109 protein-coding genes (2 of these 109 only partly in view) are annotated in these 110,665 nt (G+C 68.1%); 48 read left to right on the forward strand and 61 right to left on the reverse strand.

The features are described from left to right. The 4 genes from KOR34_RS23700 to KOR34_RS23715 form a co-directional block, all read left to right on the forward strand. Positions 1-1,385: the 3' portion of a hypothetical protein gene (locus tag KOR34_RS23700; protein ID WP_146568617.1), read on the forward strand. The gene continues 472 nt to the left of window position 1, outside the view; 1,385 of the gene's 1,857 nt are visible here — the last part of the coding sequence; the start codon falls outside the window, past its left edge; it ends in the stop codon at positions 1,383-1,385. 115 nt (positions 1,386-1,500) lie between these two features. Further along, the gene (locus KOR34_RS23705) at positions 1,501-2,322 is read left to right on the forward strand and encodes an alpha/beta fold hydrolase (protein ID WP_146568618.1); all 822 of its coding nucleotides are present in this window, start codon (positions 1,501-1,503) and stop codon (positions 2,320-2,322) included. A gap of 334 nt (positions 2,323-2,656) precedes the next feature. Further along, positions 2,657-3,643 (forward strand): hypothetical protein, encoded by a 987-nt coding sequence (locus KOR34_RS23710; protein WP_146568619.1) that lies wholly within the window; start codon positions 2,657-2,659, stop codon positions 3,641-3,643. Positions 3,644-3,723: 80 nt separating this feature from the next. Then, positions 3,724-5,238 (forward strand): hypothetical protein, encoded by a 1,515-nt coding sequence (locus KOR34_RS23715; protein WP_146568620.1) that lies wholly within the window; start codon positions 3,724-3,726, stop codon positions 5,236-5,238. A 91-nt stretch (positions 5,239-5,329) separates the two neighbouring features. Here the strand turns inward: KOR34_RS23715 and KOR34_RS23720 are convergent, their stop codons facing one another. After that, the gene (locus KOR34_RS23720) at positions 5,330-5,977 is read right to left on the reverse strand and encodes a hypothetical protein (protein ID WP_146568621.1); all 648 of its coding nucleotides are present in this window, start codon (positions 5,975-5,977) and stop codon (positions 5,330-5,332) included. Positions 5,978-6,236: 259 nt separating this feature from the next. Further along, positions 6,237-7,091, reverse strand: a complete 855-nt coding sequence (ylqF, locus tag KOR34_RS23725) for a ribosome biogenesis GTPase YlqF (protein WP_197531699.1) — start codon at positions 7,089-7,091, stop codon at positions 6,237-6,239. A 384-nt stretch (positions 7,092-7,475) separates the two neighbouring features. Here ylqF and KOR34_RS23730 point away from each other — a divergent pair, with 384 nt between their 5' ends. The 4 genes from KOR34_RS23730 to KOR34_RS23745 all read left to right on the forward strand — a co-directional run bounded on the left by KOR34_RS23730 (position 7,476) and on the right by KOR34_RS23745 (position 12,336). Next, the gene (locus tag KOR34_RS23730; protein WP_146568623.1) at positions 7,476-7,901 is read left to right on the forward strand and encodes a hypothetical protein; all 426 of its coding nucleotides are present in this window, start codon (positions 7,476-7,478) and stop codon (positions 7,899-7,901) included. Positions 7,902-8,164: 263 nt separating this feature from the next. Continuing rightward, positions 8,165-8,506, forward strand: coding sequence for a hypothetical protein (locus KOR34_RS23735; protein ID WP_146568624.1), 342 nt, complete (start codon positions 8,165-8,167; stop codon positions 8,504-8,506). A gap of 551 nt (positions 8,507-9,057) precedes the next feature. Further along, entirely contained in the window at positions 9,058-10,662 is a 1,605-nt protein-coding gene (locus tag KOR34_RS23740) for a glycine--tRNA ligase (RefSeq protein ID WP_146568625.1), read from the forward strand. Between the two features lie 783 nt (positions 10,663-11,445). Further along, positions 11,446-12,336, forward strand: a complete 891-nt coding sequence (locus tag KOR34_RS23745) for a tetratricopeptide repeat protein (RefSeq protein ID WP_197531700.1) — start codon at positions 11,446-11,448, stop codon at positions 12,334-12,336. A gap of 51 nt (positions 12,337-12,387) precedes the next feature. Here KOR34_RS23745 and KOR34_RS23750 read toward each other — a convergent pair whose 3' ends face one another. The 5 genes from KOR34_RS23750 to larB all read right to left on the reverse strand — a co-directional run bounded on the left by KOR34_RS23750 (position 12,388) and on the right by larB (position 16,928). After that, positions 12,388-13,098, reverse strand: a complete 711-nt coding sequence (locus KOR34_RS23750) for a hypothetical protein (RefSeq protein WP_197531701.1) — start codon at positions 13,096-13,098, stop codon at positions 12,388-12,390. A gap of 203 nt (positions 13,099-13,301) precedes the next feature. Further along, positions 13,302-14,285 carry a DHH family phosphoesterase gene (locus KOR34_RS23755; protein ID WP_146568628.1) on the reverse strand — a complete coding sequence of 328 codons (984 nt, stop codon included), beginning with the start codon at positions 14,283-14,285 and terminating at the stop codon, positions 13,302-13,304. Positions 14,286-14,320: 35 nt separating this feature from the next. Beyond that, positions 14,321-15,265, reverse strand: a complete 945-nt coding sequence (gene ribF / locus KOR34_RS23760) for a riboflavin biosynthesis protein RibF (RefSeq protein ID WP_146568629.1) — start codon at positions 15,263-15,265, stop codon at positions 14,321-14,323. Positions 15,266-15,298: 33 nt separating this feature from the next. After that, positions 15,299-16,207 carry an NAD(P)H-hydrate dehydratase gene (locus tag KOR34_RS23765; protein WP_146568630.1) on the reverse strand — a complete coding sequence of 303 codons (909 nt, stop codon included), beginning with the start codon at positions 16,205-16,207 and terminating at the stop codon, positions 15,299-15,301. Further along, complete coding sequence (gene larB / locus KOR34_RS23770) at positions 16,200-16,928, reverse strand: nickel pincer cofactor biosynthesis protein LarB (protein WP_146568631.1); 729 nt, start codon at positions 16,926-16,928, stop codon at positions 16,200-16,202. Before larB ends, KOR34_RS23765 begins: the two co-directional genes overlap by 8 nt. 138 nt (positions 16,929-17,066) lie before the next feature. Here larB and KOR34_RS23775 point away from each other — a divergent pair, with 138 nt between their 5' ends. Next, positions 17,067-17,921, forward strand: coding sequence for a shikimate dehydrogenase family protein (locus KOR34_RS23775; RefSeq protein WP_146568632.1), 855 nt, complete (start codon positions 17,067-17,069; stop codon positions 17,919-17,921). Between the two features lie 126 nt (positions 17,922-18,047). Beyond that, on the forward strand, positions 18,048-18,710 hold the full coding sequence (bioD, locus tag KOR34_RS23780) for a dethiobiotin synthase (protein WP_146568633.1): 663 nt from the start codon (positions 18,048-18,050) through the stop codon (positions 18,708-18,710). Between the two features lie 87 nt (positions 18,711-18,797). Here the strand turns inward: bioD and KOR34_RS23785 are convergent, their stop codons facing one another. The 3 genes from KOR34_RS23785 to glgA all read right to left on the reverse strand — a co-directional run bounded on the left by KOR34_RS23785 (position 18,798) and on the right by glgA (position 23,846). Then, on the reverse strand, positions 18,798-20,981 hold the full coding sequence (locus tag KOR34_RS23785) for an alpha-amylase/4-alpha-glucanotransferase domain-containing protein (RefSeq protein WP_146568634.1): 2,184 nt from the start codon (positions 20,979-20,981) through the stop codon (positions 18,798-18,800). A 360-nt stretch (positions 20,982-21,341) separates the two neighbouring features. Continuing rightward, entirely contained in the window at positions 21,342-22,295 is a 954-nt protein-coding gene (locus tag KOR34_RS23790) for a galactose-1-phosphate uridylyltransferase (RefSeq protein WP_146568635.1), read from the reverse strand. 60 nt (positions 22,296-22,355) lie between these two features. After that, positions 22,356-23,846 carry a glycogen synthase GlgA gene (gene glgA / locus KOR34_RS23795; RefSeq protein WP_146568636.1) on the reverse strand — a complete coding sequence of 497 codons (1,491 nt, stop codon included), beginning with the start codon at positions 23,844-23,846 and terminating at the stop codon, positions 22,356-22,358. Positions 23,847-24,344: 498 nt separating this feature from the next. Here glgA and KOR34_RS23800 point away from each other — a divergent pair, with 498 nt between their 5' ends. The 4 genes from KOR34_RS23800 (at position 24,345) to KOR34_RS23815 (ending at position 28,638) form a co-directional block, all read left to right on the forward strand. Then, a complete protein-coding gene (locus KOR34_RS23800) occupies positions 24,345-24,548 on the forward strand; it encodes a CsbD family protein (RefSeq protein ID WP_146568637.1) in 204 nt (67 codons plus the stop codon). Positions 24,549-24,620: 72 nt separating this feature from the next. Beyond that, positions 24,621-25,241, forward strand: a complete 621-nt coding sequence (locus KOR34_RS23805; RefSeq protein ID WP_146568638.1) for a PRC-barrel domain-containing protein — start codon at positions 24,621-24,623, stop codon at positions 25,239-25,241. Between the two features lie 431 nt (positions 25,242-25,672). Then, positions 25,673-27,043 (forward strand): DNRLRE domain-containing protein, encoded by a 1,371-nt coding sequence (locus KOR34_RS23810; protein WP_146568639.1) that lies wholly within the window; start codon positions 25,673-25,675, stop codon positions 27,041-27,043. Positions 27,044-27,249: 206 nt separating this feature from the next. Next, positions 27,250-28,638, forward strand: a complete 1,389-nt coding sequence (locus tag KOR34_RS23815) for a DNRLRE domain-containing protein (protein WP_146568640.1) — start codon at positions 27,250-27,252, stop codon at positions 28,636-28,638. A gap of 80 nt (positions 28,639-28,718) precedes the next feature. Here KOR34_RS23815 and KOR34_RS23820 read toward each other — a convergent pair whose 3' ends face one another. The 3 genes from KOR34_RS23820 to KOR34_RS23825 all read right to left on the reverse strand — a co-directional run bounded on the left by KOR34_RS23820 (position 28,719) and on the right by KOR34_RS23825 (position 32,979). After that, positions 28,719-31,142 (reverse strand): alpha-L-arabinofuranosidase C-terminal domain-containing protein, encoded by a 2,424-nt coding sequence (locus KOR34_RS23820; protein WP_146568641.1) that lies wholly within the window; start codon positions 31,140-31,142, stop codon positions 28,719-28,721. Between the two features lie 105 nt (positions 31,143-31,247). Then, entirely contained in the window at positions 31,248-31,673 is a 426-nt protein-coding gene (locus KOR34_RS26935; protein ID WP_197531702.1) for a hypothetical protein, read from the reverse strand. Positions 31,674-31,749: 76 nt separating this feature from the next. Continuing rightward, a complete protein-coding gene (locus KOR34_RS23825; protein WP_390620805.1) occupies positions 31,750-32,979 on the reverse strand; it encodes an amino acid aminotransferase in 1,230 nt (409 codons plus the stop codon). 161 nt (positions 32,980-33,140) lie between these two features. On the opposite strand from KOR34_RS23825, the gene KOR34_RS23830 reads away from it, so the two are divergent. From KOR34_RS23830 to KOR34_RS23840, 3 genes are all read left to right on the forward strand, one after another. Further along, complete coding sequence (locus KOR34_RS23830) at positions 33,141-34,370, forward strand: inositol-3-phosphate synthase (protein WP_146568642.1); 1,230 nt, start codon at positions 33,141-33,143, stop codon at positions 34,368-34,370. A gap of 309 nt (positions 34,371-34,679) precedes the next feature. Beyond that, entirely contained in the window at positions 34,680-34,952 is a 273-nt protein-coding gene (locus KOR34_RS26940) for a hypothetical protein (RefSeq protein ID WP_197531703.1), read from the forward strand. Between the two features lie 286 nt (positions 34,953-35,238). Continuing rightward, a complete protein-coding gene (locus KOR34_RS23840) occupies positions 35,239-36,588 on the forward strand; it encodes a DEAD/DEAH box helicase (protein WP_197531704.1) in 1,350 nt (449 codons plus the stop codon). A 236-nt stretch (positions 36,589-36,824) separates the two neighbouring features. On the opposite strand, the gene KOR34_RS23845 is transcribed toward KOR34_RS23840, so the two are convergent. Then, positions 36,825-37,631, reverse strand: coding sequence for a sensor histidine kinase (locus KOR34_RS23845; RefSeq protein WP_146568643.1), 807 nt, complete (start codon positions 37,629-37,631; stop codon positions 36,825-36,827). A 273-nt stretch (positions 37,632-37,904) separates the two neighbouring features. On the opposite strand from KOR34_RS23845, the gene KOR34_RS23850 reads away from it, so the two are divergent. The 3 genes from KOR34_RS23850 (at position 37,905) to KOR34_RS23860 (ending at position 39,206) form a co-directional block, all read left to right on the forward strand. Then, positions 37,905-38,153, forward strand: a complete 249-nt coding sequence (locus KOR34_RS23850) for a hypothetical protein (protein WP_146568644.1) — start codon at positions 37,905-37,907, stop codon at positions 38,151-38,153. 126 nt (positions 38,154-38,279) lie between these two features. Then, positions 38,280-38,525 carry a hypothetical protein gene (locus KOR34_RS23855; protein ID WP_146568645.1) on the forward strand — a complete coding sequence of 82 codons (246 nt, stop codon included), beginning with the start codon at positions 38,280-38,282 and terminating at the stop codon, positions 38,523-38,525. A gap of 204 nt (positions 38,526-38,729) precedes the next feature. Then, on the forward strand, positions 38,730-39,206 hold the full coding sequence (locus tag KOR34_RS23860; RefSeq protein WP_146568646.1) for a hypothetical protein: 477 nt from the start codon (positions 38,730-38,732) through the stop codon (positions 39,204-39,206). 173 nt (positions 39,207-39,379) lie between these two features. Here KOR34_RS23860 and KOR34_RS23865 read toward each other — a convergent pair whose 3' ends face one another. Both KOR34_RS23865 and KOR34_RS23870 read right to left on the reverse strand, forming a co-directional pair. After that, positions 39,380-40,309: a universal stress protein gene (locus KOR34_RS23865; protein ID WP_146568647.1), complete on the reverse strand. Its 930-nt coding sequence runs from the start codon at positions 40,307-40,309 to the stop codon at positions 39,380-39,382. A gap of 127 nt (positions 40,310-40,436) precedes the next feature. Beyond that, the gene (locus KOR34_RS23870; RefSeq protein ID WP_146568648.1) at positions 40,437-41,834 is read right to left on the reverse strand and encodes an ArsB/NhaD family transporter; all 1,398 of its coding nucleotides are present in this window, start codon (positions 41,832-41,834) and stop codon (positions 40,437-40,439) included. Between the two features lie 182 nt (positions 41,835-42,016). Here KOR34_RS23870 and KOR34_RS23875 point away from each other — a divergent pair, with 182 nt between their 5' ends. From KOR34_RS23875 to KOR34_RS23885, 3 genes are all read left to right on the forward strand, one after another. After that, the gene (locus tag KOR34_RS23875) at positions 42,017-42,547 is read left to right on the forward strand and encodes a leucine-rich repeat domain-containing protein (protein WP_146568649.1); all 531 of its coding nucleotides are present in this window, start codon (positions 42,017-42,019) and stop codon (positions 42,545-42,547) included. 453 nt (positions 42,548-43,000) lie between these two features. Next, positions 43,001-44,074 carry a hypothetical protein gene (locus KOR34_RS23880; protein ID WP_146568650.1) on the forward strand — a complete coding sequence of 358 codons (1,074 nt, stop codon included), beginning with the start codon at positions 43,001-43,003 and terminating at the stop codon, positions 44,072-44,074. A gap of 178 nt (positions 44,075-44,252) precedes the next feature. Next, positions 44,253-44,846, forward strand: a complete 594-nt coding sequence (locus KOR34_RS23885) for a hypothetical protein (RefSeq protein ID WP_146568651.1) — start codon at positions 44,253-44,255, stop codon at positions 44,844-44,846. A gap of 588 nt (positions 44,847-45,434) precedes the next feature. On the opposite strand, the gene KOR34_RS23890 is transcribed toward KOR34_RS23885, so the two are convergent. Continuing rightward, complete coding sequence (locus KOR34_RS23890; RefSeq protein ID WP_146568652.1) at positions 45,435-46,943, reverse strand: endo-1,4-beta-xylanase; 1,509 nt, start codon at positions 46,941-46,943, stop codon at positions 45,435-45,437. Between the two features lie 345 nt (positions 46,944-47,288). On the opposite strand from KOR34_RS23890, the gene KOR34_RS23895 reads away from it, so the two are divergent. After that, positions 47,289-48,173 carry a phosphoribosylaminoimidazolesuccinocarboxamide synthase gene (locus KOR34_RS23895; RefSeq protein WP_146568653.1) on the forward strand — a complete coding sequence of 295 codons (885 nt, stop codon included), beginning with the start codon at positions 47,289-47,291 and terminating at the stop codon, positions 48,171-48,173. A gap of 125 nt (positions 48,174-48,298) precedes the next feature. On the opposite strand, the gene KOR34_RS23900 is transcribed toward KOR34_RS23895, so the two are convergent. From KOR34_RS23900 to KOR34_RS23910, 3 genes are all read right to left on the reverse strand, one after another. Continuing rightward, positions 48,299-48,673 (reverse strand): hypothetical protein, encoded by a 375-nt coding sequence (locus KOR34_RS23900; RefSeq protein ID WP_146568654.1) that lies wholly within the window; start codon positions 48,671-48,673, stop codon positions 48,299-48,301. 266 nt (positions 48,674-48,939) lie between these two features. Further along, positions 48,940-49,458: a hypothetical protein gene (locus tag KOR34_RS23905; protein ID WP_146568655.1), complete on the reverse strand. Its 519-nt coding sequence runs from the start codon at positions 49,456-49,458 to the stop codon at positions 48,940-48,942. A 9-nt stretch (positions 49,459-49,467) separates the two neighbouring features. Beyond that, the gene (locus tag KOR34_RS23910) at positions 49,468-50,046 is read right to left on the reverse strand and encodes a hypothetical protein (RefSeq protein ID WP_146568656.1); all 579 of its coding nucleotides are present in this window, start codon (positions 50,044-50,046) and stop codon (positions 49,468-49,470) included. Positions 50,047-50,314: 268 nt separating this feature from the next. Between KOR34_RS23910 and aroC the strand changes: the two genes are divergently transcribed. The 4 genes from aroC (at position 50,315) to KOR34_RS23930 (ending at position 54,404) form a co-directional block, all read left to right on the forward strand. Continuing rightward, positions 50,315-51,454 (forward strand): chorismate synthase, encoded by a 1,140-nt coding sequence (gene aroC / locus KOR34_RS23915; RefSeq protein WP_146568657.1) that lies wholly within the window; start codon positions 50,315-50,317, stop codon positions 51,452-51,454. An 80-nt stretch (positions 51,455-51,534) separates the two neighbouring features. Then, positions 51,535-52,782, forward strand: a complete 1,248-nt coding sequence (locus KOR34_RS23920) for a hypothetical protein (protein WP_146568658.1) — start codon at positions 51,535-51,537, stop codon at positions 52,780-52,782. 106 nt (positions 52,783-52,888) lie between these two features. Further along, positions 52,889-53,626, forward strand: a complete 738-nt coding sequence (locus KOR34_RS23925) for a CPBP family glutamic-type intramembrane protease (RefSeq protein WP_146568659.1) — start codon at positions 52,889-52,891, stop codon at positions 53,624-53,626. 157 nt (positions 53,627-53,783) lie between these two features. Further along, positions 53,784-54,404, forward strand: a complete 621-nt coding sequence (locus KOR34_RS23930) for a DUF2617 family protein (protein WP_228714754.1) — start codon at positions 53,784-53,786, stop codon at positions 54,402-54,404. 101 nt (positions 54,405-54,505) lie between these two features. Here KOR34_RS23930 and KOR34_RS23935 read toward each other — a convergent pair whose 3' ends face one another. Beyond that, positions 54,506-55,276 carry a 2-phosphosulfolactate phosphatase gene (locus KOR34_RS23935; RefSeq protein WP_197531705.1) on the reverse strand — a complete coding sequence of 257 codons (771 nt, stop codon included), beginning with the start codon at positions 55,274-55,276 and terminating at the stop codon, positions 54,506-54,508. 150 nt (positions 55,277-55,426) lie between these two features. Here KOR34_RS23935 and ubiE point away from each other — a divergent pair, with 150 nt between their 5' ends. The 5 genes from ubiE to mqnE all read left to right on the forward strand — a co-directional run bounded on the left by ubiE (position 55,427) and on the right by mqnE (position 59,994). Continuing rightward, positions 55,427-56,161, forward strand: a complete 735-nt coding sequence (ubiE, locus tag KOR34_RS23940) for a bifunctional demethylmenaquinone methyltransferase/2-methoxy-6-polyprenyl-1,4-benzoquinol methylase UbiE (protein ID WP_146568661.1) — start codon at positions 55,427-55,429, stop codon at positions 56,159-56,161. Positions 56,162-56,251: 90 nt separating this feature from the next. Further along, positions 56,252-56,899: a flavin prenyltransferase UbiX gene (locus KOR34_RS23945; RefSeq protein ID WP_146568662.1), complete on the forward strand. Its 648-nt coding sequence runs from the start codon at positions 56,252-56,254 to the stop codon at positions 56,897-56,899. 208 nt (positions 56,900-57,107) lie between these two features. Beyond that, a complete protein-coding gene (locus KOR34_RS23950) occupies positions 57,108-58,091 on the forward strand; it encodes a 4-hydroxybenzoate octaprenyltransferase (RefSeq protein ID WP_146568663.1) in 984 nt (327 codons plus the stop codon). A gap of 237 nt (positions 58,092-58,328) precedes the next feature. Next, positions 58,329-58,778: a hypothetical protein gene (locus tag KOR34_RS23955; RefSeq protein WP_146568664.1), complete on the forward strand. Its 450-nt coding sequence runs from the start codon at positions 58,329-58,331 to the stop codon at positions 58,776-58,778. A 55-nt stretch (positions 58,779-58,833) separates the two neighbouring features. Next, on the forward strand, positions 58,834-59,994 hold the full coding sequence (gene mqnE / locus KOR34_RS23960) for an aminofutalosine synthase MqnE (protein ID WP_146568665.1): 1,161 nt from the start codon (positions 58,834-58,836) through the stop codon (positions 59,992-59,994). On the opposite strand, the gene KOR34_RS23965 is transcribed toward mqnE, so the two are convergent. Genes KOR34_RS23965 through KOR34_RS23980 form a run of 4 tightly spaced genes read right to left on the reverse strand, consistent with a single transcriptional unit; the run spans position 59,991 to position 62,539 of the window. Further along, on the reverse strand, positions 59,991-60,563 hold the full coding sequence (locus KOR34_RS23965) for a TadE/TadG family type IV pilus assembly protein (RefSeq protein ID WP_146568666.1): 573 nt from the start codon (positions 60,561-60,563) through the stop codon (positions 59,991-59,993). The two genes, mqnE and KOR34_RS23965, sit on opposite strands and share 4 nt — an antisense overlap. A 14-nt stretch (positions 60,564-60,577) precedes the next feature. Continuing rightward, the gene (locus tag KOR34_RS23970) at positions 60,578-61,594 is read right to left on the reverse strand and encodes a VWA domain-containing protein (RefSeq protein WP_146568667.1); all 1,017 of its coding nucleotides are present in this window, start codon (positions 61,592-61,594) and stop codon (positions 60,578-60,580) included. A 39-nt stretch (positions 61,595-61,633) separates the two neighbouring features. Further along, positions 61,634-62,044: a TadE/TadG family type IV pilus assembly protein gene (locus tag KOR34_RS23975; protein WP_146568668.1), complete on the reverse strand. Its 411-nt coding sequence runs from the start codon at positions 62,042-62,044 to the stop codon at positions 61,634-61,636. A 3-nt stretch (positions 62,045-62,047) separates the two neighbouring features. Then, positions 62,048-62,539, reverse strand: coding sequence for a hypothetical protein (locus KOR34_RS23980; RefSeq protein WP_146568669.1), 492 nt, complete (start codon positions 62,537-62,539; stop codon positions 62,048-62,050). A gap of 257 nt (positions 62,540-62,796) precedes the next feature. Between KOR34_RS23980 and KOR34_RS23985 the strand changes: the two genes are divergently transcribed. From KOR34_RS23985 to KOR34_RS23995, 3 genes are all read left to right on the forward strand, one after another. Next, entirely contained in the window at positions 62,797-63,333 is a 537-nt protein-coding gene (locus KOR34_RS23985; RefSeq protein WP_146568670.1) for a sigma-70 family RNA polymerase sigma factor, read from the forward strand. Positions 63,334-63,417: 84 nt separating this feature from the next. Continuing rightward, positions 63,418-66,162, forward strand: a complete 2,745-nt coding sequence (locus KOR34_RS23990) for a vWA domain-containing protein (RefSeq protein ID WP_228714755.1) — start codon at positions 63,418-63,420, stop codon at positions 66,160-66,162. A 60-nt stretch (positions 66,163-66,222) separates the two neighbouring features. Further along, the gene (locus tag KOR34_RS23995) at positions 66,223-66,417 is read left to right on the forward strand and encodes a hypothetical protein (protein WP_146568671.1); all 195 of its coding nucleotides are present in this window, start codon (positions 66,223-66,225) and stop codon (positions 66,415-66,417) included. A 201-nt stretch (positions 66,418-66,618) separates the two neighbouring features. Here the strand turns inward: KOR34_RS23995 and KOR34_RS24000 are convergent, their stop codons facing one another. Continuing rightward, the gene (locus KOR34_RS24000) at positions 66,619-67,020 is read right to left on the reverse strand and encodes a hypothetical protein (protein WP_146568672.1); all 402 of its coding nucleotides are present in this window, start codon (positions 67,018-67,020) and stop codon (positions 66,619-66,621) included. A gap of 813 nt (positions 67,021-67,833) precedes the next feature. On the opposite strand from KOR34_RS24000, the gene KOR34_RS24005 reads away from it, so the two are divergent. Continuing rightward, entirely contained in the window at positions 67,834-68,559 is a 726-nt protein-coding gene (locus tag KOR34_RS24005) for a hypothetical protein (protein WP_146568673.1), read from the forward strand. Positions 68,560-68,605: 46 nt separating this feature from the next. On the opposite strand, the gene recG is transcribed toward KOR34_RS24005, so the two are convergent. The 6 genes from recG to trpB form a co-directional block, all read right to left on the reverse strand. Next, positions 68,606-70,702 carry an ATP-dependent DNA helicase RecG gene (gene recG, locus KOR34_RS24010; protein WP_146568674.1) on the reverse strand — a complete coding sequence of 699 codons (2,097 nt, stop codon included), beginning with the start codon at positions 70,700-70,702 and terminating at the stop codon, positions 68,606-68,608. 28 nt (positions 70,703-70,730) lie between these two features. Further along, the gene (gene rnhA / locus KOR34_RS24015) at positions 70,731-71,180 is read right to left on the reverse strand and encodes a ribonuclease HI (RefSeq protein ID WP_146568675.1); all 450 of its coding nucleotides are present in this window, start codon (positions 71,178-71,180) and stop codon (positions 70,731-70,733) included. A gap of 98 nt (positions 71,181-71,278) precedes the next feature. Then, entirely contained in the window at positions 71,279-71,827 is a 549-nt protein-coding gene (locus KOR34_RS24020; protein WP_146568676.1) for a hypothetical protein, read from the reverse strand. A 441-nt stretch (positions 71,828-72,268) separates the two neighbouring features. After that, positions 72,269-73,069 (reverse strand): tryptophan synthase subunit alpha, encoded by an 801-nt coding sequence (gene trpA / locus KOR34_RS24025; protein WP_146568677.1) that lies wholly within the window; start codon positions 73,067-73,069, stop codon positions 72,269-72,271. A 152-nt stretch (positions 73,070-73,221) separates the two neighbouring features. Next, positions 73,222-73,353: a hypothetical protein gene (locus KOR34_RS27355; RefSeq protein WP_261342687.1), complete on the reverse strand. Its 132-nt coding sequence runs from the start codon at positions 73,351-73,353 to the stop codon at positions 73,222-73,224. Positions 73,354-73,459: 106 nt separating this feature from the next. Then, positions 73,460-74,677 (reverse strand): tryptophan synthase subunit beta, encoded by a 1,218-nt coding sequence (gene trpB / locus KOR34_RS24030; protein WP_146568678.1) that lies wholly within the window; start codon positions 74,675-74,677, stop codon positions 73,460-73,462. Between the two features lie 175 nt (positions 74,678-74,852). Here trpB and KOR34_RS24035 point away from each other — a divergent pair, with 175 nt between their 5' ends. Together KOR34_RS24035 and KOR34_RS24040 are read left to right on the forward strand one after the other, a co-directional pair. Further along, positions 74,853-75,695 carry a hypothetical protein gene (locus KOR34_RS24035; RefSeq protein ID WP_146568679.1) on the forward strand — a complete coding sequence of 281 codons (843 nt, stop codon included), beginning with the start codon at positions 74,853-74,855 and terminating at the stop codon, positions 75,693-75,695. Between the two features lie 56 nt (positions 75,696-75,751). Then, on the forward strand, positions 75,752-76,588 hold the full coding sequence (locus KOR34_RS24040) for an Fpg/Nei family DNA glycosylase (RefSeq protein WP_146568680.1): 837 nt from the start codon (positions 75,752-75,754) through the stop codon (positions 76,586-76,588). Positions 76,589-76,729: 141 nt separating this feature from the next. Here KOR34_RS24040 and KOR34_RS24045 read toward each other — a convergent pair whose 3' ends face one another. From KOR34_RS24045 to KOR34_RS26945, 3 genes are all read right to left on the reverse strand, one after another. After that, entirely contained in the window at positions 76,730-77,551 is an 822-nt protein-coding gene (locus KOR34_RS24045) for an ExeA family protein (protein WP_146568681.1), read from the reverse strand. Between the two features lie 71 nt (positions 77,552-77,622). Beyond that, entirely contained in the window at positions 77,623-78,477 is an 855-nt protein-coding gene (locus KOR34_RS24050) for a hypothetical protein (protein ID WP_146568682.1), read from the reverse strand. Then, positions 78,477-79,499, reverse strand: coding sequence for a hypothetical protein (locus KOR34_RS26945; protein ID WP_197531706.1), 1,023 nt, complete (start codon positions 79,497-79,499; stop codon positions 78,477-78,479). The genes KOR34_RS24050 and KOR34_RS26945 overlap by 1 nt, the downstream gene beginning before the upstream one ends. Before the next feature lie 220 nt (positions 79,500-79,719). On the opposite strand from KOR34_RS26945, the gene KOR34_RS24060 reads away from it, so the two are divergent. After that, positions 79,720-80,370, forward strand: coding sequence for a hypothetical protein (locus tag KOR34_RS24060; protein ID WP_146568683.1), 651 nt, complete (start codon positions 79,720-79,722; stop codon positions 80,368-80,370). 193 nt (positions 80,371-80,563) lie between these two features. Here KOR34_RS24060 and KOR34_RS24065 read toward each other — a convergent pair whose 3' ends face one another. Next, positions 80,564-81,763 carry an extracellular solute-binding protein gene (locus KOR34_RS24065; protein WP_228714756.1) on the reverse strand — a complete coding sequence of 400 codons (1,200 nt, stop codon included), beginning with the start codon at positions 81,761-81,763 and terminating at the stop codon, positions 80,564-80,566. A gap of 88 nt (positions 81,764-81,851) precedes the next feature. Here KOR34_RS24065 and KOR34_RS24070 point away from each other — a divergent pair, with 88 nt between their 5' ends. Together KOR34_RS24070 and KOR34_RS24075 are read left to right on the forward strand one after the other, a co-directional pair. Continuing rightward, the gene (locus tag KOR34_RS24070) at positions 81,852-82,607 is read left to right on the forward strand and encodes an MBL fold metallo-hydrolase (RefSeq protein WP_146568684.1); all 756 of its coding nucleotides are present in this window, start codon (positions 81,852-81,854) and stop codon (positions 82,605-82,607) included. Positions 82,608-82,640: 33 nt separating this feature from the next. Beyond that, entirely contained in the window at positions 82,641-83,177 is a 537-nt protein-coding gene (locus KOR34_RS24075; protein WP_146568685.1) for a hypothetical protein, read from the forward strand. Positions 83,178-83,423: 246 nt separating this feature from the next. Here the strand turns inward: KOR34_RS24075 and KOR34_RS24080 are convergent, their stop codons facing one another. The 3 genes from KOR34_RS24080 to KOR34_RS24090 all read right to left on the reverse strand — a co-directional run bounded on the left by KOR34_RS24080 (position 83,424) and on the right by KOR34_RS24090 (position 86,511). Further along, positions 83,424-83,921: a nuclear transport factor 2 family protein gene (locus KOR34_RS24080; protein ID WP_146568686.1), complete on the reverse strand. Its 498-nt coding sequence runs from the start codon at positions 83,919-83,921 to the stop codon at positions 83,424-83,426. A 48-nt stretch (positions 83,922-83,969) separates the two neighbouring features. Beyond that, entirely contained in the window at positions 83,970-84,509 is a 540-nt protein-coding gene (locus tag KOR34_RS24085) for a nuclear transport factor 2 family protein (protein WP_146568687.1), read from the reverse strand. A gap of 658 nt (positions 84,510-85,167) precedes the next feature. Further along, on the reverse strand, positions 85,168-86,511 hold the full coding sequence (locus tag KOR34_RS24090) for a flavin-containing monooxygenase (RefSeq protein WP_197531707.1): 1,344 nt from the start codon (positions 86,509-86,511) through the stop codon (positions 85,168-85,170). A 161-nt stretch (positions 86,512-86,672) separates the two neighbouring features. Between KOR34_RS24090 and KOR34_RS24095 the strand changes: the two genes are divergently transcribed. After that, complete coding sequence (locus KOR34_RS24095) at positions 86,673-87,236, forward strand: helix-turn-helix domain-containing protein (RefSeq protein ID WP_197531708.1); 564 nt, start codon at positions 86,673-86,675, stop codon at positions 87,234-87,236. Between the two features lie 7 nt (positions 87,237-87,243). Here the strand turns inward: KOR34_RS24095 and KOR34_RS24100 are convergent, their stop codons facing one another. The 17 genes from KOR34_RS24100 to KOR34_RS26955 form a co-directional block, all read right to left on the reverse strand. After that, on the reverse strand, positions 87,244-87,888 hold the full coding sequence (locus tag KOR34_RS24100) for a hypothetical protein (RefSeq protein WP_146568690.1): 645 nt from the start codon (positions 87,886-87,888) through the stop codon (positions 87,244-87,246). Beyond that, complete coding sequence (locus KOR34_RS24105; protein ID WP_146568691.1) at positions 87,888-88,106, reverse strand: hypothetical protein; 219 nt, start codon at positions 88,104-88,106, stop codon at positions 87,888-87,890. Before KOR34_RS24105 ends, KOR34_RS24100 begins: the two co-directional genes overlap by 1 nt. 105 nt (positions 88,107-88,211) lie before the next feature. Then, positions 88,212-89,366 (reverse strand): phage major capsid protein, encoded by a 1,155-nt coding sequence (locus KOR34_RS24110; protein ID WP_146568692.1) that lies wholly within the window; start codon positions 89,364-89,366, stop codon positions 88,212-88,214. 67 nt (positions 89,367-89,433) lie between these two features. After that, positions 89,434-89,907, reverse strand: a complete 474-nt coding sequence (locus KOR34_RS24115) for a hypothetical protein (protein ID WP_146568693.1) — start codon at positions 89,905-89,907, stop codon at positions 89,434-89,436. Positions 89,908-89,956: 49 nt separating this feature from the next. Beyond that, positions 89,957-90,817 carry a hypothetical protein gene (locus tag KOR34_RS24120; protein ID WP_146568694.1) on the reverse strand — a complete coding sequence of 287 codons (861 nt, stop codon included), beginning with the start codon at positions 90,815-90,817 and terminating at the stop codon, positions 89,957-89,959. 221 nt (positions 90,818-91,038) lie between these two features. Next, on the reverse strand, positions 91,039-91,227 hold the full coding sequence (locus tag KOR34_RS24125) for a hypothetical protein (RefSeq protein WP_146568695.1): 189 nt from the start codon (positions 91,225-91,227) through the stop codon (positions 91,039-91,041). Positions 91,228-91,458: 231 nt separating this feature from the next. After that, positions 91,459-92,835, reverse strand: a complete 1,377-nt coding sequence (locus KOR34_RS24130) for a phage portal protein (protein WP_146568696.1) — start codon at positions 92,833-92,835, stop codon at positions 91,459-91,461. Between the two features lie 163 nt (positions 92,836-92,998). After that, positions 92,999-94,564: a phage terminase large subunit family protein gene (locus KOR34_RS24135; protein ID WP_146568697.1), complete on the reverse strand. Its 1,566-nt coding sequence runs from the start codon at positions 94,562-94,564 to the stop codon at positions 92,999-93,001. Further along, entirely contained in the window at positions 94,561-95,001 is a 441-nt protein-coding gene (locus KOR34_RS24140) for a hypothetical protein (protein ID WP_146568698.1), read from the reverse strand. The genes KOR34_RS24135 and KOR34_RS24140 overlap by 4 nt, the downstream gene beginning before the upstream one ends. 47 nt (positions 95,002-95,048) lie before the next feature. Continuing rightward, the gene (locus KOR34_RS24145) at positions 95,049-95,558 is read right to left on the reverse strand and encodes a GNAT family N-acetyltransferase (RefSeq protein ID WP_146568699.1); all 510 of its coding nucleotides are present in this window, start codon (positions 95,556-95,558) and stop codon (positions 95,049-95,051) included. 20 nt (positions 95,559-95,578) lie between these two features. Then, a complete protein-coding gene (locus KOR34_RS24150) occupies positions 95,579-96,178 on the reverse strand; it encodes an ATP-binding cassette domain-containing protein (protein ID WP_146568700.1) in 600 nt (199 codons plus the stop codon). Next, positions 96,157-96,714, reverse strand: coding sequence for a hypothetical protein (locus tag KOR34_RS24155; RefSeq protein WP_146568701.1), 558 nt, complete (start codon positions 96,712-96,714; stop codon positions 96,157-96,159). The genes KOR34_RS24150 and KOR34_RS24155 overlap by 22 nt, the downstream gene beginning before the upstream one ends. Further along, positions 96,711-96,947 (reverse strand): hypothetical protein, encoded by a 237-nt coding sequence (locus tag KOR34_RS24160; RefSeq protein WP_146568702.1) that lies wholly within the window; start codon positions 96,945-96,947, stop codon positions 96,711-96,713. Before KOR34_RS24160 ends, KOR34_RS24155 begins: the two co-directional genes overlap by 4 nt. Before the next feature lie 191 nt (positions 96,948-97,138). Then, the gene (locus tag KOR34_RS24165) at positions 97,139-97,972 is read right to left on the reverse strand and encodes a hypothetical protein (RefSeq protein ID WP_146568703.1); all 834 of its coding nucleotides are present in this window, start codon (positions 97,970-97,972) and stop codon (positions 97,139-97,141) included. Between the two features lie 182 nt (positions 97,973-98,154). Continuing rightward, entirely contained in the window at positions 98,155-98,310 is a 156-nt protein-coding gene (locus KOR34_RS24170; RefSeq protein ID WP_197531709.1) for a hypothetical protein, read from the reverse strand. Then, a complete protein-coding gene (locus KOR34_RS26950) occupies positions 98,300-99,493 on the reverse strand; it encodes a S1 family peptidase (protein WP_197531710.1) in 1,194 nt (397 codons plus the stop codon). Before KOR34_RS26950 ends, KOR34_RS24170 begins: the two co-directional genes overlap by 11 nt. Further along, on the reverse strand, positions 99,490-100,176 hold the full coding sequence (locus KOR34_RS26955) for a hypothetical protein (RefSeq protein ID WP_197531711.1): 687 nt from the start codon (positions 100,174-100,176) through the stop codon (positions 99,490-99,492). The genes KOR34_RS26950 and KOR34_RS26955 overlap by 4 nt, the downstream gene beginning before the upstream one ends. 454 nt (positions 100,177-100,630) lie before the next feature. On the opposite strand from KOR34_RS26955, the gene KOR34_RS24180 reads away from it, so the two are divergent. Both KOR34_RS24180 and KOR34_RS24185 read left to right on the forward strand, forming a co-directional pair. Continuing rightward, a complete protein-coding gene (locus KOR34_RS24180; protein ID WP_197531712.1) occupies positions 100,631-101,776 on the forward strand; it encodes a zinc-dependent alcohol dehydrogenase in 1,146 nt (381 codons plus the stop codon). A gap of 189 nt (positions 101,777-101,965) precedes the next feature. Continuing rightward, positions 101,966-102,367 carry a CARDB domain-containing protein gene (locus KOR34_RS24185; RefSeq protein ID WP_146568707.1) on the forward strand — a complete coding sequence of 134 codons (402 nt, stop codon included), beginning with the start codon at positions 101,966-101,968 and terminating at the stop codon, positions 102,365-102,367. 1,151 nt (positions 102,368-103,518) lie between these two features. Here the strand turns inward: KOR34_RS24185 and KOR34_RS24190 are convergent. Both KOR34_RS24190 and KOR34_RS24195 read right to left on the reverse strand, forming a co-directional pair. Continuing rightward, positions 103,519-104,616, reverse strand: a complete 1,098-nt coding sequence (locus tag KOR34_RS24190; protein ID WP_146568708.1) for an endonuclease/exonuclease/phosphatase family protein — start codon at positions 104,614-104,616, stop codon at positions 103,519-103,521. Between the two features lie 215 nt (positions 104,617-104,831). Next, positions 104,832-105,380: a MogA/MoaB family molybdenum cofactor biosynthesis protein gene (locus tag KOR34_RS24195; protein ID WP_146568709.1), complete on the reverse strand. Its 549-nt coding sequence runs from the start codon at positions 105,378-105,380 to the stop codon at positions 104,832-104,834. A 153-nt stretch (positions 105,381-105,533) separates the two neighbouring features. Between KOR34_RS24195 and KOR34_RS24200 the strand changes: the two genes are divergently transcribed. Together KOR34_RS24200 and KOR34_RS24205 are read left to right on the forward strand one after the other, a co-directional pair. After that, positions 105,534-106,727, forward strand: a complete 1,194-nt coding sequence (locus tag KOR34_RS24200) for a HEAT repeat domain-containing protein (protein WP_146568710.1) — start codon at positions 105,534-105,536, stop codon at positions 106,725-106,727. 62 nt (positions 106,728-106,789) lie between these two features. Further along, entirely contained in the window at positions 106,790-107,176 is a 387-nt protein-coding gene (locus KOR34_RS24205) for a CoA-binding protein (RefSeq protein WP_146568711.1), read from the forward strand. 12 nt (positions 107,177-107,188) lie between these two features. Here KOR34_RS24205 and KOR34_RS24210 read toward each other — a convergent pair whose 3' ends face one another. Both KOR34_RS24210 and KOR34_RS24215 read right to left on the reverse strand, forming a co-directional pair. After that, a complete protein-coding gene (locus KOR34_RS24210; protein WP_146568712.1) occupies positions 107,189-108,595 on the reverse strand; it encodes a hypothetical protein in 1,407 nt (468 codons plus the stop codon). A gap of 62 nt (positions 108,596-108,657) precedes the next feature. Next, the gene (locus KOR34_RS24215; protein ID WP_146568713.1) at positions 108,658-109,671 is read right to left on the reverse strand and encodes a tetratricopeptide repeat protein; all 1,014 of its coding nucleotides are present in this window, start codon (positions 109,669-109,671) and stop codon (positions 108,658-108,660) included. A gap of 160 nt (positions 109,672-109,831) precedes the next feature. Here KOR34_RS24215 and KOR34_RS24220 point away from each other — a divergent pair, with 160 nt between their 5' ends. Further along, positions 109,832-110,263, forward strand: coding sequence for an OsmC family protein (locus KOR34_RS24220; protein WP_197531713.1), 432 nt, complete (start codon positions 109,832-109,834; stop codon positions 110,261-110,263). A gap of 44 nt (positions 110,264-110,307) precedes the next feature. Here KOR34_RS24220 and KOR34_RS24225 read toward each other — a convergent pair whose 3' ends face one another. Next, positions 110,308-110,665 carry the end of a hypothetical protein gene (locus KOR34_RS24225; RefSeq protein ID WP_146568714.1) on the reverse strand. 842 nt of this gene lie beyond the right edge of the window, so the window shows 358 of its 1,200 coding nt (coding positions 843-1,200); the start codon falls outside the window, past its right edge; the stop codon is at positions 110,308-110,310.

Here is a 110,665-nt window from a genome sequence, read left to right on the forward strand (position 1 = left end):
TCGACCCGCTGACCGGCGCGGCGCTCGAGTACCGCGTGCCGGAGGAGTCGAGCAAGCGGCTCGGCCGCGTGCTTAAGGAGCTGCAGCAGTACTACGGCCCCAGCAGCCGCCCCACCAGCCAGTGGCTCTACCGCTTCGCGTCGCAGTCGGAGGACCCGGCCGCGGCCGCCAGGGAGTGGCGCCAAGTTACCGACCGGCTCGCCGAGCAGATCGAGAACCACCAGACCGACGTCGACACCGCCGTGCTTGAGTCGCTCCGCTGGAACCTGCTGCGGGTCGCCCTGCACGCCGGCGACCAGGACGCCGCCGCCAGGACCGTGCGGCGGGTCGCCGACGACAACCAGCAGGCGGCGGCGGTGGTGCTGCGGCGGGCGTTCGACTGGTTCACGCTCGCCAAGGCCGACCAGGCGGTGGAGGAGCTGCTGACCGGCGAGCCCCAGCTCGACGCGCTCAAGACCCAGCAGGGCCTGTACCTGGCCGCGGGCGTGCGCCGCAAGCAGGGCCGCGAGCAGGAGGCCCAGCGGCTGGCGGACCAGGCGTTCGAGCAGGGCCCGGAGGCCGAGATCGTCAACGGCCGCCGCCGGCCGTTGCTGCTGCAGGGCCGCGTCATCATCGCCGCCCGGCTCCGCGACGAGACCCACTCCGACTGGGCCATCCGCGAGCTGCGGGCCGCCATCGAAGAGTCCGGCCACGTCACGCCCGAGGGCGCCTACTCCGCGTGGCTGCTGGCCGACACGCTGCACGACGCCGCGGAGCACGAGCAGGCGGCCGCGGTGCTGCAGGCGTTCATCGCCGAGGTCCAGGAGAGCCCGCAGAACAGCAGCAAGTACCAGCAGCTGGCCGAGAGCCGCGGCGACTTCTTCCGCCCGCTGGCCGAGCTGATGGCCAGCGAGGCGTACTACCGCGCCCTCGCGCTCCGCGACGCGGGCGACGCGTCCGCGCACCGCGAGGCGCTGCTCGAGGCCTTCGAGCACGACAGCTCCAACGCCGACATCCCGATCGCCATGTACCGCAGTTCGCAGCCGGGCGAGGAGTTCCGCGAGATGACCCTGCTGCACATCCAGAAGCTGGCCGACGAGTTCGAGCAGCAGATCGACCAGGACCCCACCAACAGCACCCCCTACAACCAGTGGGCGTGGCTGATCGCCAACACCGAGGGCGATTACGACAAGGCGGTGCGGTACTCCCTCCGCTCGCTCGCGCTCAGCAAGAACAACGCCGGCTACCTCGACACCCTCGGCCGCTGCTACTACGCCGCCGGAGACCTGGAGAAGGCGATCGAGGCCCAGAGCCGCGCCGTCGAGCTGCAGCCCGAGTACCAGGTGATGCAGCGGCAGCTGAAGTTCTTCCAGGAAGAACTCGCCAAGCAGCAAGAGCAAGAGTAGAGCAAGCCGCCGCCAAGCTAGCGTCCAGCAGAGCAACGCTGCGCAGCGGCGAGCGACAACCTCGCTCCCCCTGAGGGGGAGTCGGATTCTTGGCCACAACCCCTTCCCAGGATTCATGCCCAACACCCGTACGGTTCAAGTCAACGACATCCAGATGCACGTGCGCGACGAGGGCGCCGGCGTGCCGGTGCTGCTGGTGCACGGGTTCCCCCTCGACCACACGATGTGGGACGCGCAGATCGCGGCGCTTAGCGCCGTCTGCCGCGTGATCGCGCCCGACCTACGCGGCTACGGTCAAACGGACCTCGGCGCCGCCGGCGACCCGCCCAAGGTCACGATGCAGCAGTACGCCGACGACCTGGCCGCGCTGCTCGACGCGCTCGGCGTCGACGAGCCGGTGGTCTACGCCGGCTTCTCAATGGGGGGCTACATCGGCTGGCAGTTTGTGAAGAGCCACCGCGACCGGCTCCGCGCGCTGGCGCTGGTCGACACCCGCGCCGCCGACGACACCGACGACGCCCGCAAGATGCGGCTCAAGATGGCCAATCACGTGCAGGAGTGGGGCGCCGACAAGGTGGCCGAGGCGATGATCCCCAAGCTGTTCGCCGAGAGCAGCATCGAGGCCGTGCACCCGATGGTCGCCCGCACCCGCGAGGTGATCGGCGCGACCAACCCGCAGGCGATCGCCGCCGCCCAGCGCGGCATGGCCGAGCGGCCCGACTCCACGCCCGACCTGCCGGGCATCGATGTGCCGGTCATGGCGATCGTGGGCGCCGAGGACCAGCTGAGCAAGCCGGAGGAGGTGCGGTCGGTGGTGCACGCGATCCCCAACGCCGGCATGGTCACCATCCCCGCCGCCGGCCACATGGCCCCGGTCGAACAACCCGACGCGGTGAACCTGGTGCTGACGGAGTTTGTGAAGTCGGTCGGTAAGTAGGTAGGCCGGAACAAGCGCCAGCGCCGTTCCGGCACGTCGAGCCACAATCGCCGGGACTGCGCTGGCCAGACGGCGCAAGTCGACTCTTCTGCGCTTTCACGGGCAGCCATCTCGGGGTTGCCTGGATACGCCAGCGATCCGAATCGTGGTAGGCGTCCGCTCCGCTGCAGCCCCAACGATTAGCGCCACGGTGGAAAAGTAGCTCGCCGCGCCCGGCTCTGCTAGAGTGCAGTGCGACCCGTGGCGCCCGTTCGAGGCGCCGCCACGCGGTTCCTGGGTGCGTGGATTGCAACGGATCCGCCCCGCGCCGATCGCCAGACACGGAGCAACTCAGATGAAGCGCCGCCTGCGTTCGCACGCCGTTGTCGGCTTGGCTCTGCTGCTGTGGGCGGCGGGTCGGGCACCGGCCGCCAGGCTGTTCTGGTCCGAGGGGATTGGCGGCGTCTACGGGGCCGAGGGGGCGAGCGGGATGGGCCGCTCGCTGTATCAGCGGGGCGGCTTCGTCAGCCTCGGCGGCATCGCGGCCGACTCGACGCACCTGTATGTCGTCGACCGGCGAACCGACTCCATCTTCCGCATCGATCACGATGGGGCGGACTGGCGGTTCATTCTGTCCGGCGGGGCGCCCAACCAGTCAACAAGCTTCACGATGGGGCCGATCGCCGACTCCCAAGAGCGTTTGTTCTGGTCGGAAGACGCCAGGGACCGGATCTACTCCGCGGCGAAAGACGGGTCCGACATTCGGTTGCTGCTCGATATGCAGGACTCACTGAGCCCCGGGCGGAACGTCACGATCCGGGACATCGAGGTGCACCAAGACAAACTCTACTGGATCGACAGCAACCAGGGCGTGTACCGCTCGGACCTGGACGGGGCGTCTGCGGTGCGGCTCGTCGACACCCAGTTCCCCGCCGGCGGCGAAACCACGCGCGGACTGGCCGTGTCGGACGCCGGCATCGCGTGGACCGGCTCGCAGCACGAGTCCATCTACTGGGCCAACCTAGACGGCTCGGACGCCACCACACTGATTAGCCTCAACGCCGCGCTCGGCGACCGCGAATACTTCCCGCGCGACATCGAATGGGACGGCGGCAGGCTCTACTGGGCCGACTGGGTGGGGGGCGAGGGCGGCGTTTACTCGGCTACCCACGGCGGCGCCAACGCCGCCCTCACGTACACCTTCGAGAACCGATTCGGCAACCGGGGCCAAGCCGCAGGGCTGGCCACCCCGCCCGTGCCCGAACCGATCGCCGCGGTGCTTGGCGTGTCGGCGGGCGTCTGGACGGTCGGGCGTCGGCGCCCGCCGCCTGCCGAACTGTAGCGTCGGGCAAGCAGCTGCCTGCCGGCAACGCGCTGACGCATGTTCCGGCCTACCGTAACTTTCCCAATCAGCCACCAACCATGACAGCCGCCAAGCGATCCTGGTTCCGTCGGCTGGTCCGCCTGGCGCTGGGTCTGGGCGCCCTGCTGCTGCTTGCGATTGTGGGCCTGGTGGCGTGGCTGGCGGTGCACCTGAACGGCACGCCGATCGGCGGCGACGCTGACTGGCAGCCAACTGCGGCCGTTGCACCTGACGGGCCGCAGCTTGGCGGCGGGCTCGATGGTTTCGACTCGCCCTACATCGGCCACACCGGGAGCTGGGACGGCTCAGGCGGGGCGATGATGGGCGGCTCGAAGATCGACGCGCTGGACGACGAGGTCGCGATGGGCCTCCACTGGACGTTCATGTGCGTCTACTGGAACAAGCTGGAGCCCGACGGGCCGGTCACGGACCTGGCCAACCCGCCCGAGCCGTGGCGGCGGCTCGACGCGTTCGTCATCGCCGCGCGCCAGCGGGGGCTCAATATCCTGATGCAGGCGCCGGTGGTGGGCGGCAACGCGGGCGGGCCGCCCGCGTGGGCCGGGCGGCGGCAGCCGGGCCGGTCGGCGCCGAAGAAAATGCAGGCGGCCGCCGACTTCGCCGGGCGGCTGGCCGAACGCTACGCGCCCGGCGGCGTGCTCGCCGCCCAGCAGGGCTGGGGCGCGGGCTTCGGCGTCAGGGCGTGGGAGCTGGACAACGAGCCGGAGTCCTACCGCACCAGCTGGGCCGGGCAGGCCGGCGACTACGCCGAGTTTGTCACCCTCGTCGGCCGGTCGATCCGCCGGCACGACCCCGCGGCGGTGATCGTCGCGCCGGGCTGCGCCGGCGGCGGCCACGCCTACCCCTGGTTGCGCGAGGCGCTCGACGACGGCGCGCTCCACGGCTCGCCCGACTACCAGGCCGCGGGGCAGGCCTACTCCCTCGGCCCGGCGCTCGACGCGGCCAGCTTCCACGTGTACGAGGGCCTCGACTCGTTCCTGACGGGCCAGCCCCGCACGATCGAGGTGGTCTACGCCGAGCACAAGGCGTTGTTCGACGAGTGGGCGGCGCAGTCCGACGACCGCGCCCCGCCCCGTGCGTACTGGCACACCGAGGGCAACTACGACTTCCTCGGCGTGACCTCCGCGCGGCGGCGGGCCGACTGGCGGTGGCAGTTCTTCACCCGGGCGTTCGCGGCGGGCGTCGACAAGGTCTGCGTGATGGACGCGTCGGAGGCCGAGCAGGCCGCGGTCGCGCGGTACGTTCACCACCTTCCCGATCCGTTCCCGATGCACGCCGCGGCGGATCAGGCGCGGGTGGCCGCCGGCTCGGCGGAGGTCTTTGTCCACACCGACCCGACCGCCGAAGGCGCCCCTGCCGGCCGGGTCTGGATCGCGTGGTCCGCGCCCGGGGATGAGCCCGCCGAGATCGAGGTCCCCACCCGCCACGACTCGGTGGTCGTGCTCGACACGCGGGGCGGGCGGCGGGTTCTCGTTCCGCTGGGTGGCGCCGTCCGCCTGCGGCTCCCGGCCGACAAGGCGGCGTCACCCTCGTTGATGGTTGTCGATCGGCCGTAGCCGCCCGTTGTCGATCCGCGTGTCGCGCACAAAAGAACGCGGCCGGCGATGGCGCCGGCCGCGTCGATTCTATGTGCTCGTAGGATCCGCCTTAGGCGCGCCGCTTGCCGCGGTACCGCGTCATGGCGACGCCGCTCAGCATGCTCCAGACCAAGAAGGCGCCCGCCTCGGGCACGGCGGCCAGGCTGAAGCCGTTGATCAAGTGGTCGCCGGTTCGCGAAGCGATGCGGAGCCGCACCTCCTCGCCGTCGATCGCGGTGAGGTTGAAGGTGCTCGTGCCTGGACCGTTGGACCCCGAGGTCTGAACAACCGACTGCAGGAACGTAGGCGGGTTGCCGTCCGTGCTTAGCGAGAGGTCGATCGTGGCGTTCGATCCGTTGGTGTCGTGAAACACGCCGGTAAACGTGTAAGCGCCCGCTGGCAGGCTCGTGAGCACGAGGTCCATGAAGCTGGCGTCGCCCGCGTCAGCAAACGCGTAGTCACGCGTGAGTTGCGTGGGCACAGGGCTCTGGCCCGCCCCGCCACCCTGGGCCCCGTCGATTGAGGCGGCGCTCTCCAGCTTGACCGTTACGCCCGAGATTGCTGTCCCGGCAGCTGCTTGGCCCTGGGTCAGCCCCGTGTAACCGGTCTCGGTTTGGTTGTTGTTGTTATTGTTGAAGTCGACCTGGAGCATCGCGTGCGCGGTCGTGACCGACGCGATCGACGCAGCGAGTACGGCAGCAAACAGGGGCAGTTTCATCGGTGTCTCCGCAATGATGCAATCAACGTGGCGCTGCGCGAGAGCTGAAGGGAGGTCGCCGACGCCGAAGGAGCAGCCGTGAAAGCCCGGGTAGCCTATCGCAACAGCTTCTACTCTAAATGCGGACCGATGAGGGATCAATGGGGAGATAGGGGATGTAGGGGCAGACTGACGAGGGCCTGGCCCGGCGGCCCGGTACGCGCCAACCCGCATCCGGTCTCGAGTGGGATTCGGCGCCAGGATCTCACCCGCTGCGGGGCTATTCTCCGGCGGCCTCGCGGGCGACCATCTCGGGCGTTTCTAGCGTGAGCGGGCCCAGGGCGCCGGAGCGCAGGTCGGTGATGAAGACCTTGGCCGCGCGGTCGTAGTCGACCTCGCCCCCCTTCACCAGGCAGCCGCGGCGGCGGCTGACCGCCTCCAGCAGCGCCACCGGGCCGGCGGGCCGCTCGTCGATCTTGTACCGCTCGGCGATGCCGGCGAAGTAGTGTTCCAGCAGGTAGTCGCTGAGGTGGTAGACCACGTCGGCGAACTCCAACGCGCTCTCCTTGACCGAGCCGACGGCGGCCAGGCGGTAGCCGCTCTGCTCGCTCTCGATGCGGGGCCAGAGCACGCCGGGCGTGTCGAGCGCCACCACGCCGCGGCCGACGTTCACCTCACGCTGGCTCTTGGTGATCGCCGGCTCGTTGCCGACCCTCACCACCTTGCGGCCGGCCAGGATGTTGATCAGCGTCGACTTGCCGACGTTCGGCACGCCGGCGATCATCGTGCGGACCGGTTTGCCGACGCCCGACCGCGCGGGGATCATCTTCTGGCAGACCTCTGTCAGGCGGACGATCGTTCCGGCCTGCTCGGTCGAGATGGGCCGCGCGCGGACGCCGGTCTCACGCTCTAAGTGCGCCTGCCAGCGTTTGGTGTGCTCGGGGTCGGCCAGGTCGCTCTTGCTGAGCACCTTCAGGCAGGGCTTCTTGCCGCGCAGCTCGGCCAGCAGCGGGTTCTCGCTGCTGTGTGGGATCCGCGCGTCGAGCAGCTCGATCACCAGGTCGATCCGCGGCAGCACCTTCTCGATCTGCTGCTGCGCCTGGTGCATGTGCCCGGGGAACCACTGGATGCTCATGCGACGCGACTCTCTTCGTAGGTTGGTGCTTCGTTTGTCAGGATCTCGTCGCGCTCGGGCGTGCGGCCACCTGAACGGCGCCGGCCTGGCAGGCGCTTCGGGTACGCGAACGCCACCGCGCAGCCAAGGCGGCCGCGCGGGGCCCCTCATCATAGCGGGCGTCGCGGCGGTTAGGCTTTCCCGACCCGAAGGCGCCCCCCAACACGGGCGGGCCGCAAGCCCGCTAGCGTCGGTTTGCCGAGCTAGCGGGGGAGCAAAACAGAGAAAATAGTTTCGAGAAACAACATTGCACGATCGCCGATACGACGCAATAAAGGAGGTCCCTCCTGGCCAATCCTACCTGGCCGATTCGACAGGCGAATCCTCTAAGCATCCCACCTACCTATGCTTAAGAAACTGTTTGTTCGCTCGACGAGCGAGCGCGTCGACGGTGCGCACATCGCGGATCGTTCCACCAGCCGCACCTTCTGGTCGGTGTTCCTGCCCAGCCTCGCGACCTACGGCGTGATGCTGATGGCCACGACTGAACTGGCGAACGGCAACCCGATGGGTCCGCACACGGATGGCTGGTTCACCCAGCACCTGCTGACCACCCCGCTGACGCTGGTGGCCTGGGGCCGCAACGCCCCGCACACGGTCAACTACCTGACCGGCCTGCTGCTGCACGTCGCCGCCTGGACCTGCGTGGTGATGGTTCTGCGTTCCGCCTGGATGGCGAACGGGCTGACCCTGCTGCGTTCGATGGCCCCGGCCCGCGCCGAGGTCGAGGCGCCGCAGCCACTGGCGCCGGCCGCCCCGCAGGCCGCCTAGCCGCTGCCACACGGCCTGACCCCGCTCCGCTTTGTTCGAGCCGCCCGGGCGTTGAACCCGGGCGGCTTGAACGCTGCGCGGGCGCCGGCCGCCGGCGCGCAACGAGACCTCTGCGGAGTTCCCAATTCGGCGCACAACCGACATTGCAGCCGGTCGCGCCCCGGGGGATAACGCGGATCCCACCTGGCCCTCTTGGCCAACCCCCACCCGGCCATCCCACCCGGCCACCCTGCAGGCGAATTCTCGAATGATGTGCTTCCGTCATGCGCGACAACCCGTACCGTTCCCCCCTGGCCTTCGACGACCCTGCGCCAGCCGCCAGCGATAGCTGCTTCTGGACCATCTTCCTGATGGGCACGTCGACGTTTGTCTTGATGCTGCTGCTGACGACCGACCTGCCGGCCGGCGCCAGCCCCGAGCACGTGTACCCGATCTGGGCGACCAAGCAGCTGCTGACCTCGCCGCTGTCGCTGTTCAATTGGGGCTACAAGGCGCCGTCGACCGTGAGCTTCCTGCTGGGCTACCTGCTCCACGGCGCCATCTGGACCTGCCTGGTGCTGACCGCGCCGCTGGTGCGGTCCTCGTTCCGGACGTCGGCCGCCTAGGTCGCGCGGCGGGCCGATCAGTCGGGGCACGTGCGCGCACCGCGGCGGCGCCGCGAGCCCCTGGTCCCTTCCCGCCATTTCGTCGTAGAAACCGGCCACCCAGCGCGGGACAATAGGGGCACGCACCAACGCGCAGCCCCAGGCAAACGCCGGGGGCGGGCGTTCGTGCTGCGCCCCTCACAAGCCCCACCCGCGTCCCGAAGGTGCCTGCCGGCGGTTGGTGGTTTGGTCCCCTTGCGCGGTCAGAATCGGACAAAACCCCGCACGGCGCGGCCGCCCGTCTGGCCGTCGAGGCTGCTATTGCAGCGTGAAACGAACCCGCAGGCCCAGAATAGGGTCCGGGTTTTGTCCGCTCCGCTCGTGTTTTTGGACAAAACGAATCGGACAGAACCGCCGCGCCCGCAAGGTTAGTCCACCGGGCGGCTGCCGTAGGCGCTGCCGGTGGGCGGCAACTAGAATCTAGGGTTTCCCCCGCCCGTTTGGGGGCCGCTACCGCCCGTCCACCCTTCCACGCCCGACACGCAACACAAGCCAGCTTCACGACCATGGAAATGGAAAAGTTAGTCTCCCTCTGCCGCCGGCGGGGGTTCCTGTTTCAGTCCAGCGAGATCTACGGCGGCCTGAACGGCTTCTGGGACTACGGGCCGCTGGGCGTGGAGCTGAAGCGGAATGTGAAGGAGGCCTGGTGGCGTGATATGGTCACCGGGCACGACGAGCTGTCCGCCCCCAACGGCGCCCCCAGCCCGTACGAGATGGTCGGCCTGGACTGCACCATCATCATGCACCCGCAGGTCTGGAAGGTCAGCGGGCACTACGACCTGTTCTGCGACCAGATGGTCGACTGCCGCGAGACAAAGAAGCGGTACCGCTACGACCAGGTGCAGGGCCGCTGGGCCGAGGCCAAGGAGAAGCGGGTGTTCGTGACCTCGGTCGCCGAGGAGGTGGAAGAGGACATCGCCAAGCGGGGGCTGAAGTGCTTCAACCTCCGCAACAAAGACGCCGACCAGATCAAGTGGGACGGCCCGGTCACGTCGCTCGACAAGATCGCGGTGGAGGACCTCTCGTCCGCGTTCGGGCCCGACGCCAAGGAGGTCGGCACGCTCACCGAGCCGCGTGACTTCAACCTGATGTTCAAGACCATCGTCGGCGCGATGGGCTCGGAGAAGGACGCCGCGTACCTCCGCCCGGAGACCGCGCAGGGCATCTTCGTGAACTTCAAGAACGTGCTGGACAGCACCCGCGTGCGGCTGCCATTGGGGATCGCGCAGATCGGCAAGAGCTTCCGCAACGAGATCACGCCGCGGAACTTCACGTTCCGCAGCCGCGAGTTCGAGCAGATGGAGATCGAGTTCTTCTGCCACCCAAACGAGTCGGCCAAGTGGTACCAGTACTGGCGCGACCGCCGCTTCAAGTGGTACACCGACCACGGCCTGGCGGGCGAGCGGCTGATCCTCCGCGACCACGACCCGGACGAGCTGTCGCACTACTCCACCGGCACGGCCGACGTGGAGTACGCGTTCCCGTTCCTGCCCGAGGGCGAGTACGGCGAACTGGAGGGGATCGCCCACCGCGGCGACTTCGACCTGCGGAGCCACATGGAGGGCAAGCTCGACCCCGCCAGCTGCCCGCTGGAGGTGCAGAAGGACGAGCACGGCAAGCCGGTGCACCGCGGCAGCGGCAAGGACCTCACCTACCGCGACGACCTGACCAACGAGCGGTACACGCCGCACGTGATCGAGCCCTCGGCCGGCGCCGACCGCGCGACGCTCGCCTTCCTCTGCGAGGCGTACTGCGAGGACGAGCAGCCGGACGACAAGGGCAAGATGCAGACCCGCACCGTGATGAAGTTCCACCCGCGGCTGGCGCCGATCAAGGCCGCCGTGCTGCCGCTGGTCAAGAAGGACGGCATGCCCGAGATCGCCCGCGACCTGTACCGCGTGCTGAAGAAGAAGATGCCGGTCGAGTACGACGAGAAGTCGGCCATCGGCCGCCGGTACCGCCGCCAGGACGAGATCGGCACGCCCTACTGCCTGACCATCGACGGCCAGACCCTCGACGACCAGACCGTCACGCTCCGCGACCGCGACTCGCTGGAGCAGGTCCGCGTGAAGCTGGATGACGTGGTGAGTGAGATCGAGGGCCGGATCGACGGCTAGCCAAAGTACCGCTGGTTCGCCGAACCAGCAGCGGTCATTAGATGGCGAGCGGCGGGGCGCTCAAGTCACTCTTGAATACTGCGTGACACTTCAACGCGTCTGCTGAGGGCGGCTTCGAAAGCCGCCCCCACAACGGCGCCTATTGCGACACCAACTGCCGGGACTCCAAAGTCTTTCCAAGCGGCCTCGACCCCGCTTGAACTCACGGGGGACGTCGAAAGGACGGCCGCAACCACTCCAAGGATGGCGCAGGGCAAGACCGGTCCCCAACGGAACATAATTCCAATCGCCGATAGACTTGTCACTGCGACGCCAATCGCCAAGGTTGTGGTTGGCAGCGGCATTCCGGATGCCGATTCCTGCAACCAGACCAATACGAGAAGCAAGCCTGGCGCCATGGCAAGCAGGTGAACGACTACCACCGACCAAGGTCGACGTCGCGAGGTCGACCGCGATCGAATGGATTCGCCCTCAGCTGTTGGCGAAGCATAAGGGTTTTCGCTCATGCCTTCGATTGTAGCGGGTGGATATTCGGTGCGTGTGAATCTGGACGACGTGGTGAGCGAGATCGAGGGCCGGTTTAGCGGGTAGCCAAAGGGCTAACAACAGAAGCGGACTCCCGGTGGGAGTGGCCTCTGACCACGATGCCCTGCGGGATTTCATCGCCGTCGAACACGGCTCGCACAGGGCCTGCATAGGCAACGCCAGACGATTGATTTGACGCGTGCGCCCGCAGCTCAAACAATGAGCAGTGGGGGGCCGACTCTGTTCAGGGAGGGAGTCATGTCGCGGATGTGCGCGCTGGCGGTGCTCGTGGCTATAAGCCTCGGGGCGGACCACGCCGTCGCCGAGCGGGACCCGATCCTGGGCGACCCGCCCGACGGCACCATCCTGGGCCGGCCCGGCGGCAAGTACCCCAACGTGCCTACCTTTACGATCCCGCAGGGCGGCTACGGGCCGTACCGCTACGGCTACTGCCCGCCGGGCGGCTGGTGGCCGCGGTACGACTACTACCCGGGCTACTACGGCTTCTACCCCGGCGCGGCCTACATCGACTACCGCGTGCTGTACGGCTTGCGCCAGCCGGCGGTGGCCGCCGCCCCCGTGCAGCCCGCCCCGCGGCCGGCCCGGCCGCCGCTGGGACTGCTCGGCCCCGCGCCTGAGATGCCCGACGGCCCCGGGCCCGACGAGCTGAAGCGGGCGTGGCGGTACCTGGACCTGGGCGATCGCTACCTCCGCGAGGGCCGCCTGCTGGACGCCCGCAACCGGTACCGCCGCGCGGAGAAGCAGGCGCCCGACCTGGCGGCGCTGCACTTCCGCGTGATGCTGCTGGAGATGGCGACCGGCCGGTTCGAGGAAGCGGTCGACGCGCTGCGGCGGGGGCTGGAGCTGGAGCCGGACTGGGCGGACTCCGGGTTCGACCTGGATGTGGTCTACACCGAGGCCGGCCGGAGCGACGTGGCGCGGCTGCTGGCCAACCGGCTGAACCAGTTCCCCAACGACGCCGACGCGCTGCTGCTGGCCGGCGTGCTGCTGCACCTCAACGGCGACGACGCCCTAGCCGACGAGAAGTTCCGGCACGCGCTGCGCGTGACGCGGGGCGAGAGCCTGGCGGGCGCATTCGTTCGCGAGCCGCCCGATCAGCCGCCGCCGCCCCCGGCGCCGGGTGAGTAGGCGGCAGCGCGGCGCGCATCGCTAGCGCTGCCTAAAGATCGTGTGAGGGGATCAGTCGCGGGCGACGTGGCTCGACAGCGCGTCGACCTGGCCCTTGAGGTTGGCCAGTAGCATCTCCGGGCTGGCGCCGCGGGCGAGGTCGGCGTAGAAGCTGGCCGCGGTCGGGGCGTTGGCGCCGAGCAGCGACTCGGTCGTCCGGCCGAGCCGGCGGAGCTCCTGCTGCACGCCGCGGAGCGTCTGGTTGGCCGACCGGCTGCTGTTCCACAGCCCGGCCAGCAGCTGCACGAGGCCGATGATCATGACGCCCTGCCCGGTGAGCGTGGCGCCGATGCCCCACTCCCACAGCTCGGGGCGGGCCTCGGTGAGCGACCAGAACATCAGCCCGACGCCGGCGCCTAGCGTCATGGCGCCGGTCAGGGCCAACGCCCAGGCGACCCACTGGGTCGGGCGGTGGTTCTCGCGGACCGGCTGGTCCACCCGGGTGTTGGGCGAGGCCGGGTCGCGGGGCTCCACGCGTTTCTGCTCGACCAGCGGCTCGGGCGGGTCGAAGCGGAGCATGCGGGGCGCGGCGCTGGCGCGGCGCTGGGCGCCGCGGATGGCGCGGCGGATCTCGTCGTGGCGGTAGCCGGAGTCCGACGCCTGGAGCAGCGCGTGCGGGTCCACGACCCGCTGCGACTCCTGGTCCAGCCCCACGCCCGAGTCGCTTACGCTCTTCGCGAAGGCGGGCTGGTCCAGCGGTCCGTGGCAGCGTGCGCAGTGCACGGCGCCGTTAGTCGCTGGCGCGACTGCCGGCACGTCCTGCTTGCAATGACGGCACCACATACCATGTTCACACGAAAAGGTGAGGAGCAGCGCGGCGCAGAGCCGCGTTTCCATCTCCTCCATCGGACGCCAGACGGGGGGGACTTTAGCGGTTGTGGGAAGGGTGTGGCTTACCCGTCCCAGCACTGACGCTGGCGCCCGGCCTAGCCGATCTTGGCCTGGATCGCCTCGAGCACCTTGCGCTGGGCCTCGTCGATTGGGCCGCGGATCCGCACGCCGGCGGCCTTGGTGTGGCCGCCCCCGCCGAACTGCTCGGCGATCTCGCGGACGTCGAAGTCGCTGCGGCTGCGGAGGCTCACCTTGTTGGCGCCCTCGCCCAGCTCAACAAACAACGCGGCGACCTCGACCCCGGCGATGCTCAGCACGCGGTTCACTACGTCCTCGGTGTCGGCGGCCTCGGCGCCGGTGGCGGCGAAGTCGGCCTCGGTCGCGCGGGCGACGCCCACGCGGCCGTCGAGCACCAGGGCGGTGCTCTCCATGATGCGGCCGTGCAGGCGGACGCGGGACAGGGTGTTGCGGTCGTACAGCGTGCTGAACGAGTCGCTCGGCGACGCGCCGGCCGCCACCAGCTTGGCCGCGGCCAGGAGCGTCTGCTCCGTGACCGACGAGAAGCGGAACCAGCCGGTGTCGGTCGCCATGGCGTAGAACAGCGGCCGGGCCATCTCGGCCGTGAGCTCGACGCCGAGGGCCTCGATCGCCTGCAGCACCAGCCGGCCGTTGGACTCGCTGGTGACGTCCTTCAGCACCATGGCGCCGAGGTCGTCGCCGCTGACGTGGTGGTCGATCACCACCTTGCGCGCCGGCGAGCTGCGGATCACGTCGGCCATCGGCCCCAGCTGCCCCCAGGCGCTGGTGTCGAGCACCATGTGCACGTCGGCCTCGTGGACCTCCTGCTGGGTGACGCCCGAGCCGAACACCTCGATCATCCCGCCGGCGTCGATGAACGCGATGTGGCTGGGCACGCTGTCGCCGTTGATGATCCGCACCCGCTTGCCGAGCGCCTGCAGCGCGGCGGCCATGCCGAGCTCGCTCCCCAGCGCGTCGCAGTCGGGGCGCATGTGGCTGGTGAGCACGAAGGTTTCGGCCTGCTCGACAATCGGCAGCAGGGGGTTCCAGTCGATGGGCATCGGCAGGCTTTCAGCGGGGGATCGTTGGGCGGGGTTTAGCACTCGCCCTGCAGGTAGCAGCGGGCGGTGTCGTCGGCTTCCAGCACGTCGCGACGCACCTGAGCGATCAGCTCCTCGGGCGAGCCGAACGAGCGCACGTCGCGCAGCCGCTCGAGGAAGTCGATCTCGAGCGGCTTGCCATACAGCGGCTCGTCGTAGCCGATAACGTGCACCTCGACCTTGGCGGACATGTCGTGGAACGTGGGGTTGGGGCCGAGGTTGATCGCCGAGGGCAGCCGCTGGCCGCCGATCACCGCCAGCCCGCAGTACACGCCGTGCGCGGGGAGCAGGGTGTCGATGCCCTCAATGTTGGCGGTCGGGAAGCCGAGCTTGGCGCCCCGCCCCGCCCCGTGGGTGACGATGCCGCGGAGGCGGTACGGCGCGGTCAGCATCTGGCGGGCGCGGCCCACGCCGCCCTCCTCCTGAATAAGCTGCCGGATCCGCGAGCTCGAGACGATCTGGCCGTCCTCGGCGACCGGCTCGGCAATCTCCAGCCCGATGCCCGCCTCGGCGGTCAGGCGGCGGAGCTCGTGGATGTCGCCCTCGCGGTCGTGGCCGAAGAAAAAGTTGGGGCCCTCGACCATCGCGCGGGCCTGGAGCGAGTCGATCACCACCCGCTGGAAGAACTCGCGGGCCGAGAGCCGCAGCAGCGCCTCGTCGGTCGGGTACGCCACGACCCAGTCGACGCCCAGCCGGGAGAGCAGCTCCGCCTTGCGCTGCGTCCAGGTGAGCGGCGGCGGGCACTGGTGCGGCCGGAGGATGCGGACCGGGTGCGGGTCGAAGGTGAACACGACCGCCGGCCCGCCGACCTCTTTGGCCTTCGCGACCAGCCGGCCGATCAACTGCGCGTGCCCCCGGTGCACCCCGTCGAAGTTGCCGATCGCCACCGCGCCGCCGCGGGCTTCGGAGGGCAGGTCGTCGAGGTGGCGGATGACTTCCACGTGGGGTCCTGGTCGGGTTCCTAGGGGGCGGCGCTAGCCGGCGGCGGACAGCTGGACAAAGGCCTGCGGGAGTGAGTCGATCAGGTCGACCGCGGTCATCGACACCGCGCCCAGCCGGTCGCAAGCCAGGTCGCCCGCCAAGCCGTGCACGTGGGCGCCCAGGCGGGCGGCGTCGAAGGTCGTGAGCCCCTGCGCGATCAGGGCGGTGATCACGCCGGTCAGCACGTCGCCGCTGCCGCCGGTCGCCATGCCCGGGTTGCCGGTGGTGTTGATGGCGTACTGCCGCCCGTCGGAGATCACCGTTCGGTGGCCCTTCAGGACAATCACCGTGTTGCCGCCCGGGTCGCGCGAGGCGAACTCGCCCGCGGCTTCGACGCGGTCGGCGTCGGCGCCGACGGCCTTCTCCGCCAGGGCGTCGTGCCCCACGAGGCGGCCGAACTCGCCGGGGTGCGGCGTGTAGACGCGCGGGCCGGGCGGGATCAGCGGCTCCGACGCGTACCGCTCCTCGTACGACGCCACGCCGTTGAGGCCGTCGGCGTCGATCACAAGCGGCGCGTTCCACTCGCGGTTCATGCGGCCAGAGAGCTCGGCCGTCTGCTCCGGCTCGCCCAGCCCCGGGCCCAGAGCCCAGACGTCGAAGTCGTGCTCCAGCGGCGCGAGGTCGAACAGGTTGGCCCAGTACAGCACGCCGGGATCGTCGTCGACGAGCTCACGCACCATGTACGCGGGGCAGAAGCCGGCCACCACCGGCCCGATGCAGCGGGGCACGCCGAGCGTCGCCAGCCCGGCGCCGCTCCGCAGGCAGGCCATGCCGGCCATGGCGACCGCGCCGGCCATGCCGCGCGAGCCGCCGACAATCATCGCCCGGCCGAAGTCGCCCTTGTGGCTCTCCGGCCTGCGCGGCGGCAGCGTGGGGAGCGGCTCGTCTGAGGCGTCATGCATCACGGGCCTCCTCGCCGGCGGCACGGGCGTCCGCCACCCGCGTGGCGATCAGGCCCGCCAGGTAGCCGCCCTTGAAGCCGGCGTCGATGTTGACCACCGTCACGTTCGACGCGCAGCTGTTGAGCATTGATAGCAGCGCCGACAGGCCTTGGAAGTTCGCGCCGTAGCCGACGCTGGTCGGCACGCCGATCACGGGGCACGGCACGTAGCCGCCCACCACGCTCGGCAGTGCGCCCTCCATGCCCGCCACCACCACCACCGCGTCAGAGTCGACGATCTCCGCCACGCGTTCGGGCAGGCGGTGCGGGCCGGCGACCCCGACGTCTTGCACCATGGTCACGTCGACGCCCATCCAGTTGAGCGTCTCGCGGGCCTCTTCGGCGACCGGCAGGTCGGTCGAGCCGGCGCTGACCACCGCGGCCCGCCCGCGGCCGCCGGCCGGCTCGGCGCCGGCAGGATTGCGTCGCAGCGTGCGGGCGACCGGGTTGTAGCGGGCGCCAGGGAGCCGCGTCAGCAGCGTCTCGGCCTGGGCGGCGCTGATGCGGGTTGCCAGGGCGGGCTCGCCGCGGGCCAGCAGCTCGTCGAAGACGGCCGCCACGGCGTCGTCGGACTTGCCCTCGCCGTACACGACCTCGGGGAATCCGCACCGCTGGCGGCGGTCGAGGTCGACCGTGACGTTCTGGTTGGCGAGCGGTTTGTGGCGGGGCGCCGGAGAGTCCATGAGACCCCCTATTCTACCCGCCGCGGGGGCGTAGTTCGACGGGGTCCCGGCGCGGCGGAGGGCTGTTCTGGCGGATAGACTTCTGGGATCATACACGCCGCCCTAACTCTGCCCACACCCAGCCGCCGCCCGCCCCACGTGTCCGAGTCCTCGCTGCTTGAGAAGTGCTGCCTGATCGGCCAGTCGGTCACCGGCAACCCCACGCACTTCATGGTCGACCGGGCCTTCGCCGAGACCGGGCTCGACTGGCGTTTCCTGACGTTTGAGGTCGGCGAGTCGCGGCTGGTGGACGCCATCCGCGGCGTGTCGGCGTTGGGGTTCAGCGGCGTGCTGCTGCTCCCCTCGCTTCAGCGGCTGAGCTGGGACCACGTTGGCAAGCACACCGAACGGGCCGACCAGACGCGGTCGGTGTCGTGCCTGATGCGTCGCGACGACCGCCTGGTGGGCGACGATCTGGCCGGCGAGAGCGTGATCGCCTGCATCGTCCGCTCGCTGCCCATCGCCGGGCGGCACGCGGCCGTGCTGGGGCTCGAGGGCCGCGGGCTCGCCACCGCGTACGCGTTGCTGCAGCACGGCGCCGCGTCGCTGCGGATCGCGGACCTTAGCCAGGACGACAGCCAAGAGCAGATCGACCGGCTCAAGGCGACCTTCCCGGACCGGCTGGTCGAGACCATCGACGCCGACGACCAGTTCATCGACCTGCCGGGCGAGGTCAACCTGCTGGCGTCGGCCTCGTGCTGGGACAAGAAGCGCGACGCGCCGGTCGCCGAAGCCCTGGCGCCCTCCCTGCGGGACGACATGATCGTGGCCGACGCCCGCGTCCGCGCCGGGCTGAGCCCGCTGCTGCACCGCGCGGCCGAACGCGGCGCCAAGGTCGTGCCGGGCATCGAGATCCTCGCCCGCGAGATCGCCGAAGCGGTGCGGCTGTGGACCGGCGTTGAACCGCCCGAAGACGCCTTGCTAGACGCGGCGGAAGAGTTCCTTGGCGTATGAATCGATTGGGGATTTCGGATTGAAGATTGCGGACTGAATTGGGGTGGGCTCAGCGTCGCATTGTCCGCAATCTACAATCCGCAACGCCAACCAGCACGCTCCGCCGCTTCGCACCGGCCCTGCCCAATGAAGACCCTTTTCGTCACCGGCGTCGGCACCGAGATCGGCAAGACCTACGTCGCCGCGCTGATCGCGCGTCAGCTCCGTGAGTCGGGCGTGCGTGTAGGCGTGTACAAGCCGGTGGCCAGCGGTTGCGAGAACGGTCGCAGCGAGGACGCCGAGATGTTGTGGGAGGCCGCTGGCCGGCCGCAGACCCCGGAGCTGGTCTGCCCGCTCCGCTACCGCGCAGCCGTCGCGCCGCACGTGGCGGCCAAGGCCGAGGGGAAGTCGTTCTCTCCAGACGAGCTCATCGCCGGCGCCAACGCCTGGGCGCCGCACTGCGACCTGCTGCTGGTTGAGGGCGCCGGCGGCCTGATGTCGCCGCTCGCCGAGGGCGACTTCTACAACGCCGACCTGGCCGACGCGCTCGGGGCGCCGATGGTGGTGGTCGCCGCCAACCGCCTGGGCGTGATCCACGACACGATGGCCACGCTGCTGGCCGCCGAGTCCCGCTGCCAGGCAAGCAGGCCGCTCGGCGTGGTGCTCAACAGCGCCGGCCCAGAGCACGACGCGAGCGTCGCGTCGAACGCCGAGGAGCTGATGCAACGGATGCCCGTTCCGCTGCTGGCGACTACGGCTTGGAGAGGTGGGCTCGATCGCGTAGTGGACTGGGCGGGGCTGCTGGCGTAGCCGATCGCAGTGCCTGCACCACAAGAAACACGACGCGCGGGGTCGCCCCCGTGCGTCGTGTTTGTGTTGGCATTGATTCCGCCGACGCTACACGGTCGCGGCTTCGGCGCCGTGGTGCATGCGGGACTCGGCCATGCTAGTGTCGATCTTCATCCGCATCGTGAGCGACCAGCGGCCGTGCTCGTCGGCCTGCAGGATCCAGTGCGGCTGCACCACAACCGATTGGTTGACCAGCTCGAAGCCGCCCTCGGACTGGCTCACGGTGGCGATCGGGTAGGTCCAGATCGACGTGGGGCGGTCCATGGTGAGGCCGACGTCGACGCCTAGCCACTCGTCGGTTAGCGAGAGCGAGTCGACGTCTGCCAGGTCGAGCTTGGCGCCGAGGTCGCCCAGACGGGCGCCGTCGCCGGCGTGGAAGTAGCGGTCGTCGGCCCCCGGCGGCAGGCCGGCCATGCCGAGCTCGACCGAGAAGTGCAGCGGGCGGTCGCCCGGCAGGTTTTCGAGCAGGTAGGTGATCTCCAGCTCCGACCCGCCGGCCTCGAGCGTGACGCCCTTGGTCACCTTGACCGGGGCGCCGTCGACGTTGCCGTCGCGCCACATGAGGGCCTGCATGCGGTCCGGGTTGCGGCGGATCTTCGACTCGAACGCGCCGCTGACGAAGTCGCCCTGCTCGCGGGCCTCGTTCATCGCGACCGACTCGAGCGAGGCGTCGATGTCGTAGAAGTGGTCGACCAGGCTCTTGCGGGCGTACGAGTCGTACTGCAGCATCTGGTCCAGGCCTTCCTGCTTGAAGACCACGCGGTCGTGGATGCTGGCGACCTCGCCGCCGGCGGCGGAGGGGCCGAGCAGCACCTTGCGGTGGTAGGCCTCCTCGCGGCGGCTCAGAGTGGCCAGCAGGTTGTGGCAGATGGAGCGTACGTCAAGCTCGTAGAGCTTGCCGCCGTCGCCGGGAGCGAGGAACGCCTTGAGGCGGTTAGACGCCAGGCGGATCTCCTTGCGGCCGTCGAGGTTGTAGTCGTCGGCGTCGACCTCGACCCAGTAGGCGCGGTCGCCCTCCCAGCCGCGGCCCTCGTGCTGGTCCATCAGGTTGTCCGCGGCGATCAGCGACTTGTAGACCGCGTTGCGGAGGTGCGGCAGGTAGCAGCCGCCGAAGGCGCCGTGCCAGTAGCTGCAGTTGCACTGTCCGCGGTACAGCTCGTGCCGCGCGGCGTCCAACAGCTCGCCGCCGTCGCCCTGGGCGCGGAGCGCGGCCAGCCGGTTGCTGACCTGCAGCATGCGGCAGTACATCTCGTTGGTCTCGGGGTAGCGGACCTTGAAGTTCCGCCAGAAGCCGCCGCGGGTGAACGGCTGGATCATGTCCCAGCGGCCCTCGTCCTCCAGCGTGTGCTGGGCGTCGTGGTAGGCGTTCTGCTGCACGGCCGGCAGGGCCCACTCGGTCATCTCACGGTAGCTGGCCTCGGGGATGTACAGCCTGCCCAGCGGCGCGACGTTGTCCACGGCCTCGCCGGGCGTGGTGACCTTCAGCCAGTCCTGGTTGGCCTGCAGCGCCTCGAAGAAGCGGCGGAGCCAGCCGTGCTCGTACACGTGGGCCTTGGTGTCGGGCCACGAGCCGAGCTTCTCGCCGTCGTCGCCGAAGGTGACGATCGCGCCGGGTTGCGTCTCGGCGATGCCGCGGAGGTGGTCGATCGTGGCCTGGGGCTCGGCGAACGGGATGGTGTACCGCAGCCGCTCGCTGCCCGGGAAGACCGACAGCAGCCGGCCGTCGTGCTCGGTGACGTAGTAGCCGTTGAGCTGGTCGGGGGTCCAGCCGGCGTTCCGGAAGTGGTAGTCGTCCAGCACGGTGTACTGGATGCCCGCCTCGGCGATGTCGCTGGCGAGGGACTGCTCCCACACGCGCTCCGGCATCCACATGCCGCGGACGTGCGCGCCCAGGCGGTCCTTCAGGTACTGGCTGTAGGCGCGGATCTGGCCGACGCGGTCCCGCGAGGGGATCATGGTCAGGATCGGCTCCATGAACGGGCCGCCGATCACCTCGACCCGGCCCTGCTCAACCAGCTTCGCGACGCGGTCCAGGTACTCGGGGTGGTGGACGGCCAGCCACTCGATCAGAGAGCCGCTGGTGTGCAGCGAGATCGGCAGGCCCTCGTACTGCTCGTAGACATCCAGGAACGGCAGGTAGCTGTCCTGGTAGGTCTGCTCGAAGACGCCGTCGAAGTTGCCGATGGGCTGGTGGTTGTGCAGCACCAGCACGAGTCGCACGAAGGGGCTCATAGGGGCCAGTTCCTCAGTCATCCGGGGGCCGTCGGGGCGGCGCTCCTTGTGGGGTCCAAGCGGGGCCGCCCGCAGGGGCCGCCCAGCCATGCTCAATTCGCCGCCCGGCACGATCCCAATCCTAATGCGATGGCGGGCAATCCGTCCATGCGGCAGGGACCGATAAGGCGATAAACTCACGGAATATGCGGCAACCGGCCTTGGCCAATCGGTAAACTGCCCCCGGAGGCCGCAGTCCTTACCATCGACTCTCCTGGCGGCGGCGTTTGATCGGATGCCGGCGAGTTTGCAGATTGTCTACGGCCAGCAGGACAGCCGCGCAGGTCGTAGCGGATCGACGAGTCGGCGCGCGGCTGGCAGTCAGCCGCGCAGCAGCGCGGCGGCCTCGTCGGGCGGCAGCGTGTTAATGAACATGCCGGCGCCAAGTTCGAAGCCGGCGAGCGACGCGACGCGCGGCACGACTTCAAGGCGCCAGCAGAACGCGTCCGCGAGCACGCCGGTTGTCGGCGCGGTGCTGACGATCAGGTTGTAGCCGGCCGGCAGGATCCGCTGCTCCAACCGCGCAACCAGTGGGAAGAGCAGCGCGGCCATGCGGTCGCTGGCCGACGCGTCCGGCAGCGCGTCCTCGAAGAACGGGCCGCCGTGCCGCGGCACCACCCAGAACTCGCCCGACGCACGGCTGACGGTCGGGCAGAAGGCGACCAGGCCCGCGTCTTCCGCGAGCAACCGCGCCGGGTCTGCCAGCTCGCGTTCGCGCCACGCCCGCCAGGCGTCTGCGGGCGAGTCCTGACTTGCGAGCAGCGCGGCCTCGATCTCCTGCTGCGTGGAGAGCATCGGCAGCGCGACGATCTGGCTGTGCAGGTGGGTGAGCGACGCGCCGGCCGACGGGCCGACGTTCTTGAACGCCATCCGGAACGGGAACCGCCCGTCCGCCCGCCAGTGCGCCAGTCGCTCGGCGTAGACGCCCAGCACGCCGGCGAGCCCGTCCTGGCCGAGCTCGGTGGTGTTGGTCACGTGACGCGGGCTCTCGATCACCACCTCGTGCGAGCCGAGGCACACGTCGTCCTCGCGGCGGCCGCAGATGGGGTACTTGTTGGGCACCACCCGCTGCCGCCAGCGGCCGTCGGGCCCGACGCGTTCGGCGAGCGCGGGCGGGGTGAGCGACTCGTGCCCGGCGCAGAACGGGCAATCGGCGGGGGGCGACCCGCCGCCGGCATCGAGCGCGGCCGGGGCGAAGTCATTGGGGCGGCCGGCGCGGCCGCTGGCGTACAGCACCGTGCGGCCGGTGAGAGGATCGCTGCGCAGCTCGTTCATACCGTAGCGGTTTGGCGGTGGGGCGTCTTGGGCGGGCGGGGTCGCCCGCCGCCGACGATCCTACTGCATCACCGGCTGCTCACGAACCTGTGAAACCGCGAGGCGGTAGAGTTCGTCGTACCGGTGGGCGCTGCGGGCCCAGCTCCAGTCCTGACGCATGCCGGTCTGGACCAGCCGGTTCCACACGCCCTCGTCCTGGTAGGCGCGGCAGCCGCGGTCGATGGCGTCCGACAGCGCGTGGGGGCTGGCGTCGCCGAACGAGAACCCGTTGGCCGTGCCGTTGGCCAGGGTCGCGTCGGTGCAGTTGGTGATGGTGTCGGCCAGGCCGCCGGTCTCGCGGACCACTGGCACGGCGCCGTACTTGAGGCTGTACAGCTGGTTCAGGCCGCACGGCTCGTAACGGCTGGGCATGAGGAACAGGTCGGCGCCCGCCTCAATGCGGTGCGCCAGTTCGTTGCTGAAGCCCAACCGCACGGCGACCCGCTCGGGGTACTCGTCCTGCAGGCGGGCGAGGAGCTCGTGGTAGCGTTGGTCGCCCGTGCCCAAGAGGACCCACTGCACGTCGATCTGCTCCGCCCAGCGGGGCAGCACGTCGGCGATCAGGTCGAAGCCCTTCTGCTCGGCCAGGCGGCCGACGCTGGCGATCAGCGGGATGCCCGACCGCTCGGGCAGGCCCATCTCGCGCTGCAGGGCCGCCTTGCAGACGCCCTTGCCGTGCAGGAAGTTGTCGGCGTCGTAGTTGGCGGCGATGTGCGGGTCGGTGGCCGGGTTCCAAGCGCCGTAGTCGGCGCCGTTGAGGACGCCGAACAGCTGGTCACTGCGGTGCCGCAGCACGCCCTCCAACCCGCAACTGGCCGGCGGCGACTGGATCTCCATCGCGTACCGCGGGCTGACGGTGGTCAGCACGTCGGCGAACATCAGCGCGGCCTTCATGAAGTTGAGCCGGCCGTAGAACTCCAGGTGCTGGGGCGTGAAGTACTCCCAGCCGATGCCGGTGAGCTCCATGTCCCAGTGCCAGAAGCTGCCCTGGTACGCCAGGTTGTGGACGGTGAACAGCGACGCGATCGACCGGTAGCGTGTGCGGTCGGCGTACAGCGTCTTGAGGTACACCGGCAGCAGGCCCGCCTGCCAGTCGTGGCAGTGCAGCACGTCGACCTCCAGGTCGAGCGCGCGGATCGCCTCAAGCACGGCCCGCGCGAAGAATACGAACCGCTCGCAGTTGTCGTGGTAGTCGGACTGGCCGTCCCAGTACAGCTCGGGCCGGTCGAAGTACTCGTCCTGCTTGATCAGGTAGACCGGCACGCCCGAGCCCGGCAGGGTGCTCCGCAGCAGCTCGCCGGAGACCAGCTTGCGGCCGATGGGCGTCTGGAACCGGACGCCGGTGCTCTCGATCGGCTGGCCCGACTCCAGCGCCTGACGGAACGCCGGCATGATGACCGTGGGGCGGTCGCCCAGCTTCTCGAGCTCGATCGGCAGGGCGCCGCAAACGTCGCCCAGGCCTCCGGTCTTGCAGAACGGGACCGCTTCGGTAGTGGCAAAGAGGATATTCACGGCGGGCGCGGGGACGGGGCCTAAGGGTCTGCCTCAGCGATAAACGCTACCAGGATAGCAAATTCGGCAAACCTTAGCGGGTGGGTGCACCTGATCTCCTGGGGAACCGCCGACCCGACGAGACGGCAGGCGGCTAGCCGTTGCGACCTGCAGAAGCCGACCCCTCGAGGCGCGGCGCCCGGATGCGCCAGCGCCCGACTGGGCTTTCGATCGATCGGCCGCCGCCATCCCTCCGCCGGGCGGCCGCCGACCACCGCGAGCGGCGGTCGCTCGGGTGGCTGCATCAATCTCTGCCACCGGCCGAACGGAATAGCGGGATGCATGCGGACGTCCCCCGCGCAACCTGTGTGAGGAATGATCAGCCGCGTGCCCGCCGCTGAGTCAAGTCCATCCACCATGCGCCGCCAACCGATGGTGGCACACCCTTTGCAACCTGCAGATCCATAACGCGTCACACGACGCTATTGGAAGCGTTAATCAAACACAGGAGGAACGGATATGAACTGGGACCAGATCGAAGGCAAGTGGAAGCAGGCCAAGGGCCAGGCTCAGCAGAAGTGGGGCAAACTCACCGATGATGACCTGGACGTTGTCGATGGCAAGCGGGAAGAACTCGTCGGCAAGGTGCAGGAGAAGTACGGCATCGCCCGCGAGGAGGCGGAGGAGCAAGTCGCAAACTTCGAGAAGTCTTGCAGCTGCTAGTAAGCGAGCGGTGGTTCCCCCAAACGCCCCACTCAATCAACCAAACTCATGAGATTCCGAAAGGCGAAGACTATGTCTATCAAGAAATGGACCTCGGCGTGCATCACAACGGCTGTCGGCGCGGCCCTCTGCGCTGGTTCGCTCGCGGGCGACCCGGCCACGGTTGCCGCTCAGCCTGACCATCAGGACGCCACACGCCGCACCGCCAACTACGGCTCGACCGGCACCGGCAGCCTCGACCAGACGACCGCTGGCCACAGCATCCGCGCCAGCAAGCTAATCGGCATGGCGATTGAAAACCCGGCCGAAGAGGGAGTCGGTGAGGTGAGTGACATCGTCCTCGACGCCCGCACCGGCAAGATCCAGTACGTCGCGGTCACCTACGGCGGCTTCTTGGGAGTTGGCAACAAGATGTTTGCCGTTCCGTACCAGGCGTTCCGCGTGAAGCAGGACCCCGACGACCCGAACGATCTCGATGATCGCGTGCTCGTGCTTGACGTCACGCAAGAGAAGCTGGAAGGCGCCGAAGGATTCGACGAGAACCACTGGCCCGACACGACCGACCCGACGTTCACCACGCGTATGAACAAACGGTACGGCGTGATGGAGGACCACATGGATCGTCGCGTCGACGACCGCAATCGCAGCACGACGAACCGCCGCGGTGTAACCAACCCTCAGCGCGACGAGTAATCGTCAACTAACACGGCTTGCCGCCGTAGGCCGCCGCGGGTCCACCCGCGGCGGCCTTTTTTTGTTCCGCACCTCTAGCTATGAGGCAGACCCTAATGGATCCCAAACCGAACATCCAACCGCCCATCACCCCAGCGCCCGGCGCGCCGGCGCCAGGCGACCCGCCCAACCCACCGCAGGATCCGACCGACCCGCCGCCGAGCGAGCCGAACCCAACGCCTAGCCAGCCCCCGCCCCTTGGAAGCTAGCCAGGCAGGGGAATGAAGCCGCCGGCGTTCGGCCGGCCGCATACGACAGAGCAAACAGACAATCTTCAAACATCCCTCATGATCCCTTAACCCGCCCGAACGCGGTCCAGCGTAACCTGTCGCGATTGATTGTGGTCCAGCGGGATCACCTCCATCGAGACACCGCACCCGGGAAGAGAATTCATGAGGCAAACGATCGCGGCCCTGCTGGCCGCCCTTGCGCCGACCTGCGCACTCGCGCAGCAGACGATCACCTTTCAAAATGGGCTGGACGGCTATGCCGGCACGTTCGACCGGAGGATAAGTCTCACCACCAGCGTCAGCGGGCGGGACCTGGACACGTCCACCTCGCCGTACTGGATTGACGGCGACCCCCAGGACGCCAGCCGGGCCGACGTTCTGTTCCGCTTCGACGATATCGTCGGCCCCTCGGCCATCCCCGCCGGCGCGACGATCCTCAGCGCGACACTGAACCTCCGCACCACGGGCGAGGACGTGAACGAGAACTCCCGTTCCGGCGAGAGCTTCAACGTCTACCGCCTGACGCAAGCGTTCGACGACTCCTCGACCCTCGACGGCGACTTCGGCAATGGCGATGACGAGTTCACCAACGACGTCGACGGCGTCGAGCCCGAGCAGGGCGAGGCCGACTGGATCCTCAGCACATTCGATACCCCGGTCGGCGGCTCGGGGCTCGAGCCCGACATGACCTACAGCGCCGACATCACCCGCGCTGTGCAGAGCTGGGTCAACGGCGACACCAATTACGGGGTGGCCGTGCTGAGCGACCACGTCGACCAGGACGACGGCTGGAGCGTCCACTCCACCGGATCGCCAACCGTCGAGCACCGCCCCAGCCTGACCGTCACCTACAGCACGAACCCGAACTACCGGGTGTTCGAGCTGCAGAACGGGCTTAACAACTACGCCGGCGCGACCGACAGGGTGCTGAACCTGGTGACCGACGTCGCGGGCACCAACGACGATCGCAGCGACGACACGGTAGAGGCCGGCGTCGACGGCTCGACCCTGAGCGAGGTCTACCTGGACGGCGACAACGGCGCCGACTCGTACGACACCCCCTACCTGATCCGGTTCGACACCAGCTCCGTGACCGGCGACGTCACGAAGGCGGAGCTGCTGATCACCACCGGCTTCAGCGGCGGCGCGTCGGACACCCCGGGACCGTTCACGGTGCACCAGCTGCTCACGCCGTTCGATGCGGCTTCACAGTACGGCGACTTCGCCGGCGACGTGCAGGCCATGATCAACGCCGGCCAGATCGGCCCGGTCGTCGAAGAGGTGCTCGATGTTGAAGAGTCCGAGTACGTGCGGGTCGACGTCACGTCGATCGTCCGCAACTGGCACGACGGCGACGAAAACTACGGCTTCTACATCGGCGCCAACGGCACCTCCAACGGCTGGCAGATCTTCACCACCGGCGCCGTCGACTCCGACCTGGCCCCGATGCTGCGGATCACAACCGTCCCCGAGCCGATCAGCCTGGCGCTGCTGGCGCTGGGCGGCCTGCTGCCGCTGCGGCGCCGCGGCTAGAGCACGCAGATTATCTACAACCGCTACGAAAACGGCCCGCCGCGCATTCCGGGGCGGGCCGTTCTCTCTTGCGCGGATTCTCGCCGGCCTCGTTCACAGAATCTTCACGCTGCCGCGTGAATACCTTCGCCCACACAGAACGATCAGCCAACCGACCGCATCGGAAGCGGGGATAGACTCACCCTCAAGCAATCTCAGGCGCGCCCATGAGACCAACGACTACTGGCCTGCTGTCGATGCTCGCTCTCGCCACTTCGGTGTCAGCGGCGGAGCACTCAATCTCTTTCCAGAACGGTGTGAGCGGCTATCAAGGCGCGTTCGACCGCCGCATCAGCAGTGCGGGGGACGTGAACGGCGCGCATGTCGACACCAGCACGCCGCCTCTGAACAGCCAAGACAGGTTTGCCGCGTGGAACCACCGGGGCGGGCGGTCCGACGTGCTGATTCGATTTGACGATATCGTGGGCGCCGGCGCCATCCCGAGCGGCGCCACCATCCTCTCCGCGACGCTAGACCTACGCACCGCAAGCCACGTCGGCCCGACCGTTGCACCAGGAATCTTCGCAGTGCTGCGTCTCGCCGTGCCATTCGACGGCAACTCCACGTTCGACGGGACGTTCGGCGATGGCGACAGCTCCTACCTGAGTGCACAGGATGGGATCGACACCGACAATGGGGAAGCGGACTGGCTGATCGGATCTCTGGACGCGGGCGTCAACGAGCCGCGTTTTGAGCCAAACGCCTTCTACAGCGTCGACGTGACGCGCGCCGTCCAGGTATGGGCTGAGGGCGGGCCAAACCTCGGGCTCGCTATCGTCAACGTTGAGGGCGCCCAAACCGGCGATTGGAGTATGCATTCGACCGGCCACCCCGACCCGACCTACCGTCCCCGCTTGTCAGTGACCTACACCACCGACCCCGGATACCGCGTGCACGAGCTGCAGGAAGGCCTTTCAGGCTATAACGGAACGACCGACGTCGTCTTGAACCTGCTTGAGAACGACAACTCGACGCCCGCGGATCGCAGCGACGACGTTGTCGCCGCAGGTGTGGACGCTTCGCAGGTTCCGGTCGCCGTGGTCGACGGCGATGACGGCGCTGGCTCGTACGATACGTCCTACCTGATCCACTTCGACACGTCGAAGGTGACCGGGCGAATCGCCAAGGCCGAGTTGCTCCTTTCAACCGACTGGCAGACATTCCAGAGCGGCGACAGCCGCGGACCGGTCACCGCCCACCAGCTGCTCACCCCGTTCAACCCAGGCTCGGTCTACGACGACTTCGCCGGCGACGCCGAGGCCATGCAGGCCGCGAATCAGATCGGGCCGGCGGTTGATGCAGCGGTGGACATTCTCGACAGCGAGCTGGTGAGCCTGGACGTGACATCAATCGTTAACAACTGGCAGTCGGGCCAAGCGAACAACGGCATCTATCTGGGCGCCGCTGACGGCAATACTGACTCATGGAGGTTCTACAGCTCCGGGGCGGCCGACTCGGACCTGCGCCCGCTGCTGAGAATCACAGTGGTTGTGCCGGAGCCGGCTGGCGGCTGGCTCCTGGCGGCGGTCGGACTAATCCCTTGGCGTCAACGATAGAAGCCGCTCTCAACCGCTACGAAAACGGCCCGCCTGCGACAGTCGCAGGCGGGCCGTTTCTTTTTCGCTCTGACACGCGGCTACTCTACCGGCAGCCGGAGCACCTGCAGCGAGCTGGGCGGCAGGGTCAGCTGGAAGCGGTCGCCGACCGTGACCTCCTTCTCCACCGGGGCCACGTTGTCCGGGTTGTCGATGGAGTTGTCGTCGCCCGGGGCGCCGGTCAGCAGCGTGGCGTCGACCTCGCCGGCCTTGACCTTGGCGCCGTCGATCGACACGTCGGCCGCGACCTCGTAGCCGGTCGGGTTGACCAGCTTGAGGATCACCTCGCCGGCCTGCTTGTCCAGCGTGCTAGAGACGCTCACCCGCGGCCCCTGCTCCTGGTAGTCGTGCACCAGCTTGTCGTCCAGGTAGCAGCGGATGCGGCCGGGCTCGGTCTCGACGCGGAGCTTGTACCAACGGTCGGCCTCGATCGAGCCGCGGGTCTCAACGAGCGAGTGCTTCACGCCGTCCACGCACTGCTCGATCGCGTGCTGCGTGTTGCCCCAGCCGCCGATGTTCCACCAGAAGTAGTTCTCCGGGTCCTCGCACCCGAACACCATCAGCACGCCTTCGGCGCCGCCGAGCTTGCGGGCCTCGAACTCGTAGACCGCTTTGGCGGGCGCCTCGGCGGTAGAGACGCTGATCACGCCCTGCGCGTCGCGGTCGGCCTGGCGGAGGGCGCCGTCCTTGGCGTTGAACTTGCCGCCGTGCGGGGTCCAGTCGGCGGGGTCGAGCGGCTCGCCGTTGAGCTTGGCGTTGCGGACCTCGGCCGCGGTGGACCAGGTGCCCATGCCGACCGCGCCGGCGTACGACGGCAGGTCCGCCTCGTCGACCGACTGGTCGATTTCGGTCTGCAGGAACACGTCGCCCTTGTTCTGGGCGAACAGCTGCTGCACGTGGTAGTTGGGCGTCTTGACGAGGTTGCGTTTGTCGAAGTGGATCAGGTTGGCGGCGGTCCACTGCGTGTTGTGCACGTCCGCCAGCAGCGGGGCGTAGCACGCCATGTCGACGATGTCGCCGTTCCGCTCGACGCCGGTCAGGTAGGCGGCCTCGCCGATGGCGTTGACCAGCCGGTTGCCGCGCGACGCGTACTCGCCGACAAAGATCTTCGGCGCGTCGCGGTCGAAGTCGTCAAACCGGTCCTGGTTCTGCACAAACCATTCCGGGCTCTCGTAGTAGTGCTCGTCCGAGCTGTACACGTTCAGTCGCTGCATCTGGCGGTACAGCGGGATTGAGGGGCTCAGACCCGAGGTGCCGATGATCTTGATGTCCGGGTACGCCTTGCGGATCGCCTCGACGAAGTACGGGAACCGCTCGGCGAACTCGGGCGTGTCGTGCTCCTCGTTGCCCAGGCAGACGAACTCCATGTTGAACGGCTCGGGGTGGCCCATCTCGGCCCGCACCTTGCCCCACGTGCTGTCGGCCGGGCCGTTGGCGAACTCGATCAGGTCCAGCGCGTCCTGCACCCAGGTGTGCAGCTCGTCCAGCGGCACGCACTGGTACGGCTGATTGAAGCCGCAAGACACGCCCACCGGGACCACCGGCAGCGGGTGGGCGCCGATGTCCTCGCAGAGCTGGAAGTACTCGAAGTAGCCCAGGCCGTAGGTCTGGTGGTAGCCCCAGCGGTTCCAGTTGGGCCGCCGCTCGGCGACGTCGCCCACGGTGTCCTTCCAGCGGTAGGCGTTTTGCAGGCTGTGGCCGTGCGCGATGCAGCCGCCCGGGAAGCGGAAGAACTTAGGGTTCAGGTCGGCCAGCGACTGCGCCAGGTCCTCCCGCAGGCCGTTCTTGTGACCCTTAAAGGTGTTGCTCGGGAACAGTGAGACCATGTCCAAGCAGAGCTTGCCGCGGCCGGTGGTGGTCACCACCAGGCTGGCGTCGTCGGTGGTGCGGTCGGACTTGATCACCGCCTCGGCCTGGCGCCAATCGGCGCCGGAGGCCGGCAGCTCGGCCGAGCCGCACTCGTGGCCGTCCTGGTCGACCAGCGTCACGGTGAGCGGCGCGCCGCGGCGCGACTCCCAACGCGAGTACAGGCTCACGCGGTACTCCTGGCCCTCGTCCAAGCGGATGCCGCTCCAGCCCTGGTTCTTCACGCCGGCGCCCTGCCCCGCGCGGCGGATCGCGACCGTCAGGTAGGTCGGGTTGTTGCGGTTCAGGGGGATGCCCTTCTCGGCGGCGATCTCACACTCGGCGCCGTCGCGCTCCACCTTCTCCCACGAAGACAACGCGTGGTAACGCTCGCTCAGCGGGTTCCAGCCGGGGATCGGGTAGTACTCGAACGAGCGGTTCTGCACCAGCTCCGCGTACAGGCCGCCGTCCGCCGAGAAGTTGATGTCCTCGAAGAACAACCCGTACAGGTGCGGGCTGAGTTCGACCGTGGGCTGGTCGACGTGCACCTTGATATCGGCCTGCTGGGCAGAGGCCGACGCGCAGAGAAACAACACGAGTACCGCAGATAGACGGCGCATGGGAGGGCTCCGGAGGAGAAAACCTAAATAGAAATGAGATTATGAACCAAGCCGACGACGATTGCCAGCGAATACGGAGATTCGCAAAGGCTCAGTTCATCACCCCTACGGCGTGCCGGCCTCAGCCGACTGCCACTCCGAAAGGTCCAGCGCCGATGCCGCGTTGTAGCCAAAGCCCATGACTGCTCCCGCAGGGTCGTACTCGACTTGCACGACCCAGTCACGCTTGGCGAAACGGTCGTAGAAGTAAACGTCTTGGCTACCAAGAGCTGACCGTCTCGTCAGATCTGGGGGGCCGAGAACATTCAGCAGGCCTGCCCTTGTGCCCGGGACAGTTCCTGCAATCGATTCATCATCCATTGCCAGAACGAGCTGACAGAACCTTGCTCCACGGCTTCCGTGCCCCTCAGAGCGGACATAGGCCTGCCTCAGGGAGTTGATGGTCGGGGCGGCCGTAGGCCTCCCACAGCCAACCGCCGCTCCGGCCGCCAGTAGGAGCAACACCGCCCCACAACGCCAACCCTCAACCATGGACGGGACTCCTGCGGAACAGGACACAGCTGTAGCGCGGATCGTAGTAGCTCGCCCCCACTCGCCGCGACGCCGCCTAGCCCTTTAGCACGTCGGTGATTGAGTGCGCCAGCCGATCGACGTTCTGCGGCGTGATGCCGGCCACGTTGATCCGGCCGGAGCCGACGATGTAGATCGCGTAGTCGTGCTTCAGCCGCTCGACCTGCTCGGGGGTCAGGCCGCTGAACGAGAACATGCCGCGCTGCTGCTGGATAAACGAGTGGTCGCCGGGCGCGCCGTGCTCGGCCAGCTTCTCCACCAGCAGCTTCCGCATGCCGTTGATGCGGTCGCGCATCTCGGCGACCTCGCCGTCCCACTGCTGGCGTAGCTTGTGGTCGGTCAGGATGGTCACCACCAGCTCGGCGCCGTGCGACGGCGGGTTGGAGTAGTTGCTGCGGATCGCCCGCTTCACCTGGCTGCCGACCCGCAGCGCGGAGTCCTGGTCGGCGGTGACGAAGGTCGCCGCGCCGACGCGCTCGCGGTACAAGCCGAAGTTCTTGGAGAACGAGCTGCACACGATCAGCTCCTCCCCGGGGCGGCAGAACGCCTGCAGGCCGGCGGCATCCTCCTGGATCCCCTCGCCGAAGCCCTGGTAGGCGAAGTCGATCAGCGGCATCGCGCCCATGCTGCGTAGCGTCTCGGCGATCTGCTTCCACTGCTCGGGCGTGGGGTCGATGCCGGTCGGGTTGTGGCAGCAGCCGTGCAGCAGCACCACATCGCCCGAGGGGATCTTCTTCAGGTCGGCGATCATCTTGTCGAACGCCAGGCCGTTGGCCGCCTTGTCGAAGTAGGAGTAGATCTTGGTCGGCACGCCGGCGGCGGCGAACACGGCCGGGTGGTTGGCCCAGGTGGGCTGCGACAGCCAGACCGTGGCGTCCTCGAAGTTCTGCTTGAGGAAGTCGGCGGTGACGCGCAGCGCGCCGGTGCCGCCCGGCGTGTGGGCCGTGACCGCGCGGCGCGAGCGGACGATCTCGTCCTCCACGCCGAACATCAGCTTCTGCACCGCCTCGCCGTACTCGGCCGAGCCGGTGATCGGCAGGTAAGACTTCGAGGCCAGGTCCTTGGCGAGCCGCGACGCCGCCTCGCGCACCGTGCCCAGCACCGGCGTCTTGCCGCTCGCGTCCTGATACACGCCCACGCCCAGGTTGATTTTGTCCGGGTTGGGGTCCGCTTTGTAGGCGTCGGTCAGGCCGAGGATGGCGTCGGGCGGGGCGGCGGAAACGGACTCGAACATCGCTTGCGGGCTTTCGTCAGAAGGATCAGCCATGGCATGGGAAGGGTCTGTCGCGCCGGTGCGCGCCGTGTCGCGCTTCTCGGCGCTCGTTGACGCGGCGCCGGGGCGCTTTGACAATAATAGATCCGAACCAAGCGTTCTCCAAGCCGCGGGCGACGCCCCGCCCCTGCCCCCACGCCAACCACCGAGCCCCCATGCCCCCTCAAGCCGGGCCCCAACCCGAGGACCCCGCGAGCGATCGCACAGCACGCACCGGATTCTGGCTGGTGGGCGCCCGCGGCGGCGTGGCGACCACCGCCGCGGTCGGCTGGTCGGCGCTGACGCGCGGCCTCATCGGCACGACCGGGCTGGTGACCGAGCTGCCGGCCCTGGCGGGCGCGGGGCTGAAGGACTGGGACCAGTTTGTGCTGGGCGGCTGCGAGCTGCGGCCCGGCCGGCTCCGCGACAGCGCCGCCGAGGCCGGCATCCCGCCCGCGCTGATCGAGGCCTGCGCCGCCGACCTCGACGCCATCGACGCGCGGATTGCGCCGGGGGTCGTGCACAACAGCGGCCCCGCCATCGATGAGCTGGCCGACGAGCAGGCCGACGGGGGCCTCGCCCGCCGCTTCCCCACGCCCCGCGCCGCGGTCGACGCCATCCGCGCCGACCTCGATCGATTCCGCGAGCAGCAGCGGCTGGAGCGCGTGGTGGTGGTCGTGACCGCGTCGACCGAGCCGCCCACCGACGAGCCGTCGCTGCCGCCCACCTGGGACGAGCTTAACGCAACGCTCACATCGACCGACTGCCCGCTGCGGGCGGGGTCGCTGTACGCGATCGCGGCGATCGAGTCGGGCGCGGCGTTTGTAAATTTTACCCCCTCGTTGGGGGCCAGCTGCGCGGCGATCGACGACCTCGCGAAGCGTTCGGGCGTGTGCCACGCGGGGCGCGACGGCAAGACCGGCGAGACCCTCCTCAAGACGGTGCTCGCGCCGATGCTCGCCAGCCGCAACCTGGAAGTGATGAGCTGGGTCGGTCACAACATCCTGGGCAACGCGGACGGCCGCGTGCTGTCCTCTCCGGAGCACAAGTCGAGCAAGCTGGGGTGCAAGGACGCGGCGCTCCAATCGCTGCTCGGTTACAGCCCCCAGTCGCTGGTCTCGATCGAGTACGTGCCGAGCCTCGGGGAGCGAAAAACCGCCTGGAATCACGTGCATTTCCGCGGTTTCATGGGCGTCGAGATGACGCTGCAGCTGACCTGGCAGGGGCACGACTCGGCCCTCGCGGCGCCGCTGGTGTTGGACCTCGCGCGGCTGGTCGACGCGTCCGCCGGGCGCGGCGAGAGCGGCGCGCTCGGCGCGCTGGCGTGCTTCTTCAAGAGCCCCTGCGGCGCGCCCCTGGCGGGACACTCCGAGCAGTTCGCGGCGCTGCTCGCGCACTACGCGTGACGACTCTTGCTAACGCGGAAGCGCCGTTTCTAATGCTGCGGCGCCCAAGCGCCGATAAACTCTCGCTAAGGAACACGGAGGCCTCAACCATCCCCGCTTGGGGTTGTCGCCCCGTCCTCCTTTTTTGCCAATTCCACTTGACTTAATGAAGCATTAACTGCTTCAATGCGCGCAGCACTGGCCCGCGACGGAGTAATGCGGGCCGCTTCAACGCGTTGAAAAGTGAGACAGTCGTCCTCTCTCTTGTCTTGCGCCCGAGAGAGGGACAGTTAAACTCTTGAGGCGCTTTCAGGGAAGGAGCCATTCGCAATGGCAGCTAAGAAGAAGGTGGCCAAGAAGAAGACGGCCAAAAAGGCCGCTCCGAAGAAGTCGACCAAGAAGAAGGCGGCCACCAAGAAGAAGGCCGTGAAGAAGTCGACCAAGAAGAAGGCGACCAAGAAGGCCACCAAGAAGAAGGCCGCTAAGAAGTCGACCAAGAAGAAGGCGACCAAGAAGGCCACTAAGAAGAAGGCCGCCAAGAAGTCGCCTAAGAAGAAGGCCGCCAAGAAGACGACCAAGCGCAAGACCGCTAAGAAGAAGTAGTCGTCTCTCTCCCGCTCACCGAGCGGCGAGGCCCGCCCCCACGGGGCGCATGAAACAACGAATACAAAATCAGGCCGGGCGCCGTTGGCGCCCTGGCCTGTTTTTGTTGGCGCCCGCCAATTCCGGCCGCCGGCCGGGCGCCGTTGACCCAAACTACTAGCACTGCTAGGCTTACAGCGAATACACAGTCAAGAAAGCCAATCGCAGTGTGGCGCATCGCCCGGGCCAGGCCCCGGAAAGGTCCGCGTCACGCCCCCGTGACAACGACCAACCCTCCCGAGTCCCTATGCCAACCGACCCCTCCGCCCCCCAGGGCGACGGCGCCGCCAAACCCTCTTTCGACGACATCGACCTCTCGCCCACCATGCGGGAGTCCCTCCGCAAGGCCGGGTACGAGCACCCCAGCCCGGTGCAGTCCGGCGTGATCCCCGTGGCGCTCTCGGGGAAAGACGTGCTGGGCCAGGCCCGCACCGGCACCGGCAAGACCGCCTCGTTCGCGATCCCGATCCTGGAGCGGTTCGAGGAGAGCAAGTCGAAGAGCCCCTTCGCCATCGTGCTGGCGCCCACCCGCGAGCTCGCCGTGCAGGTCCGCGACGAGTTCGACAAGCTGGCCCACGGCCGCAAGATCCGCAGCGTGCCGCTGTACGGCGGCAAGCCGATCAAGACCCAGATCAACAAGCTGGAGCGCGGCGCCGACGTGGTGGTCGGCACCCCCGGGCGCGTGCTCGACCTGCTGGGCCGCGGCGCCCTCACGCTGGACGACGTGAAGATCGTTGTGCTGGACGAGGCCGACCGCATGCTCGACATCGGCTTCCGCCCCGACATCGAGAAGATCCTCCGCCGCTGCCCCAAGCAGCGTCAGACCCTGCTGCTGAGCGCCACGGTCGACCCCGCCATCGAGCGGCTCTCCAAGCGGTACATGATCGACCCCGTGACGCTCGACTTCTCGCCTAAGACCAAGGGCGTGGACACCATCGAGCAGTTCTACTTCACCGTGGACAACGCCCGGAAGTTCGACCTGCTGCAGAAGCTGCTGGACCGCGAGCAGCCGAAGCAGGCCATCGTGTTCTGCCGCACCAAGCGGATGGTCGACCGGCTGCACGTCAAGCTGTCGCGCAAGCGGCAGGGCGTGGCGTGCATGCACGGCGACATGGCCCAGAACGTCCGCGACCGGGTGATGAAGCAGTTCCGCGCGGAGGAGGTGAAGCTGCTGATCGCCACCGACGTGGTCGGCCGCGGCATCGACGTGTCGAGCATCTCGCACATCGTCAACTACGACATCCCCGAGTCCGCCGACGACTACGTGCACCGCGTCGGCCGCACCGGCCGCATGGGCCGCGAGGGCGTGGCGTTCACCTTCGTGAACAGCGAGCAGGGGTCTGAGCTGACCCGCATCGAGCAGCTCATCAACAAGCTGCTGACCCGCGACGAGATCGAGGGCTTCGAGACCGTCGAGTCGGTCGTGCCCAAGACCCAGCAGCCGGCCGTGCAGTTCTTCGGCATGGCGCCCCCCACCGGCTCCTCGCCCCCCACGCCGCGCCCCGCCGAGCCAGAGGCCGAGCCCGAAGCCGCCGGCGAGCAGGCCCCCAAGAAGGCGCCGCCCAAGAAAAAGAAGAAGCACCGCCGGGCGCTGTAGCGGGCGTTGCACCGCCGACCGATCAGCCGCGGGGCGTTTGCCCCCGGTTCTCGACGGACCCCCGGCGCGCAACGCTTGATTGAGCCGGCGTGCTACGCGGGTGCCGGGGGCGCTCCCGACAGGGAAGCCCCCGCTGCCTTGGGCGCGTGTCACTCGGCGCGACGAGGGCTTCCGCTGACGCGGAGCGCCCCCGGCACCCGCCACCCGGGCAACCCGGCCACGATAGGAAGCGCCTGCTAGGCGGGCACGCCCAGCCGCTTTACTGGCGTGGGTCCGGCGGGCTGCTCGGCCACGGCCGGCAGCTTGAGGATGAAGGCCGCGCCGCGGCCGACCGAGCTCTCCACGCGGATCCGGCCGCCGTGGTTCTCGATGATCTCCTTGCAGGCCGACAGCCCCACACCCGCCCCGCCCTTGCCGCTTGCGTCGGGGCCGGCCTTGGTGCTGAACCGGCGGTCGAAGATCTTCAGCAGGTGCTCCGGGGCGATGCCGGGCCCGTTGTCGCGGACCGTGAGGTCGACCGTGCCGCTCTCGGCGTCCTCGGCCACGCGGATCAGGATCCGCCCCCCCTGCACCATCGCCTGCCGGGCGTTGGTCAGCAGGTTGATCAGCACCTGCTGGATCTGGGCGCCGACCACCATCGCGCGGCGGTCGGTCTGGTAGTCGGTCTCGACCTGCACGCGGTACTTGCCGAGCTCGCGCTCCAGGAGGACGAGCGTCTCGCCGGCCAGGTCGGCCAGGTTGGTGGGCGCCGCGCTGGCGCCCCGGTTGCGCGCCATGCCCAGCACGCTGTTGGTGATCTTCTCCGCGCGGGTGCCGGCGCTGAGGATCTTCTCCAGCGCCCGGGTGCGGGTGGCGTCGTCCGTGTGCCGCAGGCCCATCTTCGCGTAGTTGAGGATGGTGGTCAGCAGGTTGTTGAACTCGTGCGTGGTGGTGCTGGCCAGCTCGCCGATGGCGGCCATCTTCTGCGCCTCGAGCAGCTCGGCCTTCAGTTCGGCGAGCTGCTGCTGGAGGTCGCTCTGCTGCGCTGCCGAACCGGTCTGCATCGTGGACTCCGCCTGCCAGGAACGAGGACCGTCGGTCGGCAAGGTCGCCGCAGCTTGCCGCGGCCGGCTGCCTTGCCGATCCGAATCCTCTTAACTTGTTGCCGTTTAACCGCTTAACGCCCCCGTAGGGCTATCGTCGATTCGCCGTGGGCAACCTTAGAGCGAGCGATTAGAATCCGCGCGGCCCCCGCCGGGCCGCCTGAACGTGTAAGGGCCACGGCCGCCGTGGCGATCCGCGAAGGCTGTAACGATTACCCCCCAGGGCCCGCTAGCATGCACGCCGTAGAGCTCCGCAACCACGCGATCCGGGCGGCCGCCGGCCTGGGCATCGAGGTCCGCGAGGACTGGTTCGACGGCCGCGGCGGCGGCCTGTGCCAGCTGCGCGGCCGCCAGCAGCTGTACCTCGACCTGGCGCAAACCACCGACGAGCAGCTCGGCGTGCTGTTGGACGCGCTCCGCGGCCAACCAGGCATCGAGAGCGTCGACCTGCCGGACGAGCTGCGCCAGCGGCTGGCGGTGTGAGGCCAGCGGCGCGAATGGGTCTCTGAGAAACCGCCGTCCTACCTGCCTACGTAGCCTCGCGTAGCTGCAGTGAACCTTGATCTCGCCTGCGTGTCCGGAGATGCAGTACCCCGCAGGGAGCACTCTATGGACTCGAAGAGGAGAGCTATTCTTGACCGCATCGCGCATCTTGAAGTCGCGATAACGAATGCACGGGAGTATCTCGAGACCGGCGAGCACGCCCATTGGCATGGATTCCGCCCGCTGTTCGACTCCAAGACTCGAAACAGCCGTACGCTTCCTCCCCACATAGATTGGGTGAAGAACGTGTTTCTTACTCGGCAAGAGCAAGCCCTGAAAGCGGCGTACGACAAACTGGAACGCCTGCGATAGCCATGCAGCGCCGAACTATGAGGGGCGTCTCACCGCCAAACCGGCCCCCAACTCTCGCAAGCGTGCTGACGGGAGCGTCACTGGCGCCCGTTCTAGCGAATGCCTGGGTGCGCAGCGTCGTCGCCTGGCTTGTGCGGTAGAATGGACGCCGATATCAAACCCGATCCCTGACTGAATGACGGCGCCTTACTTCGAAGCAAACCAATGTGCCGGTACGCCACCACCAACTACAAGTCGCATTTCGCCTGCTTCGACTGCCGGAAGGCGTTCAAGAAGACGTCGATCGCCGACTGGACCAGGCGGAGAGGCCTCGACGACGCGTTCCGTCGCTTCCAAATGACGCGTGGCAGAGAGCATTTAACGAAGTTGGAAGCGCAGCTGGGAACGACGCTCCAAGGCATCTTCGACGCCTACCTGGCAGATGTCTCGAAGTGCCCACAATGCGACCGCCGGATGGCCGCGATGGGGCTCGACTTCAAGGCGCCCAGGATGAACGACGTCGAAGCGTGGGAGATCGTCCAAGCTCTCTACGACCACGGTTTCGCCTTCCAGGGGTGCGGGTGTGACGTGGGATACGCGCCACCCGAGAAGCGTAGCGGACTAGAAGACTTCTTTCGTGAGCACGAGCGGGAATCGGATGGCCTCCGCTTGCTCGCCAGGTTTAGGTCAGCAAGAAAGTAGGCGTTCAATCGCCGAGGCGCACGCGGCGCCCTGCGTACCACTCCCTTTGGCCGGCTGCTGTAAATGCATCGCCGAACGAGCAACCCAAGGTAGCGTCAACGGTATGGGGGTAGCCCAGGCTCTCACGTGTGCGTTGGCATCCAAAGACGTACCGCTGATGCAGGCCCTTCTGGTCAATCAACAGGCGCCACGAGCACGGGATGCGGTGACCGCCTCACGAAATCATGGATCTCGTTCCGGGAGTCGTGGTCGTGGCGCACCAGGCCTAGCGCCATCAGCGCGGGGTGCGTTTCGGGGTGCTCGGGCGTGATCGGCTGCTCGTCGGCCTCGTAGCGGATGATCAAGTCGTAGGAAAACCCGTGCTCGCGGGACGCCCGTTGAAGACCCGAGTGCAGCCGGGCGTAGGTGCGGGCCAATGCGTCTTCCAGGTCCGCCGGGTTGAACTCCGCGTCGGGCTGCAGCGAGTTCATGATCTCCCGGAAGTTCTTGAACGTGCTCTGCTCGACCAGCAGCAGCAGCTCCAACCGACCGCTCGGCTGGACGAGGCCCGCGGCCCAGCGGGCCGTTTCGTTGGCCGCCGCGTTCTCGCGTGTCAGGATGATACGGACGTGGTTGGAAGGGTCCCGCCCCACGGCGTCGGGGCGTCGAATAAAGATCGTGGGGACCTTGGACCGCGCCGCCACCACCTCCATGACGGTCCCCGCGCTGTCCTCTCCCAGCGACTCGAAGTCCCGCCGGTACGGGCACGGCAGCATCAAGAGGTCGGCGCCGAAGGACTCGGCGGCGGCGAGGATCTGGTCGTAGTCGTCTTCAAGAGAGGCGTCCGCCTCGACGACCGTTGCGTCCATTTCGACGCGCTGCTCTGTGGTCGATGGCGCCCCGTCCCCGAGATCCAGGCGCCCGATCTCGCAAGCCAGGCGGTCCTGCAGCTGCTTGGCGAACAGCGTGAGGGCGTGGTCCTGCGTGGAGCCGTCGGTGGCCACCAAGACTCTCTTGGGCCGTCGCGGTGCGATCTCGATCCCGGCGCCCACGTCCGCTCGCTCGAACAGGTCCATCGACTCGCTGAGCTCGCTGTCGACGTGCCGCTGCGTTGGGTCTGGCATTGGTGTTGCTCCCGGGCTCTCGTTCGTTGTTCTCTAAGTCCCGCTCGGCGTGCGAGAAATCACGCCGCCGCGGTTGGCTTCCGGCAATGGGCTCACGCCGGTGCATGACATCGGCGCCGCAAAGTTGTTATCCCGGCAGACTGGGGATCCACCCCATCGCGTCCAAGGCTAGCAAGTACGCGATCGCCCCGGCAATCTGGACGACCATGATCGTCCCGCCGAGTCGGATAAACTCTCCCCACGATACGGTCTCGTGGACTTCTTTCTTCAGGGTGTACAGCGCTATCACACACGATATCGACCCGATCGGCGTGCCGTTCCCGCCGAGGTTGCAGCCGAGGATCGTGCCCCACCACAACGGCTCGGCGGCGACATCGCCGCCGCCGATCTGATTCACCACGGGGATGAGCGTGGCCGCGACGGGGATGTTGTCGACAATCGCCGAAGCAACCGCGGAGAACACCGTGAGCAACGCCACCAGCAACCCGGTATCGCCGTTCGACAGGGCGACAACCTGCTCGGCTAACCAGTTGAGCGAGCCGGTGGCCTTCACGCAGCCGATGATCAGGAACAGCCCTAGAAAGAAGAGGATGATCGTCCAGTTCACTTTGGCGATAGAGTCCTCGATCGTCTTGCCTGCAAAGAGTAACGCGGCCGTCCCGCCGGCAATGGCGACGAAGTCCATCCCCACCCCGAGCGGCTGCGCGAGCGCGAAGCCAATGACCGTCAGCACCAGGATGAGCGCGCTGCTGACCAACACCCTGCGGTCCTCCACCAGCGCCCAGGCGTCGAACTGCTCGATACGGCCCTGCAGGTCCGCCTGCTCGGCTGCGTTCTGCCTCCACGGCAGCGACCGCCGGAACGCGAATCGCAGCACCGCCAACGCCACCAGGAAGCTGATCAACGCGTAGGGCGCGGACACCATCAAGAACTGGACGTACGGGATGCCCGCCTGGGTGCCGATCATGATGTTCGGCAGCCCGCTGGCGAAAGTCACGACGGCGCCGCTGTTCGCGCAGATCGCGACCGACAGCAAGAAAGGCTTGGGGGGGTAGTCGAGCTTCCGGCAGATCACCAGCACCAGCGAGCTGAGGATGAGCATCGCCGGCACGATGGTGAGCACCGCGACAAACGCGAACGTCAACATGCACAGCGCGAAGTAGAGCGCCGAGGCCCGCCCACCGGTCGCCTTGACCATCAGGATGCTCAGGAAGTGGAACAAGCCGCTCCGCCCGGTGACGTCGACCAGGATCCCGGTCCCGATGATGACGCCGAAGATGTTGAGGTCGTGCGAGAGGATCTCGTAGGTGGCGTCGTAGTCGGGCAGCACGCCCAGCACCAACGCCAGCGGCACTAGCACAACAGCGCCCAGCAACGCCGCGACCGTCTTGTGGAAGCTGTCAATAGCGACGCCCACGTATGTGGCCAGCATCCCCAGCGCGAACAGAATCATCACCCACGCGGGCGAACGGGCGCCCGGCTCGGCGGCCGCTTCCGCTAGCAGCACGATTGCAGACAAATCCATCACTCCCCTTGGATCAGCAAAGGTATACGGTGCCGTGAGATCCCTCGCCCATCATCCTACGAACATCCGCCGTCCTCGTGCAGGTGGAGCCCTGCCACGCCTGCTATTGCCCACACACCCCCGTTCACATACCGTTGGCGGCGATCAATCGAAACGCTCCCCGGCTTGCAGGGCGAACCTCCATGAGACCCGCCAGTCTGTTGCGACGCTGGTTTCGGTTCCGCCTGCGAACCCTGCTCATCGCGGTGGCCGTGTTGGCGATCCCCTTCGGCTGGAGAGCGGAGCAGGCGCGGCGGGAAGCGGCCGCCATCGCCTGGGTCGAAGAACGTGGCGGCGAGATCAACTACGCGTACCGGCCCAGCGGTACGCTGCTGCAGAAGGCGGCCAGGGCGTGGTTTGGCGCCAAGAAGGTCGACCGCGTGTACCTGATGTACCAGGACGTAACCGACGTGGCGCCGCTCGCGCGCTTCCACGAGGCGACGCTGATCTCTCTGCAGAGCACGCCGGTGAGCGATGTCTCGCCCCTGGCCAGCCTGACCAACCTGCAGACGCTGGACCTCACCAACACCCAGGCGCCCGCGCAGCAGGTGGAGCGTCTGAAGGAGTCGATCCCCGGCTGCCGGATCAACTACCGCCCCCCCACCGAACTGAGCTACTGGGAGAGGATGGTCGAGGGCTGGCGGGTGTCGGTAAACCGCGAAGCACGCAATTAGGCCCGGCCACAACCGCGGGGTGGCCTGCCTGAACCGGCACCGGGCGCCACCTTTCAAGGCGCGATCCCGTCGATCACCAAGAATGCGAACGCCCTCGCGGCGTGTCATTGGGCGCCGAGTCTGAGGCGGGACTTGCGGGCGTCGATCCCGCGGAGGTGGCCTGAACCGACGCAACGCTGCCCCGGCGCCACGACGCCGAATCTGGTCCACCCGCTGTTTATTAGCGGAATCAGAACGTCGCTATGGCTGGTGTGAATTTCGGTGGTGTGGATGCAAGCCGGTCTAGCAGTAGACGCCATCCTGGTGCGGACACCGCCTAACGGGAACCACGACTGGCACGGAAGGCCCGCCTTAACGAAGAATTCACGGAACAATGACCCAATCTTAACGATCGGTCGTTACCACTGCCGGATCGATGTGAGAGGGCTGGATTCTTGTTAGTTAAGGGAAACGATGGTTCGACTGTCGCTTGTTCTTCTGCTCGCCTGCTTCAGCACTGCCTACGGTCAACGATTCGGCGGAATCGAGATTGGCGCCAAGGGCGTCAAATGGGTGGCGATCGATCTTGAGCTCGGAGACGCCAGGAACCCCGTAACGATCGTGGATTCCGGGGACGAGAACACCACGCTGTCGGCGCTTGAAGGGCCGTCCTTCAATCTGGATGCGCTCGGCGACACCATTCAAACGGTTGGTGGCTTCTACCGGCGCCTCCACGAAGAGCTCCAGGTTCCGGAGCACCAGATCTTCATCGTGGTCAGCAGCGGGCTGCCGAAGGCGGAGAACCTGCAGGCGTTGAAGGATGGGGTCGCCGAGTTCACCAAGCACTCGCTGGATGTCCTTTCGGTTGAGGAGGAGGTTCGGCTAGGCATCTGCGGGCTCTGCCTGCAGGAGCAAGATCGACTCGGTGAGGCGTTGGTCATCGATGTCGGAAGCGGCAACACCAAAGGCGGATACCTCGTGCCGGCCGCTTTCAAGAAACGTGAAGCGATCACCACGTTCCATCTTCCTGGCACCGTCACGTTGACGACGGCCGTAGAAACCATCGCCGCGGATCGTCACGTCGATTTCTGCCAAGCGAGTCTTGAAGCACGCCACAGCGTCCTTAAGCCAGACATCGATCGCCAGCTGCAACGGCATGAGGATCTCGAGTCGCGTCGACTGGTCTACATGAACGGTGGCGTTGTTTGGGCGCTGTCGACGTTCCTGCATCCCGAGATGCTGGAGTACGCCAACGTGCCGCTTCGGTTGGACGAGCTGCACCAGATACGTGATGCGCTAAGGAAAGCGAATGGCGAGTACCCAACTGTCGACGCTTCTCTTCTGAATGCCGCGGCTACCCAGGAAATCAGCATCGTCAAGAAAGTGTTCACGCCCGAGAACCTGATGGCTGGCAGTGAGATCCTGTGCACTCTCGGCGAGACCTTGGACTTCGAAGACCGCGCCGTCTACTTCGTAAGAAACGGAAGAGTCGCGTGGCTGCTAGGCTACGTATCCGCGAAAGGCCAAGAGTCTCAAGTGATTCAGTAGGAATCGTGCTGTCAGACAGGCATCAAACCTGTCCCAGCAGCCAGGCGCCCGCGTTTCTCGCGGTTAGTGACGAACCTCGTCCTCAGCACAAACCGCTGAACTCTGTTGCCCGCCCTCGCCTGCAGCCGGTACACTCGCTCCCTGTCTCTGCTCGTGCAGCGTCCCAGGAGGGCAAGCGATGAGAGGTGTTCCCAGGCTCAGGCGGCTGCTGCGGATCCGGCTCCGGTCGCTGTTGCTGCTGATGGCGGCAGCGAGCCTGCTGCTCTTCTACCCAATGAAGGCGGCCCGCGACCGGGCGCAGGCGCTGCGCACGATCCAGGAGCTCGGCGGGGACGTCTTGTTCGAGGAGCGCAGCCCCACCGACCGGCCGGTCCCGCGGTGGCTCACCGACTGGCTCGGGCAGGACTACTTCCGCCGGGCCCGCTGGATCGACCTGCTGGGGGAGAACTTCGACGACGAGAACATCGACCTGATCCGGCACTTCCCCGAGGCCCGCGTGTTCTGCAGCTACCACAGCCGGATCACCGACGCCGGGATGCGGCGGCTCGGGTCGATGCGGAACCTGCAGGAGGTCTACCTCGGCAACCTTTCGATTACCGACAAGGGGCTCGACAGCCTCACGCGGCTGCGGAAGCTGACGAAGGTGCAGGTCGACGCCTGCAGCCTGGACGTGACCAACGCCGGGAAAGAGGCCCTGGTCGACGCGCTGCCGCAGCTCAAGCCGAAGCGTGACTACATCGCAAGGTCGGGGTCGATCTACTTGCCGAACTGATGGTCCCCGACGTCAGCGACCGCGTGCGGGAACAGACTACTACGGGTTCGACTCGTAGCCCCCGGCTCTGCCGGGGGATAGCTCAGCCCACCGTTACGCGTCCACTTGTCAGGGCCGCACTGGCGTACGGGCTTTGCCCCCCCCGCGGAGCGGGGGGCTACGAGTCGATTGGTTCGCGGTGTGGGCGTGTGGGTCTCGACGGGCCAATGATGCATGGAGTTTGCTGCCGAAAGCGGGCTCCAGAATCCCGCCACTTCCTTGTAGAAACCGGCCACCCAGCGCGGTCCAATGGTAACGCTAAGGGATGCTGCGCAGAGCGTTTACCCGGGGCCGCGAGTTCTGTCACTATTGTCCCCTTGTGGCGCACCGGGTGGACAAAAGTCGTCCGTCGAGAGCCGTGAGGAAATCGCCACACACTGCTAGACAAGCGTGAAACGCGTCTGAGAGCTCGAAGTGGGGGCCGACTTTTGTCCCTAAGGATCGATAGCGCCAAACGGGACAAAAGTCGGCGGCAGTCGGCGGCCCCTGCCTTCGGGGGCTTCCGCTACGCGGAGCGCCCCCGGCACACATTCCGATAGTTCGGGCGCGTTAGCCGAGGTACAGCCGGCGGAGCTCGGCCAGGGCTTCGGCGGCCGGTTTGATGGCGCCGTGGTGGTCGATCAGGCCGCCGTGGGGCAGCTCGTGGGGGCGGTCGTCGCGGAGCTGGTTCCACAGCACCACCTGCACGCAGTTCTTGGCCAGCAGCACCGGCAGCACGCTGCGGACCCACTCGGCCTGCGAGTCGGGGCTGGGGTGCGCCGCGCCGCCGGGGCCGGCGTCGACCTCCAGCGGCTTGCCCTTGCCGGTGGCCAGCTTGTCGGGCCCGCCGGAGCTGGGCACGGTGAGCATCACCAGCAGCGGCAGCTCCAGCCGCAGGCTCCAGTTGTCCAGCAGCTGGCTGTAGGCGAGCGGGCTGCGGGGGGTGGCGCCGTCGGGCAGGTAGCCGACGTTCAGCTCGACGCCGAACCCGGCGATGCCGAGGTCGGCCCGCTCGAGCGCGTCGGCGAACTCGATGGCGGCCAGGTCGCCGGACTCGGTGGCGAGCGACTCGCCCCACGGCTGGTCGAAGCAGACCGTGACCGGCGTGCCGGGGTCGAGCTCGCGCACGCGACGCACCGCCTGCGCGACGAGCTGCAGGCGCTGCTCGTCGGTCAGGCCTAGCACGCGGCTGCGGTTCACCCGGCCGGCGACGTTCCACAGGTTCACGCGGCCGCGATAGCGTTTGACGCAGGCCTCGACGTGGGCCAGCATCAGCGAGCTGAGGGTGTCGGTCTCGCCCTCGAACAGGTAGGCCCACTCGGGCACGCGGGAGTCGCTGAACTCGAGCAGCGGCCCGAGGCTGACGCGGCGGCGGTTCTCCTGGGCCCACTTGACCGTGGCGTCCAGGTCGGCCCACTCGCGGCGCGACTCGGTGGGCTCGACGTCCTTCCAGCCGGAGGGCACGGCGATGATGCTGAACGGCTCGAGCTGCTCGCCGTAGCCGAGCCCCTTGCCGGGGTCGGGCGGCGCGCCCATGCGGATGCCCAGCAGCGTGGGCAGCCGCGCGCCGCCGGCGGTGCGGACGGCCAGCGCCTGGTCGGCGTACACCTCGGCCAGGCGGAGCGAGGCCTCGGCGCCGAGGGCGATCGCCTCGATCGCCTTGGCGACCGCCGCCGGCGGGTCGACCTGCATCACGGCGGCGCGGCTGAACGCGGTGGTGGCCTCGGCCAGCAGCGTGGTGAGGTCGTCCGGCGCGGTGAGCCCCAGCATCTGCCACGCGGCCATCTGGTTGCGGACGCGGAACACGATGCCGCGGGCCAGCTCGACCTCCAGCTGGTAGGGGCGCTCGCGCTCCATCAGCGTGGTGGTGCTGATCATCCAGGGGCCGTGGTCGTCGAGCACCCAGGGCACGCACAGCGCGCCGGAGGCGTCCTCGCGGCGTTCCACGTGCAGCACGCCGCCGGCCAGGTAAGAGCGCCCGTGGTACGGCAGGTCGTCCGGGCCGGCCAGGTAGACCCGCTTGAGATCGGCGTCCGCGATGCGTTCGGGGCAGCGGACGTTCAGGCGCATCAGCCCCATGGCGTCCCCCCACGGCGTGGCGCAGCGGCGGCGGCTCGCGGGGTCGTTGACCCCGAGGAAGGCGCGCCCAACTCGGATGCTTGTCGCGGGGGTTGATCCAGCGCGGCTGATTGCCGTCCCGGCGGCAGGTAGGGATGGATAGCCGGGATCGCCATGGACGCCTCAAAGATGCCAGTGACCGACGCCTGCCCCAACTGCGCGGCCCAGAGGATGTGGGACGTCCGCCTCGCACGCCCAAGATTCAATTCTATTGTGCGGCAACGACCGCAACAACCGCTGCCGCCGCTGGGCGGGCCGCGGTATACTCCGCAGCGAAAGCCCCCTGACCCCAACCGGCCCCGCCCCATGCCCGACGCGTGCCTGCTGACCTCCGAACTCCCGCACTGGCCGGTCCGCCGCGGCAAGGTCCGCGACGTGTACGACCTGGGCGACCGGGTGCTGCTGGTCGCGACCGACCGGATCAGCGCCTACGACTGGGTGCTGCCCACCGGCATCCCGGACAAGGGCCGCGTGCTGACCCAGACAAGCGTGTTCTGGTTCGACCGGGTCGGCATCCCGCACCACCTGATCACGGCCGACGTCGACCAGATGGACCTGCCGGCGGACGTCGACCGCCAACAGCTAGCAGGCCGGTCGATGCTGTGCCGCAAGTCGGAGGTCGTGCCGTTTGAGTGCGTGGTGCGCGGCTACCTGTCGGGCTCCGGATGGAAGGAGTACCAGCAGTCGGGGACCGTCTGCGGGGTAGCCCTACCCCCCGGACTGCGCGAGAGCGACAAGCTGCCCGAGCCGATCTTCACGCCCGCCACCAAGGCCGAAGAGGGGCACGACGAGAACGTGCCGTTCGAGCGGATGCAGGCCGAACTCGGCGCCGACCTGGCGGACGAGCTCCGCGCCAAGAGCCTGGAGATCTACACCCAGGGCGCCGAGCACGCCGCGACCCGTGGCATCATCATCGCCGACACCAAGTTCGAGTTCGGACAGCGCGACGGCCGGGTGATCCTGATCGACGAGGTCATGACGCCCGACTCCAGCCGCTTCTGGCCGGCCGACAAGTACGAACCGGGCCACGGCCAGCCGTCGTTCGACAAGCAGTACGTGCGCGACTGGCTCAGCTCCACCGACTGGGACAAGAACAGCGAGCCCCCCGAGCTGCCGCCCGACGTCGTGGCCGGCACGCGGGCGAAGTATGTTGAGGCTTACGAGCAGCTGACCGGTCGGCGGTTTGAGTAGCCCGGGGAGCTGCCTCAGTAGCCGATGGATTACATCCATCGGATGCCCCGGCGCGACGTCGCCATCATTGGAAGCCGTGTTGGTGGTTCTCCGACGGATGTAATCCGTCGGCTAGTGAGAACAATCTACTCGTAAATCCCTTGCTGCTGATTCCACTTCAAGCCGCCGTGCTTCGGCAGATAGGTCTCCATCAGGTGTTCAAAGTGGGTGCGGCTCTTGACCTGTCGGCGAGAGGCGTCCCGAGCGAGCCATCGTCGATGCTCAGTTGTATTGAGTTCTCGTTTGACCCTCCCTCGTAAGCTGTTTGAGACCAACATGCCGCTGCGTTCTCCTCGCCAGCTTGCCAGCACGTGAAAGTGTGATGGCTCGGTCGCTACCGCATGGATCTCACACGCGACGTACCTGGACGCATCGAGCAAACCGAGAATGATTAGCTGTTGCTGCAGAGTTGAAAAAGAAACCTCGCCGCGTTTCGCATTCGCGCGGTATTGATCAGCCATGGCTTCGTCTGGCGACAATACTCCTTCACCACGACGCACGTACCCTTGCGGCCGATCAGGCATCCAAGATCCGTACGCGTGGTAGGTGAGGAGGTAGCACGGCATAGCTGGTATTCTAGTTGGAGCCGTTGCGTTGCGAGCACAGCAACGCCCCTAGCCGATGGATTACATCCATCGGATGCACCGGCGCGACGTCACCATCAATGGAAGCCGTCTTGGTGGTCCTCCGACGGATGTAATCCGTCGGCTAGTGAGAACGGCGCCGGCTACTGCTGGCGTTTGAGGCTCTCTAGAAACGCCGGCCCCGCCCCCTTGAGCGTCACGCGGTGTGGGCTGGCTTGGGCGACGGTTGCCTGCCTCCCGGCCCAGTGGCGTGTGGCCCAGGAGAGCGCCGCGAACGCCCCGCCGATCATCAGGTAGCCCAGCATCACGATGCCCGGGCCGAAGTCCATCCATCCGGCGAGCGCCTGCCCAAGAATCGCCAGCACCGCCACCGCGACCGCGGCCGCCACCCACAGCAGCCGCTGGCGGAAGTGGTGGGCGTCGCACAAGTGCCACTCGACCGAGATGTTGACGATCCCCTCCAGCGACAACCACCCGGTCTTGCGCAGCGCCCGCCGCCGCGTGGCCGGCGCGTTGCACACCCAGCACCGCATCGGCAGCTCCGACCGGGGCGGCGTCACGACCAGCTGCCCATCGCTCCAGGCGTCCCACGCCGGCGCATCGCCGGGCTGCTCCTCGGCTTGAGGCGAAGCGTACGGGTTGGTGCTCTCTGGATCGGCCACCACATCAACCTACGGAACCTTGTCGACCACGAGAAACCCTTCACGACCGTCCGCCAGGCTGTCGAGGAACGGCCGGCCAGCGTGCTTCAGGTATGCAACTGATGAATTCGCCTTGGATATGGAGAGCGGTTCGAGGCGATTGGGAAGTCTCCTGCGAATGAAGTGCTGGTAGATAAGAACGGGCCAAATAAGCCAAGAGAGCATCTGCCCCGGTAGCTCCTCGATCCAGGGCTGCTGGCCAGGGAAGACATACCCATACAGCTGAACGACGCCGCAGACACCAAGGATTGCCCACATCGCATACACAAACGCGATTTCCTGACGATCTATTCTCCGCTTGTGATCTTCACAGATAGCCCACCGAACTCTTGCTCCTTGCAATCCGCGCCATGAAAACCACCAATACCCGCCTGAGGTAATTACCCTTGTCGCCGGCTGATTACAGTAAACACACCGGAGAGGAAGCGTGCATTTGGGTGGCGTCACCAGCAGCCGGTCGTCCTTCAGGTCGTCAACGTCGGCCAGCTCGGGCGGCTGCTCCTCTGCCTGGGGCGACGCGTACGGGTTGGGGTCTGCCGAAGAACGCATTGCCTCACTGTAACAAGTAGCCGGCGAGCCACGCCTTGCCAGCGGCCAGCGTGCGCGGATCGTCGTGGAGAAGCGGCGGCTATCGCTTCCCGTAATTCGTTGTGCGAGCGGATATCTGGGGCCAACCGGTGGGGCTACCGGCGGGGCGTGGCTCGCCGGTTATTGGTCCTAAACCCCGGGGGAAATGGCTCCCGATAGTCGAATCCGGCCCCGCCAAGTAAACTGTAGGTTTCTCACCCTCCCGCTGAACCCGCTCCCCTCCCCTGCAATGCTACGCTACTGGACCGCCGGCGAATCCCACGGGCAGACGCTCATCGCGTTGGTCGACGGCTTCCCGGCCGGCGTCACGATCGACCCCGAGCCGATCAACAACGAGCTTCGCCGCCGCCAGGGCGGCTACGGCCGCGGCGGGCGGCAGCGGATTGAGACCGACCAGGTGCAGGTCCGCACCGGCATCTGGAAGGGCCAGTCGCTCGGCTCGCCGATCGTGCTGGAGGTGCCCAACCGCGACTACAAGCTGGAGCGGCTCGACGACCTGCCCCGCCCCCGGCCCGGGCACGCCGACCTGACCGGCAGCATCAAGCACCTGGGCGGCATCCGGCCGATCCTGGAGCGTTCCAGCGCCCGCGAGACCGCGGTCCGCGTCGCCGCCGGCGGCCTGGCGAAGCAGCTGCTCAGCGCGTTCAACATCGAGGTGATCGGCTATGTGGTGGAGCTGGGCGGCGAGAAGATCGCCCCGGTCGCCGGTCCGATCGACGAGCTCCGCAAGCTCCGCGAGTCGAGCATCATCTACTCGCTCAACCCGGAGCAGGACGCCGATATCAAGGCGCTGATCGACCGCACCCGCAAGGCCGGCGACACGCTGGGCGGCGTGATGGAGGTCCGCGTTGAGGGGCTGCCGTTCGGCCTGGGCACCCACGCGCAGTGGGACCGCAAGCTCGACGGCCGGCTGGCGCAGGCGGTGATGGCGGTGCAAGCAATCAAGGGCGTGGAGATCGGCATGGGCTTCGAGGCCGCCCGCCTGCCCGGCTCCGAGGTGCACGACCCGATCGAATTCGACCCCGCGCAGCGCGACTCGCCTAATCTTGGCTTCACCCGGCCGCGGAACAACGCCGGCGGGCTCGAAGGCGGCATGACCAACGGCCAGCCGTTGGTGGTCCGCGCCGCCAAGAAGCCCATCAGCACGCTCGCCAAGCCGCTGGGCAGCGTGAATCTTGAGACAAAAGAGCCGCAGGAAGCAAGTTACGAGCGATCGGACGTCTGCGCGGTGTCGGCTGCTAGCGTCATCATCGAGAACGTGGTTGCGTTCGAGATTGCTGTCGCGTTGGTCGATAAATTTGGAGGCGACAGCCTCCGCGAGATGCAGGCCCGCTACGACCTCTTCCTCCAGATGGCCCGAGAGCAGTAGCCCCGGGGGAAGGCGGTCCGTCGGCGTCCCGCGATCCACCGACCTCCGACTCCGGGCCGGCGCCCACCGGCCCCGCTGCTTTGCTCCATCAAACGACCCAACGCCGGCTCTGCCGGGCGCTGTTCCTGCTGGCTTGCCTGCTGCCAACCGCGGGCGTGGTCGGCGCGATCGCCTGGCGGATGCGGCCCGACTACTCCCAGACGCAGCTGGCGGGCGTCGCCCGCGGGCTGGGCGTGCGGATCGAGTGCGGCCGCTGCGCAACGCCGCGGCCGGGCGAGCGCAGCTTCGCCAACCTGCGGGTCCTCCACCCCGAGACCGGCGCGCTGGTCGCCACGCTCGACGCGCTGCGGGTCGCGGAGGGCGCCGACGGGCTGGTGGGTCAGGCCGGCGTGCTGCGGATCGAAGAGGGCCGGCTGAACACGGCCGGCGAGCTGCTCTGCGAGTCGCTCCGCGTGGTCGGCGCACGGATCGCCTCGATCGAATTCGCCGAGGTCCGCTGCGGCGACGAACTGCTGGCCGCCGCCGCGCGGCTGTCGGCCGAGTCGCCCAGCCCCGACTGCCGCGTGTGGACGCTCGCCGAGTCGGCCCCCGCCGGGCGCAGCCTGCGTCTGGTCCGCAACCGGCAGGTCGACCCGCCGGCGACCCGGCTCACGCTGCAGACCGGCGAGCGGCCGATCGCGTGGTCGAAGCTGGCGTCGCTGACGCCGCTGCCGGCCGACCTCGGCGCCGCCGCCAAGGTCGCCGGGGAAGTAACGCTCGAACTCGAGTCACGCGCCGGACGCGTGAAGGGCGAGCTGCGGGGCGTGGACCTCCGCACGCTCACCCCCGCCGAGGCCGGCGTCCGCACGCACCTGCCGGCGGAGCTCGCCGCGGCCAATGTCGCCTGGCGCGATGCGCGGCTCACGAGCCTCGACGTGTCGATCCGCGCCGGCGCAGGCGAGGCCTCCTGGTGGTTCGCCGACCACGCCCGCTGGCAGACCAAGTGCCTGCTCGCAGGCCCCATGCTCGAGGCGTTTGTCGCCGCGGGGAAGCAGGGAGCGTACCCGGGCGAGACCGTGGCGTTCGACCAGCTCGCCTTCCGGCTACAGCTCGACGGCGCCGGCTGCCGCGTGACCGGGCTGCTCCCGCCCGCCGGCGAACCGGCGGGGCCGGCCTTGATGCTCCGCGGCGGCGAGCCGATGCTGACCGCCGCGGGCGACAAGCCCGTGCCGCTCGACGCGCTGCTGCCGCTGGTCAAGACGCCCGACGCCGCCACCCCGTACGCCTGCCCACGGGCGGTCGCGCTGCTCGAGAAGCTGCCCAAGCAAGAACCAGCACTGCGCAGGTAGCGTCCGGCTCCGCGCGGGGCTGCGGGCGTGCTCGCCAAGCCGCTCCTGCTTGCAAGGCAGGAGCGACTACCGACCGAACCCTCCCAACCGCCGCGGGGAATCGAACGTGAAGCTCGACGCGGCCGCCTTCCGCCGCTACTGGAACGAGACGCGCCGGCCGCTGGTCTGCCTGATGTTCGTGCTGCCCCTCTTGGTGCTGTATGAGGCCGGCGTGTGGGCCTTCCCCGACGCGCCGCGCAACGGGGCCGATGTGTGGATGCGGGGCTGGCTGGGCGTGCTGGGCCTGGGCAGCGGCCTGGTGCTGCCGGTGGTGATTGTGGGCGTGCTGCTGGCGTGGCACCACGGGTCGCGCCAGCCCTGGAAGGTCCCGCGCGGCGTGCTGCTGGGGATGCTCGGCGAGTCGATCCTGATCGGCATGGCGCTGCGGCTGCTCGGTTCGGCGTTCGCGCCGCTGCTGTCCGCCGCCGCGCCGGGCGACAAGCACCGCATCGCGCTGGCGGTCGAACCCGCGCAACGGCTGATGCAGCAGGTGATCGAGTACGTCGGCGCGGGCATCTACGAAGAGACCCTCTTTCGTCTGCTGCTCCTGCCGGCGCTGATCGCGATGTTCGCGTACACGCTGCCCCGGCCGCGCGCCATCCTGTTGGCGGTCGTAGTGTCGAGCCTGATGTTCGCCGGCGCGCACCACCTGGGCGCGCACGGCGAGGCGTTCCGTCTGTCGGTGTTCCTGTTCCGCACGGTCGCCGGGATGTTGTTCGCGGCGATCTTCTTGTACCGCGGCTTCGGCGTCGCGACCGGCGCGCACGCGGTGTACGACATCGTCACCGGCGTGGTCGCGTGGTAGACGCGTAGCGCGGCGCGGAGCAGAAAACAATCCCCTCCGAATAGGGGCGCCGGCGCCGCCGCGCGGCCCCCACAATCCAGTTGTTGTCAAGGGGAAAGAACGATCCCAGGAAACATTCTCAATCGACCTTTGTTCGCTCTGCGCGGCGCGAGTATAATTGACTCATCGACGCGGTTGTCGCGGCGAACGCCCCCAGGCGATGCTGGCGGAAGAGGACGGACACGTGCTATCAACACGGCCAAAGATTGCAGAGCTGGTCTTCCAACTGTACGGGAGGACTCTGCACCCAGAACTCTTCCACGCCTACAAGCGACGCACCATCGTCCGCGGTGACGCCGAGCACGGCGGCTACGAGGCCACGGTCGCTATCACCAGCGCCGGGCACGCCATCGAGTGGCGGCACGACGGGCTGATCCTGACCGAGGTCGCGACCTCCGCGCAGGACCTGCTGCCCGAGCGCCGGCGGCTGATGTCGCACTCGCTCCGCGGCCAGCAGAACGACCAGGTCGAGTGCCGCGGCGGCGTGACCTACAAAGTCGACTTCTCGCTCGACTCGGTCGACGCCAAGACCTTCTACACGTTCCAGGACGAGATCAAGCTGGCCGGCGCCAAAGAGGGCATGCTGCACCAGTTCGACTCCAGCGGCCGCTTCGGCCTGGGCGCCCTGAGCTACGTCAACGTGCAGTCACGCGACCGCTCGATGCTGGTGCAGGCGCTGCACACCTTCCCGGACGACTACGCCATCGTCAAGACGCAGTCGGTCTTCAAGTTGCCGTAGCAAGCTCTCCCGTAGGCCGGAACAAGCGCCAGCGCAGTTCCGGCGTATTCCGTCCGACAATGCCGGAACCGGGCTGCGTTTGTTCCGGCCTACGCGGTCGCTCACACCGCCGTGATGCGGCCCGAGCGTGGGTCGTAGATCGGCGCCAACGCCGCGGCGTCGCGGCGGGCGCACAGCGCCAGGTCGGTCTCGAAGCCGAGCTTGATCAGCGTCTTGCCGTGCGGAGTGTCGCGCAGCTCGACCGCCAGCTGCTCGTCCGCGGTGCGGTCGGCCGAGCGGGCGGTGGTGAGCAGCTCCTGCCACTCGCCGCGGGCGGACTCGGCGGCGTCGTTCAGGCGCCGCGCGGGGCGGTCGTTGTTGGTCAGCTCGTAGGCGATCGCCCCGGCCGCCAGGATGTCCTCCCGCGACACGTGCCCGTTGGTTCCCGCGCACAACAGGTGCACGTCGACGTCGTGCGACAGCGACTCGGTCAGCGCCGACAGGTTCGCCAGGCAGCCGACCGCCACCTTGGCGGCCAGCCGCGCGTGGTGCAGCGCCCGGGTGCCGTTGCTGGTGGTGAACAGGATCTGCTTGCCGAACACCACCTCGGGGGTATAGTCCCTCGGCGAGTTGCCCAGGTCGAAGCCCTCGATCAGCTCGCCGCCACGCTCCCCCCCCAGCAGCAGGCCGGCCCGGTCGCGGCCGTCGGCCGCGCGGAGCAGGTCGTCCACCTCGACGAACGGGGTCACCTCGCGGGCCCCGGCCGCCAGGGCGTGGCAGATGGTGGTGGACGCCCGCAGCAGGTCGATCACCACGACCGTGCCGCCGACAAAATCGTGCTCCGCGACGAACTGGGGCAGGTAGTGGACCGACAAATCCGGGAGCGAGGTCATACGATAGGTTCCGATCCTTGCAGACATGCCCGCCGGCGCGGCCGATCCGCGGGTCCGCCCCCGGGCCGCCGGTTGCACAACCGCCCGCTGTGCGGGTCTATTGAAGCAGCATAACGCATTCCCCCTGACCGTGCCCGGAAACCAACCGCCATGCCCCCAGCCGTCGCCACGGGCGACGGCGTCGACAAGTCGAACGACCGCGTGCAGCGGATGTTCGGCGAGATCGCGCCGCGTTACGACCTGCTGAACCACCTGCTCTCGCTCAACATCGACCGCTACTGGCGGCGGCGAACCGTGCGCCTCGTGCCGCCCAGCGGCGACGCGCCGATCCTCGACCTGTGCACCGGCACCGGCGACCTGGCCCTGGCCTACGAACGGGCCGCCAGCGGACGCCTGGCGATCACCGGGTCCGACTTCTGCCCCGAGATGCTGACCATCGCCCGCAAGAAGGGCGAGGCCGCCGGCGTGAACGACCACGTCAGCTGGGTGGAGGCCGACGCCCAGGCGCTGCCGTTCGAGTCGGACGCGTACCAGATTGTCAGCGTGGCGTTCGGGCTGCGGAACGTGGCGGACACCGACCAGGGCCTCCGCGAGATGGCCCGCGTCTGCCGCCCCGGCGGCAAGGTGGCCGTGCTGGAGTTCACCACCCCCCGCCGGCAGCCGCTCCGCGGGCTGTACGGCTGGTACTTCCGCAACGTGCTGCCCCGCATCGGCCAGGCGCTGGCCCGCAACAACAGCGCCGCATACGAGTACCTGCCGCAGAGCGTGGGCCAGTTCTACGAGTACGAGCAGCTCACCGAGCGGATGGAGGCCGCCGGCCTCCGCGACGTGAAGTTCCACCCGATGACCTTCGGCGTCGCCACGCTGTACGTCGGAACCAAGTAATGCTGGCCGTTGGGTCAGTTCTCTCCTATTCAACCTCAACCTTCTTGCGGCTCCGAGAGCTGACGCTCTCGGCTCTTTGGCGTTGAGCTTATGACTGATCAAGCCCCGATCATCCTTGGCGTCACCGGCGCGAGCGGCGCGGTGTACGCCGTGCGGCTGCTGGAGGTGCTGCTGGCCACCGGGCGGGACGTGCACCTGGCGGTCAGCCCGTCGGGAGCGGCGGTGGTGAAGCAGGAGCTGGGGTTCACGCTCGACCTCAACCACCTGACCGCCGCCGACCTGTCGCCCGACCGCACGCCGCTGCTGGCCGGCCGCGCGGCGATTGCCGGCGCGGCGCCCACGCCGGGCGAGCTGCACTGCCACAGCTACCACGACTTCATGGCGCCGATCGCCAGCGGCTCGTTCCTGACCGGCGGCATGGCGGTCTGTCCCTGCAGCGGCACCACGCTCAGCGCGATCGCGGCGGGCTCGGCCGGCAACCTGATCCAGCGCGCCGCCGAGGTGCAGCTGAAGGAACGCCGCCAGCTGGTGCTTGTGCCCCGCGAGGCGCCGATCTCGCTCACCCACATCGACAACATGCGCCGCGCGGCAGAAGCCGGCGCCGTGATCCTGCCCGCCGCCCCTGGCTGGTACCACGGCGTCCAGAACCTGTGCGACCTGGTCGACTTCGTCGTGGCGCGGATCTGCGACCAGCTCGGCGTGCACAACGCGCTGATGAAACGGTGGGGTGAGGATTAGCCAACACAGCCCCAACGGGGCGCGCTACCACAGCCCAGGGCGCCAGCCCTGGGACCCCGGCCATCAAACACCCAAGCCCCGAAGGGGCGCGCTACTGGTAGCGCGCCCCTTCAGGGCTCAACAACAACCGCCGACCGATCACCCGGGGCGTTGCCCCGGGCTGTAGATAGCATGGCCTTTCAGGCCATAGCCGGATCACCACCCCCGCATGCTGCAAACCACCAAACACCTGCTGTCGCTGATCCGGTTCAGCCACACGATCTTCGCGCTGCCGTTCGCATTGCTGGCTGCGTTGATGGCTTGGCATGTCCGGGCGTTCGAGCCGCCGGTCCCCGCAAGTACGATCGCGGGTCCGCTCCTGGGTGGCGCTGACGGACCGACCGTTCTGTTCACCAAGCGGAGCGTCCCGTTCGACATCCGCTGGCAGGAACTCCTCGGCATCCTGCTCTGCATGGTGTTCGCCCGCTCGGCGGCGATGGCGTTCAACCGGCTGGTGGACCGCAAGATCGACGCGGGCAACCCGCGGACCGCGGGGCGGCACCTGCCGGCTGGGATCCTGAGCGTGGGTCAGGTGACCCTGTTCGCGGTTCTCTGCTCGGCAGGGTTCATCGCCAGCACGCTGCTGTTCCTGCCCAACCGGCTGCCGCTGTACCTGAGCGTGCCGGTGCTGCTGTTTTTGTGCGGGTACAGCTACACGAAGCGGTTTACCTCGCTGGCCCACTTCTGGCTGGGGGCGGCGCTGGCGATGTCGCCCATCGCGGCCTGGATCGCCATCCGCGGGCAGGCGGTGATGGATCACCCGCTCGACCTGCTGCCGGCCGTAGTGCTGGGCGGCGGCGTCCTGACGTGGGTGGCGGGATTCGATATCCTGTATGCGTGCCAGGACTACGAGTTCGACCGGCAGGCGAAGCTCAACAGCGTGCCCACCCGGCTCGGCGTGCCCGGCGCGCTGCGGCTGGCGGCCGCCTGCCACGCGGCGACCGTGGTGCTGCTGGCGCTCTTGCCGCTGGTGTACCCACCGTTCGGCGGCCTGTACTGGCTCGGCATCGCGGCGGCCGCGATCCTGCTGGTCTACGAGCACCGCCTGGTCAGCCCCGACAACCTAGAGAAGGTGAACCTCGCGTTCTTCAACGTGAACGCGGTGATCAGTTTGGGGCTCTTGGTGGTGGGGGCGATTGATTTGATGGTGTAAATGTTGGATGCGGATGAACACCGATGATACCGACCTAGGGAATAGCCCCATGCCCTTTCCAGATCTGTGTTAATCCGTGTTCATCGGTGGCCATTAAAATGAACCACAGATGAACGCAGATAAACACCGATGACTTGCCAACCCAGGGTAGAATCCTAGCTCGTGTTGCTTGCCCGGCCGCAACCCTAGACCACGGCGTCTATGCCCGTTGGCGAAGATTCTAATATGAGTGAGCTCATGTACCACGACTGTCGGTCTGAGTTCGAATGGTTCGGCCACTGGCTCGACATCTACGTCTTCAACACAACCATCAAGGAGTGGAATCAAGTTCTTGCGGCGCTTCGGCAATTCGAGATTCGAAACGAGATAGATTCTAAGCACGCCAATATCCCGCACCCTCTGGACAACGATTTTTTCGGCAGGACATCGCGCGACGCCACCTACTTCCGAGCGTTCGACTACAAAGGTATTCAAGTAAACTGTCACTTCTTCACTGACGAGGAAGTTGAGTTCGACATCGACCCCCGCGAGATCGTGGACCAAGCCGCGCTCGATGATTTGATTGAGCTCTTGCACCTGATCAGCGATGTCACGCAAAAGTCGGTCGTACTTGCACCAGAAAATGCTGAAGGAGTCACGATCGTACGAGTACAGCCAAACTCCAGATGCTGCGATTACAGACCCTGACACCAAGCATTTCACACTGAATCCGCAATCCAAAATCCCCAATCTGCAATTCTTCATGCCCCGCCCTTCCTCCGACATCCTCGCCCCGATCCGTGACAAAGTCGAAGCCGGCGAGCGGCTCACGTTCGACGATGGCCTGTTGCTCGAGTCGCCCGAAGTCCCGCTGCCGGAGCTGGGCGAGCTGGCCAACATTGTCCGCGAGCGGAAGAACGGCAATGCCGGCTACTACAACATCAACACGCACCTCAACGCCACGAACATCTGCGTGTACCGCTGCACGTTCTGCGCGTTCCGCTCCGACCTGCGGGACGCCAAGGGCTACTGGATGCAGGACGAGGAGATCCTCAAGCGGGGCGCCGAGGCGACCGAGAACGGCTGCACCGAGATGCACATCGTCGGCGGCCTGCACCACCAGGCCAAGTACGACTGGTACCGCAAGGTGGTCAGCCTGCTGCACGACAACTACCCCAGCCTGCACCTCAAGGCGTGGACTCCCGTCGAGATCGACTGGTTCGCCCGGCTCACCAAGAAGCCGATCCGCTGGGTGCTGGAAGACCAGAAGGAGGCCGGCCTGGGAAGCCTACCCGGCGGCGGCGCGGAGATCTTCCACCCCGAGATCCGCGGCCAGATCTGCGAGCACAAGGCCGACTCGTCCCGCTGGTTCGAGACCCACCGCGAGGCGCACCGCCTGGGCCTCCGCAGCAACTGCACCATGCTGTACGGGCACATCGAGCAGCCGTACCACCGGATCGACCACCTGATCCGCCTGCGAGACCACCAGGACGCGATGAACGCCGAGGGCCACGCCGGCTTCCAGACCTACATCCCGCTGGCGTTCCACCCAGAGAACAACAAGCTGGGCGAGGAGCGGAAGATCAAGAAGCCGTCGGCGCTGATGGACCTGCGGCAGATGGCCATCGCGCGGCTGATGCTGGACAACATCGACCACATTAAGGCGTACTGGATCATGCTGGGGGTCGGCACGGCGCAGCTGTCGCTGGCCTACGGCGCCGACGACATCGACGGCACCGTGCGGCACGAGCTGATCTACCACGACGCCGGCGCCACCACGCCGGAAGTGATGAGCGTCGAGCAGATCCAGCGGCTGATCCGCGAGGCGGGCCGCGAGCCGATCGAGCGCGACACGCTGTACCGCCGCGTCGACCGCGGCGCGGAGGGCTGGAAGCTGGGCGAGAAGATCGCGGTCAACGCCTAGTCATCGTCATCGTCGTCGTCCCCGCCCAGCGGCAGCCCAGGCAAGAGATCGTCCAGCACGTCGCCTATCGCGTCGCCCAGCCCGCCGGCCAGGTCCGCGGCGACGCTTTTCGTGGCGGCGGCGGCCTTGGCCTTGGCGTCCTTGCCGCTCTTCGCCTCGCGGGTGATGGACACCACCTTGATGACGTCTTCGCCGAGGAAGAACTTGGGCGTCATGTAGAAGTTGTCGGTGGTCAGCGGCACGCAGACGCCGACCGTGATCATGTCGGTTTCGGGATTGATCTCGTCCGGCTTGACGATCACGCGGGCGGAGCGGATGCCCAGCGGCTGCAGCTCGGCGAACGCCGCCTCCTTCACGTCCTTGGCCGTGGCGCCGGAGACAATCCCCTTGCGGGCGCCCTCGGTCGCGCTGATCGCCGCGGTGTGCAGCAGCATGTTGGCGCGGCTGAACTCGATGCCGGCGAACACCAGCATCAGCAGGATCGGCGCGGTGAGCGCGAACTCGACGATCGTGGCGCCACGCCGCCGGACGGCGTAGTGGGCGCGGGGGGGGTAGCGGTGCTTCGGCATGGGTGCGGCGTGGGTCAGTTGGTGATTTGCGAGGCCTGCGCGGCCAGCTCGCGGAACACGGCGATCAGCTCCTCGCGGTTGTCGGCGTGCATGTAGCGGCCGCCGGTCGCGGACGCCACGTCGCGCATCAGCTTCTTGTCGGCGCCAGCGCCGAACGTGACCGTGTACACCTTGATGCCCTCCTCCGCCGCGTCGTCGGCGTAGCTCATGGGGCCGATGCCGGTGTTGTGCAGGCCGTCGGTCATCAGGATGATCATCGGCTCGGCCGTGACGCGGTGGCCGGGGCCGATGGCCGCCTTGATGCCGTGCCGCAGGCCCTCGCCGATGGCGGTCATGCCGCTGGCGTTGAACTTGTCGACCTTCTTGCGGACCTCTGAGTAGTCGGTGGTCAGGCCGAGCTCGGTCTTGGCGCTGCTAGAGTAGCTGGCCAGCGCCACCTGCTCGACGGCGTTGGTGCTCTCCAGCTCCTGCAGGAACACCTCGACCGCGTCCTGCAGGTCGCGGAGCTTCTGCCCCCGCATCGACCCCGACCGGTCGAGCACCAGGCAGACGTCGACGCTCAGGAAGCTGGCGGTCGACACGAAGGTGGGCTCGAAGCTCTTGCCGCCGTAGAGGTTGCTGAAGAACAACGCGACCGAGCCGGTCGGCGACCCCGCGGTGCGGTCGCCGGTCACGCGGACCGCGTTGAGCGGCTCGGCGCCCGGCGTGAAATGGTAGCGGCCCTTGCGGTCCGGCTCGGAGCGGCCGAACTCGATGTCCGAGTCGCGCAGCTCCAGCCCCAGGCCGGCCACCCGGTTGCGGCGGGCGATGCGTTTGGCGGCCCGCTTGGCCTTGCCGACGCTGTCGGTCCGAGACAAGGTGGTTGCCGCCGCGCGGGCGGCGGCGTCGGTCGTGGCGCGGAGCTCGAGCCGGGCGTTCTGCATGTACGCCAGGTCCACCGCGAAGCCGAGGAAGATGACCAGCACCGGCAGCAGGAACGCGATCAGCGGCAGCATCGCGCCGCGGCGGCAGTGGCGGAGGGTGTGGGGCATGGTGGGTCGGTCGGGGGTGACGGGCAAACGGGCGGTCGACTACCGCGAGCAGTCGAAGCGGACCCGCAGCTGATTGGGCGTGCCGAAGAACGCCGGGAACTTGAGGTTGGCGGCGACCGGCGCACGCACCACAAACCGGATCTCCTCGCCAACGGGGAGCACCTCGATCGGCTCGTCCGCGGTGATCGTGCAAGAGCCGCTCTCAACGCCGCGGAGCTCGAGCACCTGCTCCACCCGGCCCTGCACCGTGGAGTCGCTCGCGTCGGGGCGGGCGGCCTCGAGCGAGCCCTCGTACGCGGCGGTCATCAGGCTGTGCTTCAGGTAGATCATGTCGCACGCCTGCATCGAGCCGAACACCAGCAGCACGAGCGCCGGCAGGCAGACCGCCAGCTCGACGGTCGCGGTGCCGCGTCGCGCAGCGGGGGCGTTGTTTCGTCGGTGGTGCGGCATGGCTTAGACCTCCACCAGCTGGTCGTCGGGATCGGCGGCGCGGTGGGCGGCCTCGAACTCACGCAGCCGCGCGACCTCGGCCGACAGCCGGTTGAACTCGGCGGCCAGGTCGTGCCAGTGGTCGTTCTTGCGGAAGGTGACCTTGGGGACCGCCTTGCCGTCGGCCAGCTCGCCCACCAGCCGCTGCAGCCGGACCACGGGCCCAACCAACGAGTGCGAGAAGCGGGCCATGTCGAGCGCCGCCATCGGCGCCGTGGCCAGCAGGGCCACGGCCATCGGCCCCCAGGTCAACGCCCTCACCCGCTCCTGCTGCTCGGCGGGGGCGGTCGGGTCGGCGAACCACTGGAACACCATCGTGAGCACGATCGCGACCAGCGCGGCGCTGAGCCACTTCACGATCATCCGCGCGGCGATCACCTTCTGCACCGGCAGCCGCAGGGCGCCCTTCTGGCGCCGTTCCGGTTGGTCCTCTTGCGGGGCGGTAGTCTGGGTCATGGAGGTTGCGGGGGTTAGCGGCCGAGACCGTCAATAAGCGTTAAGCAAGCCTATCTTGCGAATCCTCAGCCGGCCCCGACACGGGGCCCGCGGCCGGGACGATCCGGGCGTCGGCGCCGCCGGGGTCCGCCTCAAACGGCCTAACCCCGCCAGTCTGTCCGCGGGGCGGCGGGAACTTGCGGGATGCCCCAGCCGTCAAATGGGCTAGATTCACGGTTTCTTGAACCCTCTTGGTCCCCCCCGGCACTACTGCAGTCATGACCGCACTCAGCCAGGCGCCCGACGCCCCGCCCGACACGGAGTCGACCCCGACGCTGGCTGCCCTGGTGCGCGAGCACCAGAGCGGCGTATGGAGGCTGCTGCGGTGCCTGGGCGCCGACGCCGCCGAGGCGGACGACCTGACCCAAGAGACCTTCCTGGCCCTGGCCCGCAGCGGCTTCCGGCACGAGTCCCCGCCGCAGACGGCCGCCTACCTCCGCACCACCGCCCGCAACCAGCTGCTGATGCTCCGCCGCCGCCAGAAGCGGCAGGTCAGCACCGTGGCGATCGACGCCGCCCAGGCGGTGTGGGCCGAGCGGGTCGAGCAGAGCGGCTGGCAGGCGTTCGCCGACGCGCTGCGGGCGTGCACCGAGAAGCTCGAGGGCCGCGCCCGCCAGGCGATCGACCTCGCCTACCAGGACGGCCTCGGCCGCGACCAGATCGCCGACCAGCTCGGCATGAAGGCCGACGGCGTGAAGACGCTGCTCCGCCGCACGCGGACCGTGCTGCGGGAGTGCATCGAGCGCAGCGTGTAACAAACGCGGTGGCATCGACCTATACGACCGACTCCCGCGGCTGTCGCTGCGGGCTCTTGCTGATTTACTTGGAAGCGAACCGCCATGAGCGAACCGAACACCAACCCCGCCGCCAATGCCGACTCCGCAGCCGCCGACCGGCTGATCGACCTCGGCCTCCGCGAGACCCTCGGCGGTGAGTCGCCGCCCGACCTGTCGGAGCAGATCCTCGCCCGGCTGGCGGATTCTCCTCAACCCCAGGAGCCTGACATGAACGGCGCCGCCTCACGCACACGACCCTGGCTCACCTACGCGCTGGCGGCGAGTGTGCTGTTCTGCCTGGGCCTCCTAGCACGGCCGGCGCTCGACTCCTCCACGGGCCTGCTGGTGCAGTCCGATCCCCAACCCACTGGCAGCCAGCAACGTGACCGGCGGCCGACAACCGACGCAAAGCACGCCGGCCCCGCTGATAGCGAGCTCGATCTGCTGGTGTCGACCGTTCAAGAGCTGCCGGTCGACGATTCACTACTGGCCGAATCGGTGATTAGCGAGTCACAGAGCGGACCCGCGGAAGCCGACAGGAGCACGCGATTCATGGTTGGCGTTGGCGTCAACGGCGATGCGGGAGTCGTCGGGCAGATCCTAGCCGGCGAAGATGCCTGGGAAGAACTCACCGATCGCGTCCCGCCTACAGGAGCGAAAGAGGTCGCCGGAGAAGCCAAAGAGAGCATCGACGACGATCTTGTTCGAGTAGCGAATGACCGTAGCGGAGTATCACTCGCAACGCCCAGGATTGTGATCGAAGAAGCGAAAGAGCCCCGCGCCGGCGTTGCACCCAACGAAGGCCCTGAAGTGAGGTACTCCGTTGCCGCCCCGCAGGACGCGCCGCTGGGCTCTTCAACTCAGACGGCGGTTTCTGACGCCCTCGCAGCGAATCGATCCGTTCACCAGAACCAACAGAACTTTAACTGGAGTGCACAGTCCGCCACCACGCCACCGAAACCACTAGCCGGCGCGGCGACGGTCGATGCATTCTCGCTTAGCACTGGCAGCATGCCATCTACCGCTTCTCCAGCCGAAACTGCCGGCAGATCACGCTATTTCTACTCTTCATCCGGCGACAGAAATGGCTACGGCGTTGTCCAACACGGCTTCGGCGACGCACGCGCGGTCGCTGCGAATGACAAGATCGACCCCGAAGTCTATCGCTGGATGGTGACGCGCAATGGCCGCGAAACCTTCGAAGAATCCGCCGAGCAGTCACGTGGCAGACTCCGCCTGCAGCAGCAATTGCTCATTGAGGACGAGGTGCAGGGCCAAGGCCCCGACGCCTCGGGCGACAAGTACCAGCCGATCCACGAGAACCCCTTCATCGCCGCCGAGGGCCTGCAGGCGGTCAGCACGTTCAGCATCGACGTCGACACCGCCAGCTACGCCAACGTGCGGCAGATGCTCACCAGCGGCCGCCTGCCGCCGCCCGACGCGGTGCGGCTGGAAGAGCTGATCAACTACTTCGACTACGACTACGCCGGGCCCACGGACGACGCGCCGTTCGCCGCGCACGCCGAGGTCGCCGGCTGCCCTTGGAACGCCAAGCACCGGCTGGCGCGGATCGGCGTGAAGGGCCGCGAGCTGGCCGCCGACAAGCGGCCGCTGTCGAACCTGGTGTTCCTGATCGACGTCAGCGGCTCGATGCAGGACGCCGAAAAGCTGCCGCTGGTGGTCGAGGGCATGAAGTCGCTCACCAGCCAGCTCGGCGAGAACGACCGCGTGGCGATCGTGGTGTACGCCTCGAGCGAGGGCCTGGCGCTCCCCAGCACGCCTGGCGACCAGCAGGACGTGATCCTCGGCGTGCTGGACAAGCTCGCCGCGGGCGGGTCGACGGCCGGCGGCGCCGGGATCCAGCTGGCGTACCAGATCGCCGAGGACCACTTCATCGAAGGCGGCGCCAACCGCGTGATCCTGTGCACCGACGGCGACTTCAACGTCGGCACGACCAGCACCGGCGACCTGCAGCGGATGGTCGAGCAGAAGGCCAAGGACACCGGCGTGTTCCTGTCGGTCTGCGGCTTCGGCCGCGGCAACCTGAACGACGCCATGATGGAGACCATCAGCAACAAGGGCAACGGGAACTACTACTACATCGACAGCCAGCGGGAAGCGGAGAAGGTGTTTGTCAAAGGCCTGACCGGCACGCTGGTCACGATCGCCAAGGACGTAAAGATCCAGGTTGAGTTCAACCCCTTGCACGTGGCCGCCTACCGGCTGCTGGGCTACGAGAACCGCATGCTGGCCGCCCAGGACTTCAACGACGACAAGAAGGACGCCGGCGAGATTGGCGCCGGGCACACGGTCACCGCGCTGTACGAGATCGTTCCCGCCGGCGAGCCGGCGCCCACGCCCGAGCTCGACGAGCTGCGGTACCAGCGGCCGAACCAGCCGCTCGACGGCAAGATGGCCGGCGAGCTGATGACGCTCAAGATGCGGTACAAGCTGCCCGACGAGGACCAGAGCACCAAGCGCGTGTGGCCGGTGACCGACGGCGGCGCCGCGTTCGGCCAGGCCTCGCCCGACATGCAGTTCGCGTCGGCGGCGGCCGGCTTCGGGATGCTGCTGCGGGGCTCGGCCTACAGCGGCGACCTGACCTGGGAGGCGGTCCGCGAGATCGCCCAGCCCGGCGTCGGCGAAGACCCCCACGGCTACCGCACGGAGTTCGTATCGCTCGTGGACCGCGCCGCCCAGCTGCGGCCCACCCCGCGGCCGGCCGACGCCGTCGAAGAGAAGCCCGCCGCGCCGGCGACCGCGGCCGGCGAAGATTCCGAGCAAGAAGCGGACGGCAGCGGCGAATAAGTGGGCAGACGGGCGCCGCCGGGCGCCCACCCGAGCTAGCGCCTGCACGGAGCCAGCCCCATGCCGCTACTCTCTGACGAAGGCTTCACCCTCGGCTGCGAGTTCGCCGATGGCGGACTCGACGAACCGGCCCGCCTGAGCCTGGTTCCCCGCCTGCTCGAGGACCCCGACGTGCTCCGCGGCTTCCACCAGGCGCTCGCCATCCACCACCTGCTGCAGAACCTGGTGAGCGACGAGCTCGGCCGGGACGGGTGATAGCGGCCCGGCGGGGGCCCCCGATTGTAGCTCGGTGGTCCTCCACCGAGGGAAGTGGGTACGCGGCCGACGCCGATGGTGGAGAACAGGCCGTAGGCGAGTCCGCTGGTCTTCGGTCGGGCCGAGTTGGTAGGCCTCGCGGCGGGGACCGCCGTGCTACAGAAGGAGGGCGATCACACTCATCTGACGGTGCGTAGTTTGCTAGTCAGCCTGAGTCTGGTCGCTACCCTGCTGGCTTAAGTCTTGGGCGTCGTCGATGGATCCTATCCACTGGATTTCATCGATAGCGAACTCTCGGCAGGCCTCCACGATGCGGTCGATCTGCGAGCCAGCCGCCTGCTTTGTTCCACTCGGGTAGTAGTGCTGCACGTACTCGATCTTGCCCGCACTGCCTTGACTCCCGAGAGACCTCGATCGCTCCACCATCTCGTGGAAGATCTCTATCTGCTCATGGGCATACACGAGATGGATCTGCTGTTTCACGATAGCGGCACGCTGCAGCATAACCACGAGTAGCGCGCATGCTAGAACAAACGGGACAATCCACTTCCTGCCGATGATTCGGAACTTGTTGTTGGCTCCCGCCTGTTGCGTATCATTCATGGCGACCCACGGAAACGGTGGAGGAAGGTGGTTGCTGCAGCGCCAGCTGCCGCAGCGTGGCTACGGGGGGCGTCCCCGATTGTAGCTCGGTGGTCCTCCAGCGAGGTATTCGCGTGCGCGGCCGACGCCGATGGTGGAGATTGATCCGTAGCCAAGGCCGCTAGCCTTCGGTCAGGCAATGCTGGTGGGCCTCACGGCGGGAACCGCCGTGCTACAGAAGGCGATTGCTGGGGCTCCCAGGGTCTTTGTAGAAACCAGCCACCCGGCGTGGTCCAATGAACGGTTGCCGCGCGGCCCGTGCCGGCCCGCAGGGGCTCGGGCCGCGTTCCGGGTTGTGTGCAACAACGCGGGCACAAACGGACAAAACCCCCGCCGCCGGTTGTGCGCGATTCCCGGTAAGGCACGGTCAAGAAACGACTTACGGGCCAACATGGGCGGAGCTGCGCGGTGGGTTTTGTCCCCTCCTCGCGTGTTTTTGGACAAAACGTTTCGGACAAAACCCTCGGGGCGTTGCGCTCGGGTAGCGGACCCGGCGGTTCTCCGCGCTTTTGAGTAGAAACCGGCCACCCAGCGCGGTCCAATAGAGGGTTGCTGAGCGCTTGCCGCGCGCCCCAGGGGTTGCTCGTAGCCCCCGGCTCTGCCGGGGGATTGCTTCGCCACGCAGCTTCGTTGTGCACGACTATCCCCCGGCAGAGCCGGGTGCTACGGGTCGCGCGGTTGCCGCCGCCCGCCTGGTGGGCGGCGACGATCGCCACGCATGACGCTCTTACAATTCGGACCTCACTACCACCGTTCTCCCGAAGGCCATTCTCGATGCGACGATTCGTCTGCTTGCTTCTGCTCTTGGCGATTTGCCTCCCCTCGGCGTTGGCCGCTGACGCGAAGGACGAGCCCACCGGCAAGCTGCCGCTGGTCGCCAAGGAGGACTTTGAAGGCGAGCAATCCGACTGGGAGTACCTCGACCCGAAGAGCTGGAAGGTGGTCGATCAGGACGGCGACCGCGTGCTGAGCCAGCACGTCAAGGCGAGCAGCTACAAGCCGCCGTTCCGCAGCCCGTTCCACGTGGCGGTGTGGCATGCGCCGGCCGTTGGCGACCTGGAGCTGACCGCGCGGGTGCGGAGCACCAACCCCGACTACGGCGGCCGCGACGCGTGCCTGATCTTCGGCTACCAGGACCCTGCCCACTACTACTACGCGCACCTCGGAAAGCGGACCGACCAGATCCACAACCAGATCCACATCGTCGACGGCGCCGACCGCCGGAAGATCACCAAGACCACCAACAAGGGCACCCCGTGGGACGACCAGTGGCACACGGTGCGCGTGGTCCGTGACGTGAAGAGTGGCGACATCAAGGTCTACTGGGACGACCAGAAGGAGCCGGTCATGACGGCCGTCGACAAAACCTTCGCCTGGGGCCGGGTCGGCGTCGGCACGTTCGACGACACCGCCGACTGGGACGACATTGAGCTCCGCGGCGTGGCGCCGAAGATCCCGGTCGACCGCGTGGACACGCCCAGCGTGACGCCGCGGTTCTGATTAGCGGCGCGACGCTTCATCCCACCTCCAACCACACACCACCACGCTACCCCACATCGCCAAGCTCAAGAGCCTTGCCATACCGGTACAGCATCTGCTTGCGGAGCTTCTGGTGCTCGGGCGCGCGGAGGCCGGGGTCTTGGGCGAACAGCTGCTGGGCGGCCTCGCGGGCCTCGATGAGGATCTCGCGGTCGCGCTGCAGGTCCGCGATCCGCATGGGCGGCAGGCCGCTCTGCTTGGCGCCGAACAGCTCGCCCGGGCCGCGGAGTGAGAAGTCGAGCTCGGCCAGCTCGAACCCGTCGGTGGTGCTGGCGAACGCCTCGAGGCGTTCGCGGGCGGGGTCGGATAGTTCCTCCTGCGGGATGATCGCGCAGAAGCCGGCGTGGCCGCCGCGGCCCACGCGGCCGCGGAGCTGGTGCAACTGGCTGAGGCCGAACCGCTCGGGCGACGCGATCACCATCACCGACGCGTTAGCCACGTCGACGCCGACCTCGATCACGGTGGTGCTGACCAGCACCTGCAGCGCGCCGCTGCGGAACCGCTGCATGACGCCCTCCTTGTCGTCGGACGACATGCGGCCGTGCATCAGGCCGACGCTGAAGCCGTGCAGCTCGCCGTGGGTCAGGCGTTCGAACTCCTGCTCGACGCTGGTCGCCGAGACGTTCTCCGACTCCTCCACCAGCGGCGCCACCACGTACGCCTGGCGGCCCTCGCGGAGCTTGTCCTGCACGAACTTCCACCAGCGGTCGAGCTGGGCGGGCTCGACCAGGTAGGTGCTGACCGGCTGCCGCCCGGCCGGCAGCTCGCCGAGCACCGAGACCTCCAGGTCGCCGAACTGCGTCATGGCCATGGTGCGGGGGATCGGGGTGGCGGTCATCACCAGGTAGTGGGGCGAGCGGTCGCCGGTGCGGAGCGCGGCGCGCTGCTTCACGCCGAACTTGTGCTGCTCGTCGATCACGGCCAGGCCGAGGTTGGGCAGCACCACCTTGTCCTGCAGGATCGCGTGCGTGCCGATCACCAGCTGCACGTCGCCGCTGGCGAGGCCGTCGAGCACCTCGCGGCGCTCGGCGTCGGCCTGCCCGCCGACCAGCAGCCGGTAGTTGACGCGGCTCTCGGTGAGCAGCGCGTCCAGCGTGCGGGCGTGCTGGCGGGCGAGCACCTCGGTGGGCGCCATCAGCACCGCCTGCTTGCCGTGGGCCACGGCGAGCAGCATCGCGAACAGCGCGACGGCGGTCTTGCCGCTGCCGACGTCGCCCTGCAGCAGGCGGTTCATGGGCACGTCGCGGGCCATGTCGGCGGCGATCTGGTCGACCGCCGCGCGCTGGGCCGGGGTGAGCTCGAACGGCAGCAGCCGCGTGATCCTCGCGTCGATCTTGGCGTCCAGCGGCAGCGCGGGCGCCTTGAACGAGAGCTGCTGCTGCAGCCGCCGCGCGGCGAGCGCGAGCTGCAGGATGAACAACTCCTGGAACACGAACCGCCGCTGGGCGGCGTCGCGTTGCTGCTCGTCGCGGGGGAAGTGCACCTGCGGCAACGCCCGCCGCAGCGGCAGCAGGTTGTGGGTCGACAGGAGCTCGTCGGGGAACACCTCTTCGGGCACGTCGGCGAACCGCTCGATCACGATCTCCGACAGCCGGCGGCGGTGGTACAGGCTGACGCCCTCGGTCAGCGGGTAGACCGGCAGCAGGCCCTCGTGGTCCGCGGCGTCGGCCTCGTCGAGCCAGGCGACCCGCGGGTGGGCCATCTCCCACCGCAGGCCCGACTTGCGGGGCTTGGCCGACAGCTGCACCTGCTGGCCGGGCTTGAACTTGTCGCGCATGAAGATCTGGTTGAACCAGGTGGCGCGGAGGGCGCCGCCCTGGGCGTCCTCGACGATCACGCCGACGCGGGTGCGGCCGAAGCCGCCGCGGGAGTCGACCTCCGTGACGCGGCCGCGGACGGTCTGGAGCGGGCCGTCCTCGAGCTCGGACACGAGCCGCACGTCGGAGAAGTCCTCGTAGTCGCGGGGGAACGTGAACAGCACATCCCGCACGCTCCGCAGGCCCAGCTTCTCGAACAACGCGGCCCGCTGCGGGCTGACCTCGTCGAACGACGCGACCGGCGTGGCGAGCTGCTCGATGGTCGACTTGGCGGAAGCGGGCTCCATGCCGGCAATTGTAACGCGTTGCGCGGCGTTACAGGTACTTCTGATAGGCCGCGACCGCCAGCTCGTCGACGCGGTCGTTCTCGGGGTGGCCGCTGTGGCCGGCGACCCGGGTGTACTTGATCTCGTGCAGCTGGGAGAGCTCGTCGAGCTGGCGCCAGAGGTCGTCGTTCTTGACCGGGGCCCACTTCTTGCCGTCGCGGCGGCGCCAGTCGTTCTTCTTCCAGTTCTTCATCCACTCGCTCAGGCCCTTGCCCACGTACACGCTGTCGGTGAACAGCTCGACCCGGGTGGGCCGCTTGAGCGTGGACAGGCCCTCGACAACCGCGGTCAGCTCCATGCGGTTGTTGGTGGTCTCAGGCTCGCCGCCGGAGCCCTCGAGCTCTTTGCCGCTCTCGGGGTGGCGAAGGAGATAGGCCCAGCCCCCCGGGCCCGGGTTGCCGCTGCAACCACCGTCGGTGTAGAGGTGAACGTCTGCCACAGGAGTTGGTTCGGCCTGGTGGGTTTGCGGAGTGGGGAGCCAAGGCCCCTACCGTATCCCGCTTGCCCCGCCCCGCCAAGGGCGGCCGCCCACGCAGACTAGACAATAATTCCCAGCGGCTCATTCTCATTATCGCGTTCATCCCAGAGTCGACGGACCTCGGCCAAACCGTACTCGATCAGCTCGAACTGATCGGCCATACGCTCCAACAAGTCTCCCGGCGCATTGGTGTTCTCGGTGGGGATGCGGCTCGCGAGGAAGTACGCGCGGCGCCCCTGATCGCGGTAGTCGAGCAGCGCGTCCTTCAGGCCCATCCGCTTGATCCGCTCGGCCATCTCCGGGTACACGCCCATCCAGAACAGCGTGAAGTCGCCGATGTGGCGGTGCACGCGGCGGCGGGCGGGGCCGATGCGGGCCTCGGCCTCGGCCAGCATGTCGGCCACCTGCGTGAGCTGCTCGCCGCGGACGCCCCGCACGCCGTACACCGACGACGTGCTGACGAAACGCTCCAGCAGCTCCGAGACGTAATCCACCAGCGGCGGGTCAACAACGCCCAGCCGCGATTGGAAAGCGTATTCGGTGAGGCCCGCAAAGAAGCGGCGGGCGGTAGAATCGCGGCGGTCTTCCGGGGAACGGGCGTCGAGCATAGACGGTCTCCGTCTCGCCCCGCACAGGCGAATCGGTGGTGACCGTTGCGTGACGTCGCCACCGATCGGACCCCTCGCGGGGCGCCTGGTGTGCCGTTACTCAAAGTCCAGCGGCAGGTCGTGGGCGAGAAGGACGACCAGCCGCCTGGCGCTTCTCTCGACTCTCGATACTGCTATTTTAGCTTGCGGCGAAAATCCAAAGCAACACAATTCTTGTGGATGTTCGGCCTAGTCGCTTTTATCGGCAAACCAAGGTTCGCCGCAATACCGAAATCCGGCAGGGTCGGCCGGCGGCGGAAACCCGGAGGCCGCAGCGGGACACTTTGCCGCCCCACGATGCACTTCCAGTGCGACGCGGCTATCGCCGCATTGTCGGGGACGAAAGTGTCCAACCACTTCGGCGAGTCAATAAAGATAACGCAGCCTTGGCTGCCGCGTACGCTACGGCATAGCCGCCAGCAGCTCCGCCACGTAATCGCCCACTTCCTTGAGCACCTCGTCCCGCGGGCGTTCGGCGGCGGTAGCGATGCGACGCACCACCGCCGAACCGACAATCAGCCCGTCGGCCACCGGCGCGAGCAGCTTCACGTGCTCCGGCTTGCTGATGCCGAAGCCGATGCAGATCGGCAGGTCGGTCTTGCTCCGCAGCCAGCCGACGTTGTCGACCAGGTCCGGCGGCAGCTCGGTCCGCTCGCCGGTGATGCCGGCCACGCTCACGTAGTACACGAAGCCGGTGGAGGTCTCGCAGATCTTCAGCGCCCGCTCCCGCGGCGTGGTCGGAGTGACAAGCTGGATGAGGCTCAGCCCGTGCTCGCCGGTCACCTGCGCCAGTTGCGGCGACTCCTCGACCGGCAGGTCCGGCACGATCAGCCCGCTGACGCCGCGCGCCTTCACGTCGGCGCAGTACTGCTCGATCCCGTGGCGGTAGATGATCGCGTAGCTGACCATCGTCACCACCGGCGCGTCGACCTGGGGGCAGACGCCGCCCAGCATGTCGAGGATGCCCGACAGCTTGATCTTCTTGTCGAGCGCCCGGGTGTAGCTCGCCTGGATCACCGGGCCGTCGGCGATCGGGTCGCTGTAGGGTATGCCGACCTCGCACAGGCTTGCGCCGCGGCCGATCACTTCCCTCAGCACCGCCGCGGTGAACTCCAGGTCCGGGTCGCCCGCGGTGACAAACGGCATCAACGCCTTGCGGCCCTCGGCGCGGAGGTTCTTGAACAGGTCGGAGATCGAAGGCATTGCTGGATTGCGGGTCGCAGAATCTGGATTGCGGATTATCGGTCGACAAGCCGTCAACCGGGACGACTAGTATAGCCGCGGCACAACACGCTGCGGAGTGCCAGCCCCGCCGCAGCCAAAGGCCCAAAGCTGACGGCCCACAGCCGCGCAGCCTACCCCTTCGCCCGGCGGGTCAGCAGCCAGATCACAAACGCCAGCGAGCACAGCAGCGACACCCCCACAATGATCTGCGAGGTAGTGCTGAGGTGCTCGAGCAGAGCGGTACGGGCGAGGATGAGATTCATGACAGGCGGCAACTTCGAAAGGTAGGCCGGAACGAGCGACAGCGCGGTTCCGGCATTTGCAAACTCAACTGCCGGAACTGAGCTGACGCTTGCCCCGGCCTACGCATCAGCCGAACTCCACTCCCTTGAGCCGAGCAACCTCCATGGCGTCCTTGTCGCCGCGGCCGCTCAGGCAGACGGCCACCATCTGGTCGGGCTTCATGCCGGCGGCCAGCTCCATCGCCTTGGCCACGGCGTGGCTGCTCTCCAGGGCGGGCATGATGCCCTCGGCGGCGGCGCAGGCGTCGAAGGCCTTCATGGCGTCGTCGTCGCGGCAGCTGGTGTACTGCACGCGGCCACTGTCCTTCCAGTAGCTGTGCTCCGGGCCCACGCCCGGGTAGTCCAGGCCGGCCGACATGCTGTGCACGTCGCAGGTCTGGCCGTCCTCGTCCTGCATTACGTAGCTGAAGCTGCCGTGCAGCACGCCCGGCTGGCCGTAGGTGAGCGGGCTGGCGTGGTCGCCTGGCTGGTCGCTGCGGCCGCCGGCCTCGACGCCGACGAGCTCGACGTCCGTGTGCGGCACGAACGGGTAGAACATGCCGGCCGCGTTGCTGCCGCCGCCGACGCAAGCCACCACCTTGTCCGGCAACCGGTTCAGGCGTTCTTGGAACTGCTCGATGGTTTCCTTGCCGATCACGCTCTGGTAGTCGCGCACGATCCGCGGGAACGGGTGCGGGCCGACAACCGAGCCGAGGATGTAGTGCGTGTCGTCGACGCTGGACATCCAGTCGCGCATCGCCTCGTTGATGGCGTCGCGGAGGGTGCGGCTGCCGCTGGTCACCGGACGCACCTCGGCGCCCAGCAGCTTCATGCTGAACACGTTGGGCTTCTGGCGGCGGATGTCCTCCTCGCCCATATACACCACGCATGGCAGGCCGAAGTGCGCGCACGCGGTGGCGGTCGCCACGCCGTGCTGGCCGGCGCCGGTCTCGGCGATGACGCGACCCTTGCCCATCCGCTTGGTCAGCAGGCACTGGCCGAGCGTGTTGTTGATCTTGTGCGCGCCGGTGTGGTTGAGGTCCTCCCGCTTGAACCAGATCTGCGCGCCGCCCACCTGCTCGCTGAGCCGCTTGGCGTGGTACAGCGGCGACGCGCGGCCGACGAAGTCGCGCAGGAGCTCGGCGAGCTCGTCCTGGAACGCCTGGTCGGTGAGCGACTTATCGTACTCAACCGTCAGCTGGTCGAGCGCCTTGACCAGGGTCTCGGGGACAAACCGGCCGCCGAACTGGCCAAAGCGGCCCACGGCGTCGGGAACGGTTGGGGTAGCGGGGGCGGGGGTGCTCATCGGGGAACGCTCTGCCTTCAGGCGTGCGGTTTCTGGTAGTCTGTAGTCCGTCAATTGTCTGGGGTATCTCCCACTTTAGCAAGGCGGAGCCGGGCGGGTAGCTCGCTAGAGCGGAACCCTGATTGCCGCTGATCGGCGAGAATTAGCCGCCGTCGGTTATCACCTCAAACCGCCCATGTCCGAACCCACTGCCGTCCGTGCCGACCGCCCCGATCCCGGGCCGCTGGCTCTAGGCTGCCTTGTCCTGGCGTTCGTCGTCGGGCGGACAGTCCTACACCTGCAGTGGGTCAAGGACACCGATTCGGGCGCCAACTTTGAGTCCGGCCTCGTGATGGGATACCCGGTGGTGCTGGGGGTTTGGGCGGCGCTCGCGCCACACGCTTTGGGACCGCGGATGGTGGCGACTGCGGTCGTGTACGTAGGCCTGATGCTGCCGCTCGGGCTAGAATCCGCCCTGCCTACAGCGGTGCTCATGCTGGCAATTGCTGGACTGGTCGGCTTGGTGCTGAGGGCGGCGGATCTTCGGCTCGCCTGTGGGGAGCATCCACCGACAGTTCGGCCGCTGCGACTGTCGCTCCGCCAGCTGCTGCTTGCGACCACCCTCGCAGCAGTCGGCTGCGGCTGGGCGGCAGGCGTCGCCGGAGATCAGTTCGAGGAGCTGGCCGACGAGTGGCCGATCATGGCGTTCTCCCTCGTCTACTTGAGCGTGACTCTCTCGCCCGCCGTGTTCGCCAGCCTGCTCCTCGCCGGCCCGGCCCGGTGGCGACTGGTCGTGGCGAGCGTGGCCTTCTCGCCGCCGCTGTTTGGCCTGCTGGGCGCGCTCGTAGTGGCGTTGTCACCGTTCGCCGACGACTACGCGGTCTCGTTGTCCTCTCAGTTCTTGGAGTCGGTCGTTGAGTTCTCCGCCTTCGCCGCGGGCGCCCAGTGGGCGGCCCTGATTGGCTTCGCCCTGATGTCGTGGGCCGGGTACCGGATGGTCCGCGTGGCCCCTGGCGAGGGGAACAATGATCACCGCTAATAGGAATCCATCAGCGGTCATTAGTGTTCCCCCTCCCAACCACTCCGCGTTCATCCGTGCCCGAGCTCCCCGAAGTCGAAACCATGCGCCGCGGCATCGCGGGGATCGTTGGCGGAGAGCTCTGCGCGGTCGAGCGGCTGCCGTGCCCTCGGAAGCCGATCCTGCTGTCCCCGCGGGTGGACGCGTTCCGCCGCCGCGCGGAGGGGCAGCGGGCAGCGGCGGTGGACCGGATCGGCAAGCGGGTGGTCGTGCGGCTGGCGTCGGACGACGCGATCATCCTTGAACCCCGCATGACCGGGCTTGTGCTCACCGCCGACCCGCCGGATCCGCTGTACCTGCGGGTGCGGTTCGACATCAACGGCGGCGACCATCCCTCGTTCTGGTACTGGGACCGCCGTGGGCTGGGCAGCGTGCGGCTGCTCTCGCCGGCGGAGATGCAGCAGACTTTCGGCGAACACAAGCTCGGCCCCGACGCGTTAGCGTTGTCGGTCGATTCCTTGCGGGCGCGGCTCGGGGTCAGTAAACGAGAAATCAAGGTAGGCCTGCTGGATCAGAAAGCCGTGTCCGGGATCGGCAACCTGTACGCGGCAGAGATTCTGCACGTCGCCGGCGTGCACCCTCAGGCGCGCTGCGACCGGCTTACCAGGAAGCAATGGACGCGCATCGTCGACGCGACGCACGAGGTGTTGGAAGAAGCGATCCGCCACGAGGGATCGACCCTCTCCGACGGCACGTACCGCAACGCCCTGAGCCAGGACGGCGGCTACCAGAACTGCCACCGCGTGTACGACCGCGCCGGCCTGCCCTGCCCGACGTGCGAGGCGCCGATCGAGCGGATCGTGCAGGCCCAACGGTCGACGTTCTTCTGCCGGTTCTGCCAGCGGAAGCGATAGGGCTATAGCTGTCGGCTGAGAGCCAACAGCCTAAAAACAGCGAGCCAGCACTGCCCGCGAGTGGAGTGCCCCCCTGGGAACTCCAGCCGCTGACAATCCTGGCTCGCGTTGGATTGGTTGTTGGCCGTAGGCTGAGTGAGGCTAGTCGGCCGACACGGCCAGCAGCTCTCGGCTGACCGATTGGATCTGCGGCTCGTCGATCGCGGCGAGCTGCTCGGCGAAACCCACCACCAGCGAGAGGTCGCACAGGCGGTCGATCTGGCGGGGCACACCGCCGGAGAGCTGGTGCACGGCCTGCACGGCGGCGGGCGTGAAGACCTCTCGGCTGGCGCCGGCCGCTTCGAGCCGGTGCTGGATGTACTCGGCGGTCTCCTCCGGCACGAAGGTCCGCAGCAGCGTCTTGACCGACAGGCGTTCCTCGAGCGAGGGCGTGCGTCCCACCGCCGACAGCAGGCCCATCTGGCCCACCAGCAGCAGCGTCAGCCGTGGCGAGGCGCCGGCGGCCAGGTTGAGGAGCAGCCGGATGGTCTCGAGCAGGCCGCTGTCCTCCAGCAGGTGGGCCTCGTCAATCACCAAGAGCGCGTGCTTACCGGCGGAAGCGTTGGCGGTCAGCAGGCGGTCGATGCGGCCGATCGACTCGTCGGTGCTGTGCCGCGGCTGGTCGGCCGGCGGCGCGCCGAGCGCGTCGGCGATGTGCGTCAGCAGGTCGCGGGGCGACATCTGTGGGAACACCACCCGGGCGACCGGCGACACGGCCTCGCCGAGGTCGCCGATGATTCGGTCCACCAGCAGGGTCTTGCCGACGCCGCTGGGGCCGGCGATCGCCGCGGCCGGGCGCCGCTGGTCCACCGCGTAGCGGAGCTTGAGCAGCGCGCCGTCGTGCGACTCGGAGGGGAAGTAGCTCTCCTCCGTCACGTTGGGCTCGAACGGCTTGGCGTCCAGTTGCCAGTAGTCGGCGTACATGGTTTGGCGGATGGTGGTTGATGGCTGGTGGTTGGGGAGTCGCCTAGATGTCGACCGGCGTGGCCGGTTGGCTACGCGAACGACTCCACCACTCCGATGACCGTCTGACCGGCGGCGGTCAGCACCCGGCGGGCGAACATCACGTCGGCCTCGCCGGCGCCAGCGCGGCGCACCAGCACCACGGCGTCCAGCCGCAGCGAGTCGGCGCCGCGGGCCGGTTGGGTGGCGATCGACTCGATGTCACACCCCAGGTCGACCAGCACGGCCGCGTGGTTGGCCGTCAACGCCCGCAGCGCGCCGTTCACGCGGCCCTCGTCGATGGTCTGCTCGTCGAACGCCACGCCGAGCGAGATGTTCTGCTCCTCGGCGTAGATCAGCGCGTCCGCGGCGGCGCCGCCCGACTCCAGACAGCGGGCGATCGAGCGGCAGTGCGTCACGCCCAGTGAGTTGGCCAGCCCGCGCTCGCCCGGGGCGGCGTCGATCAACGCGGCGGGCGCGTGCCCGCCGGCGGCGATCGCCAGCCCGGCGGCCAGTGTAGTCGTCGTGCAACCGACGCCCCGGCCCGCGCCCAGTAGGCCGATCACGCCGCCACTGCGGGCGGCGTACGAGAGCATGCGGCGGTACTCCTCGCCGCACAGCTCGGCGAGCTGCGTGGCGATCTCCGGCGCCGCGAACGACGCCAGCGACACGCCCGCAATCTCCGCCGCGGTGGTCAGCGGCTCCCGCGGGGCGGGCTCGGCGGCGCGCTCGTGGGCGATCGCCTCGGACAGCGGCCGCTTACCGGACGACTTGGCGAAGTTCGCGTGGGGGCCGTGGTGGTGGCTCTCGTGCGAGTGCGACGTCGGCCGAGGAACCGGCGCCGACGCCAGGTCGGCCTGCGTGTCGGTGCGGTAGGCCTTGATGAACGCCTGATCGGTGTAGCTCATTACGGCATGCCTGCGCTAGAGGGGGTGATGGGCCGTTGCAGCTGTGCCCGCGGCAGATTGGGGTTGGGCGCCGCGGCGCCGGACCCCGACCACGCCGGCGCCGAGTAGCTGGTGCTCGGGTAGCTGGTGCTGGGGTAGGTTGGCCGTTCCGCGACGCGGGGCGCGGCCTGCGGCTGCAGCTCGGTCTGCGGCTGGGGCGCGACTTCGGTAGACGCGGTGCGGTGCGGCGGGATCGGAGTGATGTCATCCATCGACGGCATGGCCGGAGCAACCGGCATGCTCGCCGGCCCGGCGGAGGTCACCACCGCCCGCGCGGGGCTGGACTCGACCGGCTCGGCCGGCATCGTCGGCATTGGGTCGAGCAGCTGCTCGCCCTCGTCGGCGGCCGCGGCCGGCTCCGACGCGACCAGCGCCGGCCCGTGGGCGTCGGTCAACGCCGGCGCCTGGGACGAGTCGACCATGTTGCTCGGGAGCGTCTCGGGAACGGTCTCGACGGGCGTGCGGAGCACCACCAGCATCAGTCCGGTGATCGCTATCAACGCCGCCAGCAGGATCAGCCGGGCGTGCGGACGCAGCGTGGTTTCGAGCGCGAGCAGCTGCGCGGCCCACCCTCCGTCCTCCCAGTCGGCTTCGTTCGACTCGTGCTCGACGGGCTGCGGCGTGGGCAGTGGCTGCGCGGGAGTCGGCGGGGTCTGGATCGGCGTGGCGGCCGGCGCTGGCGCGAAGGCCTCGGCCGGGGCGGGCGCCGGCTGCGGAGCGGATTGAACCTGAGGAGCAGCTTGGAACTGCGGCGCCGCAACCTCGGGCGAGGCAACCTGCGGGGCGTGGGCCGGCTCGGGGCGGACCTGCACGGCCGGCGCAGGCGCCGGCTGAGGTTCGGGCTCAGGCGGCTTGGCCGGCGTCGGCTTGCTGCCGAGGGCGGGGATCTCCGCCAGCACCGGCAGCATCGGCCCGCCGGGGGCGGCGCCCCCCTCGTAGTGCCCAATGGTCAGGGTGTCAAAACTGCTGTAGGTCGCCGACATAAGCGCATCCTTGCGCTGAAGGTCATCAATCATCCGCCGAGCGGCGGCCGCTGGTCGCCGGCGCAACGGGTCCGACCTTACTGGTATCGGTACCGATTGGGGCGAGCTTGAGGGTTGCTCCGGTCGCAACGCGAGGTGAGGCAAAAACGCGACACGCCCCGTCCCGCGAACTATCTTTGCGGGCGGCGCCAGCACTCACCACAAGTTGGAAACCACTCTCATGAACCGTCGACGATTCGCCTTCTGGGTAGGCATGGGCCTGTTCGGCCTGTCGGAGAAGCTGCGGGCCGACGGCCTGGACCAGCTAGCAGCGCTGGCGATGCGCGCGACCGAACCCAAGCCCACGCCCGCCGACCCCACCGCCGCCGCGGACGCGGTCCCGGCCGAGCACTGGACCCTCGGCGAGGACAGCCACTGGCGGTGGTTCGAGCGCGAAGAACTGATCGACGGCGAGTGGCGCGTGACCGGCATCACGACCCCAGTCAAGAAGATGACCGGCGAGCGGTACACGGAGAAGACCGGCTACCTGCCTGACGAGTTGGTCCCGGTCGAAGTGCGGCGCGGCAAGCAGACCGCTATGGACGACTCGGAGCCGATTCCCGAGCCCGACGACCCGCCTTCCGAACCGGGCGAGCCGCTGGCCGTCCGCCGCGCCCGCCACGGCCGCCCCCCCAGCAAGTGGCTGCGTAGCCTCAACGCCGAGGAACTCCGCACCTGGATGGCCACGGTCGAGATCCCCGAGGCCGGCGTCAGCGGCATGACCTTCTGGAACCACCTCACCCGCGACCACGGCTTCGGCCCCAAGAAGATCGAGGGCCTGAACGAAGAAGAGCAGGCCAAGCTGCACGCCGCGGCGCACTATGGGTACTAGAGGGTGGCTGGTGGTTGGCTGGCGCAGTGAACGAAGCGTCGCGGCTCCGCCGCGAACTCCCGTGCTAGATCACAGGTAAACTGTATCAAGCATAGGAACCTACACTCTGCCTCAATCCCTCCCCCTGCTGGGGAGGGAGATTTGAACGCGGCAGAGCCGCGACGATTCGTGGCGAATCCAAGCTCAGCGGCCCCTACTGCGCCGCGGTGAACTCTTCCCGCAGGAACTCCGCGGCCTTGTCCCAGGCCTGGGCCGCTTCGGCGAAGTCGACCTGCATCGGCTTGACGGTGGCGGGGGTCTCCACGCGGGGCTTGGCGGTGGTCCTCTTGTTGAGCGGGATCTGCGCGCTGGGGCCCATCACCAGCCGGCCCTCCACGTCCGGCGACAGCAGGTAGTCCACCAGCTGCCGCGCCGGGCCGGGGTTGGGGCAGTCCTTCAGGATCGCCAGCGTGTTGGGGATGAACAGCGTGCCAAGCTGGTCGTCGTCCTGGTCGGGGTAGATGATCGTGACCGGCGCGCCGGCCTCGACCTCCAGCATCGCGTCGTCGGTGTCGGTCAGCCCGAAGGCGAGCTGCCCGCTAGCCACCGCGCGGGCCACCTGACGGTTGCCCGACAGGATCCGCGCGTTGCGCTTCACGCCCTCGAAGAAGTCCTTGGCGTCGCCCTCGCCGAGCGCTACGAACAGGCAGGCGGCGTGGGTGGCGGTGGTGCCGAACAGCGGCTTCGCCACGCCAACCCGGTCGTACCACTGGGCGTCGATGATGTCGTTGATGGAGTCGGGCCGCCGCGCCTCGGCAATGATGTTGGTGTTGACGATCAGCACCCGCGCACGGGCGGCGAAGCCGTGCCACGCGCCCGCTGGCCCCTGCGCGTCGGCGGGGTAGTCGGCGGCGGCCGGCGACGGGTACGGCGCCAACATCCCCAGCTCTTTGAGCCGCAGCGTGTGCAGCGCCTCGTTGTTCCAGAACACGTCGCAGCGGGGCCGGTCCTTCTCGGCGATCAACGCGCTGACCAGCCCGGTGGTCTTGGTCGACTCGCCGTCGAACTTCGGCTTCACCGTGATGCCGGTCTGCCGGGTGAACGCGTCGAAGATCGGCTTGGAGAACTCCTGGTCGAGCGCCGTGTAGACCACCACTTCCTGATTGGCGGGCTGGCTTCCTGAGCCGCAACCGACCGCGAGGGCAAGCGGCGCAAGGCAGATGAGCATCAGCGCGGCCGACAGGAAGCGATTGTGGATCTTGGATTGCGGATCTCGGATCCGGTGGTTGTCGCGGCCGCCATACTTCAATCCGCGATCCACAAGCTGAAATCCGAAATCGCCCGCCTCCAGTGCTTGCCGAGCGATGTAGGTGGTGATCTCTGATTTCACGCTCTCGCGTCCGAGTCGGGTCATGCCGATCATCCTGATTGTCGCCGCTGGGGGCGGCGTGCTAGACTTGCCGAAGAGTGGTTCGTACTACCATCTTAGGGCGCGGTGACTGATGAAGCTTGTTCTCCTCGGTTCGGGCGGTTACTTCCCGAACCGCCGCCGCCACACCGCCTGCCTGATGATACCCGAGATCGGCGTGGTGCTCGATGCCGGCACCGCCGCCTACCAGATCCAGGACCACCTGCAGACCGAGTCGCTCGATCTGTTCCTCACGCACGCGCACCTGGACCACGTGTTCGGGCTCACCTGCCTGCTGAACCTGTACAACGGCGACGGCGCCCAGCACATCCGCGTGCACGGCCAGGCAGAGAAGCTGGAGGTGATCCGGCGGTGCCTGTTCAACGAGCTGCTGTTCCCGGTCGCGCCGCCGTTCCGCTCCGTGCCGCTCGCCAGCCACTTCGACCTGCCCGAGGGCGGCCGGCTGACGTGGTTCCCGCTGGAGCACCCCGGCGGCTCGGTCGGCTACCGTCTGGACTGGCCTGGCGCCAACAGGCCGGGCCACAGCCTGGCCTACGTCACCGACACCACCGCGCGGCCCGACGCGCCGTACCTCAAGCACATCCAGGGCGTGGACCTGCTGGTGCACGAGGCCTACTTCAACGACGACCAGCACGAGATGGCCGAGCTGACCGGCCACAGCTGCGTGACCGCGGTCGCGCAGAACGCCGCCGCGGCGGGCGCCAAACGGCTGGTCATGGTGCACATGAACCCGATGTGCGAAGCCGACGAGCCGCTCGACCTGACCAAAGCCGAGTCGATCTTCCCGGGGCTGGTGGTTGCTGAGGATGGGATGACGTTGGAGTTCTGAGCATCAATAGGTCAGGCTGCTTGAAATGCCAAAATGACGACATCTATCCAATCGATCGTTGATACCGAGGCCACGCTGGAGGAAGCTGACGAACTTGCACGTATCGTCGTTGCGGACCTCTGCGATCGTGGCATCACCCTGCCCACTCCCCAGACGCACGAATACCTCACTGACGGTCCTCGATATGCCACTGGGCCAAGAGTCTTCGACGCGGCAGATAGTATCAATGACTGCTTTCCTTGTGGCATGGACGTTTCCATTGGTCGCAATGTCTATGACACGGGTGAGCTCGGATTCGAACTAGCCTGTCCAAACTGCCAGCATGAGTTCGACCCAGAGACGCTTGAATGGGCCGGACCGGTCAGTCAGTGGTACGAATCTGGCGCCGTCGACCAGCTCACGTGCTCAAAGTGTTCCACATCAACGGCTTTCACGGATTGGTTCACACCACCCTTCGGCTTCGGCAACTTGGCGTTCAGTTTCAATGAGTGGTTTCTCAAGAGAGAGTTCGTAGACTACGTATCCGACCTGCTTCAGCATCAAGTCGTGTGGGTCAAGGCTCAATATTGATTAGCCAGCTGTCTCTTGTGGCGGCTTAGGATTCACCTGTGATGGGCGACAACTCGTCATTTCATTGGCAACGAACCGGCCAATCCAATGGCGGTGCACGCAACGCGCTTCTTTTAGTTCCGCCACCTCGAACACCCCTATCCAACAGTCGTACTTCGAACGGTCCCCCAGATTCACGACCGGCAGGGCTACTCAACATCTTCCGTGATAGAAGTCCGCAGCCGAGAGCGACTTCCTGGGCGCCAACTACATCGGCTCACCTAGTTCCCGATACGCGTCCACCAGCCGCTGCACCAGCGGCGCTAGCGCCGGGTCGGCGCCGAGCAGGTCGAACGAGGGGTCGTCCGGCAGTTGATCGGCGACGACCCACCGCCGCGCGAACAGCCACGCGCCGTCGACCTTGCGGACCTCGTCCTCGTAGCGGCCAAGGAACGCAACCCGGTAGCCCTGCCGCGTCGCGAACGTGGCGACCGTAGTCGAGCTGCCCGTGGCGGACTCGCCGCCCGGGTCGATCTCGAAGAGCAGCGACGTGTTCAGGTGCCGCGACCCTAGCTGCTGGTGGACCCGCCCGTAGGCGGCGATCTTCTGCCGGCCCCGCAGCCCGTGGTCGCCGAACCCGAACACGCCGTCGGCGGTGAAGCACTCGGCCCACGCGTCGATGTCGTGACGGTCGAGCGTCAGCGTGTAGCGGGCGCACAGCTCGTAGATCTTCTGCTTCTCGACCCAGGTCTCCAGCTCGGTCATGGGAAGGGTCCTTCGCGTGCGAGATCAAATGGGAATAGCTGAACGCCGTCAGGCAGTTAGCCGCTGGATGAGCTGATTGAACGGGGCGTTTTCGTTGACTAGCGGGTCGCACTGCGCGGGGCCGAGCAGCGGGAGCGTCTGGTCGAGAATCCCCAGCTGGGCCAGCGCGGCGGCCTGATCCCAGTAGATGTGCTCTGAACACATTTTGGTCCCGTTGAATCCGATGATCCCAACGTGCGGCATCGACAGGCTGCGGCCGGTCGGCTCAATCCCCGGCGCAAACCAGTCCATGCGGACCGTGTGGGTAAAGTGCACGATGAACTCGTCGATGCCCCGGCCCTGCCCCACGCTGCGCGTGATCAACTCGAGCCGAAAGTCCGGCGGCGACTGCGGGATGAAGATGTCGCGGTAGAACCGGCGCACGGCTTCTTTCCCCCGGGCGCCGGTGCTGACGGGGACGTGGATCAGCACGGCGTCATCGGTCATGGTCTCGACGGCGGCGTCCGCGTCCTTCCGCTCGAACTCGGCGGCCGTGTGCTCTTCCCAGACGTCGATGAGCTGCTGCTGGGCGTCTGTGAACTCGGTCATCGCGATGCCTCAATTGCGAGTGGAGAAGCCGGGTACGAAGTAGGTGTTATAATTGCCAACAACCGTCAGGAGTGCATCGGCGAAGGTAGGCGACAGGTGACAGCTATCCAAGTCGGGCAAGCTAGCCATACGCCACCTTCGTGCGGTAGGGGCAAGGGGGTAGATTGAGACAGTTCCTCTGCCGATCCATTGCGCTGGTCGAGAGCGGCTCATGCTCCAGAGAGTTATGAAAGAACGGGAGGCGGTTTTGAACCCGTATGAGCCTAGTCAGTCGCCGTTGGCCGGGGGCGGATCTGGGCGCCCAAGATGGTACAAGCATTGGACCGCCGGAGTGGCGGCAGGCTTGGCGTTCTATTGCTTTGCGCTTGTTGCGGTGGACGATCCGTTCTTTTGCACCCCTGAGCCAGCAAGGTACCTAGCCTACATGATAGCGTATCCATTCGAGTACATTGTCGTGTTCTGCCTCCCAGTTGGTGTATGTCCAAAAAGAGCCTCGGACTTGTTGGTGTTCGATTGGTTTCACTACCTGACGTCGACTTTGATTTGGGCCTCGGTCGGGGCAATCCTGTTTCGTGTGCTCTTCAAAAGTGATGACTACCAGCCGGGCGCCATGCCTACACGCGACAGCGGATAGGCATACGCCGGGCGTTCCTCCGGCTCAGGGCCGCGACAACCGGCGGTACAGCTTCTCCAGTCGCCGGCGGTAGCTGTGGTGCTCCACCTCGACCGCGTGGCGGGGGGAGTCGACGTACCGCACGCCGCCCGACAGGTTCGGCGTTTCGGTCTGCTTGACGCGCTGCAGCTCGGCTGCCGACGCGCGGCCCTGGTGCAGGCCCTTGAGGTACGCGGCGATGCACTTCGCCTGGCAGTCGACCAGGCCGAACTGCCCGCTGTCGGGCTGGATCAGCCCGGCGACAAACAGGTCGTCCCGCTGGGGGTGGAACACGTTGAGGTACAGCCGCGGCGCGCCGTCCCGCCAGTTGAGCTCGGCGCGGTCGATGAACGGCAGCGAGATCTTGAACCCGGTGGCGAACACGATCAGGTCGAAGTCGCCGGTCGAGCCGTCGGAGAACCGCGCGCCGCCGGGCAGCAGCTCGACCACGTCCGGCACGACCCGCAGGTCGCCGTGCCGCGCGGCGTCGACGACCGTCGAGTTGATCACCGGGTGGCACTCGAACAGCTTGTGGTCCGGCTTGGGGAAGCCGACCGCCTGCGCGCTGCCTTGCGTGAGGAACAACACGCCCTTGGCGTACAGCCGCCGCATCCAGAGCGGCATCCGCATCCACAGGCCGCGTTCGCCGCAGACGTCGATCGGCGTGCCGTGGAAGAACTTCGGCAGGATGTGGTAGCCGCGCCGCAAGCTGAGGCAGGTGGAGGGCGCTGTGCGCGAGCTCTCCACCGCGATGTCGCAGCCCGAGTTGCCGCCCCCCACCACCAGCACGCGGCGGTCGCGAAGCTGGTCGGGCGTCTTGTAGTCGCTGGAGTGCAGCACCGTGCCGTGGAACTCGCCCGGCAGCTGCGGCAGCCGCGGGTCCCAGTTGTGGCCGTTGGCGATCACCAGGTGGCTGTAGCAGCGCGTCTCGCCGCTCTCGGTCGTCACGCGCCAGCCGTGGTCGGCATGGCGCTCGACGCTGCGCACGCCAGAGTTGTAGCGGATGTGCTCGTCGAGCCCGAACCGCCGGCAGTAGTCCTGCAGGTAGGCCAGCACCTGGCGGTGGCCCGGGTACTCGGGGTACTCCTCGGGCATCGGGAAGTCGGTGTACTCGGTGAGCTGCTTCGACGAGATCAGGTGCGTCGACTGGTAGATGCTGCTGTGGGGCTTGCCGAAGCACCAGTTGCCGCCGAGCTGGTCCTCGCGTTCCAGGCACTCGAACGGCAGCCCCGCCTGCTTCAGGTTCTTGGCGACCGCCAGGCCCGAGCTGCCGGCGCCGATCACGCCGACCGACCGAACGGCCGCCGCGGCGGCCGCGTTAAGCTGTTGCTGTATCGTGGGTTGCTGCACTGACTGCGTAAGGGGCAAGGAAGGAACTCGCGTCGCGGTCCCGCACGATCCGCGTGCCGGACGCCGCGCGGATTTGACGTCCCCTGCGGCCGAGTGTACTTTTGTATATCGTCCCAGGCCGCCCGTCGGGCGGCCGGCTCACCCCGACCAGCATGCCTGCTTTGAGCCATCTTGCCAACTCTCCGCTCGGTTCCACGGCCCTGGTCGCCCACAACGTGCGGCGGCTGATGGCCAAGCACGGGCTGACCTACGAGGACGTGGTCGAGGCGTCGGGCCTGGACTCGCGGACTATCCGCGGCATCGTGCGGGGCGTCAAGCAGCCGCACGCCAAGACCGTGCGGCGGCTGGCCGAGTCGCTCGGCGTCGCGTCCGAGGAGCTGTTCGCCGCGCCCACCGGCATGACCGCCGAGGCGTTCGACCTGGCGACCAACCCGCTGGTGGCCGAGCAGGCCGCCGCCCGCCCCGACCTGTTCGAAGACTGGACGCCGTCCGACTACGCGGAGCTGGCCAGCCGGTTCGGCGTCGGCGGCGCGCTGACCGCCGAGGGCGTGCTCCGCGAGGCCCAGCGGCTCAACGAGAACCGCGACCTGATCGACCGCGCCCGGCTGGTGCTCGAGTCCGACCAGGCGGACGTGCTGGCCGCGCTGATCAACGTGCTGCACCAGCGCGTGACCAGCATCGACCGCCAGGTCTGCAACATCGAGCCCATCAAGAAACGCCGCTGAGGGAGCTTCACGCCGCGGCCAGCGTCCGCGTGACCTGCAGCACCGGCAGCGCGTCCAGGCGGCCGTCGTCGAGGATCCGGTCGACGCGGTACTCGGCGCCGTCGGCCGCAACCACCTTCTCGCACAGCTCCAGGTCCTCCACTTCCGAGAGCGACACGGTGAACGTGCTGGCGGTGTCGGTCGGCGCGGCGTTGTAGTCGTGGTCGACCGCCAGCGGCTGGATGTGCGCCAGCGCGTCCTCGGCGATCGTGCTCCAGCCGGTGACCTCCGGCCCCGACCCCAGGTCCTCCCACACCGGTCTCTGCAGGTCGACCAGCACGCCGACCTGCTCGCTCACCTCGATCCAGCGCGCGGCGCAGCGGCACCGCCTGCCCGGCCCCCGGCGTTCGACCTTCAGCACCACGTGCACCTCGCCGCCGTGCAGGATGTCGTCGCCCACGGAGGGCGGGTCCTGGCCGCTGGGCATCGGCAGGTCCCACAGCAGGTCGTCGATCAGCACGCCGCCGCCGGGCGGCTGGTCGTCGCTGGTCGACCGGTCGACCAGCCGCGCCGCATCGATCTCGACCGTGCCGCCGGCGGCCCGCGCGAGCGTCACGCCCTCCAGCCCGTCGATCACCTCCACAAAATCGTCGTCCGCGTTGAGCAGAACCATCAGCCGCCCCCTCCCCGTGATTGAACCTCGAATACCTCGCACTCAAACAGTCTGCGGTCGCACCAGTCGACCGTCCGCTGCAGCGACTCGACGTACTCCTGCCAGTGCACCCGCTGCCCGTCGAGCCAGTAGGTCGGCTTGGGGTCGCCGCGGATCTGTTCAATCTGGTCGAGCGTCTGCGCGCGGATCGCTTGCAGCTGGGTGGTGTCCGTTGGCATGGATGAACGATCCTTTCAGTGAGAAGACCCCCTTCCCTAGCCCCTCCCCCGACGCGGGGGAGGGGGACCTCAGTTCCCTCCCCCTTTGGGGGAGGGAAAAACGAGCTACCCGGTACACTTCACCACGTACCGCGGGTTCAGCACCGCCGCGGCGCCCCGTTCGCTCGCCTTGAAGCGGAGCACGATGTCGTTGGTGAAGTCGGCCTCGCTGCCGATCGGCGCCTGCGTGACGGTGATCGGCCAGTTCTCCATGTAGGCGAACGCGCGGCGCAGGTCGCCCAGGAACCACCACTTCTGCGCGTCCTCGGCGGTCTCGCCCGCGGCGATCACGCGGCGGTACGCCAGCCGGCTCTCCTTCACCGTGTAGTTGCCCAGCGGGTTGGCGGCGGTGGTGGTGGTCTGGCTGGCGGCGTCCGTGTACGCGATCGACGACCCGTTGAACACGCGGTGCGCCGCGTGCCGCGCGGCCGGCATCACCACCACGTGCGTGGCCCGCAGCAGCACCGGCTCGCCCGTGGCCGGGTCGAGCATGTCGGCGAACAGCTGCTCCGCCTTGTCGACGTTCTTCCAATCCTCGAGCGCGTTGCCCGCCAGCACGTTCTTCCACTCACTCGACGACTGGTACGTGTCATGAGCGACGCCGTTGTGCTTGTAGTTGTTGGTCACGCCGATCAGCAGATCCAGCAGCCGTTTCTCCTTGTTCAGGCCCAGGATCTCGCCCACCTCGGCCGCCCGGGCGAGCACCAGGTTGGTGCGGTCGAAGAACACGGCCTCCTTGGTTACCGGCACGATGAAGCCCCGCTTGGAGGTCGACGGCGTTTCGATGTAGTCCTCGCCGAAGCCGAGGCTGGGGTACGGCATGCCCGGTTCGACCTCGTCGATCGTTTCCGCGACGCGGTTCACGCCGGGGATCTTCTCGCCGTCGAGCCGCGTGGGGATGCTGTCGACCAGCTTCGAGACGACAAACGCCTCCTGCTGATAGGCCTCCAGCACCTTCGACCGCACGACCTGCCCGGCCACGTTCTGGAACGCGGTTACGTCGACGCCGTCGCCGGCCTCCTGCAGGCTGACGCCGTCGGCCCGCGGGTCGAGCAGCCGCACCCACTCCCGCCCGTCGGGCACGAGCGCCTCGGCCAGGTCCCGCAGGCTGAAGTCCTCCGGGCGGAGCTGCCGCTCCTCGAGCGCGGTGGTCAGGTGCTCGACGGTCTGCCGCGCGCCGTCGAGTTCGTAGCGTCGTTTGAGTTCGCGGTAGTTCAGCATGGTTGGTCCTTGGATGGTTGTAGGTTGGTCGCTGCTACCCCCCCTCCCCCACAGGGGGAGGGAGTTCCTATGCCACGGCCTGCACGCCGCCGCGGGCGATGCTGCTCACCAGGTCGACGAGCACGCGGCTGGCGGCGTCGGGCGCCCTGGCGGCGCAGCGGCCGATGGCCGAGCTGACGCCGCCCACAGCGGCGACCTTCTGGTCCTCCAGCGCGTCGCCGGCGGCGTTCTCCGCAGCGCCGATCAGGTCGCCGACCTCGAAGGTGGCGGCGTCGCACTCGAACTCGAAGACGCCGGTCGTCGCGACGCGGATCGGCTTGGCGTCGCCCGCGGCGCTCTGCTGCATCGCCACGCCGGCGAACACGCTGTGGAAGGACTGCTGGTTCAATGACGCCGAGCCCTGGTCGAACAGGTCGCCCGCCGGCCGGGCGTCGTCGGTCTCGAGGTAGAGGAGGTCGCCGATCTCGATCTCGGTGGCCGCGTCAACCGCCATCACCACCGGGTTGGTTGCGCCGTAGCGCCATCGCATCGTGTTCGCCATCTGCTGTAGCTCCTAGAGAGAACGGAATGGGAAGTTCGGTGCGCCGCGGTTACCGTGGCGCACCGATCGCGCGGACGAAGTCGCTGGTGCTGGCCGGCCGCCCCGACGGGTCGCCCAGCAGCTGCTGCTCGCGGGCGAGCGTCATCGGGCCGAAGCTGTCGCGGGCCGCCTCCTGCAGCAGGCGGGCACGGTCGACGACCAGCCGCTCGAGCACGGCCGGATCGGCCGTCTCCATCAACGCGTGCAGGAACGCCGCGCCGACGGCCGACTCGCCATCGCCGGTGGGACGCAGGCCGTGCTCGGCCAGCAGCCGGTAGACCCGGGCCTGCTGCTCCACCTGCCGCAGGGCGTCGGTGAGCGACCGCACCTGCTCCTCCAGGCCCGGTTGGTCGGCCTCGGCGCTGCGCTGGTGCTCGAACAGGCCGTCGGTTGTGGCCGGGTCGGCCACCAGGTCGACGCTCCGCACGTGCTCGATCGCCTCGACGATGGTCTGGCCCTCGCGCTGCGCGGTGCGGGCCAGCACGTTGTGCGACAGGCCGACGTTCTGCGGCGCGTGCTCCGCGTCCCACACAAGCTGCTCAGCCAGCGGGTGCTTCGGGTTGAAGTGCAGCGCCGCGAACAGCCCCTCGCCGGGTCGCAGCTCGACGCCGCGGATCACGCCCAACCGGTCGCGGTAGTCGCGCGGGGCGAGCGGGTCGCCCGCCGGGTGGTTCACGTTGACGCGGGCGCCCTCGTACAGCGGCGCCGCCCGCCGCAGCGCGTGCTCCTGGTACCGGCGCTGGTTGCGGGACGTCAGCCCCAGCAGCTTCACGCCCCGCAGCACGCTCGCCGCGCGGTCCAGCCGCAGCGTCTGGTCGCGGGAGTCGACGTACTCCTGAAGGGCTCGTGGTTTCTCGTTGACTTCGGGCATGGCTCTCCTCGCTCGGGGCACAAAAAAAGCCCACCGAGACGCCGCGCGGGCGCCAGGGTGGGCTCGAAGGGGATGCCTGACGGGTGTCAGGCTCGTTCGATACCGTCGATTGCTCCCCTCCCCTTTGGGGGAGGGTTAGGGTGGGGGTGCAGTGGGGCAGACCTTGCCGGTGCTCACCCCCACCCCGGCCTCCCCCACAGGGGAGGGAGTTACTTGGCCTCCTAAACCTTGATCTGTTTTTCCGTGGTGACCTTCACCTGCTGAACATGGCCGTCCTGCAGGGTGACCGTCATGGTCGCCGCGCCGAAGTAGCCCGGCCGGGCAACCTTGGTCAGCATCTCGGCGAGCACCGCCTGTGCATGGCTCGCCTTTTCCGCCCGCGTTCGTGTTGTCGTGTGGGTTGTTCTCATGCCCTAAAGATCTTCGATCAGGTGGCCGGTTTCTACAAAGAAATGGGGCGAATCAATATGTTGTGCAGGGATAGTTTTAGGGCACAAGTTTGTTGCTCGGAACGGCACTGGAGTGCGATTCCTAGCGCGGGATTCTGGGGGTTCGACTCCACACTGGGGCGACAGGCGAAGCCTGTCTCGCCACCAACCACCAACCACCAACCACCACCTGCCACCAGCCACCAACCACTACTACCCGCGCTTCGCGTGCATCGCCAGGTTCATCTGCTCTTGGTCATAGTCCAGGCCGAGGCGGCGGCTCCAGGTTTGGGGGGAGAGCACGCCGACCGCGTGGGCGATCTTATTGACGTTGGCTTCCTTGAGCGGGTCGCGCACCTCGAGCGACGGCGGCGTGACCTGCACCTCGATCAGCTCCCGCACGTTGCGCGGCAGCCGGCCTGCTTGGGCGGCGTTGTCGATCACCCGCCACATCACCTCACAGTCGTCCTGCACCAGGGTCGCTTGCAGCCGCTGGAACATCCGCACCGCGGGGCCCTCGGCCACCATGGTCGACGCGTAGCTGGCGTTGGAGGCGTCGCTCGTGAACATGAACTCCGGCATCACCAGCCGCGCGGCGATCGCCCGTAGCTCCGCCTGCAACACCGCCACGAAGCGGGACGCGTCGATGCCGGTGGCGGGGAACTCGTACTCCAGCCCGGCCGGCGCGTCGAGGATGGCGCCCGGGCCGTACTGCGTGACCCGCTGGGTGCGGCCCTGGGAGTCGACGGTGGTTTGGGCGGCGGTCTCATCGGCGAAACGCTCGACGCCCGCCCGCGTTCCGGTGCGGTGCCGGCGGATCAGCGCGATGGCGGACTGCACCTCGGCCACGACGCTCATGTTCCTGAGCAGCCGCTCCGCGCGGCGGAGGTTGCTCCGCACCGCGGCGAACAGCGGCAGGCCACGCCGCACGTTGGCGTCCACGTTCGCCTTGCGGTGCTGCACCTGGTTGGCCTGCACAAAGCGGCCGTCGACGTAGTAGCCCTGCACCCGCTCGACGTCGGCTGGGTCGGTCACCACGCCGAACCGCGCCCGCGGGTCGCGGGCGGCCCGCTCCGGCGCTGCGACCTGGTCAGGCTCGATAAAGCGCACGTGCGTCTGGCCGCCGGCGGTGAAGAACCGCAGGAAGGCCTCGCCGTCGCGGTCCAGGCGGCGGACGATCTCCTGCTGGCGGCTCTGCCAGCGGTTCTGGTGGCGGAACTCGTCGATCACCGCCTGCACCCGCCCGGCGAGCTCGTCCGACGCGTGCGTCCCCTTGCGTGGCGTGGCGAGGTACACGTGCCCGGCGCCGACCAGGTAGTTCACGCGGTTCTCGTGGCCGTTGATGGCGAACTCGTTGCCGATCGCCAGCCGCCGGCACTCCTCCCGCAGCCGCGACAGCCCCAACTCGTCGAGCGGGCCATCGGCCCGCGACCGGCCGGCAGCCGCGAGCGGCAGCCACCACTCCCCACCGTCGCCGGCGTAGGCGTCGCGGGGGTCGACAAAGTCGTCCCACAGGCTGTCGCACGCCTCGCTGAGGCGCTGGCGAAGCCTGTTGATGGTGGGTTCGACATCGGGGAAAACTTGGGACATGCTTGGGCTCCTTCAATGAGCGTGAGTCACTGTCGATCGAACATGCGGCACACAGCGCCGCCAACCGCTGCCCTCCTGTCAGAGGAAAAGGTTAGATAGGCAATCTCGACTTCGGCGCGAACGGCGAGGCGTAGCTCGCCACCAACCACCAACCACCTACCACCTACCCACCCCGCCAAACTTCCTCCGCTAGGCGCACCGCCATCTCTAATGCGTCGGGGCCGTCGTCGTGCGTGGCGAGCGGGAAGTCCTGCAGCTGCTCGATCAGCAACCGAGCGCCGGGGGAGTTGCGGCGGAAGCGGAGCCGGCGTTGCGACAGGTACGGCCCCAGCCGGCGGATCCGCATCGCCTTGCTGGTGTGGTTGTGGATCTCGGCGATCGAGCGGCCCAACTGGCCGCGGCGGCGCAGCTCGGTCTGGAACTCGGCCGCCAAGAGCTGCTGCCACTGGTTCGACTCGACGCCGAACGCCTGCGGGCGGAACGCCTGGAGGTGCGCGGCGCCGTCGGCCACCATCTGCGCGGTGGGGCGGCGCTGGAGGTCGGCGTCGATGTGCAGCACCCCGCCCTCCCCCACACCCAGCAGCACGTAGGCGGAGTAGTCGCCGTGCCGCGCGTCGGCGCCCTTGCTCGGGTCGAGCGACAACACGCGCAGCCGCAGGCCGGCGGGCCACTCGTCGAACCAGGCGTGCGGGCCGAAGTAGTCGGCGGGCCACTCGCACCGCTCGGGGTCGATCGGCCGGCCCTGCTTCTCGCGCTCGAACGCGGTCTCGCCGCCCTCGACGCGCTGCCGCATCAGCGTCAGCAGGTCTTCCTCCTCGGGCCACAGCACGCGGGCGCCGTGGTCCATCTCGGCTTGGCGCTCGCGGTAGAACGCCTCGGCCTGTTGCGGTGCGTCGTCGACCGGCAGGCAGTACAGTCGGCGCCACTCGTCCCACAGCGGCTGGTTGGTCGGCCACGCCTGAACCGCAGCGAACACCCGCGAAGCCCAGCCGGGCGAGGTGTGCAGCCGCGGGGCGAGCGCGTCGCGGTGCAGCGCCGTGGCCAAGTTGAGCACGTTGGTCCGCGCGTCGCCCGCCTTGAGCAGCGTGCCGAAGAACCACTGGCGGCTGCTCTCGCGGAGCCGGGCGGAGTCGATGTGCTGGTCGTTCTCGATGTCGTCGCAAACGATCAGGCTCGGACGCGCGGCGCCCATCCTGCGTCCGCGGAGCCGCTGACCGGCGCCGAACGCCTCGATCACAACATCGTTGCTCAGCCGGATGGACGACGCCCGCCACCACCGCGGCGTCCGTGCGGCCGCCGGGTAGGCCGCCCGCAGCCGCGGGTTGTCGGCCAACTCTTGCTTGAGGTTGTGCAGGTGGTTCTTGGCCTGGCTTTCGGTGGCGGACAGGATCCAGATGTACCGTTCGCCGCCGGTGACCGCGGCCCGCAGCACGGCGGCCAGCGTGCCCACGGTGCTCTTGGCGCCACCGCGGGGGCCGATCAGGTTGACCTTCACGCCCCGCGTGTGGCGCATCGCGTCGACCTGCTGGCCTAGCCAGCGGTGCATGGCCGACGGCGGCTTGCTGAAGTGCCGCGGCAGGTAGCTCCGACCCCAGGCAATCAAGTCCTCGGGCTCTTTCTCCTCGGCCGCGTCGGACACCGAGATCGCGCGCGATACCTCGTGCAGCGCCCGGGCGACCCGCTCGGTCGACCAATCGGCCGGAAGGATGCTCGATCCGTGCATGGTCATTGACGCCCCTCCTGCGAGCTCGGCGGGCCGCCCGCCAGTTCGCCAAGACGCGCCGCCAGCCGCACCCGCTCGGCGTCGCCGGCAACCTCGCGCTGGATGGCGTCGTTGACGGCGGCCAGCAGCTTCGTCAGCTCGGGCTTGGAGAGCGCGTCGGTCGCGCGGCGGAGGTAGCCCTCCGGCGCGGCGTTCTCCAGCCACCAGATGGCGGCCCGGTAGTTCTTCTCGTCCTGGATCGCCCGCATCACGCACCGCATGTGCGCCAGCTCGATGGCGGCCTCGGAGCGGCGGAGTTCTCCGGCGAACGCCGGGTCGGCGGCGGCCGCGGCCGTGATCTGCTGCGGCGTGCAGCCGACGTACCGCGCCGCGGTCGCGCGGCGACAGCCCACCGCGGCCAGGCGGCTGAGATCTTGTTTCTGTGTTTCGGTGAGGTTGTGCATAGGTACTTGCTTTGGTTGGCTGTCCCGTGGCTGGCGCCGTGGGCTGATTAGGCCGCGGCGCCAGCCACGGGACCGGTGTACTCGAATGAAACCACCATCCGGCCACTGCAGTCGCGGTAATTGGGGTGCAGGTGGGTCTTGGGGGTGCGTTGGCGATTCCGCTTCACTCCTGACGTCCGCCAACGCGTCGACCGCTGGCAGTGGCCGATCAGCGCCGGGTGGCTGGTGGTGACGCTGATGCGGAAGCCCTCCTCGCGGTGCAGCTGCGCCACCGCCTCGACCACGCGCGAGCCGATTCCAATCCCCTGGTAGTCCGGCAGCGTAACAATGCGAGTGAACCGCCGCCGGCCCTTCTGCCCAATCACCGGCAGCGTCGCACAGAACGCCACGGGCGCGCCGTCCCAGGTCGCCAGGTAGCAGCGGGCCTGCGGCGCCAGCGAGCCGGTCAGATAGTGATGGCGCGCAAACAGCCGCCACGCCTCCAGCCGGCAGCGATGGATCTCCAGTCGGATGGCTGGTCGTCGAAGACACCCCCTTGCCAACCGCCGGTCGGCCATGTCGAGCGTCCAGTCGGGCGTCAGCCAGCGCGCGCCACGTCGTAGTGGCAGGTCACGGCGACAAACCGCTTGTTGACCCGCCCACCGCGGATCGCCTTGGCCACCGCCGCCGAGCAGACCCGCGCCACATTCCGGTCGACGACGCTGGTGAACTCGTCGAAAACGACGAGTTGGCTGTTGGCTCTAGGCTGTTGGCCTGCGGAGTTGCCTCCCGCCATCGCCAACGCGCGGGCCAGATCGCAGCGGAACTGCTCGCCGCGCGAGAGAACCCTGTACGGTTTGATCCAGGATGGTGGGGAGCTGAACCCGACAGCGGTCAGCAGCCCGACCGTGTCGCGGACGCCGAGCGGCGCGAACGCGTCGACCACTGCGCGATCGGCGGGCCAGTCGGCGGACTCGAAGAGCTGATCCCCATACGCCCTCCTTGCGACGGTCGTCTTGCCGCTGCCCGAGGGGCCGACGATCAGGCCGATCCGCCAGTCCTCGTCGAGGTCGGGCAGGTCGACTGTAAACCGCTCGCTCGCCCGGTCGGCCAGCGGCACGTCGAACAGGCCGGCGGCCTGCTGCACGCGGAACGAGTCGTGCACGGGGCACTCGACTACAGTGTCAACACGCGGCATTTGCGCCCCTCCTCTCGCATAGCTTGGTAAACCTGTTGCTGCTCGGCCTCGTCGGCGCAGTCGACCACCACTTGGTAGGTCTCGGGGATGTCGAGGTCCGGCAGGTTGGCCGGCACGTCGACGCCCGTTGGGTTGGCCTGCTCGGCGAGTACGTCGAACAGTGATTGCAGCTCGTCGCTCTGTGTGTCGACGTTCTCCAGCAGCGAAGCCAGCGCCCCGCGGTCGACGCCCGCCAACGCGGCGAGTGGGTCGTGCGTGGCGAGCAGCTTCTGGGCCTCGGCTTCGTCCAGGTCGACCACCAGCACCGGCACCACGGCGTCGGGCGTCAGCTCGGCCCGCAGGTGGCCGTCGATCAGCTGCAGCGACCCGTCGGGGAGCTCACGGGCCACCAGCGCGTCGGCGTAGCCGAGCTCGCCGAGCGCCGCGGCCATGGCCACCCGCTGCCGCTCGGGGTGCGTGCGCCAATTGAGCGGATGAGGAAGGAGCTCGCCCGCACGCACGCGGCGCAGGTCCTTGATGCAATCTCGCACGTTCATTGTTCGTCCTTTCGTAGGAGCAGCCGCACGTCCTGCTGCAGGCGTTTTACCTGCGCGTCGAGGTGGCCGAGTTCGGCGTCGATCCGCGCCTGCCGCGCCCGCACCGCGGCCGCGGCGTCGTGCACCTTGTAGAGCGTCGCGCCGACGAGCATCAGCACGGTCAGCGCCAGCGAGCAGAGCCCGCCCCAATCGGCGGGCGCCAGCCGTACACGGTCGTAGGAGATGCGGGTCATTTGGTGGTTGGTGGCTAGTGGTTGGTGGTTGGTGGCGAGCCACGCCTCGCCGGTCGCGCCGGGGGGTTTGGGGTGGCATCAATCCCCTCCCCCTCTGGGGGAGGGTTAGGGTGGGGGTGCAGTGGGGCAGACCCTGCCGCTGTTCACCCCCACCCCGGCCCTCCCCCAAAGGGGGAGGGAGACCTAGGCGCCTAAGGCGCCGGCGGGATGATCGGCGCGGCGGTCGACGCACCACCTGCGTTGGTAGTGCCCGGCATGACGCCGTCGCTCCGAATGCCGCTGTAGAAGTTCGTCAGGTTGGTCGGCCACGGGCTGATGTCGGCCGGCAGCTCGGTGACCGGGATTCCTTCGGCCAGCACCTCCAGGCGGTCCTCCGTGAACACGCGGTCCAGCCGCGGCACGGTGTCGACCATCTCGGTGGCGGTAAAGAACGCCGACGGGTTGTAGGCCGCCAGATCCGCGTCGGTGAGCGCGAAGCCGTCGGCGATGGCCGCCTCGCGGGTCTTGCCGAACAGCTCGATCGCCATGTTTGTGTAGACCCGCTTCACGTACTGGCCGACCGTGCCGGCGAACGCGGTGGAGATCTCCATCTCCTTGCGGTTCTCGGTGTGCTGCATCGCCTCCGAAAGCGACACCAGGATCAGCCCCGCCCAGCGTCGCAGGAACGGGTTGCGGACCTTGAAGTACGGCACCGGGTACACGCGGAACACCTCGCCGGCCGGCCGCGCGTGGGTCACCTCCATATTGTCCACGCCCGACGGCACCGCCCTACCGGCCAGCACGTTGGCCGCGCGGAGGTACAGCTTGTGCACCCGCTTGCAGGTGTTGATCGACGGCGGGATCCGCAGGTCGGCGTCCTCGTGGTGCATGATGTGGAACAGGTTGCGTCCCACCAGCTCGACCCAGTCGAGCACCTGCGGGTTGAGGCTCCCGACGTCGTTCGACCAGTTGGGCACCGCGTACCCCGCTTCGCCGAACACGCCGACGTTGTACCAGAGGACCGCGTCAGTGTTGGTGATTGGCATTGGTAGGTTCCTTGTTGGTGTGTGGGGAGTGGTGGGTGGTGGGTGGTTGGTAGTAGCCGGCGAGCTACGCCTCGGCGGAATCAAAGCCCCTCCCCCTGTGGGGTAGGGTTAGGGTGGGGGCGCCCCGTGTACCCGCTTCCCCCTACCCCGGCCCTCCCCCAACGGGGGAGGGAGTATTCGCCTCACTCCGCGTTCATCTGCTGCTTGATCAACGAATCAAGCGTGGTCAAGACCTCCACCGCCCCGGGAAACTTGCGGGCGACCTGTTCGCTGGCCCACTGGTGGGCTTTCGCGAAGCGGTCGTTCTCGTAGGGAACGTAGTGCGTCTCACGCAGCACGTTCGGGGGCGGTGGAGGGGTATCGACGGCCACGGGCCGGCTCTGCTGCTGGCTCCACTCGTAGCGCTGCTGATCGGTCTCCTGCTTCCGGCTGAAACCCGCCGGCCCGCGGACCTCCCGGGCCGCGGCGGTGGGAGATGCGGCGACGCAACAGCAGCTGCGCGGCGAACACCGCCACGCCCAACGGACCTCCCACGCCTAGCGCCGCCGCCAGCGTGCCCAACGCGCCGGCGATCCACTCGCCTTGTTCGCTGGACGCCGGCGTCGAGCCGCCCGGCGAACGGCGGTTTAGCTCGTCCAGATCGCTGAGCGTTGCGTAGCGGTCGAGTTCGCTCCGCTGCACGCAGTCGCCCGAGCATTCACACTGGCAGTCGCACTTTGGACTCGACGCCGGCTTGGCGGCGATGTGAGGCTCGCTTGCAACCGGCGGAACAGTCGACGCAGGTTCGTCTCGCGGCAGCTTCTCGAGCAGCTTTGTCAGCGGCGGCCCGGCAGTGGCGTAGGTGGTCTGCCCGCGGGCGCCCCACACGACGCCGACCACCAGGCCGCGTTCGTTCAGCACCGGGCCGCCGCTGTCGCCGGGGCGGACCGCGCCGTGCATGACCAGGCTCGGGTAGCTGGCGCCCTGCGGCGTGGAGCGGCCGGCGAGCTCGCCCCGCACCGCGCGGAGCCGGCCGTCGCCGCCCAGGCCGATCGCGACCAGCGTACGGCTGTCGGCGTACTCGGTCACCCTGACGGGACGCGTCCGCGGGACCGTTGTGGCGAGCACCGCCAGGTCGTGCGCGTCGTCGGTGGCGAACACCTTGGCCGGCGTCGCCGCTTCGTCGGGGAACTGGACCGAGAGGTCGCCGACGCCGTCGTCCAGCAGGTGCCGGCAGGTCAGCACGTACGCCCTGCCGGCCTCGACGTGCACCAGCGTGCCGCTGCCAATCGCGTCGCCGCCGCCCAATCGGTTCCGCACGCGGCACACAGCAGCGGTGATGTTGGGGCCGACCGGCACAGCCCGCCACCGCGGCTGCGGCGCTGGCGCGGACTGCCAACCGCCCGGTGGCCGGCACTGGCCACCCGGGCACTGGCCGCGGCAGGCGGCGACCATCGCCAGCGTGGCCGCGATTGAGCAGGCCGCCAGCAGGCAGGTCAGCGCGAGCCGCCGCTGCCGTTGTCGTTGGTAGTTGCGCGTCACTTGCCATCTCCGCTGAGGGTGAATCGGTACTCGTAGAACGGGCTGCGGGCGAGGTCGGCCGGCTCGGTCAGGCGGTCGGCCAGGTGCGGAACCGGGTCGACGCCGCCCGCTACGCGGTCGGCCAGCGCGCACGCCTGGCTGCAGAACGGCGGCCGGCTGGCGGCGGCCTGGTCCTCGGTCTCGGGCCGCACGAACAGCCGCACCAGCGGCAGGTGCAGCAGCGCCGCCCGCAGCACCGACCAGTAGCCGTAGTCGCACCCGGCCAGCAGCCGCATGCAGCGGGCCGCGGCGGCGCGGTCGTAGTCGGTCCAGCGGCCGCGCGGGTTGACGGCGAACACGTCGATGCGTGCCGGGCAGCGGCGGACCTGGCTGGCGAGCGTGACTGCGCGGCCGCCGTGCCACTCGCGGACTTCCACGCAGTACAGGTCGGCGCCCCAGCGGACAGCCTTGGCCGCGTGCGAGTGTTCGCCCCGCCCCGCAGCCGCGATCAGCCCACGCCGCCGGAACAGCAGGAGGTCGCCATCGCGGATGTGCGGCGCAGCCTCGGCCAGGGTTCTCATCACGCGTTTCACGGTTTGATTCCTGTTTGAGTTGATGTCCATCAGGTTTCTGGCGACCAGCACGACAACCGCTTGGGCGCCCGGGGGCGCTCCCGCAGGGAAGCCCCCGACGTGAGCCGGCAATGGGGAAGCGTCGGGGGCTTCCGCTATCGCGGAGCGCCCCCGGCGCCCGAGTAGCCATTCGTTCAGGGCACGAAAAAAGCCCGGCCCAAAGGGCGCCGCGTGTTGCGACGCTCCCTCGGGCCGGGCTCTGCACAATACTCACAGGCGGCGTGCGCCCTGAGCTCGGCTGGATGCCTCAGTTGTGCGTGTAATCTACCGCGCGGGGTGGCCTGGTTTCTACAAAGAAGTTGAGAGAACGATCAGATCACTGAGAGCACCGTTAGCCAGACCTAGCGCTCACACTCACCAAGTATCACGCGCGGCGGGCGCGACGCAAGGTTCACCCGCCCGGGCTCGTCGGAAGTCCGCGTCTTACGGTTTCAGACACCTGTGACCGATAGACCGATCGCGCGCGGACGACTATCAAATCAGTACGAATCCACAGATGGCAACGCGAGAGACCAGGAGGACAAGCTTGAAGGAGCTGCAGTTTATCCGGGCCGGACGGCTGGAGTGGCGGGAGAAGGAACCACCCACGCTTCAGCACCCGCAAGACGCGATCGTGCGCCCGTTTGTCGCCGGTCGCTGCGACGGCGACACGCTGCCGATCCACCGCCCTGTTACGCGTGCGATGCAGATCGGCATGCACCTCGGGCTGATCGATCCTGTGGTCCGCTCGATCTGCGGCCCGGCGCCCTTCAAGGGGCCGTTTGGGATCGGGCACGAGTGCGTGGCGGAGGTGATCTCTGTGGGGGAAGAAGTTCGGAGTCGCCGAGTTGGGGAGGTGGTGGTCGTGCCTTGGGCGGTTTCGTGCGGCGGTTGTCCCGAGTGCCTGCGGGGCCTAACGGCGAAGTGCTCGACCACTCGATCAGAAGTCCTCGCGGCCTACGGCTTTGGCGCCAAGTGTGGCTGCTGGGGGGGCATGGTTGTCGATGAGCTGCGCGTCCCCTACGCGGACCACATGCTGGCGCCGGTCCCCGCCGGGGTCGACCCGCTGCGGGTTGCGGCGGCGAGCGACAACCTGGCGGACGCTTGGCGGTGTATCGTGCCGCCACTACGGGAGCGGCCCGGCGGATCGGTGGTCGTGCTGGGGGGCGGCGCGCTGAGCATCGGGCTCTATGCGGCGGGGCTGGCCGTCGCGCACGGCGCCGCTAAGGTCGACTACATCGACCACGACGCCGCGCGACTCGAGATCGCGTCCTCGTTCGGCGCCGATGTGATCCCGCTGAAGTCGGCCAGCCGGAAGTCGCTGGCCGACCGACTGCCCGGCCGGTACGACATCGCCGTCGAAGCCTCCTCACGCGCCGACGGGGTGCGGTCGGCCCTGCGGCTGCTCAGGCCCGGCGGCGTGTGCACGCCGGTCGGCTACTACCTGTCACCCGGCACCAGGCTCCCGCTGATGCACATGTACGCCAACGACGCGACGCTCAAGATCGGGGTGTCACACGTCAGGCCGGCGCTGCCGGAACTGCTGCAGTTCGTCGCCGATAACGACTTTCCCGCCGAGCGGGTCACCACACTGACGGCCGACTGGAACAACGCCCCCACCGCGTATGCCGCCCGCACTACCAAGCTGGTGATTCACAGGGCGCCGCGTCTTCAAGGCGACGCAGCAGGCTAAGTGCACCGCGGGCCACCGCGCGGGTTCGCTGGTTGCGGTGCGTCCTCGCTTCTGGCAAACCCAGCGGAGATTCTCTACCGACTCGTAACAGGCGTGCGGCGCCTGCGTACGAGCGGGCACTTACCCGTTACTCATGGCCGGCCACGGCGCCGGCCGCACACGACTACCTAACCTAAGGAGAATCTTTCGATGCAACGCGTATTGTTTGCCCTGGCCGGCCTGGTGCTCGCCGCCAGCAGCCTGCCGGGCGCCCAAGCCCAACAACCCCGCCAGAACCAGGGGCTCCCCAAGGTCGACTTCCAGATCGGCCAGATCGGCCCGCTGGGCCAGGGGATCGCCATCCAGGTGAAGAACGGCGGGTTCGCGATGTCGCCCCCGACGAGCGTCTCGGTTAACGTGCACGACGTGCAGAGCCGCCGGCTGCTGCTGGCCAAGAGCCTCAACGTGCCCGCCATGCACCCCGGCCAGACGCGGCGGGTGATTGTGGTCCCGTCGTCCACGCAGGGCGTGATGGTGCGGGCGCAGATCGACCCGCGCAACCGCGTGCCGGAAACCAACGAGCGGAACAACACCCGCACCGCGCGGCAGTAACGCTCGTGACAATCTGACTCTCACCGGGAGCCGGTCCTTTGGGGCCGGCTCCCTTCCCCTCGTTGGTAGGACCTTTTGACAAGCACGCGTCTCCCTTTGCCGAAGACGTGTTTCTATTGCAGGTTGTCCTGCGACTCGAAGAAGCTGCGAAGAGCTGGATCCGCGAGTATCCGCTCGGCGGCGGCGTCATTTGAGCGAAGCCAGGCTTCGTCGAATGGCCACGGGTGCTTCAGCTCCGGTGTGCCCAAGAACGGCCATTGCTCTAGCTTGGGCGGAACATATCTGGGGTCTCTCGTTCCATCTGGGAGAAACGTGGCTCTACATTTTTCTCCCCAAAATCTCAAATACGCCGGAACTGAACCCGCAAGAAGATAGTCGGGCGTCCAGTGCTGCTCTAGAAAGACGACGCAGCCTCTCAGCGGCGAATCCCCGCAGTGAACACAACTGAAGTCTCCGCTACCGTCGTCAGTTAGTGGAAGCAGCACGGCATGGATGCTATTGCCGTCACCTAGCCACCAACTCAACCTCTCCAATACCTGAGAAACGGGATAGAGCCTTGCAACTTCATCCTCGAGTCCTAGTTCGATCCCATCACACGTCAACCAAAGCTCCCGAAGTGATTCTGGAGCATTGGGAAAGTGCTTGTAGACCTCATTGACTAGATCTGGATCTGCCGGCGTTCCAAAGCGCCCCATTGGAAACGCGCGTCGCATTTGGGCTAAGGTTTCTTCTAGCAAATCAGGTGGCCCATCTCTTTTCGCTTTCACGCCCGACCGCGATCTGCTGAGTTGCACTAGTGTCTGAAAATAGTCTAGCTGCTCGCAATCACCAAACTCTACCTACGTATTTTAATCCCTCTATCGGCCTCCAAGATTACTGTAGAAACCGGCCACGCCGCGCGGTCCAATAGGCGTACGCAGGGTGCGATAGATCGCTGATCGGCGGTCCATAGCCGCGGCAAGTTCGGTCCGACTTTTGTCCCTATTGGCGCGCCGGGTGGACAAGAGTCGGCCGCCGCAGAACGCGAAGGGAGCGATCAACGCTGCTATACAAGGGTGGAACGAGCCAGCGGGCTTGAGGTGAGGCCCGACTTTTGTCCCTAAAAATCGATAGCGCCAAAAGGGACAAAAGTCGTGGAGCGGCGGCGAGGGTCAGCGTGTCGGCTGGGTGGGCCGGGTGGCCATGCGGCCGGGGTCGCCGCTCTCGTAGATGCTGAACTCGGCCCACACCGGCAGGTGGTCGGACACCAGCTGCGCCTGGTCGGGCGACAAACCCCACACGCCCTGCACGTCGATCACGCCGGAGCGGCCGGTGAACTCGGTGGTGGCGCCGCGGTGGATCAGCAGGTTGTCGTTCAGCTTGGTGCCCGACGTGTTGGTGGCTTGGTCGCGGATCACCGGGTACAGGTAGGTCAGCCGCCCCAGGCCGCCCAGGTCCGACGGCCGCAGGCTGCGGCTGCCGGGCTCGTTGCGGTACGGGCTGGCCGCCTTGACGTTGGTGTTGAGGTCGCCCAGCAGGATGAGGTCGTCCTCGCCGACGCCGTTGCGGGCCACCTGCTGGTAGACCTGGGCGAGCGCGTCGAACTCGACGTCGGTCTCGTCGGGGTCGGTGTGCATGTTGATCACGATGAACGTGAACGCCTGCTGGGGCGGCGCGCCGCGGGTGCGGAACATGGCCACCTGCGGCTCGCGGTGCAGCAGGTCGTCGGGGTCGTCGACCGTGTAGTGCACCTGCGGGTTGATTTCGAGCTTGGCGGTGTCGTAGACGATGGCGTACTGCTCTTTGTAGCTGCTGCGGCCGAGCCGCGGGCCGACCACGCGCGAGTAGCGGCGGCCGGTGTTGTTGACGTACTGGTCGAGGAACCGGTCGATGAAGTACTCGTCCTGCGTGGTGACCTCCTGGATCGCCACGAGGTCGAGGTTCTGGACAATGGCGCCGAGCGTCCTCATCACGTACGGGTTGCTGGCCTTCTTGTCGCCGAACTTCTCGATGTTGTAGCTGGCGATCTTGATGGTGGAACCGGGCGCGGGCTGCGAGGGGACGTAGCCGGCCGAGCTGGGCGACGGCGGCGCCTGCGGCTGGTAGCCCACCGGCCCGACGCCCTGCCCCTGCTGCTGCGAGGCCTGCTGCACCGCGTTCTGGCCGGCCGCCACCACGCGGCTGAGATCCTTGAGGCTCATGCCCTGCGTGAACATGTAGCCGCCGCCGAACAGGCCGCTGAGCGCGAGGAGTGATAGAAGACGTCGCACGGCGCCCCTCCTTGGGCACGGGCAGAAAGTCGGAGGCTCCGCGCGCAGGCCGGCGCGCGAGCGGGGAGCCTAGGCAATCCCGGCGGCGCGGGCTAGGTCAATGCGGCGGGTGCTAGCGGGGTGTGTGGGAACACGTTGCTAGCTACACGCAGCTAGCCGAAGGCCAGCGCCATGGGCTGGGGAGAAGACGAATGCGAGTAGTGAAACGCGAAGGACTACCCACCGCGGGCCTGGCCCACCAGGTGCGACAGCTCCGGCAGGATCAGCTTCTCCATGGCCAGCCGCACCGCGTTGGGGCTGCCAGGCATGGTGAGCAGCACCTTGCCGCCAATCACACCGGCGGTGGCGCGGCTGAGCATCGCGGCGGGGCCGATCTGCTGGTAGCTGAGCATGCGGAACAGCTCGCCGTAGCCGGGCAGGGTCTTGTCGAGCAGACGCTCGACCACGTCGATCGTGTTGTCACGCGGCGCGATGCCGGTGCCGCCGGTCAGCAGCACCGCGTCGACCTCCTGGTGGACGGCGAGCGTGTCGAGAAGCTGCTCGATGGCAACCGGCTCGTCGGGGATGATCCGCCGCTCGGCGACCGTGTGCGGCGAGCTGTCCAGCAGCTCCAGGATCGCCGCGCCGCCGCGGTCGTCGGCCTCGGTGCGGGTGTCGCTCACCGTGACCACCGCGCAGCGGACGGCGGCCGGCGCGGCGGCGCGGTGCTGGTCGGGCGGCGCGGGAGCCCCTGCTGGTGGGGGGTCGTGCGGGTGGGGGGGCATGGGCGTCTGGCGGGGAATAGCTACGACGGATCTACCGATTGCAACGAACGGCCGCCGCCGAAATAGTCGCCAGCCGCCGCCGCGGGCCCTTATAATAGAACACGCCCGGCTCCCCCACGAGCTGCCCCCGGGCCCCCTCCCCCGATGCACGCCTTGCCCTCCGCCCGCCTTACGTTCGCCGTCCTCGCCCTGGCCTGGTTGCCCACCGCGGCCCGCGCCGACGTTGTGGAGCTGGAGAGCGGCGGCCGGATCGAGGGGACCATCGACGACCAGAACCAAGACCGCGGCAAGATTGTGGTCAGCCTGGCCAACGGCGGTCGCGTGACGCTCAACCGCTCGGACGTCCGCCGCACGGTCCCGCGTTCGGCCGAGGGCGAGAAGTACCACCGCCGCGCCGCCACCGTGCCCGACACGGCCGAGGCCAACTGGGAGCTGGCCGAGTGGTGCCGCACCAACCGCCTGACCGCGGAGGCCGACGCGCACACCGCGCGGGTGATCGAGCTCGACCCCAACCACACCGAGGCCCGACGCAAACTGGGCTACAGCCGGCACCGCGGCAAGTGGATGACCCGCGACGAGCTGATGGCGTCGCGCGGCATGTTCCGCTACGAGGGGAGCTTCCGCACGCGTCAGGAGATCGAGCTGCTGGAGCGATCGAAGCGCGGGACCGAGGCCGCGGTGAACTGGCGGAAGCAGCTCGCCCGCTGGCGGCGCGACCTGGGCTCGTCAAAGCCGCAGGAGTCGATGGCCGCCGCCGACAAGTTTAAGGGGCTCCGTGACCCGGCCGCCGCCGGCGCACTGGTGCGGATGCTCGAGTCCGAAACGAACCTCGACGTGCAGGACCTGCTGATCGCCACCGCGGCGCGGATCGAACACCCGGCCACCGTGCAGGCGCTGGCCACGCTGTCGCTCAACTCGCCGCGTCACGAGGTGCGGCAGCAGTGCCTGGAGCATCTGGTGGAGGCCCGCCGTCCCGGCCTGGCCGAGATCTACACCAAGGCGCTCAAGAGCAAGCAGAACCAGATTGTGAATCGCGCGGGCAACGCGTTGCGGGCGTTGGGCTCGCAGGAGACGCTCGGCGCCCTGATCACGGCGCTGATCACCACGCACGAGTTCAAGATGGGCGTAGACACGCCGCAGGACACGTACTCGATGGACTCACGCGGCGGGTTTTCCTTCGGCGGCGGCAAGGCGCCGGTCAAGAAAGTCCAGCTCAAGAACCCCGACGTGCGGACCGCGTTGGTGGAGCTCACCGGCGAGAACTTTGGCTTCGACAAGAAGGCCTGGCGCCGGTGGCTGGCCAACCGCACCACCACCAACGTGGTGGACCTGCGGCGTGACCTGTAGCCGTCCGCGCGCGGCAGCTGTATTCCTGGGGCAACGCACCACGCAACCGACCGAGTCCCCCCATGTCTAAGCCCACCGTCGCGATCCTTGGCGCCAGCAGCGACCGTTCGAAGTACGGCAACAAATCGGTGCGTGCGCACCTCGACCAGGGGTACGACGTCTACCCCGTGAACCCCAAGGGGGGCCAGATCGAGGGCCTGACCGTCTACCCGACCCTGGCCGAGGTGCCGGTCGAGGACCTGGACCGCGTGAGCGTGTACCTGCCGCCCCACGTGACGCTGGGGCTGCTGGAGGAGATCGCCGCGAAGGGCTGCCGCGAGTTCTGGCTTAACCCGGGCGCCGACGCGCCGGAGGTGGTGGAGCGGGCGGAGCAGCTCGGCCTGCGGCCGATCGTGGCGTGCAGCATCGTCGACCTGGGGACCAGCCCAGGCGACTTCGCGGCGAGCTAACGGGCGCCGCCGTCAGCCCGCCTTGCGGGTCCAGCGGCTGCCGTACACCACGTCAACCGCGACGCGGTCCTCGAGGTTGGGCCGGAAGATGGTCAGCAGCATCACCGGCAGGCACCACGCCAGCGCCATGCCGCCCGAGTGGGCGTGCCAGAACTGCGTGCCGATCATCAGCGCCGCCGAGCAGGAAAGCAGCGTGCCGAGGTTCTTCTGCGAGGGCCACACCAGGAAGCTCATGCTCAGGCAGAGGAACGCCATGATCACCGGCAGCCGGTACACCGGGTTCCAGTAGTGCCAGACGCCGTCCTGCTCGTCCATGCGGGGGAGGAACAGGCCGAACATCTGCTTGAGCCGGTTGCCGAAGGTCTCGGGCTGGAAGCCGCTGATGTCGAACGAGGTGAACAGCAGCACGATCACCAGCGCCAGGATTGACACCGCGAAGCCGATCAGGAACCTCGCCAGGCCGCGGTTCCAGTAGAACGCGATCCACAGCGGCATCAGGAAGATGGGGTAGTAGATGCTGCCGCACAGCGCGCCGATCAACGCGCCCGACACCAGCGGCCGGCGGTACCACAGCACGGCCCACACCAAGAGCGCGCCGGGCAGCGCCTGGGTCACGGCGCCGGTCCACATCGCCGTGTAGGGGAGCATCAGGTAGAGCGTCGCGGCGGCGATGCCCATCCGCAGGTTGTCGAAGTGCCGGGCGGCCACCAGCACGATGCCCAGCACGATCATCATCTGCGAGAAGATCGCCATGATCTTGGCGGTCACCTCCTGCGCGGTCGACGCGGGCGGCGCCGTGGGCGCGGCGGCGTCCGGCTGGCCGTCGCCGGGCTGCTCCTCGACCACCGGTACCGTGGGCGGGTCGGGCGCGCGGTCGCCCAGCACCGTCTGGGTCGAGATGTGCGGCAGGAAGAAGAACAGCGTGAAGCCGGGCCCGTGGGTGTCGAGCGTGTCGGCCTCGACCTTGGAGGTCTCGACCTTGCGGACGTGCTCCGCCCGCTGCGCGGCGAAGACGTCGGCCCGCTCCGGGTCGCCGTTGATGACGTTGGCCGTGAGGAACAGCAGCAGCGAAACCGTCAGGAAGCTGAGGCCGCCCACGGTGAGGTTGGACTCCAGCAGCGGCCGACGCACCATCGCCGCGTCGAGCAGCATCCGCAGCAGCAGCATCGCGTTGACCGAGAACAGCCAGATGTAGCCGAACATCTCGATGCCGTAGCCGTCGCCGCCGGTGGCGTTCTGCTCCAGGCCCAGCTTGATGCAGAGCAGCCCGGGGGCGAGCAGGATAACCAGCAGCAGGTCGAAGTTGCGCACGCTCCAGAAGCGGTTGAACTTGAAGAACAGCGCGATCGACAGCAGCGACGACAGGTACGCCCACGTCGTGGGGTTGACCCGTTCGTACCGGAAGAGAATGTCACCCATACGCGGTCCAGTCCACCGTCAGTTGCCCCGCCTTGTGACCGCCCGTGCGGCGCCGACCGGGGTCACGACCCCTGCAGAATAGGGGACTGGTCGGGATTTTCAACCACGGGGCCGCGTTGCGGGTCCTCCGCGGAAGCTGCGCCGGCGTCGGCGAGCCGCGCGCGGGCCTCGTCGGCCCACGGCCCGTCGGGCGCGAAGCGGAGCAGCCGGCGACGCAGGTCCTGCGCCTCGTCGGTGCGGCCCAGGCGGTCGTAGGTCTCGGCGAGCGGGATCAGCGCGTCGGGGCACTCGGGCGACTGGGACAGCACGCCCTCCAGCGCGCCGGCGGCCAGCTCCCACTCGCCCAGCTCCTGGTACACGCTCCCCAGGCTGAGCCGTGCGGCCAGGCAGTCCGGCTCCTGCTCCAGGCAGACCGCGAAGCGTTCGCGGGCCGCGGCCAGGTCGCCCCGGCGGTACAGGCACTCGCCGAGCGCAAGGTGGTCGAGCGGCTCGCCCTCGCCCGAGAGCAGCACCGAACGGTACATCTGCTCGGCGAGCAGGCAGTCGCCCTGCTCGAGCAGTTCGGTCGCCTCGTCGCGGATGTCGTTGGCGTTGAACGCGAGTGGTTCGTCGGAGTCGTCCTCCGGGCAGAACGGCAGCAGCACTGCGCGGTGGGCCTCGTGCGGGTGGTCCGGCTCGGCGGGGCGGTCGAACTCGATCAGCAACTGGCCGCCCGCGTCCCGGGTCTGGCCGGCGGCGTGCACCACCACGGTGTCGCCGCGCGGCGAGATGTCCCACTCGGCCAGCGGCCGGCAGCCGGCGGGGGCGGACTCGGCCAGGCGGTCGACAACTCGGTCGACCTGGCCGAGCGACATCCCGGCCGCGGTCATCTGGGCCAGCACCTGGGCGACGCGGGCCTCGACAAAGCTGTAGGCGACCGACCCGCCGTGGTCGGCCTCGGCCTGCAGGTAGCCCCGGCGGGTCCACCTGCGGACGGCGTCGGGCGTGGCGCCGGTGATTCGGGCGAGCATCGTGGCCGTGTAGCGGGCGGCCGGGTCCGGCGCGGCGTCCTCGGCGGTGGGGAAAGGAAGCGTCATCCGTGCTGACTTCGCTGCGGGGTGCTGAGAAGCCCTGCAGTGTCGCGCAGCGGCGGCGAGAAGTCAATCGTCGGCCGGGCGGTGATTGATTTCGGTCGCCGGCCGGCAATACTTCCCGGCCAGGCGATTCCCACGTCAGAACTCAGCACAAGGAGCGACCATGAAGATTAAACGCAAGGGCTCGGCCGCGTGGCAAGGCGGGCTCAAGGACGGCCGCGGCGAGATCTCTACCGAGAGCGGCGCCCTGTCTAGTTACCCGTACGGCTTCGCCGCCCGCTTTGAGGGTCAGCGTGGCAGCAACCCTGAAGAGCTGATCGGCGCCGCCCACGCGAGCTGCTTCACCATGGCGCTGTCGAAGATCCTGGGCGAGGCCGGCCTGACAGCCGACCAGCTCAACACCACCGCAGATGTGATGCTCGAGCAGGTCGATGGCGGGTTCGCGATCACGTCGGTGCACCTGACGCTCAAGGGGAAAGTCCCGGGCGCCGACCAAGCGAAGTTCGACGAGCTCGCCGACAAGGCCAAAGCGGGCTGCCCGGTGTCGAAGCTGCTGGACACCAAGATCACGCTCGACACAACGCTCGAGGGCTAGCCGCCGCCGGGCAACGCACGCAGTACGCCACGGCCTGCGCCGCCTCAGTCGGCCATCGCCAGTCGATCGGCGGTCGCCGGCTCGACGGCGGCGCAGCACGGCTCCTCGATCGGCACACGGTAGGTGACCGTGCGGGGCACCTTGTAGGTGTAGGTGACCGGCACCTTCTTGGTGATCACGCGGGGGGTGCGGACGGTCTCAACCCGCTCCACCATCTTGCAGACCCGCACGGGGATGTTCTCCACGCGCTCCTCGCACACCATCTTGCAGGTGGTGTGGGGCACCTGGCAGACGCGTTCTTCGCAGACCATCTTGCAGACCCGCACCGGCACCTGCCGCTCGATCCGCTCCACCACCTGGCGGCAGGTCTGAACGGGCACTTTGCGGACGTGCTGCTCGGTG

This window comes from Posidoniimonas corsicana, assembly GCF_007859765.1.
In the GTDB taxonomy this organism is placed as follows: domain Bacteria; phylum Planctomycetota; class Planctomycetia; order Pirellulales; family Lacipirellulaceae; genus Posidoniimonas; species Posidoniimonas corsicana.

What these genes read in the sequence shown, in the direction of transcription:
- KOR34_RS23705 (WP_146568618.1), top strand. Translation starts at nt 1,501, where the DNA reads ATGCCCAACACCCGTACGGTTCAAGTCAACGACATCCAGATGCACGTG.
- KOR34_RS23710 (WP_146568619.1), top strand. Translation starts at nt 2,657, where the DNA reads ATGAAGCGCCGCCTGCGTTCGCACGCCGTTGTCGGCTTGGCTCTGCTG.
- KOR34_RS23715 (WP_146568620.1), top strand. Translation starts at nt 3,724, where the DNA reads ATGACAGCCGCCAAGCGATCCTGGTTCCGTCGGCTGGTCCGCCTGGCG.
- KOR34_RS23720 (WP_146568621.1), bottom strand. Translation starts at nt 5,977, where the DNA reads ATGAAACTGCCCCTGTTTGCTGCCGTACTCGCTGCGTCGATCGCGTCG.
- ylqF (WP_197531699.1), bottom strand. Translation starts at nt 7,091, where the DNA reads ATGAGCATCCAGTGGTTCCCCGGGCACATGCACCAGGCGCAGCAGCAG.
- KOR34_RS23730 (WP_146568623.1), top strand. Translation starts at nt 7,476, where the DNA reads ATGCTTAAGAAACTGTTTGTTCGCTCGACGAGCGAGCGCGTCGACGGT.
- KOR34_RS23735 (WP_146568624.1), top strand. Translation starts at nt 8,165, where the DNA reads ATGCGCGACAACCCGTACCGTTCCCCCCTGGCCTTCGACGACCCTGCG.
- KOR34_RS23740 (WP_146568625.1), top strand. Translation starts at nt 9,058, where the DNA reads ATGGAAAAGTTAGTCTCCCTCTGCCGCCGGCGGGGGTTCCTGTTTCAG.
- KOR34_RS23745 (WP_197531700.1), top strand. Translation starts at nt 11,446, where the DNA reads ATGTCGCGGATGTGCGCGCTGGCGGTGCTCGTGGCTATAAGCCTCGGG.
- KOR34_RS23755 (WP_146568628.1), bottom strand. Translation starts at nt 14,285, where the DNA reads ATGCCCATCGACTGGAACCCCCTGCTGCCGATTGTCGAGCAGGCCGAA.
- KOR34_RS23765 (WP_146568630.1), bottom strand. Translation starts at nt 16,207, where the DNA reads ATGCATGACGCCTCAGACGAGCCGCTCCCCACGCTGCCGCCGCGCAGG.
- larB (WP_146568631.1), bottom strand. Translation starts at nt 16,928, where the DNA reads ATGGACTCTCCGGCGCCCCGCCACAAACCGCTCGCCAACCAGAACGTC.
- bioD (WP_146568633.1), top strand. Translation starts at nt 18,048, where the DNA reads ATGAAGACCCTTTTCGTCACCGGCGTCGGCACCGAGATCGGCAAGACC.
- KOR34_RS23785 (WP_146568634.1), bottom strand. Translation starts at nt 20,981, where the DNA reads ATGAGCCCCTTCGTGCGACTCGTGCTGGTGCTGCACAACCACCAGCCC.
- KOR34_RS23790 (WP_146568635.1), bottom strand. Translation starts at nt 22,295, where the DNA reads ATGAACGAGCTGCGCAGCGATCCTCTCACCGGCCGCACGGTGCTGTAC.
- KOR34_RS23800 (WP_146568637.1), top strand. Translation starts at nt 24,345, where the DNA reads ATGAACTGGGACCAGATCGAAGGCAAGTGGAAGCAGGCCAAGGGCCAG.
- KOR34_RS23805 (WP_146568638.1), top strand. Translation starts at nt 24,621, where the DNA reads ATGTCTATCAAGAAATGGACCTCGGCGTGCATCACAACGGCTGTCGGC.
- KOR34_RS23810 (WP_146568639.1), top strand. Translation starts at nt 25,673, where the DNA reads ATGAGGCAAACGATCGCGGCCCTGCTGGCCGCCCTTGCGCCGACCTGC.
- KOR34_RS23815 (WP_146568640.1), top strand. Translation starts at nt 27,250, where the DNA reads ATGAGACCAACGACTACTGGCCTGCTGTCGATGCTCGCTCTCGCCACT.
- KOR34_RS23820 (WP_146568641.1), bottom strand. Translation starts at nt 31,142, where the DNA reads ATGCGCCGTCTATCTGCGGTACTCGTGTTGTTTCTCTGCGCGTCGGCC.
- KOR34_RS26935 (WP_197531702.1), bottom strand. Translation starts at nt 31,673, where the DNA reads ATGGTTGAGGGTTGGCGTTGTGGGGCGGTGTTGCTCCTACTGGCGGCC.
- KOR34_RS23825 (WP_390620805.1), bottom strand. Translation starts at nt 32,979, where the DNA reads ATGGCTGATCCTTCTGACGAAAGCCCGCAAGCGATGTTCGAGTCCGTT.
- KOR34_RS23830 (WP_146568642.1), top strand. Translation starts at nt 33,141, where the DNA reads ATGCCCCCTCAAGCCGGGCCCCAACCCGAGGACCCCGCGAGCGATCGC.
- KOR34_RS26940 (WP_197531703.1), top strand. Translation starts at nt 34,680, where the DNA reads ATGGCAGCTAAGAAGAAGGTGGCCAAGAAGAAGACGGCCAAAAAGGCC.
- KOR34_RS23840 (WP_197531704.1), top strand. Translation starts at nt 35,239, where the DNA reads ATGCCAACCGACCCCTCCGCCCCCCAGGGCGACGGCGCCGCCAAACCC.
- KOR34_RS23845 (WP_146568643.1), bottom strand. Translation starts at nt 37,631, where the DNA reads ATGCAGACCGGTTCGGCAGCGCAGCAGAGCGACCTCCAGCAGCAGCTC.
- KOR34_RS23850 (WP_146568644.1), top strand. Translation starts at nt 37,905, where the DNA reads ATGCACGCCGTAGAGCTCCGCAACCACGCGATCCGGGCGGCCGCCGGC.
- KOR34_RS23855 (WP_146568645.1), top strand. Translation starts at nt 38,280, where the DNA reads ATGGACTCGAAGAGGAGAGCTATTCTTGACCGCATCGCGCATCTTGAA.
- KOR34_RS23860 (WP_146568646.1), top strand. Translation starts at nt 38,730, where the DNA reads ATGTGCCGGTACGCCACCACCAACTACAAGTCGCATTTCGCCTGCTTC.
- KOR34_RS23865 (WP_146568647.1), bottom strand. Translation starts at nt 40,309, where the DNA reads ATGCCAGACCCAACGCAGCGGCACGTCGACAGCGAGCTCAGCGAGTCG.
- KOR34_RS23870 (WP_146568648.1), bottom strand. Translation starts at nt 41,834, where the DNA reads ATGGATTTGTCTGCAATCGTGCTGCTAGCGGAAGCGGCCGCCGAGCCG.
- KOR34_RS23875 (WP_146568649.1), top strand. Translation starts at nt 42,017, where the DNA reads ATGAGACCCGCCAGTCTGTTGCGACGCTGGTTTCGGTTCCGCCTGCGA.
- KOR34_RS23880 (WP_146568650.1), top strand. Translation starts at nt 43,001, where the DNA reads ATGGTTCGACTGTCGCTTGTTCTTCTGCTCGCCTGCTTCAGCACTGCC.
- KOR34_RS23885 (WP_146568651.1), top strand. Translation starts at nt 44,253, where the DNA reads ATGAGAGGTGTTCCCAGGCTCAGGCGGCTGCTGCGGATCCGGCTCCGG.
- KOR34_RS23890 (WP_146568652.1), bottom strand. Translation starts at nt 46,943, where the DNA reads ATGGGGCTGATGCGCCTGAACGTCCGCTGCCCCGAACGCATCGCGGAC.
- KOR34_RS23895 (WP_146568653.1), top strand. Translation starts at nt 47,289, where the DNA reads ATGCCCGACGCGTGCCTGCTGACCTCCGAACTCCCGCACTGGCCGGTC.
- KOR34_RS23900 (WP_146568654.1), bottom strand. Translation starts at nt 48,673, where the DNA reads ATGGCTGATCAATACCGCGCGAATGCGAAACGCGGCGAGGTTTCTTTT.
- KOR34_RS23910 (WP_146568656.1), bottom strand. Translation starts at nt 50,046, where the DNA reads ATGCGTTCTTCGGCAGACCCCAACCCGTACGCGTCGCCCCAGGCAGAG.
- aroC (WP_146568657.1), top strand. Translation starts at nt 50,315, where the DNA reads ATGCTACGCTACTGGACCGCCGGCGAATCCCACGGGCAGACGCTCATC.
- KOR34_RS23935 (WP_197531705.1), bottom strand. Translation starts at nt 55,276, where the DNA reads ATGACCTCGCTCCCGGATTTGTCGGTCCACTACCTGCCCCAGTTCGTC.
- ubiE (WP_146568661.1), top strand. Translation starts at nt 55,427, where the DNA reads ATGCCCCCAGCCGTCGCCACGGGCGACGGCGTCGACAAGTCGAACGAC.
- KOR34_RS23945 (WP_146568662.1), top strand. Translation starts at nt 56,252, where the DNA reads ATGACTGATCAAGCCCCGATCATCCTTGGCGTCACCGGCGCGAGCGGC.
- KOR34_RS23950 (WP_146568663.1), top strand. Translation starts at nt 57,108, where the DNA reads ATGCTGCAAACCACCAAACACCTGCTGTCGCTGATCCGGTTCAGCCAC.
- KOR34_RS23955 (WP_146568664.1), top strand. Translation starts at nt 58,329, where the DNA reads ATGTACCACGACTGTCGGTCTGAGTTCGAATGGTTCGGCCACTGGCTC.
- mqnE (WP_146568665.1), top strand. Translation starts at nt 58,834, where the DNA reads ATGCCCCGCCCTTCCTCCGACATCCTCGCCCCGATCCGTGACAAAGTC.
- KOR34_RS23965 (WP_146568666.1), bottom strand. Translation starts at nt 60,563, where the DNA reads ATGCCGAAGCACCGCTACCCCCCCCGCGCCCACTACGCCGTCCGGCGG.
- KOR34_RS23970 (WP_146568667.1), bottom strand. Translation starts at nt 61,594, where the DNA reads ATGCCCCACACCCTCCGCCACTGCCGCCGCGGCGCGATGCTGCCGCTG.
- KOR34_RS23975 (WP_146568668.1), bottom strand. Translation starts at nt 62,044, where the DNA reads ATGCCGCACCACCGACGAAACAACGCCCCCGCTGCGCGACGCGGCACC.
- KOR34_RS23980 (WP_146568669.1), bottom strand. Translation starts at nt 62,539, where the DNA reads ATGACCCAGACTACCGCCCCGCAAGAGGACCAACCGGAACGGCGCCAG.
- KOR34_RS23985 (WP_146568670.1), top strand. Translation starts at nt 62,797, where the DNA reads ATGACCGCACTCAGCCAGGCGCCCGACGCCCCGCCCGACACGGAGTCG.
- KOR34_RS23990 (WP_228714755.1), top strand. Translation starts at nt 63,418, where the DNA reads ATGAGCGAACCGAACACCAACCCCGCCGCCAATGCCGACTCCGCAGCC.
- KOR34_RS23995 (WP_146568671.1), top strand. Translation starts at nt 66,223, where the DNA reads ATGCCGCTACTCTCTGACGAAGGCTTCACCCTCGGCTGCGAGTTCGCC.
- KOR34_RS24000 (WP_146568672.1), bottom strand. Translation starts at nt 67,020, where the DNA reads ATGAATGATACGCAACAGGCGGGAGCCAACAACAAGTTCCGAATCATC.
- KOR34_RS24005 (WP_146568673.1), top strand. Translation starts at nt 67,834, where the DNA reads ATGCGACGATTCGTCTGCTTGCTTCTGCTCTTGGCGATTTGCCTCCCC.
- recG (WP_146568674.1), bottom strand. Translation starts at nt 70,702, where the DNA reads ATGGAGCCCGCTTCCGCCAAGTCGACCATCGAGCAGCTCGCCACGCCG.
- KOR34_RS24020 (WP_146568676.1), bottom strand. Translation starts at nt 71,827, where the DNA reads ATGCTCGACGCCCGTTCCCCGGAAGACCGCCGCGATTCTACCGCCCGC.
- trpA (WP_146568677.1), bottom strand. Translation starts at nt 73,069, where the DNA reads ATGCCTTCGATCTCCGACCTGTTCAAGAACCTCCGCGCCGAGGGCCGC.
- KOR34_RS27355 (WP_261342687.1), bottom strand. Translation starts at nt 73,353, where the DNA reads ATGAATCTCATCCTCGCCCGTACCGCTCTGCTCGAGCACCTCAGCACT.
- trpB (WP_146568678.1), bottom strand. Translation starts at nt 74,677, where the DNA reads ATGAGCACCCCCGCCCCCGCTACCCCAACCGTTCCCGACGCCGTGGGC.
- KOR34_RS24035 (WP_146568679.1), top strand. Translation starts at nt 74,853, where the DNA reads ATGTCCGAACCCACTGCCGTCCGTGCCGACCGCCCCGATCCCGGGCCG.
- KOR34_RS24045 (WP_146568681.1), bottom strand. Translation starts at nt 77,551, where the DNA reads ATGTACGCCGACTACTGGCAACTGGACGCCAAGCCGTTCGAGCCCAAC.
- KOR34_RS24050 (WP_146568682.1), bottom strand. Translation starts at nt 78,477, where the DNA reads ATGAGCTACACCGATCAGGCGTTCATCAAGGCCTACCGCACCGACACG.
- KOR34_RS26945 (WP_197531706.1), bottom strand. Translation starts at nt 79,499, where the DNA reads ATGTCGGCGACCTACAGCAGTTTTGACACCCTGACCATTGGGCACTAC.
- KOR34_RS24060 (WP_146568683.1), top strand. Translation starts at nt 79,720, where the DNA reads ATGAACCGTCGACGATTCGCCTTCTGGGTAGGCATGGGCCTGTTCGGC.
- KOR34_RS24065 (WP_228714756.1), bottom strand. Translation starts at nt 81,763, where the DNA reads ATGACCCGACTCGGACGCGAGAGCGTGAAATCAGAGATCACCACCTAC.
- KOR34_RS24070 (WP_146568684.1), top strand. Translation starts at nt 81,852, where the DNA reads ATGAAGCTTGTTCTCCTCGGTTCGGGCGGTTACTTCCCGAACCGCCGC.
- KOR34_RS24075 (WP_146568685.1), top strand. Translation starts at nt 82,641, where the DNA reads ATGACGACATCTATCCAATCGATCGTTGATACCGAGGCCACGCTGGAG.
- KOR34_RS24080 (WP_146568686.1), bottom strand. Translation starts at nt 83,921, where the DNA reads ATGACCGAGCTGGAGACCTGGGTCGAGAAGCAGAAGATCTACGAGCTG.
- KOR34_RS24085 (WP_146568687.1), bottom strand. Translation starts at nt 84,509, where the DNA reads ATGACCGAGTTCACAGACGCCCAGCAGCAGCTCATCGACGTCTGGGAA.
- KOR34_RS24100 (WP_146568690.1), bottom strand. Translation starts at nt 87,888, where the DNA reads ATGGTTCTGCTCAACGCGGACGACGATTTTGTGGAGGTGATCGACGGG.
- KOR34_RS24105 (WP_146568691.1), bottom strand. Translation starts at nt 88,106, where the DNA reads ATGCCAACGGACACCACCCAGCTGCAAGCGATCCGCGCGCAGACGCTC.
- KOR34_RS24110 (WP_146568692.1), bottom strand. Translation starts at nt 89,366, where the DNA reads ATGCTGAACTACCGCGAACTCAAACGACGCTACGAACTCGACGGCGCG.
- KOR34_RS24115 (WP_146568693.1), bottom strand. Translation starts at nt 89,907, where the DNA reads ATGGCGAACACGATGCGATGGCGCTACGGCGCAACCAACCCGGTGGTG.
- KOR34_RS24120 (WP_146568694.1), bottom strand. Translation starts at nt 90,817, where the DNA reads ATGCCCGAAGTCAACGAGAAACCACGAGCCCTTCAGGAGTACGTCGAC.
- KOR34_RS24125 (WP_146568695.1), bottom strand. Translation starts at nt 91,227, where the DNA reads ATGAGAACAACCCACACGACAACACGAACGCGGGCGGAAAAGGCGAGC.
- KOR34_RS24130 (WP_146568696.1), bottom strand. Translation starts at nt 92,835, where the DNA reads ATGTCCCAAGTTTTCCCCGATGTCGAACCCACCATCAACAGGCTTCGC.
- KOR34_RS24135 (WP_146568697.1), bottom strand. Translation starts at nt 94,564, where the DNA reads ATGACCATGCACGGATCGAGCATCCTTCCGGCCGATTGGTCGACCGAG.
- KOR34_RS24140 (WP_146568698.1), bottom strand. Translation starts at nt 95,001, where the DNA reads ATGCACAACCTCACCGAAACACAGAAACAAGATCTCAGCCGCCTGGCC.
- KOR34_RS24145 (WP_146568699.1), bottom strand. Translation starts at nt 95,558, where the DNA reads ATGGCCGACCGGCGGTTGGCAAGGGGGTGTCTTCGACGACCAGCCATC.
- KOR34_RS24150 (WP_146568700.1), bottom strand. Translation starts at nt 96,178, where the DNA reads ATGCCGCGTGTTGACACTGTAGTCGAGTGCCCCGTGCACGACTCGTTC.
- KOR34_RS24155 (WP_146568701.1), bottom strand. Translation starts at nt 96,714, where the DNA reads ATGAACGTGCGAGATTGCATCAAGGACCTGCGCCGCGTGCGTGCGGGC.
- KOR34_RS24160 (WP_146568702.1), bottom strand. Translation starts at nt 96,947, where the DNA reads ATGACCCGCATCTCCTACGACCGTGTACGGCTGGCGCCCGCCGATTGG.
- KOR34_RS24165 (WP_146568703.1), bottom strand. Translation starts at nt 97,972, where the DNA reads ATGCCAATCACCAACACTGACGCGGTCCTCTGGTACAACGTCGGCGTG.
- KOR34_RS24185 (WP_146568707.1), top strand. Translation starts at nt 101,966, where the DNA reads ATGCAACGCGTATTGTTTGCCCTGGCCGGCCTGGTGCTCGCCGCCAGC.
- KOR34_RS24195 (WP_146568709.1), bottom strand. Translation starts at nt 105,380, where the DNA reads ATGCCCCCCCACCCGCACGACCCCCCACCAGCAGGGGCTCCCGCGCCG.
- KOR34_RS24205 (WP_146568711.1), top strand. Translation starts at nt 106,790, where the DNA reads ATGTCTAAGCCCACCGTCGCGATCCTTGGCGCCAGCAGCGACCGTTCG.
- KOR34_RS24210 (WP_146568712.1), bottom strand. Translation starts at nt 108,595, where the DNA reads ATGGGTGACATTCTCTTCCGGTACGAACGGGTCAACCCCACGACGTGG.
- KOR34_RS24215 (WP_146568713.1), bottom strand. Translation starts at nt 109,671, where the DNA reads ATGACGCTTCCTTTCCCCACCGCCGAGGACGCCGCGCCGGACCCGGCC.
- KOR34_RS24220 (WP_197531713.1), top strand. Translation starts at nt 109,832, where the DNA reads ATGAAGATTAAACGCAAGGGCTCGGCCGCGTGGCAAGGCGGGCTCAAG.